85 protein-coding genes and 1 tRNA gene (1 of these 86 cut by a window edge) are annotated in these 82,954 nt (G+C 64.0%); 51 read left to right on the top strand and 35 right to left on the bottom strand.

The window, feature by feature from the left end:
* Window positions 1-929: 929 nt before the first annotated feature.
* Window positions 930-2,315 (bottom strand): chromate efflux transporter, encoded by a 1,386-nt coding sequence (gene chrA / locus ABIC09_RS17380; RefSeq protein WP_354110003.1) that lies wholly within the window; start codon window positions 2,313-2,315, stop codon window positions 930-932.
* Window positions 2,315-3,133: a chromate resistance protein ChrB domain-containing protein gene (locus ABIC09_RS17375; RefSeq protein WP_354110002.1), complete on the bottom strand. Its 819-nt coding sequence runs from the start codon at window positions 3,131-3,133 to the stop codon at window positions 2,315-2,317. The genes chrA and ABIC09_RS17375 overlap by 1 nt, the downstream gene beginning before the upstream one ends.
* A 251-nt stretch (window positions 3,134-3,384) precedes the next feature.
* Here ABIC09_RS17375 and ABIC09_RS17370 point away from each other — a divergent pair, with 251 nt between their 5' ends.
* Window positions 3,385-4,209, top strand: a complete 825-nt coding sequence (locus ABIC09_RS17370) for an N-acyl homoserine lactonase family protein (protein ID WP_354110001.1) — start codon at window positions 3,385-3,387, stop codon at window positions 4,207-4,209.
* Window positions 4,210-4,292: 83 nt separating this feature from the next.
* Entirely contained in the window at window positions 4,293-5,183 is an 891-nt protein-coding gene (locus ABIC09_RS17365; protein WP_354110000.1) for a DMT family transporter, read from the top strand.
* Here ABIC09_RS17365 and ABIC09_RS17360 read toward each other — a convergent pair.
* Together ABIC09_RS17360 and ABIC09_RS17355 are read right to left on the bottom strand one after the other, a co-directional pair.
* Complete coding sequence (locus ABIC09_RS17360; RefSeq protein WP_354032677.1) at window positions 5,180-5,371, bottom strand: hypothetical protein; 192 nt, start codon at window positions 5,369-5,371, stop codon at window positions 5,180-5,182. The genes ABIC09_RS17365 and ABIC09_RS17360 overlap by 4 nt on opposite strands.
* Before the next feature lie 31 nt (window positions 5,372-5,402).
* Complete coding sequence (locus ABIC09_RS17355; protein WP_354086451.1) at window positions 5,403-6,560, bottom strand: MFS transporter; 1,158 nt, start codon at window positions 6,558-6,560, stop codon at window positions 5,403-5,405.
* A gap of 155 nt (window positions 6,561-6,715) precedes the next feature.
* On the opposite strand from ABIC09_RS17355, the gene ABIC09_RS17350 reads away from it, so the two are divergent.
* The gene (locus ABIC09_RS17350; protein WP_148753509.1) at window positions 6,716-7,975 is read left to right on the top strand and encodes an adenylate/guanylate cyclase domain-containing protein; all 1,260 of its coding nucleotides are present in this window, start codon (window positions 6,716-6,718) and stop codon (window positions 7,973-7,975) included.
* On the opposite strand, the gene ABIC09_RS17345 is transcribed toward ABIC09_RS17350, so the two are convergent.
* Window positions 7,972-9,216 carry an MFS transporter gene (locus ABIC09_RS17345; RefSeq protein WP_354109999.1) on the bottom strand — a complete coding sequence of 415 codons (1,245 nt, stop codon included), beginning with the start codon at window positions 9,214-9,216 and terminating at the stop codon, window positions 7,972-7,974. The genes ABIC09_RS17350 and ABIC09_RS17345 overlap by 4 nt on opposite strands.
* A gap of 150 nt (window positions 9,217-9,366) precedes the next feature.
* Here ABIC09_RS17345 and ABIC09_RS17340 point away from each other — a divergent pair, with 150 nt between their 5' ends.
* On the top strand, window positions 9,367-10,719 hold the full coding sequence (locus ABIC09_RS17340; RefSeq protein ID WP_354109998.1) for an Nramp family divalent metal transporter: 1,353 nt from the start codon (window positions 9,367-9,369) through the stop codon (window positions 10,717-10,719).
* A gap of 34 nt (window positions 10,720-10,753) precedes the next feature.
* On the opposite strand, the gene ABIC09_RS17335 is transcribed toward ABIC09_RS17340, so the two are convergent.
* From ABIC09_RS17335 to hemB, 6 genes are all read right to left on the bottom strand, one after another.
* On the bottom strand, window positions 10,754-11,152 hold the full coding sequence (locus tag ABIC09_RS17335) for a PIN domain-containing protein (RefSeq protein WP_354032681.1): 399 nt from the start codon (window positions 11,150-11,152) through the stop codon (window positions 10,754-10,756).
* Window positions 11,142-11,372: an AbrB/MazE/SpoVT family DNA-binding domain-containing protein gene (locus ABIC09_RS17330; RefSeq protein WP_354109997.1), complete on the bottom strand. Its 231-nt coding sequence runs from the start codon at window positions 11,370-11,372 to the stop codon at window positions 11,142-11,144. The genes ABIC09_RS17335 and ABIC09_RS17330 overlap by 11 nt, the downstream gene beginning before the upstream one ends.
* A gap of 133 nt (window positions 11,373-11,505) precedes the next feature.
* Entirely contained in the window at window positions 11,506-11,988 is a 483-nt protein-coding gene (locus ABIC09_RS17325; RefSeq protein WP_354032683.1) for a hypothetical protein, read from the bottom strand.
* A gap of 42 nt (window positions 11,989-12,030) precedes the next feature.
* Complete coding sequence (locus tag ABIC09_RS17320; protein WP_027529977.1) at window positions 12,031-12,807, bottom strand: arginyltransferase; 777 nt, start codon at window positions 12,805-12,807, stop codon at window positions 12,031-12,033.
* Between the two features lie 119 nt (window positions 12,808-12,926).
* Complete coding sequence (locus ABIC09_RS17315; protein ID WP_354109996.1) at window positions 12,927-13,463, bottom strand: RDD family protein; 537 nt, start codon at window positions 13,461-13,463, stop codon at window positions 12,927-12,929.
* 159 nt (window positions 13,464-13,622) lie between these two features.
* Entirely contained in the window at window positions 13,623-14,684 is a 1,062-nt protein-coding gene (gene hemB / locus ABIC09_RS17310; protein ID WP_354109995.1) for a porphobilinogen synthase, read from the bottom strand.
* Between the two features lie 138 nt (window positions 14,685-14,822).
* Between hemB and ABIC09_RS17305 the strand changes: the two genes are divergently transcribed.
* The 12 genes from ABIC09_RS17305 (at window position 14,823) to ABIC09_RS17250 (ending at window position 25,458) form a co-directional block, all read left to right on the top strand.
* Window positions 14,823-15,326: a DUF6163 family protein gene (locus ABIC09_RS17305; protein ID WP_148753514.1), complete on the top strand. Its 504-nt coding sequence runs from the start codon at window positions 14,823-14,825 to the stop codon at window positions 15,324-15,326.
* Between the two features lie 494 nt (window positions 15,327-15,820).
* Window positions 15,821-16,339, top strand: a complete 519-nt coding sequence (gene ldtR / locus ABIC09_RS17300) for a transcriptional regulator LdtR (RefSeq protein WP_148753515.1) — start codon at window positions 15,821-15,823, stop codon at window positions 16,337-16,339.
* Between the two features lie 212 nt (window positions 16,340-16,551).
* Window positions 16,552-16,785 (top strand): hypothetical protein, encoded by a 234-nt coding sequence (locus tag ABIC09_RS17295; protein ID WP_148753837.1) that lies wholly within the window; start codon window positions 16,552-16,554, stop codon window positions 16,783-16,785.
* Between the two features lie 38 nt (window positions 16,786-16,823).
* The gene (locus ABIC09_RS17290) at window positions 16,824-17,045 is read left to right on the top strand and encodes a hypothetical protein (RefSeq protein ID WP_148753516.1); all 222 of its coding nucleotides are present in this window, start codon (window positions 16,824-16,826) and stop codon (window positions 17,043-17,045) included.
* Between the two features lie 261 nt (window positions 17,046-17,306).
* Window positions 17,307-18,605 (top strand): serine hydroxymethyltransferase, encoded by a 1,299-nt coding sequence (gene glyA / locus ABIC09_RS17285; RefSeq protein WP_354109994.1) that lies wholly within the window; start codon window positions 17,307-17,309, stop codon window positions 18,603-18,605.
* A 29-nt stretch (window positions 18,606-18,634) separates the two neighbouring features.
* Entirely contained in the window at window positions 18,635-19,117 is a 483-nt protein-coding gene (gene nrdR / locus ABIC09_RS17280; protein ID WP_148753518.1) for a transcriptional regulator NrdR, read from the top strand.
* The gene (gene ribD / locus ABIC09_RS17275; RefSeq protein ID WP_354109993.1) at window positions 19,114-20,262 is read left to right on the top strand and encodes a bifunctional diaminohydroxyphosphoribosylaminopyrimidine deaminase/5-amino-6-(5-phosphoribosylamino)uracil reductase RibD; all 1,149 of its coding nucleotides are present in this window, start codon (window positions 19,114-19,116) and stop codon (window positions 20,260-20,262) included. Before nrdR ends, ribD begins: the two co-directional genes overlap by 4 nt.
* Before the next feature lies 1 nt (window position 20,263).
* Window positions 20,264-20,875 carry a riboflavin synthase gene (locus ABIC09_RS17270; RefSeq protein WP_148753520.1) on the top strand — a complete coding sequence of 204 codons (612 nt, stop codon included), beginning with the start codon at window positions 20,264-20,266 and terminating at the stop codon, window positions 20,873-20,875.
* 61 nt (window positions 20,876-20,936) lie between these two features.
* On the top strand, window positions 20,937-21,428 hold the full coding sequence (gene ribH / locus ABIC09_RS17265) for a 6,7-dimethyl-8-ribityllumazine synthase (RefSeq protein WP_354109992.1): 492 nt from the start codon (window positions 20,937-20,939) through the stop codon (window positions 21,426-21,428).
* Window positions 21,429-21,431: 3 nt separating this feature from the next.
* The gene (gene nusB / locus ABIC09_RS17260) at window positions 21,432-21,926 is read left to right on the top strand and encodes a transcription antitermination factor NusB (RefSeq protein ID WP_148753522.1); all 495 of its coding nucleotides are present in this window, start codon (window positions 21,432-21,434) and stop codon (window positions 21,924-21,926) included.
* 175 nt (window positions 21,927-22,101) lie between these two features.
* Entirely contained in the window at window positions 22,102-23,100 is a 999-nt protein-coding gene (gene thiL, locus ABIC09_RS17255) for a thiamine-phosphate kinase (protein ID WP_354109991.1), read from the top strand.
* A gap of 237 nt (window positions 23,101-23,337) precedes the next feature.
* Window positions 23,338-25,458, top strand: coding sequence for a sodium-translocating pyrophosphatase (locus ABIC09_RS17250; RefSeq protein ID WP_354109990.1), 2,121 nt, complete (start codon window positions 23,338-23,340; stop codon window positions 25,456-25,458).
* Between the two features lie 71 nt (window positions 25,459-25,529).
* Here ABIC09_RS17250 and ABIC09_RS17245 read toward each other — a convergent pair whose 3' ends face one another.
* Window positions 25,530-26,531, bottom strand: coding sequence for a Bug family tripartite tricarboxylate transporter substrate binding protein (locus ABIC09_RS17245; protein ID WP_148753525.1), 1,002 nt, complete (start codon window positions 26,529-26,531; stop codon window positions 25,530-25,532).
* A gap of 123 nt (window positions 26,532-26,654) precedes the next feature.
* Window positions 26,655-27,143, bottom strand: coding sequence for an outer membrane protein assembly factor BamE (locus tag ABIC09_RS17240; protein WP_354109989.1), 489 nt, complete (start codon window positions 27,141-27,143; stop codon window positions 26,655-26,657).
* Window positions 27,144-27,241: 98 nt separating this feature from the next.
* Here ABIC09_RS17240 and ABIC09_RS17235 point away from each other — a divergent pair, with 98 nt between their 5' ends.
* The 7 genes from ABIC09_RS17235 to ABIC09_RS17205 all read left to right on the top strand — a co-directional run bounded on the left by ABIC09_RS17235 (window position 27,242) and on the right by ABIC09_RS17205 (window position 31,979).
* Complete coding sequence (locus ABIC09_RS17235; RefSeq protein WP_354109988.1) at window positions 27,242-27,793, top strand: ubiquinol-cytochrome C chaperone family protein; 552 nt, start codon at window positions 27,242-27,244, stop codon at window positions 27,791-27,793.
* Entirely contained in the window at window positions 27,790-28,371 is a 582-nt protein-coding gene (locus ABIC09_RS17230) for a YceD family protein (RefSeq protein WP_354109987.1), read from the top strand. Before ABIC09_RS17235 ends, ABIC09_RS17230 begins: the two co-directional genes overlap by 4 nt.
* A gap of 301 nt (window positions 28,372-28,672) precedes the next feature.
* On the top strand, window positions 28,673-29,734 hold the full coding sequence (gene plsX, locus ABIC09_RS17225; protein WP_148753529.1) for a phosphate acyltransferase PlsX: 1,062 nt from the start codon (window positions 28,673-28,675) through the stop codon (window positions 29,732-29,734).
* Complete coding sequence (locus tag ABIC09_RS17220; protein ID WP_148753530.1) at window positions 29,731-30,711, top strand: beta-ketoacyl-ACP synthase III; 981 nt, start codon at window positions 29,731-29,733, stop codon at window positions 30,709-30,711. Before plsX ends, ABIC09_RS17220 begins: the two co-directional genes overlap by 4 nt.
* Window positions 30,712-30,845: 134 nt before the next feature.
* On the top strand, window positions 30,846-31,187 hold the full coding sequence (locus ABIC09_RS17215) for an integration host factor subunit alpha (RefSeq protein ID WP_177243187.1): 342 nt from the start codon (window positions 30,846-30,848) through the stop codon (window positions 31,185-31,187).
* A 26-nt stretch (window positions 31,188-31,213) separates the two neighbouring features.
* Complete coding sequence (locus ABIC09_RS17210) at window positions 31,214-31,792, top strand: MerR family transcriptional regulator (protein WP_354109986.1); 579 nt, start codon at window positions 31,214-31,216, stop codon at window positions 31,790-31,792.
* A gap of 109 nt (window positions 31,793-31,901) precedes the next feature.
* A tRNA-Pro gene (locus ABIC09_RS17205) sits at window positions 31,902-31,979 on the top strand.
* A gap of 331 nt (window positions 31,980-32,310) precedes the next feature.
* Here the strand turns inward: ABIC09_RS17205 and ABIC09_RS17200 are convergent.
* A complete protein-coding gene (locus ABIC09_RS17200) occupies window positions 32,311-33,195 on the bottom strand; it encodes a hypothetical protein (RefSeq protein ID WP_354109985.1) in 885 nt (294 codons plus the stop codon).
* Between the two features lie 611 nt (window positions 33,196-33,806).
* Here ABIC09_RS17200 and ABIC09_RS17195 point away from each other — a divergent pair.
* Window positions 33,807-34,361: a hypothetical protein gene (locus ABIC09_RS17195; protein ID WP_354109984.1), complete on the top strand. Its 555-nt coding sequence runs from the start codon at window positions 33,807-33,809 to the stop codon at window positions 34,359-34,361.
* Window positions 34,362-34,776: 415 nt separating this feature from the next.
* Here the strand turns inward: ABIC09_RS17195 and ABIC09_RS17190 are convergent, their stop codons facing one another.
* Window positions 34,777-35,358, bottom strand: a complete 582-nt coding sequence (locus tag ABIC09_RS17190; RefSeq protein WP_354109983.1) for a TetR/AcrR family transcriptional regulator — start codon at window positions 35,356-35,358, stop codon at window positions 34,777-34,779.
* 160 nt (window positions 35,359-35,518) lie between these two features.
* Here ABIC09_RS17190 and ABIC09_RS17185 point away from each other — a divergent pair, with 160 nt between their 5' ends.
* Entirely contained in the window at window positions 35,519-36,490 is a 972-nt protein-coding gene (locus ABIC09_RS17185) for an alpha/beta fold hydrolase (RefSeq protein WP_354109982.1), read from the top strand.
* A gap of 120 nt (window positions 36,491-36,610) precedes the next feature.
* Here the strand turns inward: ABIC09_RS17185 and ABIC09_RS17180 are convergent, their stop codons facing one another.
* Window positions 36,611-36,850 (bottom strand): hypothetical protein, encoded by a 240-nt coding sequence (locus tag ABIC09_RS17180; protein WP_148753562.1) that lies wholly within the window; start codon window positions 36,848-36,850, stop codon window positions 36,611-36,613.
* Window positions 36,851-37,175: 325 nt separating this feature from the next.
* Between ABIC09_RS17180 and ABIC09_RS17175 the strand changes: the two genes are divergently transcribed.
* The 3 genes from ABIC09_RS17175 to ABIC09_RS17165 all read left to right on the top strand — a co-directional run bounded on the left by ABIC09_RS17175 (window position 37,176) and on the right by ABIC09_RS17165 (window position 40,625).
* Window positions 37,176-38,084 (top strand): dihydrodipicolinate synthase family protein, encoded by a 909-nt coding sequence (locus ABIC09_RS17175; protein WP_354109981.1) that lies wholly within the window; start codon window positions 37,176-37,178, stop codon window positions 38,082-38,084.
* Between the two features lie 143 nt (window positions 38,085-38,227).
* On the top strand, window positions 38,228-39,199 hold the full coding sequence (locus ABIC09_RS17170) for an SDR family NAD(P)-dependent oxidoreductase (RefSeq protein WP_148753564.1): 972 nt from the start codon (window positions 38,228-38,230) through the stop codon (window positions 39,197-39,199).
* 310 nt (window positions 39,200-39,509) lie between these two features.
* The gene (locus tag ABIC09_RS17165; protein WP_354032704.1) at window positions 39,510-40,625 is read left to right on the top strand and encodes an alpha/beta hydrolase family protein; all 1,116 of its coding nucleotides are present in this window, start codon (window positions 39,510-39,512) and stop codon (window positions 40,623-40,625) included.
* Window positions 40,626-40,659: 34 nt separating this feature from the next.
* Here ABIC09_RS17165 and ABIC09_RS17160 read toward each other — a convergent pair whose 3' ends face one another.
* Window positions 40,660-41,166 (bottom strand): MarR family winged helix-turn-helix transcriptional regulator, encoded by a 507-nt coding sequence (locus ABIC09_RS17160; protein ID WP_354032705.1) that lies wholly within the window; start codon window positions 41,164-41,166, stop codon window positions 40,660-40,662.
* 414 nt (window positions 41,167-41,580) lie between these two features.
* On the opposite strand from ABIC09_RS17160, the gene ABIC09_RS17155 reads away from it, so the two are divergent.
* Window positions 41,581-43,125 (top strand): porin, encoded by a 1,545-nt coding sequence (locus ABIC09_RS17155; protein WP_354032706.1) that lies wholly within the window; start codon window positions 41,581-41,583, stop codon window positions 43,123-43,125.
* A gap of 283 nt (window positions 43,126-43,408) precedes the next feature.
* On the opposite strand, the gene ABIC09_RS17150 is transcribed toward ABIC09_RS17155, so the two are convergent.
* The 3 genes from ABIC09_RS17150 to ABIC09_RS17140 form a co-directional block, all read right to left on the bottom strand.
* Window positions 43,409-43,909, bottom strand: a complete 501-nt coding sequence (locus ABIC09_RS17150) for a GcrA family cell cycle regulator (RefSeq protein ID WP_354032707.1) — start codon at window positions 43,907-43,909, stop codon at window positions 43,409-43,411.
* A gap of 72 nt (window positions 43,910-43,981) precedes the next feature.
* On the bottom strand, window positions 43,982-44,179 hold the full coding sequence (locus ABIC09_RS17145; protein ID WP_007603456.1) for a hypothetical protein: 198 nt from the start codon (window positions 44,177-44,179) through the stop codon (window positions 43,982-43,984).
* Between the two features lie 200 nt (window positions 44,180-44,379).
* The gene (locus ABIC09_RS17140) at window positions 44,380-45,321 is read right to left on the bottom strand and encodes an acetamidase/formamidase family protein (protein ID WP_354109980.1); all 942 of its coding nucleotides are present in this window, start codon (window positions 45,319-45,321) and stop codon (window positions 44,380-44,382) included.
* A gap of 198 nt (window positions 45,322-45,519) precedes the next feature.
* On the opposite strand from ABIC09_RS17140, the gene ABIC09_RS17135 reads away from it, so the two are divergent.
* Genes ABIC09_RS17135 through ABIC09_RS17120 form a run of 4 tightly spaced genes read left to right on the top strand, consistent with a single transcriptional unit; the run spans window position 45,520 to window position 49,519 of the window.
* The gene (locus ABIC09_RS17135; protein ID WP_354032709.1) at window positions 45,520-46,287 is read left to right on the top strand and encodes a YdcF family protein; all 768 of its coding nucleotides are present in this window, start codon (window positions 45,520-45,522) and stop codon (window positions 46,285-46,287) included.
* 56 nt (window positions 46,288-46,343) lie between these two features.
* A complete protein-coding gene (locus tag ABIC09_RS17130) occupies window positions 46,344-47,126 on the top strand; it encodes a DUF169 domain-containing protein (protein WP_354109979.1) in 783 nt (260 codons plus the stop codon).
* Between the two features lie 9 nt (window positions 47,127-47,135).
* The gene (locus tag ABIC09_RS17125) at window positions 47,136-48,314 is read left to right on the top strand and encodes a saccharopine dehydrogenase family protein (protein WP_354032710.1); all 1,179 of its coding nucleotides are present in this window, start codon (window positions 47,136-47,138) and stop codon (window positions 48,312-48,314) included.
* Window positions 48,315-48,343: 29 nt separating this feature from the next.
* Window positions 48,344-49,519: a saccharopine dehydrogenase family protein gene (locus tag ABIC09_RS17120; RefSeq protein ID WP_354032711.1), complete on the top strand. Its 1,176-nt coding sequence runs from the start codon at window positions 48,344-48,346 to the stop codon at window positions 49,517-49,519.
* Between the two features lie 161 nt (window positions 49,520-49,680).
* Here the strand turns inward: ABIC09_RS17120 and ABIC09_RS17115 are convergent, their stop codons facing one another.
* Window positions 49,681-50,877, bottom strand: coding sequence for an FAD-dependent monooxygenase (locus ABIC09_RS17115; RefSeq protein ID WP_354109978.1), 1,197 nt, complete (start codon window positions 50,875-50,877; stop codon window positions 49,681-49,683).
* 148 nt (window positions 50,878-51,025) lie between these two features.
* On the opposite strand from ABIC09_RS17115, the gene ABIC09_RS17110 reads away from it, so the two are divergent.
* Window positions 51,026-51,502: a MarR family winged helix-turn-helix transcriptional regulator gene (locus ABIC09_RS17110; RefSeq protein ID WP_148753575.1), complete on the top strand. Its 477-nt coding sequence runs from the start codon at window positions 51,026-51,028 to the stop codon at window positions 51,500-51,502.
* Here the strand turns inward: ABIC09_RS17110 and ABIC09_RS17105 are convergent.
* The 3 genes from ABIC09_RS17105 to ABIC09_RS17095 form a co-directional block, all read right to left on the bottom strand.
* Window positions 51,471-52,727, bottom strand: a complete 1,257-nt coding sequence (locus ABIC09_RS17105) for an O-antigen ligase family protein (RefSeq protein ID WP_354109977.1) — start codon at window positions 52,725-52,727, stop codon at window positions 51,471-51,473. The genes ABIC09_RS17110 and ABIC09_RS17105 overlap by 32 nt on opposite strands.
* A gap of 178 nt (window positions 52,728-52,905) precedes the next feature.
* Complete coding sequence (locus ABIC09_RS17100) at window positions 52,906-54,453, bottom strand: undecaprenyl-phosphate glucose phosphotransferase (protein ID WP_354032714.1); 1,548 nt, start codon at window positions 54,451-54,453, stop codon at window positions 52,906-52,908.
* Between the two features lie 119 nt (window positions 54,454-54,572).
* The gene (locus tag ABIC09_RS17095; protein ID WP_148753578.1) at window positions 54,573-55,706 is read right to left on the bottom strand and encodes a glycosyltransferase family 4 protein; all 1,134 of its coding nucleotides are present in this window, start codon (window positions 55,704-55,706) and stop codon (window positions 54,573-54,575) included.
* A 202-nt stretch (window positions 55,707-55,908) separates the two neighbouring features.
* Here ABIC09_RS17095 and ABIC09_RS17090 point away from each other — a divergent pair, with 202 nt between their 5' ends.
* Window positions 55,909-58,155, top strand: a complete 2,247-nt coding sequence (locus tag ABIC09_RS17090; RefSeq protein WP_354032715.1) for a GumC family protein — start codon at window positions 55,909-55,911, stop codon at window positions 58,153-58,155.
* A 21-nt stretch (window positions 58,156-58,176) separates the two neighbouring features.
* On the opposite strand, the gene ABIC09_RS17085 is transcribed toward ABIC09_RS17090, so the two are convergent.
* A complete protein-coding gene (locus tag ABIC09_RS17085; protein WP_354032716.1) occupies window positions 58,177-59,358 on the bottom strand; it encodes a GNAT family N-acetyltransferase in 1,182 nt (393 codons plus the stop codon).
* A gap of 129 nt (window positions 59,359-59,487) precedes the next feature.
* On the opposite strand from ABIC09_RS17085, the gene ABIC09_RS17080 reads away from it, so the two are divergent.
* A complete protein-coding gene (locus ABIC09_RS17080) occupies window positions 59,488-60,546 on the top strand; it encodes a polysaccharide deacetylase family protein (protein WP_354109976.1) in 1,059 nt (352 codons plus the stop codon).
* Between the two features lie 40 nt (window positions 60,547-60,586).
* Here ABIC09_RS17080 and ABIC09_RS17075 read toward each other — a convergent pair whose 3' ends face one another.
* The gene (locus ABIC09_RS17075) at window positions 60,587-60,796 is read right to left on the bottom strand and encodes a DUF2842 domain-containing protein (RefSeq protein WP_354109975.1); all 210 of its coding nucleotides are present in this window, start codon (window positions 60,794-60,796) and stop codon (window positions 60,587-60,589) included.
* A 110-nt stretch (window positions 60,797-60,906) separates the two neighbouring features.
* Here ABIC09_RS17075 and ABIC09_RS17070 point away from each other — a divergent pair, with 110 nt between their 5' ends.
* On the top strand, window positions 60,907-61,986 hold the full coding sequence (locus tag ABIC09_RS17070) for a COX15/CtaA family protein (protein ID WP_354109974.1): 1,080 nt from the start codon (window positions 60,907-60,909) through the stop codon (window positions 61,984-61,986).
* A 10-nt stretch (window positions 61,987-61,996) separates the two neighbouring features.
* Here ABIC09_RS17070 and ABIC09_RS17065 read toward each other — a convergent pair whose 3' ends face one another.
* The 5 genes from ABIC09_RS17065 to ABIC09_RS17045 form a co-directional block, all read right to left on the bottom strand.
* On the bottom strand, window positions 61,997-62,341 hold the full coding sequence (locus ABIC09_RS17065; protein ID WP_354086421.1) for a hypothetical protein: 345 nt from the start codon (window positions 62,339-62,341) through the stop codon (window positions 61,997-61,999).
* A gap of 106 nt (window positions 62,342-62,447) precedes the next feature.
* Window positions 62,448-63,200: a class I SAM-dependent methyltransferase gene (locus tag ABIC09_RS17060; RefSeq protein WP_354109973.1), complete on the bottom strand. Its 753-nt coding sequence runs from the start codon at window positions 63,198-63,200 to the stop codon at window positions 62,448-62,450.
* Between the two features lie 138 nt (window positions 63,201-63,338).
* Window positions 63,339-64,619, bottom strand: a complete 1,281-nt coding sequence (locus ABIC09_RS17055) for an O-acetylhomoserine aminocarboxypropyltransferase (RefSeq protein WP_354109972.1) — start codon at window positions 64,617-64,619, stop codon at window positions 63,339-63,341.
* Window positions 64,620-64,749: 130 nt separating this feature from the next.
* Window positions 64,750-65,334 (bottom strand): CoA-binding protein, encoded by a 585-nt coding sequence (locus ABIC09_RS17050; RefSeq protein ID WP_354109971.1) that lies wholly within the window; start codon window positions 65,332-65,334, stop codon window positions 64,750-64,752.
* A 19-nt stretch (window positions 65,335-65,353) separates the two neighbouring features.
* Window positions 65,354-66,178: an enoyl-CoA hydratase gene (locus tag ABIC09_RS17045; RefSeq protein WP_354109970.1), complete on the bottom strand. Its 825-nt coding sequence runs from the start codon at window positions 66,176-66,178 to the stop codon at window positions 65,354-65,356.
* Between the two features lie 82 nt (window positions 66,179-66,260).
* Here ABIC09_RS17045 and ABIC09_RS17040 point away from each other — a divergent pair, with 82 nt between their 5' ends.
* The 6 genes from ABIC09_RS17040 (at window position 66,261) to ABIC09_RS17015 (ending at window position 69,945) form a co-directional block, all read left to right on the top strand.
* The gene (locus tag ABIC09_RS17040) at window positions 66,261-66,689 is read left to right on the top strand and encodes a PaaI family thioesterase (protein ID WP_148753589.1); all 429 of its coding nucleotides are present in this window, start codon (window positions 66,261-66,263) and stop codon (window positions 66,687-66,689) included.
* A gap of 158 nt (window positions 66,690-66,847) precedes the next feature.
* Entirely contained in the window at window positions 66,848-67,312 is a 465-nt protein-coding gene (gene rplM, locus ABIC09_RS17035; RefSeq protein WP_091965253.1) for a 50S ribosomal protein L13, read from the top strand.
* Window positions 67,313-67,314: 2 nt separating this feature from the next.
* Entirely contained in the window at window positions 67,315-67,794 is a 480-nt protein-coding gene (gene rpsI, locus ABIC09_RS17030) for a 30S ribosomal protein S9 (RefSeq protein ID WP_007611021.1), read from the top strand.
* 229 nt (window positions 67,795-68,023) lie between these two features.
* Complete coding sequence (locus ABIC09_RS17025) at window positions 68,024-69,256, top strand: GGDEF domain-containing protein (RefSeq protein WP_354109969.1); 1,233 nt, start codon at window positions 68,024-68,026, stop codon at window positions 69,254-69,256.
* A 57-nt stretch (window positions 69,257-69,313) separates the two neighbouring features.
* Window positions 69,314-69,550 (top strand): hypothetical protein, encoded by a 237-nt coding sequence (locus ABIC09_RS17020; protein WP_148753591.1) that lies wholly within the window; start codon window positions 69,314-69,316, stop codon window positions 69,548-69,550.
* Between the two features lie 98 nt (window positions 69,551-69,648).
* Window positions 69,649-69,945 (top strand): antibiotic biosynthesis monooxygenase family protein, encoded by a 297-nt coding sequence (locus ABIC09_RS17015; protein WP_148753592.1) that lies wholly within the window; start codon window positions 69,649-69,651, stop codon window positions 69,943-69,945.
* A gap of 6 nt (window positions 69,946-69,951) precedes the next feature.
* On the opposite strand, the gene ABIC09_RS17010 is transcribed toward ABIC09_RS17015, so the two are convergent.
* On the bottom strand, window positions 69,952-71,088 hold the full coding sequence (locus tag ABIC09_RS17010; protein ID WP_148753593.1) for an AI-2E family transporter: 1,137 nt from the start codon (window positions 71,086-71,088) through the stop codon (window positions 69,952-69,954).
* A gap of 260 nt (window positions 71,089-71,348) precedes the next feature.
* Here ABIC09_RS17010 and ABIC09_RS17005 point away from each other — a divergent pair, with 260 nt between their 5' ends.
* From ABIC09_RS17005 to ABIC09_RS16980, 6 genes are all read left to right on the top strand, one after another.
* Entirely contained in the window at window positions 71,349-72,122 is a 774-nt protein-coding gene (locus tag ABIC09_RS17005; protein ID WP_187435127.1) for a gamma-glutamyl-gamma-aminobutyrate hydrolase family protein, read from the top strand.
* 265 nt (window positions 72,123-72,387) lie between these two features.
* Window positions 72,388-73,485 carry a pyruvate dehydrogenase (acetyl-transferring) E1 component subunit alpha gene (pdhA, locus tag ABIC09_RS17000; protein WP_246230107.1) on the top strand — a complete coding sequence of 366 codons (1,098 nt, stop codon included), beginning with the start codon at window positions 72,388-72,390 and terminating at the stop codon, window positions 73,483-73,485.
* Window positions 73,478-74,458, top strand: coding sequence for an alpha-ketoacid dehydrogenase subunit beta (locus tag ABIC09_RS16995; protein WP_354109968.1), 981 nt, complete (start codon window positions 73,478-73,480; stop codon window positions 74,456-74,458). The genes pdhA and ABIC09_RS16995 overlap by 8 nt, the downstream gene beginning before the upstream one ends.
* A 50-nt stretch (window positions 74,459-74,508) precedes the next feature.
* Window positions 74,509-75,603 (top strand): dihydrolipoamide acetyltransferase family protein, encoded by a 1,095-nt coding sequence (locus ABIC09_RS16990; RefSeq protein ID WP_354109967.1) that lies wholly within the window; start codon window positions 74,509-74,511, stop codon window positions 75,601-75,603.
* A gap of 149 nt (window positions 75,604-75,752) precedes the next feature.
* Window positions 75,753-77,141 carry an NfeD family protein gene (locus ABIC09_RS16985; RefSeq protein WP_354109966.1) on the top strand — a complete coding sequence of 463 codons (1,389 nt, stop codon included), beginning with the start codon at window positions 75,753-75,755 and terminating at the stop codon, window positions 77,139-77,141.
* Window positions 77,131-77,892, top strand: a complete 762-nt coding sequence (locus ABIC09_RS16980; protein ID WP_148753598.1) for a slipin family protein — start codon at window positions 77,131-77,133, stop codon at window positions 77,890-77,892. Before ABIC09_RS16985 ends, ABIC09_RS16980 begins: the two co-directional genes overlap by 11 nt.
* 80 nt (window positions 77,893-77,972) lie before the next feature.
* On the opposite strand, the gene glnA is transcribed toward ABIC09_RS16980, so the two are convergent.
* Together glnA and ABIC09_RS16970 are read right to left on the bottom strand one after the other, a co-directional pair.
* Complete coding sequence (glnA, locus tag ABIC09_RS16975) at window positions 77,973-79,382, bottom strand: type I glutamate--ammonia ligase (RefSeq protein ID WP_354109965.1); 1,410 nt, start codon at window positions 79,380-79,382, stop codon at window positions 77,973-77,975.
* Between the two features lie 150 nt (window positions 79,383-79,532).
* Window positions 79,533-79,871: a P-II family nitrogen regulator gene (locus ABIC09_RS16970; RefSeq protein ID WP_007603495.1), complete on the bottom strand. Its 339-nt coding sequence runs from the start codon at window positions 79,869-79,871 to the stop codon at window positions 79,533-79,535.
* A 378-nt stretch (window positions 79,872-80,249) separates the two neighbouring features.
* On the opposite strand from ABIC09_RS16970, the gene ABIC09_RS16965 reads away from it, so the two are divergent.
* Complete coding sequence (locus ABIC09_RS16965; protein WP_148753600.1) at window positions 80,250-81,749, top strand: NAD(P)H-hydrate dehydratase; 1,500 nt, start codon at window positions 80,250-80,252, stop codon at window positions 81,747-81,749.
* Window positions 81,749-82,183, top strand: coding sequence for a GNAT family N-acetyltransferase (locus ABIC09_RS16960; RefSeq protein ID WP_148753601.1), 435 nt, complete (start codon window positions 81,749-81,751; stop codon window positions 82,181-82,183). The genes ABIC09_RS16965 and ABIC09_RS16960 overlap by 1 nt, the downstream gene beginning before the upstream one ends.
* 10 nt (window positions 82,184-82,193) lie before the next feature.
* Here the strand turns inward: ABIC09_RS16960 and ABIC09_RS16955 are convergent, their stop codons facing one another.
* Window positions 82,194-82,954 carry the 3' portion of a multicopper oxidase family protein gene (locus ABIC09_RS16955; protein WP_354083101.1) on the bottom strand. It continues 544 nt past the right edge of the window, so 761 of the gene's 1,305 nt are visible here — the last part of the coding sequence; its start codon lies beyond the right edge, outside the window — the gene reads right to left on this strand; its stop codon occupies window positions 82,194-82,196.

Here is an 82,954-nt window from a genome sequence, read left to right as displayed (position 1 = left end):
GGGTGGGCCCGCCAACCAAACAATACTCTTTCCGTCCCGCGGGGGGGGGGGGGGGGGCGCCCCCCCCCCCCCCCCGACGGAGCAAGCGGCGAGGCCGTCGCTCTCCAATTCACATTTCAAACAGCAGACACATCTTTGCGTTCCCGCGGCGCCTTTCGCCCGAGTTTTGTCTCTCGCAAGCGCTCTCGTGGAAACGAGGGCGCAGGGAAGGCCGGGCGCCGGCTGGCACCCGCAAGGTCCGTGCGCCATAGAAATGCACACGGGGTGGACCACAGGTGTTGCCGGATCGCCCGGCCTTCCCTGCGCGATGGTTTTAACGTGTCCTTCGTGCTCTCCCCGGGGAGCGATGCACTATTGCCCCCGTCGCCCTGCAGATGACTGATGCGCGTGCCCGGTCGGGCCGCAACTTCACCACAGGACTTGACGCACAGGCTCCGGGCGTCAGGACCACACGACTTGTTCGTCCGCGCACGTCTTCGCTGGAACTCCGGGAGCTGGCGTGTGCTCACGCCCGGAGCCATGCGAAGACGCTGTCAGCGTCGTGTCGTTGGCACGACGATCATTGCTCACGGCCGAAGCCGCCCTGCAATGCCGCTCGCGCCCGACGCCGTCGCGTCCATCGCTGCCCAGCCCGCGGTTCGTGACGATCGCGATCCGCCCCTTGTCGAAGGCCAGGGTGTTTCGCTTGTACGACAAATCCGAATTTCGGTAAAGTGGAATATTTTCGTAGATTGTGATTGACAAGCGGTGGCAGGCCGCCGCGGGTGTTTTGCCCGACGGGCAACAATCGACGGACGCAGGTGCTGGGCTCGTTAACGGCAGCCCGTAGCTCGTAGGATGGGTGGAGCACTGGCGAAACCCATCACCGCGCGCCTTGAAGTCTGCAGATGGGTTTCGCTGCGCTTTACTCATCCTACGGGCTCTAGGTTCTAGATCACCCCCGCCAACCGCAGCGCTACACCCGCGGCACAGCTGCCCGCCAGCACCGTCAGCATCCCGAGCTTGAAGCGGAAGATCGCGGTTGCAGCCGCGATCGACAGCACCAGCGCCGGCACGTCGACGCTGGTCGGCACCGGCCTGTCGAAATCCAGCGGGAAGGCGTGCACCGGCACAGTGTCGCGGAACAGCGTGTGCAGCGCGAACCAGATCGAGAGGTTGAGGATCACGCCGACGACGGCGGCGGTGATCGCACTGAGCGCGCCGGCAAGTCCGGTATTGCCGCGCAGCCGCTCGATATAGGGGGCGCCGACGAAGATCCAGAGGAAGCAGGGCGTGAAGGTGACCCAGGTCGCGAGTAGCCCGCCGAGCGTGGCGGCAAGCATTGGCGACAGCCCGCTTGGGTCGCGGTAGGCCGCCATGAAGCCAACGAACTGAAGCACCATGATCAGCGGGCCGGGCGTGGTCTCGGCCATGCCGAGGCCGTCGAGCATCTCGTCCGGCTTGAGCCAGTGATAATGCTCGACCGCCTGCTGGGCGACGTAAGCCAGCACCGCGTAGGCGCCGCCGAACGTGACCAGCGCCATTTTTGAGAAAAACAGCGCTATCTGGCTGAACACGCTGGCCTGTCCGAGGGCCAGAAGCAGCGCGATCACCGGCACCAGCCAGAGCGCCAGCCACAACGCGCCGACGCGGATCGTGCGGCCGGTGTCGGGGCGGACGTGGTCGGGCACGGCTTCGCCGAGCATGCTGTCGATCAAGGCGCCGTTGCCGCCGTTGCCGTGACCGGCCGGCGCGAACTCGGGACGGCCCTGTTTGGCACCGGCATAGCCGATCACGCCGGCGGCGATGATGATGATCGGGAAGGGGACGGCGAAGAAGAAGATGGCGACGAAGGCGATTGCGGCCAGCGCAATCATGATGCGGTTCTTCAGCGCGCGCTTGCCGACCCGCACCACGGCCTCGACGACGATGGCGAGCACGGCGGCCTTCAGCCCGAAGAATAGCGCTTCGACTAAGCTGACATTGCCGAAGGCGGCGTAGACGTAGCTCAGGCCCATGATGGCGATGATGCCGGGCAGGATGAAGAGCCCGCCCGCCATTAGTCCGCCGGCGGTTCGGTGCATCAGCCAGCCGACATAAGTCGCGAGTTGCTGCGCCTCCGGTCCCGGCAACAGCATGCAGTAATTCAGCGCATGCAGAAAGCGGCCCTCGGAGATCCAGTTCTTCTCTTCGACCAGGATCCGATGCATCACCGCGATCTGGCCCGCGGGCCCGCCAAAACTTAGGCAGGCGACGCGGAGCCAAACGCGAAAGGCCTCGCCGAAGCTGATGCCGTGACCGGCATCAGCTCCTGCTTGGGCATTACGGATATCCATCACGCCTTCGCCTTGTTGGTCGGCCAGTTGTGAGTTTCTCCGGTCGCATCGCGGCACCAGCGATAGAAGGCGTCGTAGAGCAGCATGCCGGCCTCGAGCTGGTCGAGATCGTCATCGTACATCCGCGACAGCCCGAGGGATGCCGCGAGCAGGCCGGGCGCCTCCGGCGCGAGATCCGGCCGCGCGGTGTCGGCGCCGCGCACCAGCGTGGCGAGCCGCAGCAGCGCCGGCGTGGCAATGCCGAACTCCTCGATCATGACATCGAAGGTGCAGAGCTCGCCGCGGTGGCTCCAGAACACGTTCTCGATGTCGAAGGGGGCGGCGTTGAAGCGCTCGCCGACCGCGACCACCTCGGATGGTGCAACAAACAAGAACACCGCGTTGGGATCGACGAAGCGGCGGATCAGCCAGGGACAGGCGATGCGGTCGACCTTGGGCCGCGCCCGCGTCACCCAGACGGTGCGGCCTTTCGCATCGCGTGGCGGCAGCTTGCGGGTATCGACGAGCGGCAGCTTTGCCGCCTTCCAGCCCTCGAAGCCGCCTTCCAGCGTCTCGGCCCGGACGCCGAGTTGCCTGAGCCAGGCCGCGGTGCCCTGCGCAAGCTTTTCGCCGCGAAAGCATGACACGATCGCGGAGCGGCCGGCGAAGGCGGCACCCCACTCAGCAATATTCTCATGGCTCAGCTTGATCGAGCCGGGGATCAGCCGCCGGTCAGCGGCAAAATCCTCCTCGGTGCGGACATCGATCAGAGCAGGGGCGTTGGCCGTGCCGATCAGGCGCGCCAGCTTGTCGGATGATATGGTCGTGAAACTTGACATGATGCGTCCTCGCATAAAGCAAACGGGACGCGATACTTGGGCATGTCGCCTCGTGGGGAGATCGCTCAAATCCCCATGGCGCTGATTACAGCGAAATCGCGCCACGCTGTCAATCGCCGGTTTCATTGGTACTGAGCGTTCGAAAGATATGTGGCTCGGGCCTATACTGGCCGGGTGGAAGCGGAATTCTGCGGCAGGGGCGGGGTTGATCCTCGGTCGCAGCTAGTAGGCGCTGCCAGGGAGGACCAAGGATGACACGCAAGATCACGCTCGCTCTCGCCGTTGCCGCATTCGCGCTGTCCGCCCAGGCTGCGTTCGCGCAAAAGCCGGCTGTCGAGAGACTCTACATCATGAATTGCGGTGAGGGTGTTGCCGGGGACATCGGGCGCTGGTCACCCGGAGTGAACGAAGGCCAGTCGATGGATTTCGTCGACACCTGCTATCTCATCAAGCACAGCCAGGGCTGGTTCCTGTGGGACACCGGCATCTCCGATGCCGTCGCCGCGATGCCGAACGGGCTTGCGCCTGCCGATCCGAAGGCCGTGACCTGGAAGCGGCCGAAGACGCTCGCAGCCCAGCTCGAGCAGATCGGCGTCAAGCCCACCGACATCAAGGCGATGGGCGTCTCGCATACGCACCCCGATCACATCGGCAATGTCGAGATGTTTCCGCAAGCGACGCTCTACGTGCAGAAGGCCGAATATGACTGGCCGGGTGCCAACAACGAGCCGCGCTTCAAGCCGTCGCATCCGGTCGAGCTGCTCGTGGGCGACAAGGACGTGTTCGGCGACGGCAGCATCACCATCCTTTCGACGCCCGGTCACACGCCGGGGCACCAGTCGCTGCTGGTGAAATTGCCGAAGACCGGGGCGGTCGTGCTTTCCGGCGACGCAGTCCACTTCAAGAGCAATTGGGAGGCCCGGCGCGTTCCCGTCAACAATGTCAGCAAGGACCAGTCGGTCGCCTCGATGCAGAAGATCGCCGACACGATCGACAAGGAGAAGGTGCAGCTCTGGATCAACCACGACAAGGCCCAGCGCGACAGCCAGAAGATGTCGCCGGAGTTTTATGAATAGCTTCGCCGGCGACCCTGTTGCCACCAGGGTGGCAGCAGGGATGTGCTAGCCGCCTCCAGAAGCTCCGGGACGGGAGGCGAAGCGTGGGGGAAGGGCTCGGGGTCGCGATCGCGCTGGCGTCAAGCAGCATTGGCGGCACCGCGGCTGCGATCACCCGCTATCTCGTTGTCGGCGCCGATCCGGTCATGCTGGCGATCCTGCGCTGGGGGATCGGCTTTCTGTGCCTGCTGCCGTGTGCGCTGCTGCTCCGTGTGCGCTGGCCGCAGCGCGCGGACTGGCCGGCCGTGATGGCGCTCGGCATGTGCTTCTTCGGCCTGTTCTTCGTCCTCTACAATATCGCGGTCTCCTACACGACCGCTGCGCGCGCCAGTCTCGCGCTGGCGACGCTGCCGCTCCACACCATGGTCGTCGGTGCGATACTTGGCGTGGAACGGCTGACAGCGCGCAAGATCGGCGGCGTCGGCATTGCCGTGCTCGGCGTTGCCGCGGCATTGGCGGTTGGCCTGGCGCAGAGCCCGCCGGGCGCCTGGCGCGGCGAGCTGATCATGACCGGCGCGGTGTTCTGTATGGCCTTCTACAACGTGCTGGCGCGACCGCTGATGCAGCGCTCCAGCGCGCTCGGCTTTCTGACGGTCAGCATGGGCGCGGGCGCTGCGGTGCTGGTGATCGTGGGCCTTGCGAAGGGCAGCTTTGCCGCGCTCGACCATTTCACGACGGCGCAATGGATCGCCGGAATCTATCTCGGCGCAGGCGGCGGCGCGCTCGCCTTCATCCTCTGGGTCATAGCGCTGGCGCGCGCGACGCCAACACGCGTTGCCAACACCATGACGGTCAATCCGATCGCGGCGACCTTGCTGGCGGCACTACTGATCGGCGAGCCGATCACGCCGAATCTCCTGATCGGGCTGGTCGCCGTATTCGCCGGCATCTGGATCGCGACCACCCAGCCGAACCGGCCTAGCTCTCCGGCTTAGCTTTTTGGCGCAGTGACCGTCGGCGGGCTCGTGTCCGGCGTCTTCTTCGGCTTTAGCGTGCCGGCGTAGAAGGAGACGAGCCAGACCAGGATGATGGCGAGGAGATAGACGCCCCAGGCCTGCGGAGGCGTGATGGCCCAGCGCAGGAGGCCTTTGAACGTGCGGGGCGGGCTTTTGTCGTCGGTCATGGTGCGCTTGTGCGCGAAAGCGCAGGCTCGGTCAATCCGGCCGCGGCGCCGCGCGGATCAGGAACAGCGCAGCCAGCGCTGACAGGCTGAGCGCGGACGAGACCATCAGCACCTTGGCGCCCATGACATCGATGAGCAGCCCGAAGGCCAGCGGCGCCACCGCCTGCGCCATTCGCGCCGGCGCGCCGATGATGCCGAGGCGGTAGCCAAAATCCTTCGGGCCGAAGATCGACAGTGGCAGCGTGCCGCGCGCGATGGTGAGGATGCCGTTGCCGGAGCCGTGGAACAGCGCAAACGCGCTCGCCGCAGGAGCTCCAAAGATGGCGACGACGGCAGCTCCGATCGGATGGGTGAGGCAGGCGAGCCGCGTCGACCACAGCGGATGAAAGCGACTGAGAAAGCCTGCTTCGAGCAGGCGCGCGACCACTTGCGCCGGGCCGATCAGCGCGCCGGCCGCGATCGCCTCGACATGGGTCGCGCCCATGGTCTCCAGGATGCGCGGAAAATGCACGGCCATCGCGCCGGTGACGGTCCAGACCGCGGCGAAGACGAAGGCCAGCAGGATCATGGTGCGGTCGAGCGGAAGATGCGGTTTTTCCGCCGTCGAAGCCGCCTGCTTGGCGCCCTTGATCGCCGGAAGCATGAAGAAATTGAGCGGCAGGCCGATCAGGATGTTGGCGGCAGCCCAGGCGAAGCACGTGTCGCGCCAGCCGATATGGGCGAGCCCCCAGGCAGTGAGGGGCCAGCCGACGGTCGAGGCAAAGCCCGCCATCAGCGTGATGCCGGTGATGGGCCTGCGGGCTTCGGTGCCATAGATGCGGCCGAGCGCGGCGAAAGCGGCATCATAGAGCCCCATCGCCATGCCGATGCCGAGCACGAGCCAGGCGAACGCCATCACCGGAACGGATTGCGACAATCCAAGGAGCACGAGGCCGGCGGCAATGGTCAGGTTCGAGACCGACAGCACCTGCCGCCCGCCGAAGAGATCGATCTGCCGCCCGATCCGCGGCCCCAGCATCGCGGAGATCACCAGCGAAGCCGAGAACGCGCCAAAGATCCAGTTGGTGGAGATGCCGAGATCGTGCGCCATCGGATCGGCGAGCAGGGCCGGCAAATAATAGCTGGAGGCCCAGGCCAGGGTCTGAGTCGTGCCGAGCGCCAGGATGATTGGAAGCTGGCGCCCGCTCATGTCGCCGTATGTCTGGTCGTCGGTGTCATCATTTGCATTTGCAGCCCGAGGCGCGGGCGCGTCAACAGCGTCCACGACATATTCGACCTGCTGCGGGCGGGAGCCTTGGTTGGGCGCGGCCTTCCGCTCGTCACGAAGGCACGCCATAATGGCGCATGCAATTGACCTCGCGCCTTGCGCTGATGAACTGGCTGGCCGGCCAGGGGCTCACCGGCCTGCCCGAACCCGAACTCTTGCGCGGCTTCTGCGAGCGCTGCCGAGCCGAAGGGCTGGAACTCTCGCGCGGGCTCGTCGTCATCGACACGCTGCATCCGATTTACGAGGGCCGCGCCTTCCGCTGGAGCGATACGCCGACCAACGAGAGCGACGTGGTCGAATACGGCTCGACCGCCGAGGGCGACGCGGCCAAGAACTGGCGCCGCTCGGTGTTTTATCATTTGCTCGAGCATGGCCACGACGAGATGGTGATCGACCTCGCCGACGCGCCCTCGCTCGATTTCTCGCAAATCGGCGACCTCGCCGAAACGGGTCACCGCCATTTCCTGGCTTTCGTGCACCGCTTCGGCGAGACCGGAGCGCTCGGGCAGATGGACTGCCTCTACTCCTCCTGGACCACGCGACGCGACGATGGCTTCACGGAAGCCGAACTCGCCGCGCTGCGCGATCTCGTGCCGGTGCTCGGACTCGCGATCAAGTCGGCGCAGCAGGTCGACATTGTGCGGACGCTGGGGCGCGTCTATCTCGGACGCGATGCGTCGGAGCAGGTCCTGCGCGGGCGCATTTCGCGCGGCGTCACCGAGCGCATCAATGCCGTGCTCTGGTATTCGGATCTGCGCGGCTCGACCGGGATCAGCGAGAGCATTGGGCCGGACGAGATCATCCCATTTCTCAACGACTATGCCCAGGCCGTGATCGACGCGATCCACGAGGCCGGCGGCGACGTGCTGAAGCTGATCGGCGACGGCGTGCTCGCGATGTTCTGGGGCGAGGACATGGCGGATGCGCGGCGGGCCGCGCTACGGGCCGAGCACCTGTTCCGCAAGAATATCGGGGCGCTGAATGAACGTCGGGCGGTGGAAGGCCGTCCGACGACGTCGGCCTATATCGGGCTGCATGTCGGCGAGGTCTTCTACGGCAATATCGGCAGCGAGGACCGGCTCGATTTCACCGTGGTGGGACCGACCGTCAACGAGGTCAGCCGCATCGCCTCGATGAGCCGCTCGGTCGACCGCGAGCTGCTGGCCTCGGCAGAGTTCTACAAGGGCCTCGACGCCGCCGGCCGCCGCTATCTCGTCTCCACCGGTCGCTATGCGCTGCGCGGCATCGGCCGCGCGCAGGATCTCTACACGCTCGATCCGGAGGTCGACGCGAGCGAGCCGGTGACCGGGAGCTACGAGCGGTATCTGGCGAATTAGCACCGCGCAGTCAATTCGTCCCCCACCATGGCCGGCTGCCGATCCAGCGCTACCGCAGGCGACAGCCAAATGATGAGCGCCTGCACGGCGAACACGGCTGCGGCGAGGTAGAGGCACGCTTCCGCGCTGTAAAGGCCGCCGACGATGGCGCCGAGCGCCGAGCCGAGCGGGCGGGCGCCGTAGCTCATGATGTTGATCGCGGACACGCGCCCGAGCAGGCGCGGCGGCGTCACCGACTGGCGCAAGGTCGTGGTCGAGATCACCCAAAGGATCGGCCCGACGCCGAGCAGGAAGAAGCTGAGGCCCGCAAGCCACGGTGAGGGTACCAGCACCGTCAGCGCCATCACGGCAGCTGCGACGAAGCCGGTGACCGGGCCGAGGCCGACCACGGTGCCGAAGGCGATGCGCTTCATCACGCGTGTCGCAAACAGCGCGCCGATCACCATCCCGACGCCGTACATCGCCAGCACGGCGCCGACGCCGGCGGCGGTCAGGCCGAGATGGCGCACCGCGTAGGGCACGAACACCGCGATCTGCAGGAACCAGCCGGTGTTGAAGATGAATTGCGTGACGAACACCGGCCGCAGCAGCGGATGGTGAAACACGAAGGCCGCGCCCTCGCGGATGTCCTGGAACGGATGGCGCCGCGGCGAGGGCGCACGTGCGGGCTCGTAGATGCCAGAGAGCAGCACCACCGCGATCGCCGAAAGCGCCGCGGCGAAGCCGAAGGCGGGGCTTGCGCCGAGCCAGCCCACTAGCGCTCCGCCGACCGCAGGGCCGCTCGCGAAGGCGACGGTGCGGGCAAGCTCGATGCGGGCATTCGCAGCCGGCAACAGCTCCGAACTCACCAGCGAGGGCACCAGGGCCGGCGCGGCCACGCTGTAGACCGCGGTGCCGCACACGGCGGCAAAGCCGAGCAACGCCAGCAGCGGCAGGTTGAGCGCGCCGAGCGCGAGCAGCAGCACGATCGTTGCCAGCGCCACCGCTCGCAGCGCCTCGGCGCCCGCCATCAGCGAGCGGCGGGAGATGCGGTCGGCGAGCAGGCCGGCCGGGATGGCAAACAGGACGAAGGGCAAAGTGAGGGCGGTCTGGAGCAGGCCGGTCTGGCCTTCCGCCACACCCAACGTCAGCACGGCGACGATGGGGGCAGCGGCCAGCGCGATCTGCTCGGCCGACTGTGCCGAGAGGTTGGACCAGGCGAGACGGTTGAAGGTTTTTGGGAGGCGAGGCGGATTTGACATGGCGCGTTTCCTGCAAAGTCGAGCTGCCGCCAGTAGGCGCCTCTTGGGACGGCCAAACCCACCCGCTTCCCGACAGGGCTGCGGAACCGATGCGGCTAGATGCAGTTGCAAATGAGTTGCAATAAGCCTCGACTTCAGTATTGTGCCAGCATGGATGCCCGATCGCCTGATCTGACCCCTGAAGCCACCGGCTGGCGCGCCGACGCGCCGACCACCAAGAGCCTGGCCGAGGTCAACGCCACGGTCACCATCCCCGCAGCGGGGGCGTGGTGGCGGCGGCTGCTGGCCTTCGTCGGCCCGGGCTACATGGTCTCGGTCGGCTACATGGACCCCGGCAACTGGGCGACCGATCTCGCCGGCGGATCGAAGTTCGGTTACACGCTGCTCTCGGTCATCCTGCTCTCGAACTTGATGGCGATCCTGCTGCAATCGCTGGCGGCACGGCTCGGCATCGTCACCGACCGCGACCTCGCGCAGGCCTGCCGCGCGACCTATTCGCCCGCCACGAACTTCATGCTCTGGCTCGCGTGCGAAGCAGCGATCATCGCCTGCGATCTCGCCGAGGTGATCGGCACCGCGATTGCGCTCAAGCTCCTGTTCGGCATTCCCCTGGTCGGCGGCGCGCTGATCGCCGCGCTCGACGCCTTCCTGCTTCTCATCCTGATGAATCGTGGCTTCCGTTTCCTCGAAGCCTTCGTCATCGCGCTGCTCGTCGTGATCGCAGTCTGCTTCACGGTCCAGCTTGCCGCGGCAGCGCCGCCGGTTGCCGAGATGCTCAGGGGATTTGTGCCGAAGGCCGAAATCTTCACCAACCCCGAGATGCTTTACATCGCGATCGGCATCATCGGCGCAACGGTGATGCCGCATAATCTTTATCTGCACTCCTCGATCGTGCAGACGCGCGCCTACGAGCGCAACGACGAAGGGCGCCGCGAGGCGATCAAATGGGCGACGACGGACTCGACCATCGCCCTGATGCTGGCGTTGTTCATCAATGCCGCGATCCTCGTGGTCGCCGCCGCGACCTTCCACACGAGCGGCCATTCCGACGTCGCCGAGATCGGTCAGGCCTTTGAGCTGCTGTCGCCGCTGCTCGGTCTCGGCATCGCCTCGACATTGTTCGCGGTGGCGCTGCTGGCGTCAGGCCTCAACTCGACGGTGACGGCGACGCTGGCCGGCCAGATCGTGATGGAAGGCTTTCTCGATTTGCGCCTGCCGAGCTGGGCGCGCCGCCTTGTGACGCGCGGCATTGCGATCGTTCCGGTGATCATCGTCACCGCGATCTACGGCGAGCGCGGCACCGCGGATTTGCTGGTGTTCAGCCAGGTCGTGCTGTCGATGCAGCTGCCCTTCGCGGTCATCCCGCTGGTCCGTTTCGTCTCCGACCGCCGCAAGATGGGGCAGTTCGCCATTCCGGTCTCCGTCGCCGCGATCGCGTGGATCGTCGCGGGCGTGATCGTGGTTCTGAACGTGAAGCTGCTGGTAGATACGCTGTTCGGGTGATGTCGCTACGGGGACCGTTCGGCTTAGCGGTAGATCACAGGAACGGATTGGTGATGCGAAGGCCTTCCTTCAACACCATCCCATGTTGGAAGTCTTCGGACAGCAATGTCTGGCATCCCGCGTGAAGCGCCGAGGCTGCGATCATCGCGTCGTAGGTCGCCATTCCATAACGTTCAGCGAGGCTCAGGCCGGTGTCATGAATATCCAACGTGACGGGGTGGATCGTCAGTAGACCACGCAACGAGTCCAGGAAAGTGTGCGTCTCTCGCCACGACAATTGCATTTTCCGGCGCGCTACGTTGGCAAGTTCGTTGAGGACCTGCACGCTGATCACGCCGCCGCCCGAAAGAGCTTGCTCGGCGCGATCAGCCTTCGTCGCGTCGCCTGACACGAGATAGGCGAGGACGTTGGTGTCGAAGAAGCTAGCGGGCATTCGCTTCTTCTCTGTCGAACTTGAAGTCGGCAGGAAGGCTGCCCCGAAGGGCACGAAGACGCTTTAGCAGCTCGGCACGGTCTGGCTTGCGCGCAACACTGAACTCCCGCTCCCCAGCAACGTGAATTTCGATCTCATCGCCTTCCTTCAGCCGAAGCGCTTCGACGATCGTGGCGGGAAGGCGGACTGCAAGGCTATTTCCCCATTTGGCGACTTGCATATGACTTGCCCTCCGTTAGATATACGTGACGATATATGTATATCTAACGTACAGGATGTCAAGGCCAATACTGGCAACCATGCGTCGCCTGCGCTGGCGACTTGCTTGTTGCGTAACCTCTTTTCATTGCCGACTAACACAGTCCAGACATGTGCCTGAACTTCCAGAGAGATGGCACATCCTGCGGATTGGCTTTCGGCACGTAACCCTGCAGCGTTGCCTTCGGTCCCTTCGATCTGTTTTCATCACGGCCGCATGAGATCGGACCGTCGTATACGCTCATGGTGACATAATAGAAATCGGGCAGGACCTTCTCGATTCTAACATCGGACTCGACGTCTGCATTGGGGCGTGTCCACGAATGGATGATCTTGCGCCCAGGTTCAGTCGTGTCGAATAAACGAGTATCCGGGGCAAAGAGATCGGCGATCTCGCCAACCTTATTGACCTGTTGTCCGTAGCCGTTGAGGAACTTCAGAAGCTTGGCTGGTGGAGGTTTGGCCTCGACGCAACGACCATAATGGTCTTTGTAGCCGGGATCGCAGGCATGGGCGCCGATGCTCGATGTCATGATTAGGGCGGGGAGTGCGACCAGGATGGAGAGTGCGGATGGCACGCGCGTGTTTCTGCTCGCCGCGCGACGTCGACCCACCGTCCCTCAATCCTGCGGCTCGGACGCCGCGTCGCCCTGCGCATCGATGCGCAGCCAGCCTGAGGGCGCGAGGCGCTGCTGCGGCAGGAAGCGGGCCTTGTAGTCCATCTTCTTGGAGCCCTCGATCCAGTAGCCGAGATAGACGTAAGGAAGCCCTTGCCGGCGGGCGCGTGCGATGTGGTCGAGGATCATGAAGGTGCCCATCGAGCGGCTGACCTGGCTCGGCTCGAAGAACGAATAGACCATCGACAGGCCGTCGCTGAGCACGTCGGTGAGCGCGACCGCGATCAACTCCTCGCCGCGGCCGGTGATGCCGCTGTCGGGGCCGCGTTTGCGGTACTCGATGATCCGGGTCTCGACATGGCTGTCCTCGACCATCATGGCGTAGTCGAGCACAGTCATGTCGGCCATGCCGCCATGGCGGTGGCGGGCATCGAGATAGGCGCGGAACACCGAATATTGCTCGGAGGTCGGGACTGCGCTGCGCTGCTCGCCGATGATGTCGGCGTTGCGTGCCATCACCTTGCGGAAGTTGCGGGAAGGGCGGAACTCGTTGGCGATGACGCGGACCGAGACGCAGGCCCGGCACTGGTCACAAGCCGGCCGGTAGGCGATCGACTGGCTGCGACGGAACCCGCCATGGGTCAGGAGGTCGTTGAGGTCGCCGGCGCGCTCACCCACGAGGTGCGTAAACACCTTGCGCTCATGGCGGCCCGGCAGATACGGGCAGGGGGACGGCGCCGTGAGGTAAAATTGTGGGGTGTCGCGCGAGTGCTGGGTCAAGGGACGTCGTGGGCCTCCGAAGTGAATGTCAGCATCGCGCTACGAAAGCTCCGGGTCAATCGGTCCGCTTGGCAGGTCAGGTCAGCCAGCTTAAGCGGACTTGGTTGATAGGTCCTTGATCAGTACGTCCTGGCCGCTTGCGGCACCGGTGCGCGGACCGAGTTGTTGATCACGACCGTTCCCAGCACGAAATCGTGCAGCAGGCGCCGGCGGCCGTTGAACAGGCCGACCAGCACGACGAACGGCGACAGGAACGACACCGTCACCCAGAACAGCACGGCATGGGTGGCGCCGAGGACAAAGTAGCCGGGCGCGCCGTACCAGGTGCGCAATTCAAGGTCCATGATCCGCATCCCGATCGTCGCGGAGGAGGAACCGCCGATGCAGGCGCCATAATAGACGATGGCCCAGACCACGGAGGCGGGCCAGGCCAGCCAGAACAGCGCCCAGCCGATGCCGAGCGTGACCACGCCGAACACCGCGATGAAGATGTAGCCGAGGATGACCGGAACGGAGATCACGACCATGTCGATCAGGAACGCGAACACCCGCCGCGTCGCGACACCGCGGAACAGTTCCGGATGCAGATAGGGATCGTAGGCGTGAGCCGCGCCATCACTGCGCCAGGCGCCTGCACCACCCGAATCATAAGACATCGTCCGTCCTCCCAGGGAAAACTCCCGTGGCAGGACATGGGAACAGGCTATTCCCCTGCCAAGGGTGCGCAGAGGTTAACAAGCCGAAATATTCCGGCGATTCGGGGGCGGGGGAGGCGTCACGACGACGCGGGAGATACGCCCACCGGCTACGAGAGCTTATCCTTGGCTCCGCAGCTTCTCTGCCGCCTTCGGCGCAAAATAGCTGAGCACGCCGTCCGCGCCGGCGCGCTTGAAGGCCAAGAGGCTCTCCATCATCGCGCGGTCGCCATCGAGCCAGCCATTGTTGGCGGCGGCTGCGATCATCGCGTATTCGCCCGAGACTTGGTAGGCGAAGGTCGGCATCGCAAACGTGTCCTTCACGCGGCGGAGCACGTCGAGATAGGGCATGCCCGGCTTCACCATCACCATGTCGGCGCCTTCCGAGATGTCGAGCTCGACCTCGCGCAGCGCTTCGTCGGTGTTGGCGCTGTCCATCTGGTAGGTGCGCTTGTCGCCGGTCAGCGTCTTGGCCGAGCCGATCGCGTCGCGGAACGGGCCGTAGAAGGCGGAGGCGTATTTGGCCGCATAGGCCATGATCTGCACGTCGAGCAGACCGGTGCGGTCGAGTGCCTCGCGGATCGCCGCGACGCGGCCGTCCATCATGTCCGAGGGGGCAATGATGTCGCAGCCGGCTTCGGCCTGCACCAGCGCCTGACGCACCAGCACCGCGACCGTCTCGTCGTTCAAAATCTTGCCGTCGGCGATCAGGCCGTCATGGCCGTGGCTGGTGAAGGGATCGAGCGCGACATCGCAGAGGATGCCGAGATCGGGAAACTCCTTCTTGATCGCGCGTACCGCCTGGCAGACCAGATTGTTCGGGTTGGTCGCTTCCGAGCCTTCCTCGTCGCGCAAGGACGGGTCGGTGTAGGGAAATAGTGCAAGGCAAGGGATCGTCAGCTTCATGGCGCGCTCGGCCTCGCGCACGGCCTGATCGACGCTGAGACGCTCGACGCCGGGCATCGAGGCAATCTGCTCGCGCTTGTTGTTGCCGTCGATCAAAAACAGCGGCCAGATCAGGTCGTCGGTGGTGAGCACGTTCTCGCGCACCATGCGCCGGGCCCATTCGGCCTTGCGGTTGCGGCGCGGGCGGACGGTCAGATCGAGGGCATGGGGCACCGCTGCACCAGTCCCGCGCGCGACCTCGCGCAGTTCGATCGGACGTCCGTATTTGATCGCCATCACTCTTCCTCCGGCTGGAATTATTCTTATACCAGCTCGCGTGGTTCCCGTCACCGCGGCTTGACCTGCCGCAAGGCAGAATCGAACTGAGCCGCGCTGCCGATTGATTTTGCGGGGCGAAACAGCCAGAAGGGGGCCATGTCCGAGATCTCCACCCGCGATGCGGCCCGCGACAGCGCCAATGCCAGGGACGCCGTCAGAGACAGCGCCCGCGACAGCGCGATGTCGGTTGCGGCGATCTCGTCGGAGCGGCCCGAGTCCGATGATAATGTCTGGACGCGCCGGCTGGTGCTGTTCCTGCGGGTGATGGCGCTGCTGTCGATCCTGAAGGGCCTCTATCACTGGGCGCAGGTGACGGGTTTCGTCGGCGGCGAGGACGAGGCGTTCGAGAACCAGTCGATGGCTTGGCAGGCCTCGACCATCTACTTCGCCGTGATCGAGCTCGTCGCCGCCGTCGGCCTCTGGCTCGCCACGCCCTGGGGCGCGGTGGTGTGGCTCACGACCGTGGTCTCGATGGCGGTGATCGAGCTGATGTTCCCCGGCATCTATGGCGGCAGCCTGGTCGTGGTCGGCGTCGAGGCCTTCATGCTCGCCGCCTATCTCGCGCTCGCCTGGATGGCCGCGCGCGAGCGGCCGCCATAGCGAACTCTCGTGCCCCGGACGCGACGCAGCGCGCCGCACTTCCGGCGTGATGCGTTGCAGAGCCGGGGCCCATGTCTCCACTACCTATGCTCCGGCTTTTGGGTCCCGGATCTTCGCTGCGCTCGTCCGGGACACGAGCGAAGTTGTCGCGACTTGGTTGACCACTCGTTGCGTAAAATTCGAGGTAACTTTTCATTGACCTGGCGATATCCGCCACAGCTCCTAAGCGTGCGTTTCGAAACGGGGCGGGGCTGTTCTGGAATGCGACAGAACGTGCGGACGGAGGGTGAACAGGACCTTGCGACGGTCAACAGAGGGTTGCGAAAAGCCCTTGTGGTACAGGCTTAATCCGCAATTCACTGTCTTAAATTCATGATCTCTTTATTCTCTTATTTAAGCCGATCTTCAAACGCCTCCCCTTAAGTTGCACCTATCAGACGGGACACAAGTTTCGTCGAATGAGTGTCGATAAAAACGACAACAGGGGAAGTGTCATGATGAAAGCCGTCGCAACTGCGGCAGATACCGCAGAGCGCGTTTCGGGCCCGCAGGGTTCGGTGCAGTCGCTCTATCTGGAAGCATTGACTCTGGTGGAGCGGTTGCATCGCCGTCTCCTCGACGTGATCAAGGACGAGTTCGATCGTCGTGGCCGCGCCGACATCAATTCCGTGCAGGCGCTCCTGCTCTATAACATCGGCGACAAGGAGCTGACCGCGGGCGAACTGCGCACGCGCGGTTACTATCTCGGCTCCAACGTCTCCTACAATCTGAAGAAGCTCGTCGAGCTCGGCTTCCTCGACCATCAGCGCTCGCGCGTCGATCGCCGCTCGGTGCGCATCCGCCTGACGCCGCAGGGCCAGGAAATCCGCCGCATCGTCGACTCACTCTACCAGAAGCATGTCAAGACCGTTGAACAGGTCGGCGGCATCTCGGGCGAGGAGTTCTCGACCCTCAACAAGTCGCTGCACCGCCTCGAGCGGTTCTGGACCGACCAGATCCTGTATCGGCTCTGAGCTTTCGAAGGGATTTGGCCAAGCCGGCCCATAACAAGACCGGCAAGCCTTCCCGAAAGCGTCTACCGAACGTGCCTGGACTTCCCCCAAGCGCGCTGGCCCGGCTTCTGCCCGGACCGGCGCGTTTTGTCGTCTCGCGGTTGCGAAAAAATCGACAGTCAGGCGGAACCAGTTCCCTGCCTTCCGGTTATTTCTCCGGATCGGAGGATGCGATGCTGGTCGAACGCGGGTTGCAGGCTACGAACGTCGAGCTCGTGAGCGATTCCTACGCGATCGCCGCGAATTACCTTCGCCGCTCCGGTGCGATCCCCGACACGCTCGTCACCAATGAGCGCCTGCTCGAGATCATCATCAAGCTGCTCCAGCAGGGCGAATTCAACAAGATCAGGCTGGCCAACAAGGCCATTGTCAGGTTCGAGGCGCAGTCCGGCGCCCGAGCCGCCTGATCAAAACTCCCGAAATCCCAGCGAACCAGAGGGGTGCCATGGAAGCCGCCATCGACCGCATCATGCAGACCTACGACCTGCTCGCCAACCGCACGTCCGCGGCGAGCGCAGAGGCGCGGGCCAAGGTGACCAACTACCTCAACACCTTGATGGAAGCCGGCGAGACGGACCCCCACAGGTTGACGGTGTGCGGCCTGACCTATCTGCGCCAGCTCGACGGCAGCGTGGACCCCGTGAAGGCGGGGTATACCGGGCTGTAGGGGGAAATCTGGCGGGCGCCAGCGCGCCATTTTGGGTCCGAATCGGACTCTTCTGGGATGGTCGGATCGGTGCGGTTCCGGAGAGCCGTCCACGCTCCAAATCCTTCGATCCCCACCATATCTTGCATAAATGTCAGGCCCGACCCGCAACTACTTGGCCGAGGGCGGGCGATGTGGTAGATCGCGCTCGCCGCTTCCGATCACCACACCAGACCCGTCCGCAGCCCGCCAAAAGGCTGCGGCGGTGGAGATATTCGCAAGATGACCTTCGCCAAAACCGCCTCCGCGCCCGATTCGTTTTTCACCGCCTCGCTCGAGCAGGCCGACCCGGAAATCGCCGCCGCCATCAAGGGCGAGCTCGGCCGGCAGCGCCATGAAGTCGAGCTGATCGCCTCCGAGAACATCGTCAGCCGGGCCGTGCTGGAAGCGCAGGGCTCGGTGATGACCAACAAGTACGCAGAGGGTTATCCGGGCGCGCGCTACTACGGCGGTTGTGAGTGGGTTGACGTCGCCGAGAACCTCGCGATCGATCGCGCCAAGAAGCTGTTCGGCGCCAACTTCGCCAACGTGCAGCCGAACTCCGGCAGCCAGATGAACCAGGCGGTGTTCCTGGCGCTGCTCCAGCCCGGCGACACCTTCATGGGCCTCGACCTCGCGGCCGGCGGCCATCTCACCCACGGCTCGCCCGTCAACATGAGCGGCAAATGGTTCAAGGCCGCGCACTACACCGTGCGCCGCGAGGATCAGATCATCGACATGGACGCGGTCGCCAGGCAGGCCGAAGAGGTCAAGCCGAAGCTGATCGTCGCCGGCGGCTCGGCCTATTCGCGCGCCTGGGACTTCAAGCGTTTCCGCGAGATCGCGGATTCGGTCGGCGCTTATCTGCTGGTCGACATGGCGCACTTCGCTGGCCTCGTTGCCGGCGGCGTGCATGCCTCGCCCGTGCCGCATGCCCACGTCACCACAACCACGACGCACAAGTCGCTGCGCGGTCCGCGCGGCGGCCTGATCCTCAGCAATGACGAGGTGCTCGCCAAGAAGCTCAACTCGGCGATCTTCCCGGGTCTGCAGGGCGGCCCGCTGATGCACGTGATCGCGGCCAAGGCGGTTGCCTTCGGCGAGGCGCTGCGTCCGGACTTCAAGGCCTACGCGAAGAACGTCGTCGAGAACGCCAAGGCGCTGGCCGAGACGCTGAAGAGCCATGGCTTCGATATTGTCTCCGGCGGCACCGATAACCATCTGATGCTGGTTGACCTCAGGCCGAAGGGCCTGAAGGGCAACGTCTCGGAGAAGGCGCTGGTCCGCGCCGCCATCACCTGCAACAAGAACGGCATTCCGTTCGACCCCGAAAAGCCGTTCGTCACCTCGGGCCTGCGTCTCGGCACGCCCGCGGCGACGACCCGCGGCTTCGGCGTCGCCGAATTCCAGCAGGTTGGCGGCATGATCGCCGAGGTCCTCAACGCGATCGCGCAGTCCGACGACGGCAAGGCGCCGCTGGTCGAGGCCGCGATCAAGGAACGGGTCAAGGCGCTCACCGACCGGTTCCCGATCTATCAATAAGGTCCAAGTAAACTGGTCAAGGTACACGGATGCGCTGCCCGAACTGCAACAGTCTCGATACGCAGGTAAAGGACTCGCGTCCGACCGAGGATTCCTCCGTCATCCGCAGGCGGCGCGTGTGCGTCCCCTGCAATTTTCGCTTCACCACCTTCGAGCGCGTACAGCTGCGCGAGCTCACGGTGATCAAGCGCAACGGCCGCCGCGTGCCGTTCGACCGCGACAAGCTGATGCGTTCGGTGTCGATCAGCCTGCGCAAGCGGCAGGTCGAGCCGGAGCGGGTGGAGAAGATGGTCTCCACCATCGTGCGCGAGCTCGAGACCGGCGGCGAGGCCGAAATCTCCTCCGAGGTGATCGGCGAGACCGTGATGGAGCATCTGCGTACGCTCGACGACGTCGCCTATGTGCGCTTCGCCTCCGTCTATCGCAATTTCCGCGAGGCCAAGGATTTCGCCGACGTGCTCGGCGAGCTCTCCGGTGAGGAGGAAGCGCGGCTCGCCGCGATCCGCAAATGATCTTCCGAATCCTGGAGGATCAGTTCGCCCAGAAGATCCGCGAGACGAAGGACGCCGATCGCCGCTTCATGCAGCTTGCGCTGTCGTTGGGCCGGCGCGGGCAGGGGCGGACCTGGCCCAATCCAGCCGTCGGCGCCGTGATCGTCAGGGACGGTGTCATCGTCGGCCGTGGCTGGACGCAGCCCGGCGGACGGCCACATGCCGAGCCTGAGGCGTTACGTCGGGCCGGCGAGGGGGCGCGCGGCGCCACGCTTTATGTCACACTCGAGCCATGCTCGCATTTCGGCAAGTCGCCGCCTTGTGCAGACGCGGTGATCGCAGCCGGCATCAAACGCGTGGTGGCGGCGATTGAGGATCCCAATCCGGAAGTGGCGGGGCAGGGCCATGCGCGCTTGCGCGCGGCCGGCATCACCGTGGATGTCGGCCCGTGCGCCGCGGAGGCCGCGTTCGACCACGCCGGTCATTTCCGCCGCATCCGCGACAAGCGTCCCCATGTGATCCTGAAGCTCGCGGTTTCACCTGACGGCAAGATCGGCGCTGCCGGCGGCAAGCCGATCGCGATTACGGGCGAAGCTGTGCGCAACCGCGTGCATCTGTTGCGCGCCTCGTGCGATGCCATCCTGGTCGGCATCGGCACGGTGCTGGCGGACGATCCGCAGCTCAATTGCCGCCTCCCGGGTTTGGAAGCGCGTTCTCCCGTGCGTGTCGTGCTCGACCAGAATTTGCGCATTCCGGCCGCGAGCCAGCTTGTTCATTCCGCGCGCGAGACGCCGCTGTGGGTCGTCAGCTCCGAACTCGCCGAAGCCGCCGCGGCGACACGCCTTGGCGCTGCCGGCACGCGGGTGATCCGCGTACCGCCGGGTAGAGGAGCCGGGCTCGACCTTCCGGCCGTTCTGCATGCGCTCGCCGAGAAGGGCATCACGCGGCTGATGGTCGAGGGCGGCAGCCGCGTTGCGGCATCGTTCGTGTCCGCCAACCTCGTCGACGAGATCTGGCTGTTCCGCGGAGCGGAAGAGGTTGGCGCGGACGGGGTCGATGCGCTCGATGCATTGCCCCTGTCGAAAATCACGCAGTCGCAGGCCTACAAGGTTCATGCTAGCGAGACATTCGGTCACGATACTCTCACCATCTACGAGCGCGCCTAACATGTTCACCGGCATTGTCACCGATATCGGCGAGATCGTCAGCTTCAAGCCCGTGGCGCAGGGCCAGCTGCACCGGCTGCGCATCGCCTGCAGCTACGATCGGACCACCATCGCCGACGGCGCCTCGATCGCCTGCAACGGCGTCTGCCTCACCGTCGTCGCCTCAGGCGTCGCTGAAGGCAAAACCTGGTTCGACGTCGATGCCGCCGCCGAGACGCTGGCGCTGACGACCGCGAAGCACTGGAAGCTCGGCACGCGGCTCAATCTCGAGCGTGCGCTCAAGATCGGCGACGAGCTCGGCGGCCACATCGTCGCCGGCCATGCCGACGGCATCGCAACCATCGTCAGCCGCGAGGACCTACCCGAGATGGCACGGTTCGAACTCTCCACCACGCGGGAGCTGGCGCGCTTCATCGCCACCAAGGGCTCGATCACGCTCGACGGCGTCTCGCTGACGGTCAATACGGTGAAGGACGTGACCTTTTCGGTGCTGATTATCCCGCATACGCTTGATGTCACGACGATCGGCGGCTGGAAGGCGGGCACTGAGGTCAATATCGAGGTTGATTTGATGGCCCGCTATGCGGCGCGCCTGACGGAAATGACGGTTTAAAACTTGGCTTACCCGCCTGCGGCGACTACATAGCGCCGACCCCAGTAAACGGATTGAGACGATGGCAGACGCGCGGCGCGCACCCCTGAAGGACCAGACCGACATTTCCGGCGCACGTGCGCTGATTGTCGAGGCGCGGTTCTATGACGATCTCCAGGACGCGCTTCTGGACGGCGCGGTGGCCGAACTGAAGGCGGCTGGCCTGACGCACGACGTCATCACGGTTCCCGGTGCGCTGGAGATCCCGGCGGCAGTGGCGATCGCGGTCGACGCGGCTGCGGCGAACGGCAAGCCCTACGACGCGGTGGTCGCGCTCGGCTGCGTCATCCGCGGCGATACCATCCATTTCGAGATCGTCTCGCAGGAATCCTCTCGCGCGCTAATGGGTCTTGCGGTGGCGCGAAAGCTGCCGCTCGGCAACGGCATTCTCACCGTCAACAATGAGGACCAAGCCTGGGCGCGGGCGCGCGCCAGCGAGCTCAACAAGGGCGGTGATGCCGCGCGCGCGGCGATCGCGATGCTCCGCATCAAGCGCCGCTTGGCGCGGGCCTGAGCCATGGCTGACACCAGGAAGCCGGCGGGGCTTACGGAGAAGAAAGCGAACCGGCGCGGTGCGGCACGGCTCGCGGCCGTCCAGGCGCTGTACCAGATGGACATCGCCGGCGCCGGCATCAACGACATCTTTGCGGAGTTCGAGAGCCACTGGCTCGGCAACGAGGTCGAGGGCGATACTTACCTGCCGGCGGAAGCCGCATTCTTCCGCGACGTCGTCTCCGGTGTCGTGCGCGACCAGAAGAAGCTCGACCCTCTGATCGACGAGGCATTATCGAAGGGTTGGCCGCTGAAGCGGATCGAGGCGATCCTGCGCGCGGTGTTGCGGGCAGGGGCCTATGAGCTCCAGCACCGCAAGGACGTGCCGGGCCGTGTCGTGGTCTCCGAATATGTCGACGTCGCCAATGCCTTCGTCGACCGCGAGGAGACCGGCATGGTCAACGCCGTGCTCGACCAGATCGGCCGCCAGTTTCGCGGTGATGAGTTCGGGCGGGGGTAGATGCCCGCAGGGGCGGTGAAGTGATGCGATGCGGCTGCCGCATATTCGCCTGTCATCACCCGCGAAGGCGGGTGATCCAGTACTCCGCGGCGGACGTGCTTGAGCAGAGGCGGCTCGGCGTACTGGATCGCCCGGTCAAGCCGGGTGATGACAACTGTGTTTGGGGCTGATGCCGATGGCAAACCCGCATAATTCCTCCGCCGAAGATTCCCTGATCGCACGCTATTTCAAGCCGCTGGCGACCGATCCGGGTGCGTTCGGATTGGTCGATGATGCCGCGATCCTGTCCTCGTCCGGCGACGACATCGTCGTCACCACCGATGCCGTGGTCGAGGGCGTGCATTATCTCGCCACCGATCCGCCCGATACCATCGCGCGCAAGGCGCTGCGGGTGAACCTGTCCGATCTTGCCGCCAAGGGGGCTGCGCCCGCCGGCTTCGTGCTGACTCTGGCGCTGCGCAGCAAGGAGGATGCCTGGCTCAGGCCGTTTGCGGATGCGCTCGGCGAGGACGCCGAGAGCTTCGCCTGCCCGCTGCTCGGTGGCGACACGGTGTCGACGCCGGGACCGCAGATGATCTCGATCACCGCCTTCGGCCGCGTGCCGAAGGGGCGGATGGTTGGCCGCACTGGCGCAAGGCCGGGCGACGTTCTTTTGGTGACGGGGACGATCGGCGATGCCGCGCTCGGTCTCGACGTGCTCATCGGCGGCGCGGTGGCCACAGCGCTGGCATCCGATCCAGCTGCGAAAGACGCGCTGATCTCGCGCTATCGGATCCCTCAGCCGCGCAATGTGCTGGCGCAGTCGGTGCGCGACCACGCGACAGCGGCGATGGACGTGTCCGACGGGCTCGCCGGCGACCTGACGAAACTCTGCGCGGCGTCCGGCGTCTCCGCCACGGTCAACGTGGCGAGCGTGCCGCTCTCGGCCGCGGCGGCAGGCCTGGTCGTGCGCAGCGCCATTTGCGTTGAGACGCTGCTTGCCGGGGGCGACGATTACGAGGTGCTGTGCACGGTCCCGCCGGAACAGAGCGATGCGCTGATGGAAGCGGGGCGGGCGGTCGGCCTGGCCGTCACCGCGATCGGCACCATCGTCGCGGGCCATGAGCGGCCGCGTTTCCTGGACGGGCAGGGCCAGGAGTTGGCCTTGAAGCGTCTGTCCTACAGCCACTTCTAGCAATTGCGCCGGGCCGGCGGCCGGGCGCGCGGGATTAGGTCTAAATACTTGCCGAGATCGGCTTTTTCGGCCTCATCCGGCGTTGCACCCTCAATTTGATTTTGGCAAGCTTGTGACCGACCAGGGCCACACCTTCTGCGAGGGGCGGCCCTGTTCAACATAAGGGCGCCGCACCGCTTGACGGAAAAACAAAAGGCGCCGGGGGTACGTACATCAAGGATCTGAGGCAAAAATCACATGACAGCATTATGGTTGATTGTGCTCTGCGGAGTGCTTTCCGTCGTCTACGCGATTTGGGCGACGTCTTCGGTGTTGAGTGCGGATGCGGGGTCACCGCGCATGCAGGAGATCGCGGGAGCTGTGCGTGAAGGCGCACAAGCGTATCTCCGGCGCCAGTACACCACGATCGGCATCGTCGGCATCGTCATCTTCGTGCTGCTTGCCTATTTCCTTGGGCTTTATGTCGCGATCGGCTTTTTGATCGGCGCCATCCTGTCGGGGGCGGCCGGCTTCATCGGCATGAACGTCTCGGTCCGCGCCAATGTGCGCACCGCCCAGGCCGCGACGACGTCGCTCGCTGGCGGCCTCGAGCTCGCCTTCAAGGCGGGTGCGATCACCGGCATGCTGGTGGCGGGTCTCGCGCTGCTCGGCGTGACGCTCTATTTCGGCTTCCTGGTCCACTCGCTGAAGCTCGCGCCCGATAGCCGCACCGTGGTCGACGCCCTGGTGGCGCTCGGGTTCGGCGCGTCCCTGATCTCGATCTTCGCCCGTCTCGGCGGCGGCATCTTCACCAAGGGTGCGGACGTCGGCGGCGATCTCGTCGGCAAGGTCGAAGCGGGCATTCCCGAGGACGATCCGCGCAACCCGGCCACGATCGCCGACAACGTCGGTGACAACGTCGGTGACTGCGCCGGCATGGCCGCCGATTTGTTCGAGACCTATGCTGTGACCGCGGTCGCAACCATGGTGCTCGCGGCGATCTTCTTCGCCAAGACGCCGATCCTCTCCGACATGATGACGCTGCCGCTCGCCATCGGCGGCATCTGCATCATCACCTCGATCATCGGCACGTTCTTCGTCAAGCTCGGGCCGAGCCAGTCGATCATGGGCGCGCTCTACAAGGGCCTGATCGCAACCGGCATCCTGTCGCTGATCGGAATCGCCGGCGTGATCTACTACCTGATCGGCTTCGGCAAGCTCGACGGCGTCGACTACACCGGCATGTCGCTGTTCGAATGCGGAATCGTCGGCCTCGTCGTCACCGCGTTGATCATCTGGATCACCGAATACTACACCGGCACAGACTATCGCCCGGTGAAGTCGATCGCGGCGGCGTCGGTGACCGGCCATGGCACCAACGTGATCCAGGGCCTTGCGATCTCGATGGAAGCGACCGCGCTGCCCGCGCTCGTCATCATCGCCGGCATCCTGGTCACCTACAGCCTCGCCGGCCTGTTCGGCATCGCGATCGCGACCGCCACCATGCTGGCGCTGGCCGGCATGGTTGTCGCGCTCGACGCGTTCGGCCCGGTGACGGACAACGCCGGCGGCATCGCCGAGATGGCGGGCCTGCCGAAGGAAGTGCGCAAGTCGACCGACGCACTCGATGCGGTCGGCAACACCACCAAGGCGGTGACCAAGGGCTACGCGATCGGCTCAGCCGGTCTCGGCGCGCTGGTGCTGTTTGCGGCCTACAACCAGGACCTCAAGTTCTTCGTTGCAGACTCCGCGCACCATCCCTACTTCGCCGGCGTCAATCCGGACTTCTCGCTGAACAATCCTTACGTCGTGGTGGGCCTCTTGTTCGGTGGTCTGCTGCCGTATTTGTTCGGCGCGATGGGCATGACCGCGGTCGGCCGCGCGGCCAGTGCGATCGTCGAGGAGGTGCGTCGCCAGTTCCGCGAGAAGCCGGGCATCATGCAGGGCACCGACAAGCCGGACTACGGCAAGGCGGTCGACCTGCTCACCAAGGCGGCGATCAAGGAGATGATCATCCCCTCGCTGCTTCCGGTGCTGTCGCCGATCGTCGTCTACTTCCTGATCTACGCCATCGCGGGCGGCGGCGTCGCCGGCAAGTCGGCGGCGTTCTCGGCGGTCGGCGCGATGCTGCTCGGCGTGATCGTGACGGGCCTGTTCGTCGCGATCTCGATGACCTCGGGCGGGGGCGCCTGGGACAACGCCAAGAAGTATATCGAGGACGGTCATTTCGGCGGCAAGGGCTCTGATGCCCACAAGGCCGCCGTGACCGGCGACACCGTCGGCGATCCCTACAAGGACACGGCGGGCCCGGCGGTGAACCCGATGATCAAGATCACGAATATCGTGGCGCTGTTGCTGCTGGCGGTTTTGGCGCACTGAGCCGCAAACGACACAAGCCAAAACCCCGCGGCGCGAGCCGCGGGGTTTTTGTTCCTGTTGGCAGCGCAAGTCTACTGCACATCCATCTGCAGGCCTTCCTTCTGGATGATGCCGGCGAACTTCTTCGTCTCGGCGTCCACGAAATCCGCGAATTGCTGCGGCGTGCCGTAGTCGGCGCGGGCGCCCATAGCGGTGATCTGCTTCTTCATGTCGTCGCGCTCCAGCATCGCCTTGACCTGCAGATTGAGCGCCTCGAGCACGGGGGCCGGGACGCCCTTCGGCAGAAACACCGAGAACCATGACGACACATCGAAGTTCGCAAGCTCCGGCGCGCACTCGCGCATGGTCGGCAGGTTCGGTGCGAGATCGCTCCGCTCGGTCGTGGTGACGCAGAGGCCGTTGAGCGTGCCGTTCTGAACCTGCGGCAGGCTCGGATAGAGATTGTCGAACAGGATCTGAATGTCGCCGGCAAGCGCGGCCTGAAGCGCAGGCCCGGCGCCACGGAACGGGATGTGCGTCATCTTCAGCCCGGTGAGCTGGAGGAACCAGGCGCCGGTGAGGTGAGGGCTCTGGCCGACGCCGGAGGAGGCGTAGCTGAGCTTGTCCGGATTAGCCTTGAGAAAGGCAATCAGCTCGGCGACCGACTTGATGCCGGTCTTCGGATGCGCCGACACGATGTTCGGGATCCGGATCATGTTGGACACCGGCTGGAGCTGGTCCGGCTTGTAGCCGAGGTTCTTGAAGATGCTGTAGGCGATCGCGTTCGGCCCGGGATTGCCGATCAGGATGGTGTGACCGTCGGCCTTGGATCGAACGACTTCGGCCGTTCCGATCGTGCCACCGCCGCCCGAGCGATTCTCCACCACCGCGGTCTGGCCCCAGGCGGACTGGAGATGGGCCGCGAGCAGCCGCCCCATCACGTCGGTCGAGCCGCCGGCTGCAGCCGGCACGATGACGCGGATGTTCTCGGTCGGCTTCCAGTCCGCAAGACTCGACCGCGGCAGGATGGCTGCGGCCGACAGACCGGCGGCACCGGCGAGCACGCGACGGCGAGACAGAACTTTGTTGGGCACGAATCCACTCCCTGCTTCTTGTTTTGCAGAGAGCGTATGGAACCCGGCGTGCAACGGCAAGTCGCATTGGGCGGCGGGCGGAGAGCGGCACGACGCCGCAGGCCGAAATGTCAGCTCACGATCTCAGTTGAAACTGAGCAGCTTGAACAGCGGCGCGAGGTAGCTCATCTCCTGACCCGAGGTCGGCGTGGTTCGGCTGATGGAGTCGAAGATCTTGCCGTCCTGGAGGCCGTAATTCGCAAGGCGGCGCACGCGCCGATTCTTGTCGAAATAGACGGCGATCACGCGCTGGTCGACCACCTTCTGGTTCATGAAGGCGACCATGCGCTCCGAGCGCTGCGAGATGTAGTAAAACACTTCACCGTCCAGCGTCGCGACCGTGGAGGGCGTGCCCATCACGATCAGCACCTGGTCCTGGCTCGCGCCGATCGGAATCTGCTCGAGTGCGCCGGGCGGCAGGATGTAGCCCTTCTGGAATTGCTCGCCGGTGCATCCCGCGAGGGCGCCACCGACCAGAAGAGCCACGGCCGCGAGCATGCGCAAGCCGCGCCAGCGTGCATAAAGGCCGCGCCGCTTGTCTGCGCGCAGGCCGGTCTGGTTCGTTATCGTCATAGCGGAACTGATTCCGTCCCCTTGCGTCGCGCGAGGCGCTGAAGTACCGGGCGGAGGCTCTGAATGCAACTCGCGCGCGCCCGCTTGCGGAAACCACAATGCTTTGGCCGTTCAATCACTTCAGGAAACCCCGGCTAGCCCCGGCCGGCACCATTGAGGCCATCTATGGCATGATCGTGACGCAGGCGCGAGAACCCATATTTTACCGGGACTTGGGCGTGCCGGATACGGTTAATGGCCGTTTCGACCTGTTGCTGCTGCACCTCTGGCTGTTGCTGCGGCGCTTAAGGACCGCGCAGGGCGGGGTGGAGCTGTCGCAGGCCCTGTTCGACCGCTTCTGCGAGGACATGGACGACAATCTGCGCGAAATGGGCGTAGGCGACCAGACCGTCCCGAAGCGGATGCAGGCCTTCGGCGAGGCCTTTTACGGCCGCGTCCAGGCTTACGACCAGGCGATCGACGCCGGCGCCGGGGGGCTGGCGCAGGCGATCTGCAAGAATATCTTGAACGGCGTCGGGCTGGATCAGGCGCGGCGGCTTGCCGGTTACGCACAGGCCGCGAGTGCGGGTCTCGGTCAGATCGACGATCCCGCGCTACTGCTCGGATCCTTCAAATTTCCCGCACCGCCTCGCGAGGATGGAACGTTATGAGCCGACCTTTAGCCGCAACTGAGCCCGACCCTTGGCGCGCGCCTGTGACCGTTGCGCACATTCCCGACACCGGCTTGCACCGTGAGCTGGAGGCCTCGGCCGCGGAGCGACAGGCGATGGCGGGTCTTGCGGGCGTGCACGACATTCTGTCGGCTCAGGCCACCTTTGATGTCGTGCCGAAGAGTGGCGGCCGGCTCCAGGTCACCGGCCGTGTTCGTGCCCGGGTCGGCCAGACCTGCGTGGTCACGCTCGATCCGATCGAGAGCGAGATCGACGAGGAGATCGATCTGACCTTTGCGCCAGAGGCCAAGACGCGACGGTTGGAAGACCTGATCGAGGAAGGGCAGGACGGCGAGGAGCCGACGGAGGTCGCCGATCCGGCGGAGGCCATCGTCAACGGAATCATCGATCTCGGCCGTATCGCGACCGACGCGCTGTTCCTGGCGATCGATCCTTATCCCCGCAAGCCCGGGGCCGTGTTCGAGGCGGAGGTCACCGCACTCGACCCCAAGGACCATCCGTTCGCGGCGCTGGAGGCGCTCCAGGGGAATAAGCAGGGCAAGAAGAAAGACAAATAGCTGGGCATTCCCCGTAACACCGCTGTGCTACGGGGGCGTGAGGTGCTTGCGGCGCTAGTTTGAAAGCTCACTCCATCTATTTGATATTTAAGTTATTTTTGTGAATTCGAGCATCCGCTAGCGGATCGCCCTTAATCCAAAAGGCTGGGGGCAAGAGGTTGTTTCGGGATAACAAAACGCTATTGTCCCGGCCGGTCCGGGTGCGGCGTGGCGCTTGGCCGGTCGCCATGTCCATGGCGAACCCATTTCGCGGTCCCGCTAGCGGCGGACGACCGCGCCAGACCAGGTTTCCGGGATTTTGATGCCAAGCAAGGTTCGTATTGCGCTTGACGCCATGGGGGGCGACGTCGGCGCCCCAGTCGTCATTCCAGGCGCGGCCGTCTCGCTCGGCAGGCATCCCGAGACCGAGTTCCTGCTGGTCGGGGACCGCGCCAGGATCGAGCCCGAGCTCGACCGCCACCCCAGGCTCAAGGCCGCTTCCCGGATCATTCATACCGACGTTGCCGTCAGCGGCGAGGACAAGCCGAGCCAGGCACTGCGCCGCGGCCGCAAGACCTCCTCGATGTGGCTTGCCATCGACGCGGTGAAGAAGGGGGAGGCGGATGTTGCCGTTTCCGCCGGTAATACCGGCGCGCTGATGGCGATGGCGCGCTTCCATCTGCGCACGCTGCCTGGCATCGACCGCCCCGCGATCACCGCAGTGTGGCCGACCATGCGCGGCTCGTCCGTCGTGCTCGATCTCGGCGCCACGATCGGCGGCGATGCGCGCCATCTGGTGGCGCTCGCGGTGATGGGCGCGGCGATGGCGAGCGTGGTGTTCGGCAAGAAGCGCCCGACGGTCGGCCTGCTCAACATCGGGACCGAGGAGATCAAGGGGCACGAGGAGATCCGCGAGGCCGGTGAAACCCTGCGCGCGATGAACCTGCCGGAACTCGATTACATTGGCTTCGTCGAGGGCGACGGTATCGGCAAGGGGCTGGCCGATGTGATCGTGACCGAGGGCTACAGCGGCAACATCGCGCTCAAGGCCGCCGAAGGAACCGCGCGCCAGATGGCGGACTTGCTTCGGAACGAGATTCAGCGGAGCTGGCTCTCCAGGCTCGGTTATCTCTTTGCCCGCAATGCTTTCCAGGCCCTGCGCGACAAGATGGACCCGAACAAGTCGAACGGTGGCGTGCTGCTCGGGCTGAACGGGCTCGTGGTCAAGAGCCATGGCGGGATCAACGCCGAAGGCTTTGCCTATGCGATCGATGTTGGATATGACATGGCCAAATTCGATCTTCTGAACAAGATCAATCAGATGCTCAACCGCGATGGAGGCGCGCTCGGTTCCGCGCCAACCGCGCCGGAGGATGTTTCGTGACCAAGATTCGTTCGGTCGTGCTGGGCTGCGGCTCCTATCTGCCGGAGCAGGTGATGACCAACGCCCAATTGGCGACGCGCATCGACACGTCCGACGAGTGGATCGTGCAGCGGACCGGCATCCGCGAGCGCCACATCGCCGCCGATGGCGAGTTCACCTCGCACCTCGCGATCAAGGCGGCGCAGGCCGCGCTCGCCGATGCGGGGCTGGGCGCGCAGTCGATTGACCTGATCGTGCTCGCGACCTCGACGCCGGACAACACGTTCCCTGCGACTGCGGTCGCTGTGCAGCACGCGCTCGGCATCAATCACGGCGCGGCCTTCGACCTCCAGGCGGTGTGCTCGGGCTTCCTGTTCGCGCTTGCGACTGCCGATAATTTCCTGCGCTCTGGCGCCTTCAAGCGCGCCTTGGTCATCGGTGCCGAGACCTTCTCGCGCATCCTCGACTGGAACGACCGCGGCACCTGCGTGCTGTTCGGCGACGGCGCCGGCGCGGTCGTGCTGGAGGCGCAGGAGCAGCCGGGCAAGGCTGCAACCGACCGCGGCGTGGTAACCACGCATCTGCGCTCCGATGGCCGCCACAAGGCAAAGCTGTTCGTCGACGGCGGGCCATCCTCGACACAGACGGTGGGCCATTTGCGCATGGAAGGCCGCGAGGTCTTCAAGCATGCGGTCGGCATGATCACCGACGTCATCGTCGATGCCTTCGAGGCGACCGGGCTCAATGCCGACAGCATCGACTGGTTCGTGCCGCACCAGGCCAACAAGCGAATCATCGACGCCTCCGCCCACAAGCTCCATATCGCGCCGGAGAAGGTGGTGCTGACGGTGGACCGTCACGGCAACACCTCCGCCGCCTCGATCCCGCTGGCGCTGTCGGTGGCGCGCAAGGACGGCCGCATCAAGCGCGGCGACATGATTCTCATGGAGGCGATGGGCGGCGGCTTCACCTGGGGCTCCGCGCTGGTGCGCTGGTAAAGCCACATTCGATAAAATTTTGTCGGAATTGGCCGCGATTATCGATGCGTCTGCATTGATGAGCGGTGTTGACCGCTGTAACGTAAGCTCATAATTTCAGACGACAATTGTTCGCCGTGATGTGGGGCAGGGCGATGACCGATACAAGTAAAACCGTAACGCGTGTTGATCTCTGTGAGGCCGTCTACCAGAAGGTGGGACTGTCGCGCACGGAATCGTCCGCCTTCGTGGAACTCGTGCTGAAGGAGATCACCGACTGCCTTGAGAAGGGCGAGACGGTGAAATTGTCCTCGTTCGGCTCCTTCATGGTTCGCAAGAAAGGTCAGCGCATCGGCCGCAACCCGAAGACCGGCACCGAGGTGCCGATCTCGCCGCGCCGGGTGATGGTGTTCAAGCCATCGGCGATCCTGAAACAGCGGATCAACGCCCAGCACCGCACCAATGGCGACGCCAGCAAGGCTCAACCCGAGGCGTAAGCCGCCCCGCGCGAAGGATTTGGCATTTGGACAAGGCGCCGGATGCGTTCCGAACCATCAGCGAAGTAGCGCAGGAACTCGACATTCCGCAGCACGTGCTGCGGTTCTGGGAGACGCGATTCTCCCAGATCAAGCCGATGAAGCGCAGCGGCGGTCGCCGCTATTACCGCCCGGACGACGTCGATCTGCTCAAGGGCATCCGCCGTCTGCTCTACGGCGAGGGCTACACCATCCGCGGGGTGCAGCGGATCCTGAAAGAGCACGGCGTCAAATCGGTGCAGGGCCTGGCTGACGGCTCGGCCGCGGTCTCGTTCGGGGCGATCGAGGACGCCATCGGGGCAAGCCTGGTGGAGCCGGACGACGAGGCGCCCATCAAAGGCGTCACTGAAGCCGACGAAAACGACTACCAGGGCGACGAAGAGGAGGGCATCGACTTCCGCTTCGCGGAGGTCGACGACGAGGACATCCTCACCACCTTCCGCAAAGGCGGCACCCCCGCCGCGCCCGCCGGCCCCAGCGCGATTGACCGGGAGCGGCTCGGACGGGTCCTCGCCGACCTCGTCGCCTGCCGGGAAATGCTGGATCAGGCGCTGAAGGACGGCTGAGGCGCTTTTCGTCCTCTTTGCGGTCGGTTCCGGGGGCTTTGGGCGAAGACGCCAAAATGGTGTAGCTCGCCTTGCGCAAAGCAGCGATCCTAGCTAATGGAACGACGTTCGGAGCGTGGCGCAGCCCGGTTAGCGCACTAGTCTGGGAGACTAGGGGTCGGAGGTTCAAATCCTCTCGCTCCGACCATTTTTTCAAATCGTCTTTCGGGCGGACCGGCCGTCGGCGTGGAACTGCTCCCGCCTGCGACGCATGAGCTGCGACCCGTGGCAGCCGGCGGTGTGGTTGGCCGGTAAACCAAATGCCGAAAACAACCCCATGCACAGTAGCGAGGCTATTGGCGGATACCGTTTTTCCGAATCGATTTGACGCGTCGGGCAAAACAGGGGCATGATGTCATTATGGCCAGCCTTGTGGGATGGGAAAGAATCTACGATGGCCGGCTTCGGTGCGTTGCGTCTCAGGGAGCGCGGCGCGGTTAACGCATGAGTCTGGACAATTCCGTTTGTGCGGCGTTCTGTCAGACCGATGCAACTTTGGAGCCATTGCGCGCGGACTGCAAAGACTTTCCGCTATCCATGTTCATGACGTGCTTTGGGATCCCCACATGGTTAGCAACCAAGCGCCATTTCCGGCGAAACTCCGCCGTTGACCAAGGCAGTCCAGTAACATCGTTTATGATAATGGGCCCGCCGGAAGGAAGATGAGCGCGAGTAAGCTCCTCGATAGAGACTCGGGCATAGATAGCCAGCTCCTCCATGACTATCGCAGCGTTCTTTAGATCGAATTGAAGCTCCGACGCTCGCTGGCCTACGCGCCGCAGAACGAACGCTTTATCCAAGTCGGACCACTCAAGACCCTTCACCCATTTCTCTTGTCTGTCATCAACCTCACGTCTCACGTTGGATGGCTCGGTTTCGCCAATAGGCACCCATTCGCCTATGACTGCTTTTTGATTTAGGCGAAGGTCAAATTGAAAAGCCTGGGCGAGAGCGATGGAATACCAGCCGAAATGCTCGCGGGCCTTGACCCTAATCAGTCTCGCCTGTTCTGACGATAACCACTTCCTGCGTGGTAGGGGTCTTTCGAATCGCATTTCGGCGAGTCGCTCGGCTAACCGGCGGCACTCTTTGTTCTCCAGAATGGTGGCTCCAAAGCGCGATACCACCCGCAAGCGACTCATTAGCGAATGCGCTGCGGCAATCTTTCCCTTTGCTAGCCAATCGTCATGCCAAGCTACCAAATCACGAGCTCGAATTCCTTTGAGTGAGCGGTGCCCGTGCTCTCGCGTGATCCGCGCCAGTAAGCGTTCGTGTTTAACGCGGACTCCATGGCTTAATTTCCGAAAGGACGACTGAGGATCATTACGATAGCCTTCGATCAGTTCGCCCACGGTATCCGGCATCAGAGTTACTAGCCTCCAAGGTAGGCCGACAGGAGAACAGCGACAATCACGATGGTGCCTAGGATTCCAAGAATGCCTTCTGCACGAATTTGAGTGCCAAAAAATCTAATGTCGAGTCGTTGGGGATGCCGCATTGCGTTTTTCCTCATCTGGGGCGGAGCGATGTGTCAGATTGAGCGCATTGCTTGGTAGGCTCACAATAGTCCTCGCTGACGAAATGAGATCTCGTGCTGTTTCAAAGGCTTACAAAAATGCGTTTGCATGCGCGCTCTATGGCGAAAGAGCGCTGAAGGCAACTGTGCGCACAAGCTATATCACTAACCTGTTGGTTGAGTTGCAGAATCTTTGCGTGCTGTGACTCGCAAGTCAGCTATTCCATCAAAGCCGGGCGCTGACGCTATGCGAGGAGCAAGTAAATCAGCGACTTAAGCGGTTACGCGCTCTCTAGCGTAGAGCGCGCATGAGGCGAGGGTCTTGAAGCCGCAATAGTCCGCCGCCTCTTGTTCCGCTAGTCCGCGTCTGGTGAGCGTCCGCACTTTCCAATGATAGCGTCGAGCGCAAGACTATCAGGCGAGATAGGCCTAATCCCCAACACCGCTGAGGATCGGAACATGGAGCGTTCACAGCCAGAGAGCATTGGTGTCCTTTCGCTGATCGACTATTGGAACCGTCAAGCGAATGCATCCGTCGGTGATGTGACTGAATGCCTGATGCCATGGCAAATGCCGCCTTGGGATGAAATCTGCTTCTGCCTTCAGTGGGAATACTACCTCTTAGAAGGTGGATCCTTCAGTTCAAGAACTCACGGGTCACCCGGGGTCTATCGGCTCATAGGCTTAGACGCGGATAGCGATCTGTCGAGAATTTCGACCTTCAACCGTCTCTGTGGTCAACACACGAGCGGGACGCTGTATATTGGTGAAGCCAGCGGACTTGCTGGCAGACTAAATCAACTCAGACGGACCGCCGCACTTCGCACCGAGCGGTCGCATGGGGTGATCAGTTCGCTGCAATCCATTTGGCGCTTGAACTACCCAGCAACTCGTCTCGGCGTAGCGCTACTGCTCACGGGCGGCAACACACGATCGATCGAGAGGGACTTGATACTAGCCTACATCAACACCTTCGGTGACACGCCGCCGCTCAATTACAGGTTCAGCCTTTAGGACAGAAAAGGGCGCGGTATGATCCGTGCCCATCATTCTCACCTGAGCTTCGCCGCTTGCATCAACTCGCGGGTCAGCATTCGGGCGATCGCCAAAGGCAGTGATCCGCTAACTTGGGTGGCTTTGGTTCCGAATTCAGTGGTCACGGGCACCATATGCGATCGCACTTCGTAGGTGCCGATGCGGCAGCGATTACGTTCGTCGTTCCGCCCAAGTGCTTCTACAGCGTTTCAATTGATGGGGAGCAACCTCCGCTAAGCTTTTGGACGGAAGCGGCCCTCGTAGGGCGGGCGGCGGATGTATGCATGGCCCGCTTGGGTAAGCGACGCTCAGTTTCTGGGCTACGCAACCCGGACACCATCCGAAAAGGGCTGACTGAGTGAAGCGCTATAGATGGTGTCCCGCATAGCAGCAGTCACCTCAAAAATCCCACCACCATCCGTGTCGTCTCGTCCACCAGCGTCCGCAGCATCTTGTCCGACGGCATCGCGGCCTGGTTCAGCACCGTGTTGTGCGCGATCGCTTCGATCGTGCTGACGCAGATGAAGGTTGTGACATCGAGGTCGATCTTGCGGATTTCCTTGCGGTGGCTGTCGAAATAGGCGCGGACGAGAGTGTGGATCTCGCGGTTGAAGGCTTCGACGTCGAGCTTTCCGGCGCGCGGGATCTGCTCGGCGAGGACGCGATGCAGTTCGGGGTTGATGCGGTGCGCCTCGATCGCGACGGTGACGAGGCGACGCACGGCTTTGTCGAGCGGCATGTCTGTGATTTCGATCAGCGCCGAACGGACGATGCCCATGATCTCCTCGTTGTGACGGTTGATCACGGCGGCGACGAGCGCCTCCTTGCTCGGGAAATATTGATAGAGCGAGCCGACGCTGACGCCGGCGATTTCAGCGATCCGGTTTGTGCTCGTCTTCTCAAAACCCTCGCGGACCAGAATGCGAGCAGTTGCCTCGACCAGCGCGTCGACGGTGGCGCGGGATCGCTCCTGCAAGGCATTTTTCCGGGGTTTTGTCGGCGGTTTACGCGCCATGATCCTGCATTCCGAATGCGAGTAGGAAAAGCGAGTGAATGCTCGCATTATAGGCAGGATCGGCGGCCGATGGATAGAAGCAAGTTGGTGCCGGCCAAGCGCAGCAGGTGAGGGCAGGAGCATGAGCGTTGCGAAGATGCTATCGATCGGGCGGCTTTGCGAATGCAATTTCGCGCAGGCGAAGCCTTCAAACGATCCCGCGCCGAGCTTGCAGAGCCGCGTCTTCAATGTGCTGCTGCGGCAGCTTCCCTACAAGCAGCAGCTTGCCTCAGCCGAGGCCGTGCAGGCGCATGTGCGGAAGCTCGCATTGGCGCCAGCCTCGCATGAGCCGACCGGTTTGGGCCGCGGCGTCGAGGTGACGCTGACGAAGATGGGCGGGTGGCCGGTCTATTACACGGCGCCGTCATCGGGGCACGAAGGCTGCAACCACGTGATGTTCCTGCATGGCGGCGGCTACATCAACGAGATCGTGCCGGCGCATTGGCGCTTTGTCGGCCAGATGACGCGCAAGGCGGGCGTCGTCTGCGTCGTACCGATCTATCCGCTTGCGCCGCGCGCGACCGCGAAGGATGTCGTGCCGAAGACGGCCGAGCTGCTGCGGATGCTGCTGGAGGATGCGGGCTCCGCAAAGGTCACGGTGGTCGGCAATTCGGCCGGCGCGAGCCTCGCGCTTGCCGCATGCCAATGGCTGCGCGATCGCGGGCATCGGCAGCCGAACCGGCTGATCCTGATCTCGCCCGCAGCCGATGCCGCCGTGAGCCGTCCGGAGCAGGTTGAAATCGCTGTGCGCGATCCGATACAGGACATTCCGGGAATCGTCGAAGCGGGGCGGCTCTATGCCGGCGAGCTCGAAGTCGGCCATCCCTTCGTCAGCCCTCTCAACGGTGGCTTCCGTTCGCTGGCGCCGATGACGATCTTTTCGGGCACGCGCGATCTGCTGTACCCTGATAGCGTCGATCTTGCCGCGCGGGCGAGGGCCGCGGGCGTGCCGGTCGAGCTGCATCTGCTCCGTGACCAGCCGCACAATTACGCGCTGATGCCGACGCCGGAGGGGCGGCAGGCCCGGGCGATCATCTTGCGTGCGATTGCTTGAGGGTGGGTGCGTGACGATTGTCACAAAGCGCGCCGCCGCAACGGGTCTGGCGCTAGCTGTGCTCGCGCGGGGAAAAGGCGGCCCCGGGCGTTTCCTCGATAGACGTCGTTTTGCGGGGCCTTAGGCGTGGCCTTTGATCTCGTAGTGACCCGGTACGCATTTGTAGCGGTCGAGGCGCCAGTTGGCGTGATAGATCGGATGCTCGCCCATCCACTTTGCAAGCGGTGCCTGCGCACCGACCGCACACGCCATCATCGACATATCGGGCGTCATGTTGCTGTCGGTCACGATTTCCTCGACACAGCTGCCCGAGGCAGCAGCGCTAAGCCGGCAGAGCACGGCAACGACGGTAATAAACATTCCAGTCACCTCTTCGGTAGTTTCGACCACGAGGAGGATGCAAGCCGAGTGCCACAACCTGTGTCGGAAACGACACGCCAGCTGGGCCTGCTCGCCCCAGCGTTCCCCATTTGATGATTCGGATTGTAAAAAGATTGCCCATAAACCGAAGCCGGACAAATACGGGGAACCAACAGGGAAAAGGCGCAGGAATGAGCGATTGTGGGGGCAGCGCCGCGCGATCCGCCCTTCACAAGGCCGGCGCAGCCGATACGCTCGGCAGCCGTGCGGATACTCGTCAAAAGAGCGGGGCCGCCACGGGACCAAGGAAACGCGAGGGCAGAACATGAAGGTGCGACCGACCGGCGTGATCCCGCCGATGACGACGCCGTTCCGGAAGGACGGCGAGATCGACACCAAGCTCGTGGCGCCCCAGGTCGACTGGATGATCGGCGCCGGCGCGCATGGCGTTGCGGCCGGAGGCTCGACCGGCGAGGGGCACACGCTCGACCACGAGGAATATCGCGACTTGATGGAAGCGACCGTGGATGCGGTGAAGGGACGCATTCCCGTGATCGCCGGCGTCATCGTGGACTCCACGCGCGATGCGATCCGCCGCGGCAGGCTCGTGCGCGACATGAATGTCGTAGCGCTCCAGGTGACCCCGGTGCACTACCTGTTCAAGCCTGATGACGAGGCAATGGTGGCGCATTTTCGCGCCATAGCGGATGAGACCGGCATGCCCATCATCATCTACAACGTCGTGCCGTGGGCGTACCTGTCGCCGGCCTTGCTGACGCGAATCATGACCGAGGTGCCGCTGGTCGTCGGTGTCAAGCAGAGCGCGGGCGACCTCAAGCTGTTCGCAGACCTCATGATGATGGCGCCGGACAAGCTGATCTACAGCGCAGTCGACGCCCTGATGTATCCGTCTTACACGTTGGGAGCGCACGGCTCGATAGCCGCGATCCTGACCGCGGCGCCGCACGCCTCCGTCGCGCTGTGGGATGCGGTGAAGGCAGGCGATCATCCGCGTGCGCTCGACCTGCACAAGAAGCTGCTGACGCTGTGGAACGCCGTTATCGCCGATAATCTGCCGGCCTGCACCCGCTACGCGCAGACCCTCCAGGGCCTGCCCAGAACCTATCCGCGTGCGCCGATGCCGGAGGCCTCGCCAGCACAGCAGGCTGCGACCCGTAAGGCGCTGGAAGCCCTCGGCGCGTTGAAGGGACCGCAAGTCGAGGCGGCCGAATAGCCCGCACCCCGAAATAACTGATGTCGAGCAGCAGCGCCGATCCGCTTTTACCTGCGGCGGCGGCGCTGCTACATTTCACGCGCGTCGCCTGCGGCGCGCCAACGACGAAGAAACATGCCGATAAGGGGAGGGGCCGAAGTCCCATGAAAGAGTTTGCTGGAAAGATCGCCGTCATCACCGGTGGTGGCACGGGCATGGGGCGCGAGCTCGCCCGGCAGCTTGTTGCCGAGGGCTGTAACGTCGCGATGTGCGACGTCTCGGAGGCCACGATGGCGGAGACCAGGCGGCTCTGCGAGGTCGAGAAGCTGCCGCAGGGCCTGCGCGTCACGACCCATGTCGCCGACGTCTCGATCGAGGATCACCTCAAGCGCTTCCGCGACGAGCTCGCCGAGCAGCAGAAGACGGACAAGATCCATCTGCTGTTCAACAACGCCGGTATCGGCGGTGGCGGCAGCCTGTTCACCAACACGCGCGAGCAGTGGGAGCGCACCTTCAACATCTGCTGGGGCGGCGTCTATCTCGGCGTCCGCACCTTCCTGCCGATGCTGGTCAAGGCCGACGAAGCCCACATCATCAACACCGCCAGCGTCAACGGCTTCTGGGCCTCGATCGGCATGAACCAAGCGCATACCGCCTACAGCTCGGCCAAGTTCGCGGTGAAGGGTTTTAGCGAGGCGCTGATCAACGACCTCCGCTTGCACGCGCCGCACGTCAAATGCTCGGTGGTGATGCCCGGCCATATCGGCACCTCGATCGTCTCCAACTCACGCAAGGTGCAGAGCGGCGACGGATCGGAGCGTCTCAACGCCGAGGAGGTCGTGCTGACGCGCAAGCGCATGGTTGCGGCCGGTGTGCCAGATGCTGACAAAAAGTCGGACGAGGAGATCCAGGCGGCGTTCGCCGAACGCGCCCGCACCTTCCTCGAGGAGGCGCCAACGACGGCGGCGCAGGCCGCCAGGATCATCCTTGACGGCGTGAAGGCGGAGCGCTGGCGCATCCTGGTCGGCGAGGATGCCAAGCTGCTCGACGAACGCGTGCGCGCGGCGCCCGAGCAGGCGTATGATCGCGCATTCTACGAAAGTTTCACCCAGGAAGCCGGCTGGCGACTCGGCTGACTCTCTTTGGCGGGGACTGTCAGCGAGCGCGCGCAGATGTAGGGATGATGAGCATCATCGCAAGAGGTGCGCAGGTGATTTGTTCAGGTAATTTTACTCGGGCAATTATTTGGAAATTTTACTTGGAAATTTTACCTGCGCCACGCGCGCGCATGCTCTTATGACGATACGGAATGTCGCGCATGCGACATATGACACGCGTTCAAGCGATGGTGATCTCGAACGGGTCCCATTCGGCGCGCGGCAGCTTGGTTGGCGAACTGAAATAGTTTAGTGAATCGGGATAGCGCCACGACAAAGCGTAGCTCCGATGATACCGGCATGCCTCTCCGACGACTTTATCCTCTGCCCGGAGGGAGAGGATATCTCCGCTGAGTTCACGCGGCTGCTTACGGCGGCGCAAGAGGGCGGCGCCACCATCGCCGAATGCCTGATGATCGCGCGGCAGCTGAAGCGCGGCGACGAGCGGTCCTGGCATCGCGAGTGGAAGAAGCTGGCACAGGCCAACCGGCATCGTGCCGAGGCGGCGTTCGCGGAAGGCCATATGGCGACGGCACAGCGCAACTGGCTGCGCGCGATGAACTACTACGGTGCGGCCGCGATGCCTCTCGATCCCGCCGACGAGCGCCGCTGGGTCGCAGTGCTCGCGATGCAGGAATGCGCCCGCCGTTTCCTCACGGCGCGCGGGCCGGCCGGCGAAGTCGTGACAATCCCGTGGATCGAAGGACATTCGTTGCAGGGCTATTTCCTGCCTGCGCCTGCGGCGAACGGTCGCGCTCCGACGGTGATCTGCATCGGTGAGCCCGGTCACCGCAAGGAAGAGTTCCTGTTCAAGCTCGCGCCACATGCGCGCGAGCGCGGGTTGTCGATGCTCGCGCTGGACCTGCTCGGCGACCAGCGTGACGATTACGCCGACACGCTTATGCAGCGCCGGGATCTCGAAAGCTCGGTTGCCAGCGCGATGGATTATCTGGAGCAGCGCAAGGACGTCGATTTCGATCGCGTTGCGATCGTGGCGGACGGGTGGGGCTCTTCGTTCGTGGCGCGTGCGGTGCTGCAGGAGCCGCGTCTCGCCGCGGCCGTCTGCGACGGCGGCCTGTGGGACCTGCACGAGCGGTCCTTCTTTGCCAGCCGTTTTGCAATGAGCAACCTCAGCGTCGTCCCGGTGCCGCATGCGCCGCTGATGGCGTCCGGCGCCGAATGTCCGGTGTTGATCACGCTCGGCGAGGACGGCTGGCTCAAGGCCGATCGGGCGCGTCAGATCCTGCAAAGATCCCAACTCGGCAGCTCGGATATCGTGCTGAAAGTGTTCACCGCGGCGGAGACCGGCGCTGCCCAGGCTCACGCCGACAATCCGAGCCTTGCCAACGAATACATCTTCGACTGGCTCGAATCGCGACTCGGTGCAGCCGGCAAGCGGGTCTGAGCGCGGCCTGCCAGCTCGAGAACCGATGCGCGCCTCAGAAGTCGAGGGAGATCCTGACGCAGGCCTTTTCGAGCCGGGTCTTCAGCGTCGCGAGCTTGGTGGTGAACTCCGTCAGCTCGTTCTCATCGAACTCCTGGAAGACGAATTCGCGAATCGTCGTGTACTGCTCGTTGAGGCTCGCGATGTGCTTCTGGGTCTTATCGACCAGCGACAGCCGCACCACGCGGGCGTCGGTCGGTGAGGGGCGACGGCGCAGCAGGCCCTTCTTCTCCAGCAGCTTGGACTGGGTGGTGACGAAGGACGGGTCGACATGAAGCAGCTTGGAGACCACGTTGACGGGCACGCCGTCTTCCTTGTCGAGGTCGGAAATCGCCATCAGGATAAGCCATTGCGGTCCGCTGATGCCGAGCGTCCTGGCCCAGAACTGACGCAGCTCCTCCAGATACATGTTGATCGACGATATCTCCCAGGTGAATCGCCTGATGATATCGAGATTGCCGGTGGAGCGGAGGCGCGCCCCTTCTTTCCTCGTCGCTGACACAGCGTCACTCCCGCGAGCCGATTTCTTTCCGGCTGGTGTTCGTGGCTGCCATAGTTCACGCAAGTCTGCCCTGACGCAAGTGCAGAGCAGGGTAATTATATCACCGAAATTACAAACATGATCCGATCAGCCTTTTTTGGCGCGCCAGATCCGGTGTTGCGCCACGGACACAGAGCTGGCGAAACCATAAACCTGATCTAATAAACTATTTTGATTAAGGGAACAGCGCAGGCATATTGATCCGTGACGGTGGGGGGTTCTCGATCGTCCCGTTGCAGGTGGTTCGCCCACGTCCCTCGCGTCGAATGCGGGTGTGTCCGAAAGCGCTAAGCGGCCGAGCGGATTTGAAGAGACGGAGATCTGGGGGGCCTCACGGTCCGGTCTCTGTAAAATGAGCAACTTGGAGGTTTTAATATGAAAGTGGTGAAGAGCCTTTTGCTCGGCACTGCGGCGACCCTGATCGCCGTCGGTGGAGCTCAGGCGGCTGATCTTCCGGTCAAGGCCAAGGCGGTCGAATACGTGAAGATCTGCTCGCTCTACGGTGCGGGTTTCTACTACATGCCCGGCACCGACACCTGCATCAAGCTGGGTGGTTACGTCCGCGCTGACGCCATTCTCGGCGGCGCTGGCGACTATGGTTTCAATAACAGCACCAGCAGTGCAAACGGTGGGTCGAACAACCGTCTGACCAACTACTACTACAGCCGCGCCCGTATGGACCTCAATGTCGATACCCGCACGGCGACCGAGTACGGCGTTGTTCGCACCTACGCCGACATGGTTTTCACCTATGATACGTCCAACGTCACCGGCAGCAGCCCGTCAGCGATCTCGCCGAGTGCGCCTGCGCTCGGTCTCTTCCATGCGTTCATCCAGTTCGCCGGGTTCACCATGGGCCGCACGGTCTCGATCTTCGATGCCCCGTGGCAGAGCTATCCGGCTGGCGGTCCCGACTCCATTCCGGGCGGCAGCAATCACACCAACGGTATAAACCAGTTCGCTTATACCGCTGACTTCGGCCAGGGCATCACCGGTTCGATCGCGCTGGAGGAGGAGACGACGGCGTCGAACGGCCAGTCGAACCTGTGGAACGTTACCGCCTTCACGGCCAGCGGTTCTGTTAGTGGTGCGGGTGTCCCGCTGTTTTCCTCCGCTGCTACAAACGCTGGTAACGCTCTCATCCAGGGCAACTACGGCGTCAACGCTTGGGGTGGAACGCGCGTCCCCGATATCACCGGTGCTGTTCGTGTTGACCAGGCCTGGGGGCTTGCCCAGTTCTCGGTTGCCGCGCATGACCTGCATCCTGGTTACTACGCACAAACGGAACCGTCCGGTCATCCGTCGGACAAGTGGGGCTGGGCTGTGCAGGGCTCGCTGTCGATCAAGAACATCCCGACTGGTGCGGGCGACGTTGTCAACTTGCAGGCCGTCTACACGGACGGTGCTACGCGTTACAACTTCCAGAGCCTGTTCCCGCAGAGCTTCTTCATGTTCGGCGGTAGCAGCACGGCGTATCAGAGCATCGGCTTTGCCGGTCTTGCTGACGGCGTCTTCGGAGCCGGCGGCAGCATCGACACCGTCAAGACCTGGGGCATCCGTGGTGGCTATACCCACAACTGGAGCCCGAACTGGGCGAGCGCCGTCTATGGCGGTTATGCCCAGCTGAAGTACGGTACCACGGGCAAGGCCCTGATCTGCGCCAACTTCGCTCCGATCGCAGTGGCCGGTTCGACCTGTAACCCGGACTTCAACTTCGGCGTCATCGGCGTCAACACCGTGTGGACTCCGGTCAAGAACCTGGCGTTCACTGCCGACCTGAGCTGGTCGCGTCTGGACCAGAAGTACTCCGGCGCCGTCACTGTCCCGGCGATTTCGACTGCCGCCAAGCCGGCTGCGGTGTATGAGCTGAAGGACCAGAACTCGGTGACCATGATGCTGCGCGCTCAGCGCAACTTCTAATATCGATCGCGCAAATCGATCAGAGACCCCGGCGGGAAACCGCCGGGGCTTTTTTCTGGAGCGGTGGTGATTTCGAGAAACCGAACTCTTCTGCACAGACGGCGAAGACGAGCTATGCGAATCCATCGCCACCAAACTTATTTACTTACCTGAGTTGCTCAGCTATATAGCTGTCAGCCGTTTCCAAGAAATCACGGCTCTTAGCTTCACGCTAAGCCTCCAGAGAACCTCCGGTAGTGCCCTGCCGGAGGTTTTTCGTTGTGGGGCAGGGGGACGGCGGGCTTCAGCCGCGCATGACACGCCCACGCGAGTTTGGCCGGTAGGCGAGGCGGCTGTGGCCGGTGCAATAGGACTGTCCGTCGTGCGCGGCGTTGCCGCAGAAGCAGAAATCCTCGGCGCCGGGCGTCGAGATCGGCCAGCGGCAACGGTTTTCGCCGAGCTCCATCAGCGAGCAGCGATTGGCCTCGTCGATCGGCCCGGTCGCGACAGGCCCATCCGCTTCGCCGTAGATCGTGGCGAGCATCTCAAATTGCAGCCGGGGCACCGCTTTTGGCGCGCGTGGGGCGCTAGGCCTGTTCTGATTCCTGTCTTGATTCCTATCCTGGAGCCTGCGTTCGTCGACCGAGCGGCCACGCGTGAGATTGAGGCGTGACAGCTTGCCGATCACGGCGTTGCGGCTGACGCCGATGTCGGCGGCGATCTCGCGGCAGGACAGGCCAGCCTCGAAGTGCTGCTTCAGAAGTTCGATGCGTTCGTTGGTCCAGGTTGGTGAGAGAACAGGCATTGTAACGGTCCCAGGTTGCGACAATCGACCAACCGCTCCTCGAGATCCGTCCGCTTCACGTTCGGCGTGCGCTCACGTCCTGCCATTGTCGCGAATCGACAAAAGCCCGTCCTTGATGGCGAGACGGATGCCTTCCTCGATCAATGTCCGCGCGACGCCGGGAACGCTGGTGCCGTGGGTGCCCTGTCTCACCAACTTCTCCAGGTAGGTGATGGTCGAGAGCGCCAAGGTTACGGGAATTCGGTCAGTCTCGGCTTTTTCGGTGGCCATGGCCCGAACGCTAGCCTCTTACTCGGGTACATAAAAGTAACGATTAAGACTCTATTTAGGTTCAGGGGCAGAAGTCAAATGCAGGCTGAGCCCATCGCTTAGCCCGTTGGAATCGCGAACGAAATCAGACGTGATTCAGCGCGCCGCCGGCATGTCCAGGCGGTGGGCGCGCGTGGAGTGGTCAGGAAGTGCCGGCGCGGTCAGCCGTGCACGATCGCCTTTTCGATCATGCAATGGATGCCCTTGGAGCCGTTGACGGCCTGGGTCACCCGCAGATCGGCCGCGAGACTGCACAGTGTATATGCGTCCTCGCGCGACAGGTTTCGCGTCTCGCCAAGCAGCACGATCATGTCGCGCAGCGCCCGCACCGCGCATTGGTCGAGGTCGGGGTCCATCGCCATGGTCATGTAGTGGGTCGTCGTCTCCGCGCGCGGATAGTCGAACCGCAAATCCTTGCGCAGCGTCAGCCGGAAGCGGCCCTGCAACGCCGTTTCGATCGCGGTGACGCAGACCTCGCCGTCGCCCTGCACGCCATGACCGTCACCGCAGGAGAACATCGCGCCCGGGACGAACACCGGCAGATACAACGTCGCGCCGGCGCCGAGCTCCTTGTTGTCGAGATTGCCGCCCATGGCGCGGGGAACGAGCGAGGAGATGCGGCCCCAGGCCGGCGGCGGCGAGACGCCCATCACGCCGAAGAATGGTTTTAGCGGCAGGTCGAGGCCCCACGGCATCCGGCCGACCATCCGCGACCGGTCCAGCGGGATGTTGAGGATTCGTGTCTCGTGGAAGTCGTCGGGCAGGGTGCCGGACAGCGGCTTGATCATGTTCCAGCCCCAGTCCTGGCGGAGCTGGACGTCGAGGATCTCGACTGCGAGCACATCGCCGGGCTCGGCGCCTTCGACCGCGATCGGGCCGGTCAGGATGTGGCCGGGAAGCATGCGCTCGTTGTTGGCATGAACCTCGAACATCTCCGGCGGAATGTGAAACTTGCTGCGGTCCGGCAGCATGTCCGGGCCGCCGCTGATGGTATCGACGGTCACCTCATCGCCGCTGGCGATGGTGAGGGCGGGCTTGAGCGCGGCTTCAAAGAAGCCCCAATGGCAGGTTTCGGGACTTGAATGCAGGTGATGATGGGTCATTTGCCGCGTCCAATCGGTTTCATCAGAACTTGTCGTGAGATCCTGTTATGCAGATCCTGTTATGCCCCGGCTTGACCCGGCAATCGATCCTCTCCCAAGAAGATTTCTGAATGGGCGGGCGGGTCAAGCCCGCGCACCACGATCATTTCAGCGAGGTTTCTCCTGTATTTCATTCTTTCCAAGACGTTTGGTGCCGCAGTGGTGCCGATCAATCTTCTGGTCGAGCTCGGGATCATCTCGGTCGTGCTGATGGCAACGCGCTTTGCCGGGCTCGGCCGGAAACTGGCCGCGACCACGCTGGTTCTGCTCGCGCTCGCCGCGTTTTCGCCGCTCGGCAATTTGCTGCTCTATCCGCTGGAGTCGCGCTTTCCCGCGTGGGATCCGTCGCGCGGTGTCCCCGACGGCATCGTCGTGCTGGGCGGCTCAGTCGATACCGATCTGTCGGCAGCACATCACACGCCGGTGGTCTCGCACGCGGCCGATCGCCTGCTTGCGCCCGCCGAGCTTGCGCGCCGCTACCCGAATGCGCGCATCGTCTTTACAGGGGGCTCTGGCAACCTGGTCGCAACGGGCGCCAGGGAAGCCGACTATTCTGCACCCATCCTGGAGAATACCGGCATACCCAGGGAACGCCTGATCCTGGAGCGCGAGTCACGCAACACGTACGAGAATGCGATCTTCACGAAGCGGTTGGTGGCGCCGAAGCCGGGCGAGCGCTGGCTGCTGGTGACCTCGGCCTATCACATGCCGCGTTCGGTCGGAATTTTCCGCACGGCTGGATTTGACGTCGAAGCCTATCCCGTGGACTGGCGGATGGGCGGACGCGACGATCTGTTCTCGTTCACCAATATCGGCGCGGATGGTCTCGGCCGGACCGATACGGCTATGCGCGAATGGATCGGGCTTGTGGCCTCCCGCCTCGTGGGCCGGACCAGCGAGTTGCTTCCCGGGCCGGCCAAGGACTAGAACAGGCCCGAGAGGCCCAACAAGAGGCGCCGGAATCGGCGCGCCGGGAGGATGCCATGCAGCAGCAAGCCGCTGATACGATCGATCTTGCCGGCCTGGTGGCCGATCTCAACAGCCTGCTGCGGCTGAAGACCACGGTGATCGGCATGAAGCTGTTCGCGCGTGCGGCGGACATGGAGGCGATCCCGAAGATCAGGCGGCCGAATGCGGTCCACACCACCGACCAGATCGTCAGCATGGCCTCGCGCCTGGGGTGGACCGTCGGCATTACCGGCGACGATCTCGTCGGCGCGCAGTGCCGCGCTGTGATCGGGCTCAGCCCGCAGGACGAGAAATGGCTTGCCGGCGAAAATTATGTCGGCGTCTGGCACGGCACCGCGGAGGATGCGCGCAAGCGCCAGGAGGCACTGGACGTGGTTCCGTTCGGGCAATATCAGGCGCTCGCGGTCAGTCCGCTTGCGAGCGGGCGGCTCGATCCGCCCGACATCTGCCTCGTTTACGCGACGCCCGGGCAGATGATCATCCTGATCAACGGGCTGCAATATACCGGCTACAAGAAGTTCGAATGGGGTGTGGTCGGCGAGACCGCTTGTGCGGATTCCTGGGGGCGGGCGCTCAAGAGCGGCGAGCCCAGCCTGTCCTTGCCATGCTATGCCGAACGGCGCTATGGCGGCGTGCCGGACGAGGAGATGCTGATGGCCTTGAAGCCTGCGCATCTCGCCAAGGCGATCGAGGGCATGAAGGCGCTGGCCAGGAACGGCCTGCGCTATCCGATTCCGCCCTATGGGATTCAAAGCGACGTCCGCGCCGGCATGGGCGTGAGTTACGCCAAGAAATAAAGGTCGACCATGAGCTCTGCGAAATTCGACATCGTCGTCTACGGTGCGACCGGTTTCACCGGTCAGCTCGTCGCTGAATATCTGACTAAGCATTATAAGAGCGACAAGACACTCAAATGGGCGATGGCGGGGCGCAGCCTTGGCAAGCTGAAATCGGTGCGCGATGCGATCGGCGCGCCTGGCAATACGCAGCTCATTGTCGCGGATGCATCGGATGCCGCCTCGCTGAAGGCGATGGCAGAGCAGACGATGTCGGTGATCACGACGGTCGGTCCGTATCAGCTCTACGGCGAGGAACTGCTCGCGGCCTGCGTCGCCACCGGCACGGATTATTTCGATCTCTGCGGTGAGCCGATCTGGATGCGGCAGATGATCGACAAGTACGAGGCGGCTGCAAAGGAAAGCGGCGCGCGCATCGTATTCTCCTGCGGCTTCGACTCCGTGCCGTTCGAGCTCGGTACGTTCTTCGTGCAGGAAGAGGCCAAACGCGTGTTCGGCGCACCGGCGTCGCGTGTAAAAGGCCGCGTGCGCGACATGCGCGGCACGCTGTCGGGCGGCACCGCGGCGAGCGCCAAGGCGACCTTCGATGCTGTCGCCAAGGACATCAGCCTCATTGCAATCCTGAACGACCCGTTCGCGCTGACGCCGGGCTTCACCGGTCCGAAGCAGCCGAAGGGCAACAGGTCGCTGCTCGAGGAGGATCTGCAATCCTGGGCCGCGCCGTTCATGATGGCGCTGATCAACACCCGCAACGTCCATCGCTCCAACATGCTGATGGGCTTTCCCTACGGTCAGGACTTCGTCTACGACGAGATGGTTCTGACAGGTCCCGGCGAGAAGGGCGAGGCCAACGCCAAGCGCGTGATGGCGGCCAACGCCGAGAAGACTGGCCCGAGCGCGCCGAAGCCGGGTGAGGGACCGTCGAAGGAAGAGCGCGAGAACGGGCTCTTCAATCTGCTTTATGTCGCGATCGCGCCCGACGGCCGCATGGTCCGCGCCGGTGTCACCGGCGACCGCGATCCCGGCTACGGCTCGACCTCGAAGATGATCTCCGAATGCGCCATCTGCATGCTGCGCGACGTGACCGATGTCGCCGCCGGCTTCTGGACCCCGGGCGCAGCGATGCAGGACAAGCTGATCAAGCGGCTGCGGGATAATGCGGGGCTGACGTTCGCAGTGGAAGCATAGGGTCTGCGATCCCCAAGGAGGCGTGATCCGTGTCCGCGAAGTTCGACATCGTCGTCTATGGCGCAACGGGATATACCGGCCAGCTCGTCGCTGAATATCTCGCCACGCACTACCTCGGTGAGGGGGCGCCGGCATGGGCGATGGCGGGGCGCAGCAGAGACAAGCTCGAATCCGTTCGCGACGCGATCGGCGCACCCGCGGACACACCGCTCATCGTTGCGGATGCCGCCGATCCTGCGTCGCTGCGGGCGATGGTCGGTCAGGCGAAGCTGGTCGTCACCACGGTCGGTCCGTACCAGCTTTATGGGTCCGACCTGCTTGCCGCCTGCGTTGCGTCGGGTACCGACTACATGGATCTCTGCGGCGAGCCGATCTGGCTGAAGCAGATGATCGACAAGCATGAAGCGGCCGCCAGGACGAGTGGCGCGCGCGTCATATTCTCCTGCGGCTTCGACTCAATCCCCTTTGAGCTCGGTACGTTCTTCGTGCAAGAGGAAGCCAGGCGCGTGTTCGGAGCGCCGGCGCCGCGCGTCAAAGGGCGCGTCCGCGACCTCAGCTGGAAGTTCTCCGGCGGCACCTCGGCGAGCGCGAGGGTCACCTTCGAGGCGGTTGCGCAGGACCTCAGCCTGGTCTCGATCCTCAAGGACCCGTTTGCATTGACGCCCGGCTTCGAAGGACCCAAGCAGCCGCGTGGCAACAAGCCGGTTTTCGAGGAGGACCTGCAATCCTGGTCCGCCCCGTTCGCGATGGCGACGCTCAACACGCGCAACGTCCATCGCTCCAACATGCTGATGGGATTCCCGTATGGCAGGGATTTCGTCTACGACGAGATGGTGCTGACGGGAGCGGGGGACGAAGGACAGGTCAACGCCAGGCGCGTCATGGCCGCCAACAGCGAAAAGACCGGCCCCGAGGCGCTCAAGCCCGGTGAGGGACCGTCGAAGGAAGAGCGCGACAACGGCCATTACGACCTGCTTTATGTCGCGATTGCGCCCGACGGCCGTCAGGTCCGCGCGGCCGTGAAGGGCGATCTCGATCCGGGCTATGCCTCAACGGCGAAGATGGTTTCCGAATGTGCGATCTGCCTGCTGCGCGACACGCCGGATGTTCCGGCCGGGCTCTGGACCCCAGGCGCAGCGATGCAGCACAAGCTGATCAAGCGCTTGCGGGAGCATGCGGGGCTGACGTTCGCGGTGGAGAAGTAGGTGCCTTCTTCGCCTCGCCCCGCTTGCGGGGAGAGGCCGACGCGCGGAACGCGCGGCGGGTGAGGGGGAGTCTCCGCGAGTCCAACTTTCACCGTTTTCGCGGAGGGCAGCCCCTCACCCCGACCCTCTCCCCGTAAGAACGGGGAGAGGGAGGAGGACTCCTACACCGCCCGCGCGTCGTACGCGTACATGAACTCCATGCTCTTCGATCCCAACGGCAACAGCCATTTCATCATCTGATTTCTCATCCAGGCGCCGGTGGCGCTGAATTCGCGCTTGCTGTTGCCGTTGCGGCGCGCCAGAGCAACGATCTTTTCCGCGCGCGGGCGTCGCTCGGCCTCGAAGGCCTGGAAGGTGGCGGTTAGCTCCTGGCCCTCCTGCATCAGACGGGCGAGCCGCATCGCATCTTCCAGCGCGAGCGAAGCGCCCTGGCCGGCATGGGGGCTGGTTGCATGCGCGGCATCGCCGATCAGCAGCGAGCGCTTGCGTGACCAGGTCGGCAAGGTTGCGACGTCGAGCGTGTCGGTGACCACGATGTTCTCGGCTGCCTTGATGATGGCGGGGATCGGATCGTGCCAGCCGTGATGGAAGCCGCGCAGATGCTGCTTCAGCGTCGCCGCGTCGAGCGCACGGAACATCGCGGCATCCATACCGTGCGCCGGCTGCGTGCTCCACCACATCACGCCGTCGCTCGGATCCGGGCTGCAATAGCCGTAGCCGAAGAAGCCGCTCTGCCCGAAGGTGGTCTCGACATGCCGGCCGATCGCGCGGCCGTCGAGCACGGCATGGGGCACGAAGCCGCCGAACCCGATCAGGCCGGTGTTGAACGGCGTTGGCCCGTCCGGCACCACCTGACGCCGCGTGATCGAATGCACGCCATCGGCGCCGATCAGGAAGTCGCCCTCGGCAGTAGTGCCGTCGGCGAAATAGGCGATGATCGGCTGGTCGCCGCGATCCTCGATCTTGATCAGGCGCTTGTCGAAATAGAGCGAGACACAGGCGCACCAGGCCTTGTCGATCAGCATCTCGTTCAGCGTGGCGCGGCAGACATTGACCGCCGGCTGGCCGAAGCGCCGAGCCATGTCGCGGTTGATCGAGCCGAGCCTTCGGCCTTCTTGCGAATAGAAGTCGAAGGACTCTGCGATCGAACCGCGGCTGATCAATTCGCCAGCGAGCCCGATCTCGTCCATGATTTGCATGCCATTCGGCGCGATCTGGAGACCGCCGCCGATGCCCTTCGAGTAGGGCCAGGCCTCATAGATCGCGGATTCGATGCCGGCGCGGCGCAGCAGGATCGCGGCTACGGGCCCGGCGATGCCGGCGCCGATGATCAGGGCCTTGCGGGGACGATGAGGCATTGGCTTGCTCCCGACGTTTCCGTGATGCTAGGAAAAATTACGGTCACTAAATCTCTTAGTGACTAAGATATATATCGACTAAGAGATGAGGTGAGCCTTGTCAAGGGCGAAGGCGCGCACGGCACTACTGGGAGAATTGGAAGAGGCGATGCGGCGGTCGTCCGCGCAGGGCGTGCTCTATGGGCAAGCCGTTGCAAACGTAGCCGGAATTGCCAACTCCGACCTCGAATGCATGGACATCCTCTATCTCGAGGGACGCGTGACCGCGGGTCGGCTTGCCGAGGTGACGGGGCTCACGACCGGCGCCATCACCGGCGTAGTCGACCGGCTCGAGAAGGCAGGCCTCGTGCGCCGCGAGCGGGACGAGGCCGATCGCCGCAAGGTTTACATCGCCGTCGTGCCGGAGACCGCCATGAAGATCGGCGAGCTCTATGTGCCGATGCAACAGGCGATGGAGAAGGTCTGGAACGCCTATTCCGACGAGGAACTGCGCCTGCTGCTGCGTTTCGCCAACGAGGGCTACAAGGGCGTGCTTGCGGCGACCGCTGCACTGAAGGGCCTGCTCGACACGCCGCCGGAGAAGCGGCCCGCGCTCAAGCTGAAGAAGCATCCTCGCCAGACTTGATCTTGTAGGCCTGTGCGGCCGCGATCATGCCCCACATCGCGCCGAGCATCATCCAGAAGTGCCGCCAGTGGTCGGTGTCGATCACGAAACTCTCGCCGACGGTGCCGACGAAGGCCGAGAACACCGCGAGATAAGCGCGCTGCCAGGGCACGCGGACGAAGACGTGGCGGAGGCCCGTGATGACGGTGGTGAAGACCAGCGCGGGATAGCACACGCCGGAGAGCCAGCCGCCGGACATGAAGGCGTTCAGATAGGAATTGTGGGTGTCCTCGGGAAAGAACCGGTGGAATTGTAAGGGACCGATGCCGAACGGCAGGTCGAGCGCCATCTCTGCGCCGAGGATGTGCCGGCCGAACCGGCCGAAGCGGCCTTCGTCATAGCTCTGGTCGAAGCTCGCGCGCTGCTTGAACATCTCAGCAATGGAATCGAACGACAGCAGCACCGCGATCAGCGCGAGACCCAGCACCACCGCGACGATGGCCATGATGATGATGCGCGAGCGCTGCGCATTGGTGCGGCTGGTCAGCACCATCAGCGCCAGCATGAAGGCCGAGGTCAGGACCAGCCCGCCCCAGGCGGCGCGGGAGAAGGCGAGCAGGATCGCCAGCGACATGATGCCGAAGGCGATGACGTTGCGGAACGCCTTGGCCAGCTTGTCCGAGACCACGCTCTGGAGCGCGAACAGCGCCGGCAGGATCAGGAAGGCGCCGAGCACGTTCGGGTCCTTGAAGGTGCCGCGTGCGCGCTCGTACAGCGTCAGGAGATCGTGGCCGCCCGGAACGAGGTTGAAGTAGCCGGCGATCGCCGAAAGCGATGCGATCATCGCGCCGACCACGAGGCCGCGGCGCAGCATGTCCAGGCGCGCCGCCGTGTCCTCGGAGGTCACCATGGCGAAGAACACCACGGTCACCGCCATGTACCACGAGGTCGCGATCCAGCTTGCGACCTCGGACTGGTCGAGCAGCGGGATCGCGCTGATGGTGTAGCCGACATTGAGCAGGACCAGAGCCAGCACCAGCGGCATCAGCACGAGCTTGAGCCGCAGGCCGGTGGCGAAGAAGGCGACGGTGGCGAGCAGCGTCGCGATCTCGTAGGGGCTCGGCTCGATGAAGACGATCGCGCCGGACGCACCGACCAGCCACACCAGCGCGCGCTGGAGGGCCAGCACGCCGGGCGCAGCGCGAACCGCTGCATTCATTTCCCCGGCTGTTGCCGCATACACCATCACACGCTCACGCTACTGGAAACACAATACTTCCGTCGTCATGCCCCGCCTTGTGCGCACTTGCGCACTGGGGCGGGGCATCCAGTACTCCGAGCTGTTCGTGGCAGTTTCCGCTGCCGGCGATTACTGGATCGCCCGGTCAAGCCGGGTGATGACAGTGGGGCTGGGGGACCACAACTCAATACGCGTTCTCGTTCTTGGTCAGCAGCGAGAGCGGCGTCTTCAGGAGAATGACGAGGTCGAACAGCACCGACCAGTTCTCGATGTAATAGAGGTCGAACTCGACGCGCTTCTGGATCTTCTCTTCGTTGTCGATCTCGCCGCGCCAGCCATTGATCTGGGCCCAGCCGGTGATGCCGGGCTTGACGCGATGGCGGGCGAAATAGCCATCGACGGCTTCGTCGAACAGGCGGCTCTGCAGCTTGCCCTGTACCGCATGCGGACGCGGGCCAACCAGGGAGAGATTGCCGGAGAACACCACGTTGAAGAGCTGCGGCAGCTCGTCGAGGCTGGTCTTGCGAATGAAGCGGCCGACGCGGGTGACGCGCGGGTCGTTCTTGGTCACGACCTTTGATGCGGTCGGGTCGGCCTGGTGGTGATACATCGAGCGGAACTTGTAGACGTCGATGCGCTCGTTGTTGAAGCCGAACCGCTTCTGGCGGAACAGGACCGGGCCGGGGCTATCGAGCCTCACGGCCAACGCCACCAGCGCCATCACGGGAAGTGCGGCGAGCAGCGCGAGGCTGCCGACGATGCGGTCGAACAGCCACTTCATCACCAGATCCCAGTCGGTGATCGGCGCCTCGAACACGTCGAGCGTCGGCACCTCGCCGAGATAGGAATAGGAGCGGGGTCGGAAGCGCAGCTTGTTGGTGTGCGCGGAGAGGCGGATGTCGACCGGCAACACCCAGAGCTTCTTCAGCATCTCCAGGATTCGCGTCTCCGCCGAGATCGGCAGCGCGAACAGCACCAGATCGACCCGGGTACGGCGGGCGAATTCGACGATGTCGTCGACCTTGCCGAGCTTGTGCGCGCCGGCGCAGGTATCGAGCGCGCGGCTGTCGTTGCGGTCGTCGAACACGCCGAGCACGTGGATGTCGGAATCCTCCTGCGCCTTCAGCGCCTCGACCAGCTGCTCGCCGTTGCTGTCCGAGCCGACGATGATGGTGCGGCGATCGAGCCGGCCCTGGCGCGCCCAGCTGCGCACCAGCGAACGCAGGACCAGGCGTTCGGCAACCAGCGCCGCAAGGCCAAGGAAGTAGAACGCGGCAAGCCACAGCCGCGACATGTCGCTGCCGAACTTGGCGAAAAAGGAGATACCGATGAACAGCAGGAAGACGAACGACCAGGACGAGATCATCCGCGTCATCTGTCGAAGCTGGCCGCGGAACAGCTGCACCTGATAGATGTCGGCGGCCTGGAAGCAGACCACGGCGGCGAGCGCGACGGCTATGATCTCTGCGGGATAGACCCAGCTGAAGCCGACGAGCGGCATGACGTATGCGACATACACGGCGATGCCGATCACGCTCAGCAGCGCGAAATCGATGGCGCGCGCAAAGCCGGTGATCACGATCGGCGAATAGGCGCGTGCGACCTTCTGGTTCACGACATCGAGTGCGGCCGGCGTCAGGCGGCGGCGTCGCTCGACAAACGGCTGGTCAGCCGGCTTGGCCGCGGCGCTGGTTGCGGCATCGAGCATCGAGCGTGCGTTGAGCGGTTCCACAGGCGTCCACGTCCATTCCAACGACCCGCGGGCGCGGCTTTGCATCCCCGGGCAAGCATCCCCTGGCACCTCGATTATCGGACAAATCGGAAGATTCTCTAAAGCGGCCTTAATGATGGTTAATGATTTGCAAATGCGTCGCGGTAACCTGCGATCACGCCGTCAACCATCGCCTGCTGGGAGAAATGCGTCGAGATCCGCTCGCGGAGCGACACTGCGCGTTGGGCGGTTCCCTGCGGATTATCGAGCGCGGTCGCGATCGCCTCGGCCATGGCTTCGGCGTTGCTCGTCGCGAACAGGGCCGGGCTCTCCGGCCCGAAGATCTCGGGGATGCCGCCGACGCGCGCTGCGATCATGGGGACGCCGGCCGCGCCCGCCTCGATCACGACATAAGGCATGGAATCGCCGCGCGAGGGAACGACCAACAGGCGCCCCTTGGAAAAGCCGTAGCGCGCCTTGACGTGGCCGGTGAAGCGGATCGCGTCCGCCAGGCCGAGCCGCCCGACCTGCGCTTTCAACGTCGCCGTCTCCTCGCCGTCGCCGCCGAGCGTCAGCGTGACCCTTTTGCCGTTCTCGTGCAGCCGCGCCACTGCGTCGACCAGGAGGTCGGCGCCCTTGATGTGCCTGAATTCGCCGACATAGGCGAGGTCGGTGGCATCGTCGGCGATAACGACGGGCTCGAACTCCTCTGGCGTCACGCCGTTGAAGACGCAATGCACGACGCCCTTGGGCGTGCCGACGATGCGCTGGTAGGTGTCGCGGGCAAAGGCGCTTTCGAACAGGAACAAATCCGTCGCATCCATCAGCGTACGCTCGAGCCGCGCGTAGAACTCGCCCTTCAGGGTATTGAGCGGATAGTGCAGCGAGCCGCCATGCGGGGTGTAGATGCGGATGGTGTCGTCCGCGCGGCGCCGCATGCGCACGAAGGCGCCGGCCTTGGCACCGTGGCCGTGCAGGACGTCCGGCTTGAGCGTGGCGATCAGGCGGCGCATGCGCAGCCAAACCAGGAAATCCTCCGGCGAGGGTTCGCGGCGGATCGCCAGCCGATGCACGCCGAGCTTCAGCCGCGGCGCGAGTTCAGCCAGCGCCTTGTCCGCACGTTCGCCGCCGGTCAGGCCGTCGGCGAGAATCCCGACAAGATGACCGCGATCGACCTGGCCGTTGGCGAGGTCAAGGATGTGCCGGAAGATGCCGCCGACGGGCGCACGTACGGCGTGAAGGATGCGAAGCGGCTGGTCGGGAGAGGGGGGCATGATCAAAGCCAGCGCTCGACGGCGAATGCCGAACAATGTTCTCGAAATATCGAGATGGATTAAGGGGCCTCGTGGTTAACAAACGGTGACGAGCGCGCGTGCGTGGCTCGCGAGACGTGGCGATTAACCCAGCGGCAACCTTAATGGAGTGTAATCGGCCCCATTGAGGTACATGTGTGGCGTTGCCCTGCGGGAGTGTTCGATGCGTTTAGCGTTCTGGCGTGCCGGCAAGGACAAGGCCGTCATCGAGCGGGCCGTTTCGAAGGCCAAGCTTGAGGCTAAGCCTGAGACCAAGCCCAGAGTTGAAGCTCGGCCCGCGCCGGCCGTTGCGCAGCCGGCATCAGCCGAATCTGGTGACATCGATCTGCACGCGCTTGGCGCCGCGCTTGCGCGCAAGCGCGGCTGGATCATCGTGCCGACGATGCTGGCTCTCGTCGCCTCCGTCGCGATCGTCAATCTCATCACGCCGCGCTACAAATCCGAGTCGCGCATCCTGATCGACGGCCGCGAGAACGTGTTCCTGCGCCCGAGCAGCGACCGCAGCACCGAGGAGCGGCAGGCGCTCGACCCCGAGGCCGTCACCAGCCAGGTGCAGCTCGTGCTGTCGCGCGACCTCGCGCGTGAGATCATCAAGAAGAACAAGCTTGCAGAGCGCCCCGAGTTCGACCCGGTGCTGCAAGGCGTCTCCCCGCTGAAGTCGCTCGCGGCGCTGGTCGGCATCGGCCGCGATCCGTTTTCGATGACGCCGGAAGAGCGCGTGCTCGACGCCTATTACGATCGCCTCCAGGCCTACTCCGTCGACAAGTCGCGCGTCATCGTGGTCGAATTCCAGTCGCAGGATCCCGAGCTGGCGGTGCGCGTCGCCAATTCGATCGCGGATGGCTATCTCGTGCTCCAGCAAAATGCGCGCCAGGATCAGGCCCGCAACGCCAGCCAGTGGCTTTCGGGCGAGATCGAGAACCTGCGCAAGAAGGTCTCCGACGCCGAAGCCAAGGTCGAGGACTTCCGCTCCAAATCGTCGCTGTTCGTCGGCACCAACAACACCACGCTGTCGAACCAGCAGATGGGCGAGGTCAACACCCAGCTCAACAATGCACGCTCGATGAGGGCTGACGCAGAGTCCAGGGCTCGGCTGATCAAGGAGATGCTGCAGAGCGGCAAGCCGATCGAGGCCTCCGAGGTGGTGAACTCCGAGCTGATGCGGCGGTTGTCGGAGCAGCGGGTGACGCTGCGTGCTCAGCTCGCCGAACAGTCGTCTACGCTGCTCGGCAATCACCCGCGGATCAAGGAATTGAAGGCGCAGCTCGGCGACCTCGACAATCAGATCCGTGACGAGGCGGCCAAGATCTCGCGCTCGCTCGAAAGCGACGCGCGGATCGCCGGCGGCCGGGTCGACGGCCTGACCGCGAGCCTCGAGCAGCTCAAGAAGCAGGCGACCTCGACCAACGGTCAGGATGTTCAGCTGCGTGCGCTCGAGCGTGAAGCCAAGGCGCAACGCGACCTGCTCGAGACCTATCTTGGAAAATACCGCGAGGCCAGCACTCGCGAGAGCATCGATTCCGCGCCGGCGGAAGGCCGCATCATCTCGCGCGCCATCGTCTCAAACACGCCCGCCTATCCGAAGAAGCTGCCGATCGTGCTGATCGCGACGCTGGCAACACTGCTGCTCTCGTCAGGTCTCGTGGTCACCGGTGAGCTTCTGCGCCAGACCGCGCCGCGCGCCCTTGCTGCGCTCCCGCGGTCTGTGGCTCGCCAGGAGCCGGTCGTCGATGCGCCGGTCGTCGATGCGGTCGAGATCGAGCCGGCCCCGCTTCAGCCAACGATGACGGCCAATGCCGATGTCAGCGAGTTTGCAGAGATCGGGCAACTGGCCGAAAGCCTGATTGCTGCAGGGACGGGTGCGAAGAAGATCACCGTGCTCGGCACCGCTTCGGGCGATGCCATCACGCTGTCGACCCTGACGCTCGCCCGCCATCTTGCGCGCGGCGCGCGCGTCGTCGTGGTCGATCTCGCCGCGTCCTCGCCGACGATTGCTGCGGTGTCGGTCGATCCGACGGCGCCCGGTCTTGCGGAATTGATGCAAGGGCAGGTCTCGTTTGCGCAGGTCATCACGCGCGACAAGCTCTCGCGGCTGCACCTGGTCATGGCTGGCCGTCCCGGCTTCGATCGCAGCCTGCTTCAGTCGCCGCGGGTGACGCTCGCGATCGATGCCCTGCTGCGCGCCTACGACCACGTGCTCGTTGACGCCGGCAGTGCCGAAGACTTGCCTGCAGAGCTGCTGACGGCGAATGCTCGCGCCGTCGTGGTGCCCGATGTCTCGATGGAGGCGGATGCACGCGTGCTGATGTGCGAGCAGCTCAAGGCCGTCGGCTTCAGCGAAGTGACGATGCTGAGCCGGCCGGTGCAGCCGTCGGAAGGGATGGAAGGACCGCGCGTGGTGGCGGCGTAAGGAGAGGGAGCGCTTCGGTGCCTAACCGAACGCTTGCCGCAGCCGTCGCACCAGCTCGAACAGCATCTGGTTCTGCTTGACCAGGCGCTTGCCGTGGTTGAGTGAGGACATCGCCATCGCCGCGAGCTTGCCGCGCGAGGTCAAGGGCACGAAGCTGTCAAAAATGTCCTCGTCGTCCTTGCAGAACATGCGCTTGTAGTCGTCCGTGCCGATACCGAGGTCGAGCGAGCGATAGCCGCGCTCGGCGTAGCGGTCGATGATGTAGCGCATCAGGATCAGACCCGGGCTGTAGCGGGCGTGCTCCGACATCGTGTAGGTGTTGAACATCATCGAGAAGCGCTGGCCGTCGGCGACGCCGGCGAAGATCGCGATCACCTCGTCGCCGCATTCGAGCGCATGGATGTCGATGACACGGCCTTCGCCGCGCGGCGCGAGGCAGGCGCTGCGGATGAACTGTTCGACGCCCGGCTCGGCAAAGACGTTCGGCAGCTTCTGCTCGGCCATCCGTACCGGCTTGAGCCGGAAGAACCAGTCGAGCAGGCGGGTGACGTCCGCGTCCGTCGTCGCAAGGTGGTAGCGATAGCCGGCGAGCGCCTGTAGTTTCTTCTCCTTGCTCTTCAGCCGGCGGCGGAAGGAGTTGCTGATCCGGGATGCCGGCGGGCCGCCCGGCTCCATCGCAAGCAGCGGGCAGCCATTGATCGCGCTCTGCTGCGGCAGCATGGCAAACGGGTTTTGCTGGTCGTGCCAGCGCTTCGGCTGCCGTCTCAGCGCGAGCACGTCGACCTGGTCATGCAAAGGCGCGAACAGTACGTCGAGATCGGCGGTGACAGCCTGTGCTGCGAACTCAGCGTTCCACAGCGCCATGTTGAAGGTCGTGTGCTTGCCGCCCATGAAGCAGGCCGTGCGCACACCGTGACCCTGGCGTAGCGCGAGGGGGAGCAGCGCGAGCGGTGTCTGCCCGGCGTCGCGGGCGATCACGACGAAGGGACGGGCGCCTTCGCGTTCCCCGACCGATCGTTGCCACGAGCCCAGGAGATCGAACCGCTGATAGGGCGTGAAGAGATGACCGGGCTCCTCGAGGGCGCGCCAGACCGCCTCAGCCTCTGCAATATCGCTGATGAGGTCGACATGCGCGATACGGCTCGCTTTCGACCGCGCTGGCGATTCTGCCGTCCGGCTTTGCATCGCCGCAGCCATGGTCATCCGCGAAACCTGTCGAGAAAACGAAAAATGCGTATTTCGGCCTGTGGCCGACCTTTGCAAATAAATGTCAACAAAGGGTAATGACAATAGCTGAGGGAACGGGCCGCCGGCGAACGCGAAGGTGGGATATTGGCATCCGACGACAGATGGCTGGAGCGGTTGCGGCTCGAGCTTGCCTGGTTCACCGGCCAGCCGCTGCTGCGCAGCCGTGGCGCCGGCGCAATCTTGCGCTTCGAGCGCGTGCGGCCGCGGCGGAGCGGTGCGTTCCAGCCACTGCGCCAAAACGAGATCACGCCGCAATTTCTCGATCGTGCTATTCGCGCGCTGAAGCGCTGGAATTATGATTTTCTCGGCATGGACGAGGTCTGCCGGCGCGCGGTGACGCTGCCGGAGAAGCGGCGCTTCGTGGCGCTCACCTTCGACGGTGCTGCCAAGGACCTCATCAGCTTCGCCTATCCGGTGCTGGCGCGCCACGCCGTGCCGTTCACGCTCTACGTTCCCACCGCCTTTCCTGATGGCGTCGGCGAGGCGTGGTGGCTCGGGCTCGAGCAGGTGATCGCGCGCGAGAGCCGGATCAACCTGATGATGGGCGACAGGGAGCAGCGCTTTACCGTTACTGATAATGCCGAGAAGCAGGCGCTGTTTTCGTTCCTCGAGAGCTGGCTGCGCTCGCTGCCGCCGGCAGATTTGTCGGTGGCGATCGCCGATCTCTGCACGCGCTACCGGATCGATCTTGCCGCACTCTCGCGCGAGGCGTCGATGGACTGGGAGGATCTGGCCAAGTTAGCTGCCGACCCGAGTGTCACGATCGGCAGCGCGACCGTGAACTATCCCGTTCTCGCCAACATAAAGGACGTCGCCGCGTTGCGCGAGATGACGATGGGCAGGGCGGTGGCGGAAGCGGCCTTCCGCCGCGAGATTCGGCATCTGGCGTTTCCGTTCGGCGATCGCGCCTCGTTTCGGCGCAGCCACGTCGTGATGGCGGAGGAGGCCGGTTTTGCCAGCGCGGTGTCGACCATTTCGGGAATCGTAGATGCGGAAGGCCGCACCAATCTGCGTGCGCTGCCGCGGATTTCCTGGGACGGGAGGATGCGCTCGCTGCGCATGATGCGCGTGCTGGTGTCCGGTGTGGCGTTTGCGCCGGTGAAACCGACGGGCAGTGTTACGAGCCGACTCAACGATGGTTAGAGCCTTCAAATCCGACAAGCGCGCAAGCGCGTTTGCGGGGTTAGGCGCGATCGGGCCGCTGCATCCAGCTCACGATCGGCATCGCCGGCAGCACCCAGCCCATGCCGACCACCACATAGTAGATCGCCTGTCGCCAGCCGGACTCGGCGATCCACGGCATCTGCGCCGCCGCCATGCCGAGCAGGGCCCAGAGGGTGGCCAGCACGAGGAGCAGGATGGCGCCGAGGAACTTGCGGGTGCGGATCGTCATGGCGGAATATTGCGGCTTTCGCGTAACTTGCGCTGCGGGAGCGGGGGACTATAAGGGGCACGCAGTCCGGTTCAAGTAGCTTAGATACAAGGCTTGGTCTTGCCCCTGAAATGACGACGAATTCCGCCCCGAAAAACTCACGCGCCGTGCGCTGGTGGCTGATCTCCGTGGCCGCCCTGATCGCGCTGATGGTGCTGGTCGGCGGCGCGACGCGGCTGACGGAATCCGGCCTGTCGATCGTCGAGTGGAAGCCCGTCACCGGCAGCGTGCCGCCGCTGTCGGAGACGCAATGGACCGACGCGTTCGAGGCCTACAAGAAGATCCCGCAATATCGCGAGCTCAACGCCGGGATGTCGCTCTCCGAGTTCAAGCAGATTTTCTGGTGGGAATGGAGCCACCGGCTGCTCGGCCGCTTCATCGGGGTTGCCTATCTGCTGCCGTTCCTGTTCTTCCTGTGGCGCGGCGGTCTCTCCGGCGAATTGAAGCGGCGGCTGTGGCTGCTGTTCGGGCTCGGCGGCCTCCAGGGCGCGGTCGGCTGGTGGATGGTGGCATCAGGTCTGTCCGAGCGGGTCGAGGTGTCGCAATATCGGCTGGCGACGCATCTGGCGCTGGCGCTGCTGATCTTCGCCGGCATCGTCTGGACGGTGCGGCGGCTCGCCGATCGGCCGCAGCTTGCCGTTCCCGCGCGGCTGCGGTTCACGAGCGCGGTGCTGGTGATCGTGACCTTCATCCAGATCTATTTCGGTGCGCTGGTCGCGGGCTTGCGCGCCGGACGCGCCTACAACACCTGGCCGCAGATCGATGGCGCCTTCATTCCGTCTGCAGAGCGGCTGTGGTTCGAGACGCCGTGGTGGCGCAACATGTTCGACAATGTGCTGACGGTGCAGTTCGAGCACCGCATGACGGCTTATCTGCTGTTCGCACTGGCGGCGCTGCACGCGTTCGACGCGGTGCGTTCACGCGCCGGCTCGGCGGCGAGCGGTGCGCTCTGGTTGTTCGCGGCCGTGAGCGTGCAGGCGGTGCTCGGCATCCTTACGCTGCTCAACCAAGTGCCGATCGATCTCGCGCTCTCGCACCAGACGGTTGCGATCGTGGTGCTCACGCTTGCGGTGATGCAGGCGGAGCGGCTCGCTTCTCGGCGATCGGCCGAGATGCAGCCGCGCGTGGTGCCGGTCGGCCAGACCGGCTGATCCCGGCTGATCAGCAATAACCGTAGATGCCGCACGAGTAGGGCAGGCGCCAGAAATAATCGACCTGCTTCCCGCCGTAATACGAGCCCTGATAGTCGTAGTCCCAGGGGCGGCCGTAGTAACCCGGCAGCGTATGCGAGCCCGGCAGCAGCGGCGTGCCCGGCAAATTGCGGATGTAGCTGCCGATGCCATAGGCCGGCGAGATCAGCGCATCCGGATCGGTCTCGACATAGACCTTTGGCGGTTCCTGCGGCGGAGCGGCGGCCCGTCGCTTCGGCGTCGCCGGCAGATCGGCGGCAACAGCGGCTGAAACCGTCAGCATCGCTGCCAGGGCAGGTACCATCCAGCGCAGCATTTTCGGCTCCGAATCAAAGGCGCGATCCAAAGTCCATGTATGCGGCAGATATGGTTAATGACTGTTAACCGCCGCCCGCGGGGCGCGCTTTCACGGGCTGCGCTGATCAGGCAGGGAACGTCCTGACCGGGGTGACGACCGCGTCGAATTGAATGCTCACCCTGTTCTTCAGAACGTGCTGGATGACCTCCGTTTCCGACTTGTCGAAAAACTCATCCCAGTTCGCGGCTTGACCGAACTCTCTCGCGAAATCGATCTCGGCGAATTTTCCAAGGAAGAGGGCCGTGACGTCAGACTCATTGTTCTTCGCGAACAAATGCTTTTGTCCCGACTTCTTCATGTACAGGCTGATCATGCGGAGAGCCTTGTAGACCAGCGTGCTGTCATGAAAGAGAACGATCGCATCGCTCTTCACCAGCGGAAGCGTCCACAGGAAGTCCCTGAAGCAGGCGATATCGGTGTGCTCGCCATCGATGAAAGCGACATCGAAGCTGTTTTCCGTCCCTTGGACCGAATCTACCGAGCCATCGAACGTTGTCAGCTTGGACGTCGGAACGCCACGCGACACCAGATTATCGATCATGGTCTGGTGCGTAATTCCGGAATAGTCGTACTTGGCGCCCCTCTCGTCTGGTTGTTGCCGCCCTCTTTCATCAATTGAGAGCACCGCCTTGCATGCGGGGTCCAGTAGAAACGGGGTCAGGCTCCCGCCGAGATAAGAGCCGATCTCGACGTAAGAAAACGATCCCAGGACTCTCTTGGTGAGAGCTATGGTCTGCAACAGGAACCTTTTATCGTGAGCGCTTGTTTGCGAGGGAATTGGGAAAAGCGTTCCGATATCCGGCACGGCGATATTCATGGCCATCCTTGTGCAGTCGTGATCATGATGCCCGGTTGAGTCGTGAGGGCGTTGAGCGACCGTAGCGACGGAAGCTGGCGCGGAGCCTTCGGCATGGCGCAGCGCCAGATCCCGGTGCGGATGGACAGCGTTGAGACTCTACGCGCTCAGCGCCTGCTCCAGGTCTGCGATCAGGTCTTCCTTGTCCTCGATACCGATCGAGAGCCGGACCACGTCGGGGCCGGCGCCGGACTTGATCTTGGCGGCGTCGTCGAGCTGGCTGTGCGTGGTTGAGGCCGGGTGGATGACGAGCGAACGGGTGTCGCCGACATTGGCCAGATGCGAGAACAGCTGCAGTTTCGACACCAGATTGACGCCGGCGTCATAGCCACCCTTCAGGCTGAAGGTGAACACGGCGCCCGCACCCCTCGGGGCATATTTGCGCGCGAGCTGGTTGTACTTGTCGGTTGCCAAGCCGGCATAGTTCACCGCGGACACCGCGGAGTGGCCGGCGAGGAATTCGGCGACCGCCTTGGCGTTGTCGCAGTGCTTCTGCATGCGCAGCGGCAGCGTCTCGATGCCGGTGAGGATCATGAAGGCATTGAACGGTGACAGGGCGGGCCCGAGGTCGCGCAGGCCGAGCACGCGGCAGGCGATGGCAAAGGCGAAATTGCCAAACGTCTCCTGGAGACGGATGCCGTGATATTCCGGCCGCGGCTCCGACAGCATCGGATATTTTCCGCCGGTGGACCAATCGAAGGTGCCGGCATCGACGATGATGCCGCCGAGCGAATTGCCGTGGCCGCCGAGAAACTTCGTCAGCGAGTGCACGACGATGTCGGCGCCGTGGTCGATCGGGCGGATCAGATAAGGCGAGGCCAGCGTGTTGTCGACGATCAAGGGCACGCCCGCCTTGCGCGCCACCGTCGAGATCGCCTCGATATCGGTGATGCTGCCGGCGGGATTGGCGATGGACTCGATGAAGATCGCTTTCGTGCGCGGCGTCACCGCGCGCTCGAAGCTTGCGACGTCATCGGGATCGGCCCACACGACGTTCCAGCCAAAACTCTTGAACGCATGCGAGAACTGGTTGATCGAGCCGCCATAGAGTTTTCGCGCGGCGATGAATTCGTCGCCGGGCTGGAGCAATTGCTGCAGCACCACGACCTGCGCGGCATGGCCCGAGGCCACCGCAAGCGCGGCGGTGCCGCCCTCGAGCGCGGCCACGCGCTCCTCCAGCACAGCATTGGTGGGATTGCCGATGCGGGTATAGATGTTGCCGAACGCCTGCAGGCCGAACAGCGAGGCCGCGTGGTCGGCGTCGTTGAACACGAACGATGTCGTCTGATAAATCGGAGTCGCGCGCGCACCGGTGGTGGGATCGGGCTGTGCACCGGCATGCACGGCGAGGGTCGAAAATCCCGGAAGGCGATCGCTCATTTGGGGGGCGTCCTGTTCTTATGGTCTGAAATCGCGCGGCATGCTGATCGGCGTCACGGCTGCCGTCAAGCCGCCGCTTCACAGCTCGGCGCTACGCATTGTCACGTTCGCGCAATGGAAATTTATTGCGTCAGTTTTGTTCGGTCTTGTTTTTGGCGGCGCGATCAGAGGCCGCGGTCTCGCCGCCGCCGACACTCATCCGATTGAGGGACAGCCGCATGCCCTGCGTCGGCGCAGGCGGGCGCTTGGAGCTGAGCGTGCGCGAGTTGACGCCCATCCAGGAAATTTCCGACGACAGCCTGCCATATTCGATTTTTGGGCAGCGGTTCATCACGACCTTGATGCCTGCGGCTTCGGCCTTTTCCGCCGCCGCATCGTCACGCGCACCGAGCTGCATCCAGATCACCTTCGGCAGCGGATCGAGCGTGAGGGCCTCGTCGACGACGGGCACGATGTGGCTGGAACTGCGAAAAATATCGATCATGTCGACGGGACGTCCGATCTCGCGCAGCGAGGCGACGAAGGGCTTTCCGAGCAAGTCCTTGCCGACATGACCGGGATTGACCGGGATCATGTCGTAGCCACGCTGCGCCAGATATTTGAACGCAAAATAACTCGGCCGCACATTGACCGGCGAGGCGCCGACCATCGCGATCGACTTGACGCTGTTGAGGATGGCGCGGATGTAATTGTCGGGATAGGCGTCGTGGTTCATCTGGCGTCTTTTCTTGTTGTCACTCATCCCGCCATGTTGGCGCGCGCTTCTCGATGAAAGCGCCGATACCTTCCTCGGCGTCGCGCGCCATCATATTCTCGGTCATCACCTCTGCCGCATAGCGATAGGCGTCCGCAAGGCTCATCTCGGCCTGGCGGTAGAACGCCTCCTTCCCGAGCTTGACGGTGTAGGCCGACTTCAGCGCGACTTGTTGCGCCAGCGCGATCGCGGCGTCGCGTTCGGTGCCGGCGGCGACCACGCGATTGACGAGGCCGATCTCACGGGCGCGCTGGGCCGGGACCGGCTCGCCCGTGAGCAGCATCTCCATCGCCTGCTTGCGCGGCACGTTGCGCGATAGTGCCACCATCGGCGTCGAGCAGAACAGGCCGATGTCGACGCCGGGTGTGGCGAAGCTCGCGGCCTCCGACGCGATCGCAAGATCGCAGCTCGCCACGAGCTGGCAGCCGGCGGCGGTCGCGATGCCCTGGACTGCTGCGACCACCGGCTTCGGCAGGTGCACGATCGCCTGCATCATCGCGCTGCAGGCGTTCATGAGCTCGGCGAAATAGGCGCGGCCGCGATCGGGATCGGTGCGGCGTGCGGTCAGCTCCTTCATGTCGTGGCCGGCGGAAAAGGCCGGACCGTTGGCGGCGATGACGGCGGCGCGAATGCGCTTGTCCTCGGCAATCGCGTTGAAGCTTGCATGCAGCTGGCCGATCATCGCCTCCGACAGGCTGTTGCGCGCGGCGGGGCGGTTCAGCGTCAGCACGGCGACACTGCCGACGATCTCCCGCAGCAAGATCGGCGGTTCCGGGGAGGGGGGGCGGGCGGGCTGGACGGACATTGAAGATTCCGCTTGGGTTATTGCAGTTGGATGACGCAGATAACTTAATGTAACAAGCAACGTGAAGCGAGGGTGAGGGGGCATGGCGTTAGCGAAAATGAGCGTAGCGGAGCTCGAGCAGTTTCTCCGCGACGAATTTCCCCAAGCCTTCAGCGGCGACGACATCATGATCGAGAGCGCGGACGGCCAGACCTGCCTTTTGCGCCAGCGTTACAGCGAACGGATGCTGCGGCCGGGCGGAACGGTGTCCGGCCCCACGCTGATGGCTCTGGCGGATTTCGCCATGTACGTGGTGCTGCTGTCGGCCATCGGGCCGATCGGGCTGGCGGTGACCACCAATCTCAACATCAATTTCCTGCGCAAGGGCCAGCCGGGGCAGGATGTGCTGGCGGAGGCCCGGCTGCTGAAGCTCGGCAAGCGCCTGGCGGTCGGGGAGGTGAACTTGTTGTCGGGGACCTCGCCCGATCCGATCGCCCATGTCACATCGACCTATTCCATTCCAAATGTTTGATCTTTTTGGGGGTATTATAGCACCTTATTTATAAGACACTGATTTTATTGGTATAATTTCCGTGTCCAGGCATTGACCGTTGCGCGTCTCTTCTCTAGAAACCCGCGCAGTCCGGTGCGGTGTTCGCGCCGCTATTCCCCGTCCACGGAAACTCTGACATGAAAACCTTTTCGGCAAAGCCGGCCGAGGTGACGAAGAAGTGGGTGCTGATCGACGCCAAGGGTCTGGTCGTCGGCCGTCTCGCCACCATCGTTGCCATGCGTCTGCGCGGCAAGCATCTCCCGACCTACACCCCGCACGTTGACTGCGGCGACAACGTCATCATCATCAACGCCCAGCATGCAGTCCTCACCGGCCGCAAGCGCGAGCAGAAGACCTACTACAAGCACACCGGCTATGTCGGCCACATCAAGGAGCGCACCGCGCGCCAGATCCTTGAAGGCAAGCATCCCGAGCGCGTGCTCGAGAAGGCCGTCGAGCGCATGATCCCGCGTGGTCCGCTCGGTCGCGTCCAGATGGGCAACCTCCGCGTCTATGGCGGTGCTGATCATCCGCACGAGGCCCAGACGCCCGAGAAGATCGACATCGCCAAGTTGAACCGCAAGAACACGAGGGCCGCATAATCATGGCCGAATCCATTCAGTCGCTCGACCAGCTCTCGCAGCTCAAGACCGCGGCGGCGCCCGATGCGCCCAAGCACGAGAAGAAGGTCGACAAATTCAACCGCGCCTACGCCACCGGCAAGCGCAAGGACGCAGTCGCCCGCGTCTGGATCAAGCCGGGCGCCGGCAAGGTCACCGTCAACTCGCGCGAGGTCGAGGTCTATTTCGCCCGTCCCGTGCTGCGCATGATGATCGAGCAGCCGTTCTCCGTGGCCGCCCGTTCCGGCCAGTATGATGTGATCTGCACCGTCGCCGGCGGCGGCCTGTCCGGTCAGGCTGGTGCTGTTCGTCACGGCATCTCCAAGGCGCTCACCTATTTCGAGCCCGAGCTGCGCACCGTGCTCAAGAAGGGCGGCTTCCTCACCCGCGACTCCCGCGTGGTCGAGCGCAAGAAGTACGGCAAGGCCAAGGCCCGCCGGTCCTTCCAGTTCTCGAAGCGTTAATCGCTTCGGTCACATTCGCCGCGAAAGCGGCTTCAATGAGAAGCAAAAGGGCGCTGATTTCAGCGCCCTTTTTGTCATTCGTTTGTACGCAAATTGAAGACGAGTTTCCCGAAAACTTGGGGCCGCGTGAAAACCTGAATGGAACTCGCGGGACATAGCGTCGCATCTGGAAGGGCGCGCAAATCGGATGTGCCGATCGCGTAACTGCTATGTTCAAGAGGGGGCCGACATGATGTCGCTCGATAGCATGACGCTCTATTTGGTTGCCACGATGGTCGCCGCATTGCTCGGCGCCATGATGGTGTTTTTCGGCAGACAGGAGAACAGCCCCGCGCTGAAATGGTGGGGCACCGCTTATCTGCTCGGCGCAGCTTCCGTCGCGCTGTGGACGGCGACCGGCGACAAGCTCGGCCCGCACCTCTATCTCGCGTTGAACGCGGTCGGTTTCGTCGCCTGCGGCATGGTGTGGAATGCGGCGCGCGTCTTCCACGGCCGCAAGCCGAACTGGCCCGGTCTCGTGCTTGGTGCACTCGCCTGGGTCGCGACCGTAACACTGCTCGATCCCACCGCGTCGATGCTGCGCATGATCATCGGCGCCGGCATCGTCTCGGTCTATGCGGCGCTGACCGCGAGCGAGCTCTGGGTCGAGCGGCGCAAGAGCCTGCAACGGCGCTGGCCGGCCTTCGTGGTGCCGGTGATGCACGGCTGCGTGCTGATGCTGCCGATCCTGCTCGGCAGCTTCCTGCGCCCGAACGATGCCGGCTTCTCCCACAGCGTCTGGGTCACCGTGTTCGCGGTCGAGCTCGTGCTCTATGCCGTCGGCACCGTGTTCGTGATCTTCATGCTGGTGTCCGAGCGCACCGTCACCGCGCACCGCACTGCCGCGTCGACCGATCCGCTGACTGGCATGCTCAACCGCCGTGGCTTCTCGGAAGCCTGTGCGCGGACGATCGAGCGCGAGGCCAAGGGCGGCCGGCCCGTCACCGTGATGATCTTCGACATCGACCATTTCAAGTCGATCAACGACCGCTTCGGCCATCCCGCCGGCGACGAGATGCTGAAGCTGTTCTCGACCGTGGTCGTCAATAATCTGCGCATCTCGGACCTGTCGGGCCGCATCGGCGGCGAGGAGTTCGCCGCACTGCTGCCCTGCGCGCTGGAGGAGGGTGTGCTCGTCGCCGAGCGCGTACGCGAGGCGTTCGAGACCTCGGGCGTCGTGGTCGACGAAGGATCGGTCGACACCACCGTCAGCATCGGTGTGGCCGGCGGCCCCGCCGGCACCGAGCTCGAGGTGCTGCTGGCCTCGGCCGACACCGCGCTCTACCAGGCCAAGCGCGGCGGCCGTAATCGTGTCGAGGCCGCGGAGGAGCTGCCGTTGTCGCTGGAGAACTGGCGCCGCCAGAGCGCCGCGCGGATCGGTGCAGCGAAGCCAGAGTCCAAGACACAGCCGGCGACGGCCTGAGACGAAAGGGCTTCGCGGTAATCCTCTGTTTACCATTCGGTTCCTACCATTGCGGTCATGGAATCGATCCGTCGACAGAACCCGCAGGCCGCCCTGATGTCGCTCGAAGCCGCCGCGGCCTCGACGCGCGGCGGCTTTGCCTGTCTGTTCTCGACAGCGGACGAATACGAGACCGCCCTGATTGCCGAGCGCCGCGCCCAGGGACGTTACACGCCGAGCCGCAGCTATTGGCCGATCGCGCTGTTTCTCGGTTGCGCGCTCATCGTTGCAGGCACCGTGCTGCTATTCGCCTGAGAGCGCCGCATTTTCGGCCGGGCAGGGCGCCGTTTCGGCGCCTTTTTCTTTGGTGCCGGCTGCGGTAGATACGGTCACCAAGCAAAAGGGTGAAACCGATGATCACCGAGATCGCGCAAATCGACGTCAAGCCGGGCAGCGAGAAGGATTTTGAGGCCGCCGTCGCCAAGGCCAAGGCCGCCTTCGGCCGCTCCACGGGCTTTCATGGGTTTGAGCTGCACAAATCGATCGAGAAGCCGCAGCGCTATCGGCTGATGGTGAAATGGGCGACGCTGGAGAACCATACCGTCGACTTCCGCAGCTCCGAGAATTTCACGGAATGGCGCGGACTCGTCGGTCAGTATTTTGCCTCGCCCCCGGAGGTCGAGCACACCGAGACCGTGCTGACGACCTGAGCGAGGTCAGGCCACCTCTGCGAGGGGCGGCGTCTCATACGTCTTGAAATGGTCGATCATGACCTTGGCAATGGCGACGAGGGGCAGCGCCAGCGCCAGGCCCCAGATTCCGAAGACGACGCCGAGCAGGATCTGGAACGCGAACAGCGTGGCCGGCGGAATGTCCAGCGCCTGGCGCTGGAGTAGCGGCGTCAGCACGTAGCTCTCCATCGCGTGGACGCCGAGGAACAGGATCAGCGCCGATAACGCGGGAATCCAGCCCGAGGCGAGGCTCGCCAGCACCACCACCACGCCGGCGATGATGGCGCCGACGGTCGGGATGAAGGCGAGCAGGCCGGCCTGGATTCCCAGGATGAACGAGCCCGGAATGCCGATGATGGCAAGCCCGATCCAGGTCACCACGCCGACCGCCAGCATGACGATGATCTGCGCGATCAGCCAACGCTCCAGCGTCTCGCCGATGCGGTCGATGATAAGGGTCGTGCGGATGCGATATTTCGCCGGTGCGAGAACCAGCAGGCCGTCGTGATAGACGCTGGGCTGCGCCGCGAAGGCCAGCCCCAGGAACAGCACGATGAAGATGTTGCCGACGGCGCTGATCGCCCCGAACAGCAGCTTGAAGGTCCGGCTCACGATCGCCCCGCCGCTGGAGGCAAGCGCGCCTGCGCCCGGCAATGGGCCGTGTGCATTCGAGCTCGGGGCAGGCGCCGAGGCGGTGTCGCTGGTGGAAGAGGCGGGCGCGGCGCTGCCGAGATCGAAGAAGCTGGTGTCGATGCCGCGATTGTCGAGGAAGGATTTGACGTGTGCAATCTGCGATTTGATGGTGTTGCTGAGCAGTGAAGCCTGCTCGGCGATGGTGGCGCCGCCGAGATGGGCCACACCCGCGAGCATCAGGACCAGTGCAGCGCAGACGATCGCGAGCCGAAGCGGATGCGGCAGGTGCACGCGTCGCCCGAGCGCGTTGGTCAGCGCGTTGAGCCCGAGGCCCAGCAGCATCCCGGCGAAGATCAGGAGCAGGGTGGCGGCAAAGTACCAGGTGAAGGCCAGCAGGACGGTAAACAGCACGACGCCGATGCCCCCAGCCGAAATGGCCCAGGCCAGGTCGGTGCGGGTCCGGGACCGTTCATCAACAGGATTGGTCACATCGTTTCCTTTCGGAAGGCGCGGCAGGGCCACTCATTCGTGAAATCCCGCCAGGGAGCAAAAGGCTGCGGCCGCGCCGGCTTGACGCGTCCGCGACCTCCTGAGAGCCAACGCCGGCCCATTGAAGGAGTGCCATGGCCGTCACCTGATGGGCATTTGCGCGAAATAGCATTGCCGTCCCGCGATCCCTTCTGTTGAATTTGTTCCCTCAGAGGGGCATCTTTGGAGAATCTTCTTCGGCGGGGAGGTCGGAACGGGAGATGAGAAAGCCGGTCGTCGGCGTGATCGGGAACGCCCATCGCGTCGAAAATCGATTTCAGGTCCAGATGGTCGGCGAGCGCAATTTGCGCGCCGTGGCCGAGGTCTCCGGCGGCTTGCCGGTGATGTTCGCGGGCTCGCCCGACATCACCGATATCGCCGCTCTGCTCGATACCGTCGACGGCATCGTGCTCACCGGGGCGCGCGCCAACGTGCACCCGACCCGCTTCAACGTCGACCCCTGTGAGAAGCACGAGCCTTACGACATCCATCGCGACGAGGTCGCGCTCGCGCTCTCGGTCGCCTGCGTCGCGCGCGGCATACCGCTGTTCGGCATCTGTCGCGGCTTGCAGGAGATGAACGTCGCCTTCGGCGGCTCGCTCCACCCGGAGATCCGCGAAATCCCGGGCCGCATGAACCATCGCATGCCCAGACTCGAGAATGGCGAGATCCATCCCGATCCGACCGTCGTGTTCGCCGACCGTCACGACGTCGACCTCACGCCGGGCGGAGCGTTCGCAACGCTGCTCGGCTGCGAGAAGATCCGGGTCAATTCGCTGCACGGGCAGGGTATCCTCGATCCCGGCAAGCGCGTGCTGATCGAAGGCATCGCCGAGGACGGCACCATCGAGGCGATCCAGATCGCGGAAGCCTCGACCTTCGCACTCGGTGTGCAATGGCACGCCGAATACGACCCGCAGCGCAATCCCATCAACCGCAAGCTGTTCGAGGCGTTTGGCGAAGCGATGGCGGAGCGACAGCGCGCGACGACATAGTTTCGGATTGACCAACCGCTCATGGTTCATGCCGTGCCACAAGGTGGCGCGGGCTAACCCTTCCAAGACCCCATCAGAAAAGTGGCGTCGATTCGTTGATCCTTCTCAATGACGCGACCTGTGATGGTGCGAATCGATCGCCGCAAGCGGCGGTGCAGCAAGGATTGCGAGCCCTGCGGAGTAGTCCTTCGGCGGTATTGCATCGTCTGGCACAAACACCACCTGAATGAGTTGTAGAAGGCACAATCGCTCCGGGAGTGAGAGCGTGGCCAGCCGAAGGGTAAACCAGGATCTCCCCGTCATCGCGCGCTTCGAGGTGCGCCACCGCAATTACCTCGCGCCAGATGGCTCGATCCAGCGACCGCTTCCTTCTTTCGCCTCCGATTCCAAGCTGCTGACTGAGCTGTACCGGTCGATGGTACTGCTGCGGCTGTTTGACCGGAAGGCTGTTGCATTGCAGCGCACAGGCAGGCTTGGGACTTACGCCGTTTCGCTTGGCCAGGAGGCCGTATCGGTCGGGATCGCCAGTGCGATGCGGAAGGAGGACGTGCTGTTGCCGTCGTATCGCGACAATGGGGCTCTGCTCTGGCGCGGCGTCAAGCTGGAGGAGATCCTCTTGTTCTGGGGCGGCGACGAACGCGGCAACCGGTTTTCAGGGCCGGTTCACGATTTCCCATTCTGTGTTCCGGTCGGGTCCCAGGCGCCGCATGCCGCCGGTGTCGCCTACGCCCTCAAGCTGCGCAAGCAACCGCGTGTCGCGGTGTGCTTGTTCGGCGATGGTGCCACCTCGAAAGGCGACGTCTATGAGGCGATGAATTTTGCCGGCGTGCACAGATTGCCACTCGTCTTTGTCGTCGCCAACAATCAATGGGCCATATCGGTACCGTTGCGACAGCAGACCGCGTGCGAAACGCTGGCACAGAAGGCGATCGCCGCAGGCTTTATCGGTGAGCAGGTCGACGGCGGTGACGTGGTGGCGATCCGGGCCGCCAGCGAGGAGGCCATTGCCGCCGCCCGCGACGGCAATGGACCCCGGTTCATCGAGGCGGTCACGTACCGGCTCGGCGACCACACCACATCCGATGACGCTGCGCGCTATCGCCCCGCCGAGGAGGTCCAGGCGCACTGGAAGGAAGAGCCGATTGCGCGGCTGAGGGCTTATCTCGTCGCGCAGAAGATGTGGAGCAAGGCGGATGAGGAGCAGCTCGCCGCCGAATGCCATGCGCGCGTCGAGGCGGCGGCCGAACGCTATCTGGCGACAGCGCCGCGCCGTCCCGAAACCATGTTCGATCACCTTTATGCCGATCTGCCGGCAGCCTATGCCGCGCAACGCCGCGAACTTGCGGGAGAGCACGATGCCTGAGGCAACGTTGGTCGAAGCCATCAACCTGGCGCTCGCTCGCGCAATGGAGGATGATCCTGACGTGGTCGTGCTTGGCGAGGATGTTGGCGTCAACGGCGGCGTCTTCCGCGCCACCGCAGGTTTGCAGAAACGGTTTGGGACGGAGCGGGTGCTCGATACGCCGCTTGCCGAGCTCTTGATCTCTGGGCTCTGCGTCGGCATGGCCGCGCAGGGACTGAAACCGGTCGGCGAGATCCAGTTCATGGGGTTCATCTATCCCTGCCTGGATCAGCTCGTGAACCATGCATCCCGATTGCGCAACCGGACCCAGGGACGGCTCACCTGTCCCATGGTTCTGCGCGCGCCGCACGGTGCCGGCATCCGCGCGCCCGAGCATCATTCCGAAAGCACCGAGGCAATGCTCGCCCATATTCCCGGCTTGCGCGTCGTCATGCCTTCCTCGCCGGAACGTGCCTATGGATTGTTGCTCGCCGCTATCCGCGATCCCGATCCCGTCGTGTTTCTCGAGCCGACGCGCCTGTACCGTGCGGCCAAAGGCGAGGTGGAGGACAATGGCGAAGCCTTGCCGTTGGATGCCGCCTTTGTCTTGAGGGAAGGCCGCGATCTCACGCTGATCAGCTGGGGGGCCATGCTGAAGGAAACCATGGCTGCGGCGGAGGCACTTTCCGTCGAAGGCATCGCCGCGGAGGTCATCGATCTCGCCACGCTCAAGCCCTACGACGAAGACACCGTGCTCGGTTCGGTCGCCAAGACCGGCCGTTGCGTGATCGTGCATGAGGCCGCACGGACCGGCGGATTTGGTGCCGAGATCGCCGCTACAATTGCTGAGCGCCGCCTCTCCTCGCTGCTCGCGCCTGTGACCCGCGTCACCGGCTACGACACCATCGTTCCGATGGCGCGACTGGAGCAATATTACATGCCGTCGGTCGAACGCATCATGACTGCCGCCCGCAAGGTCTGCCAGTTCAGCTAGATGTCAACGGAGCGGATTTCAACGGACCGGATTTTCACGGACTTGGGCCCATGCGCCAGTTCACATTGCCGGATCTTGGAGAAGGCCTCGAGGAGGCGGAGATCGTGAGCTGGTATGTCGGTGAGGGCGATCACGTCGTCACCGATCAGCCCCTCGTGTCCGTCGAGACCGACAAGGCGGTGGTGGAGATACCATCTCCGTCGAGCGGGCGCATCGCACGCGTGTTTGGCGCCAAGGGCGATATCGTCAAGGTCGGCGCGCCGCTCGTCGAATTTGCCGAGGGCGCCGAACAGGACACCGGCACCATCGTTGGCGACCTCGGCAGCGGCGAACATCGGCCCGCTCCAGGAACGCCTGCCGAGCCCCTGACCGGACCGCAGGTGTTTCCGGCTGTGCGGGCACTCGCGCGCAAGCTCGACGTCGACCTTGAGAGCGTGGAGCCCACGGGACCTGGCGGCAACGTCACACGGGCCGATGTCGAGCGGGCCGCGAAGATTGTGTCCCAAGCCGGCAGCGCCGAGCCGCTCCGAGGCACGCGGCGTGCCATGGCACAGCGCATGGCAACAGCCCATGCGCAAGTTGTTCCCGCCACTGTGACCGATGAAGCCGACATCGACGATTGGCCGACGGGCGAGGACGTGACAATCCGTCTGGTGCGGGCCATTGCTGCCGCCTGCACGGCGGAGCCCGCCCTTAATGCCTGGTACAATCCCAGCGCAGGAGAACGGCGTCTCATGACGCGTGTCGATCTCGGCATTGCCGTGGATACCGAGGGCGGCCTGATTGTTCCTGTGTTGCGCAACGTCGCGGAGCGCAGCGTATCGGATTTGCGGACGGGGCTTGACCGGCTGCGGGCCGATGCCATCGCGCGCTCGATACCGCCTGAGGAGCTGCGTGGCGCGACGATCACCCTATCGAACTTCGGGATGATCGGCGGCCGGTTCGCAAATCTGATCGTCGTGCCGCCCCAGACGGCCATCATCGGTGCCGGACGGATTTCGCCAGGCGTCGTCCCGCATCGGGGGCAGCCTGCTGTGAGGCGCACGCTGCCGCTGTCGCTTACCTTCGATCATCGCGTCGTGACCGGTGGTGAAGCTGCCCGCTTCATGGTCGCACTCAAGTCGGATATTGAGCAGATGTCGTGAACGCTGCTGGTAACGCGCTCGCACCAAAAGTCCTTTGGTTGCCCAGATCAATCGCATCGCACAACGGTGCTCATGATTCCCTTTATTCCTAATTCGGGCATTGAGGTTCCGGAACTGGACGCCATATCTTCGGCAAGGGAGCCCTTGCCGTGCAGACCATGAAGGCGGCCCTCGTTGCGACGATCGGCATCGTCGCTTTTCTGTCCTGTCTCCGTCCCGGCCTGGCGGAGGAGAATCGCCGTCTTGCACTCACCGTCACAATCGATGGAGCCATTGGGCCGGCGTCGGCCAGCTACGTGAAGGAGGCACTGGCCAAGGCGAGCGAACGGCGCGCCGAGGTCGTGCTTCTGACAATGAATACGCCCGGCGGTCTCAACTCCAGCATGCGCGAGATCATCGCGGATGTGCTCGGCTCGTCCGTTCCCGTCGTCGGCTACGTCGCTCCCTCCGGCGCCCATGCGGCGAGTGCGGGGACGTATATCCTTTATGCGGCACATATAGCAGCGATGGCGCCAGGCACCAATATTGGGGCCGCGACGCCGGTGCAGATTGGCGGACCGCTTCCCGGCCTGCCGAGCGGTGCACCCGACAAGGACAGCAAGGACAAGAAGGATGAGCCGAAGGACCCGATGACGGCGAAGGTGACGAACGATGCCGTTGCCTTTATCCGCAGCCTCGCCGAACTGCGCGGCCGCAATGCCGATTGGGCCGAGAAGGCGGTCCGTGAAGCCGCCACCCTGTCCGCCGACGGCGCGTTGCAGGCGCACGCCATCGACCTCGTCGCGCGCGATCCGGCTGACCTGCTCAGGCAAATCGATGGTCGCGTCGTCGAGGTCGCGGGCGGCGCGACGCAACGCCTGGCAACGCAGAACGCGGTCATCGAAGCCGTCGACCCCGGGTGGATATCCCGATTCCTGGCGGTCATCACCGATCCCAACGTCTCGCTCATTCTCCTGATGGTCGGCATCTACGGCTTGATCTTCGAGTTCGTGTCGCCCGGTGCAGTCGCTCCGGGGGTGGTCGGGACCATCTGCCTGCTGCTCGGCCTTTACGCCCTCAACCTGCTGCCGATCAATTATGCCGGACTGGGCTTGATGATGGTCGGAATCGCGCTCCTCGCCATCGAAGCGTTCAATCCGACCGTCGTGATCGGCCTTGGGGGCGTCGTCGCCTTTGTGCTGGGCGCCATCATGCTGCTCAGGGTCGAAGCGCCGGGCTACCGGCTGTCATGGTCGGTCATCGCCGTTGTCGCGGCGATGCTCACCGGTCTCGTTCTGGTCGTGCTTGGCGCGCTTCGGCGCGCCCGCCGTGGCCCGCCAAGGGTTGGCGCGCAAGCCATGCGAGGCCTGGCCGCCGAGGTCCTCGACTGGAACGAGAACGAGGGACACGTCTTTACGCATGGCGAACGCTGGCAAGCGCGCGGCGCCGACAGCTTCAAGCCCGGCGAGAGGGTCGAGGTCGCCAATATCGCCGGCTTGACGCTGGTGGTCCGGCGTCCGAACCCTGCGAGCGGCAAGGGAGACCAATCTGATGATTGAATATTCGATTTATGCAGTGCTTGCGCTAATCGTTGTGATGTTTCTCACCCAGGCCGTTCGCATCCTCAGGGAATACGAGCGCGGCGTTATCTTCACGCTCGGCCGCTTCACCGGCGTGAGGGGGCCGGGGCTGATCATCCTCATTCCGGTCGTGCAGCAACTCGTCAAGCTCGATCTCAGGGTGATGGTGCAGGTCGTGCCGCCCCAGGACGTGATTTCGCGCGACAACGTCCCGGTCAAGGTCAATGCCGTTCTCTACTTCCGCATTGTCGACCCCGAGCGCGCCATCATCAAGGTCGGCGACTACATGGCCGCGACCAGTCAGCTCGCCCAGACCACGCTGCGTTCGGTGCTTGGCAAGCATGAGCTCGACGAGATGCTCGCCGAGCGCGACCGGTTGAACGCCGATATCCAGGAGATACTCGACAAGCAGACCGACATCTGGGGCATCAAGGTCACCGGCATAGAGATCAAGGATGTCGATCTCAACGAAAACATGGTGCGCGCGATCGCCAAGCAGGCCGAGGCTGAACGGTTGCGGCGCGCCAAGGTGATCAACGCGATGGGCGAGCAGCAGGCCGCGGAGAAGCTTGTGGAGGCTGGCCGGATCCTCGCGCAGGAGCCGCAGGCAATGCAGCTGCGCTATTTCGCGGCTCTGCACGACATCGCCGGCGAGCGGTCGTCAACCATTGTCTTCCCGCTGCCGGCAGGCCTGCTCGATCATCTCATTCCGCGACGGGATAACCCGTAGCTGGCAAGTTTCTACGTTCGCAAACGAAAAGGCGCCCCTCGCGGAGCGCCTTTTGCTTGATCGCATACAGTCGGGCCAGATCAGCCCGAATAGTACATGTCGAACTCGACCGGGTGCGGGGTCATTTCGAAGCGGGCGACTTCGGTCATCTTCAGCTCGATGTAAGCGTCGATGAAGTCGTCGTCGAACACGCCGCCGGCCTTGAGGAAGCTGCGGTCCCTGTCGAGGTTTTCGAGCGCCTCGCGGAGCGAACCGCACACTGTCGGGATCTGCTTCAGCTCTTCCTTCGGCAGGTCGTAGAGGTCCTTGTCCATCGCCGGACCGGGATCGATCTTGTTCTTGATGCCGTCGAGGCCGGCCATCAGCATCGCCGCGAAGCCGAGATAGGGATTGGCGAGCGGATCGGGAAAGCGCACCTCGACGCGCTTGGCCTTCGGCGAAGCGGTGTAGGGGATGCGGCAGGAGGCCGAGCGGTTGCGCGCGGAGTAGGCGAGCAGCACCGGCGCTTCATAGCCCGGGACCAGACGTTTATAGGAGTTGGTCGACGGGTTGGTGAAGGCGTTGATCGCCTTGGCGTGCTTGATGATGCCGCCGATATAGTGGAGGCAGGTCTCCGACAGGTCGGCGTATTTGTTGCCGGCGAACACCGGCTTGCCGTCCTTCCAGATCGACTGGTGCACGTGCATGCCCGAGCCATTGTCGCCAAAGACCGGCTTCGGCATGAAGGTGGCGGTCTTGCCGTAGATGTGGGCGACCTGATGGATGCAGTATTTGTAGATCTGCAGATGGTCGGCCATCAGCGTCAGCGTGTCGAACTTCATGCCGAGCTCGTGCTGGGCTGATGCGACCTCGTGGTGATGCTTCTCGACCTTGACGCCCATCTTGGCCATGGCGCCGAGCATCTCGGAGCGCATGTCCTGCACGGAGTCCTGCGGCGGGACAGGGAAGTAGCCGCTCTTGGTGCGGATACGGTGGCCGAGATTGCCGCCCTCATATTCGGTGTCGGTGTTGGTCGGCAGCTCCGAGGAGTCAAGCCTGAAACCGGTGTTGTAGGGACCGGAGGAGAAGCGCACGTCGTCGAACACGAAGAACTCGGCCTCGGGGCCGACGAAGACGGTGTCGCCCACGCCCATCGACTTCACCATGGCTTCGGCCTTCTTGGCGATGCCGCGGGGGTCGCGGTTGTAGGGCTCGCCGGTGGTCGGCTCGAGCACGTCGCAGGTGATGACCATGGTGGTCTCGGCGAAGAACGGATCGATCGTCGCAGTCACCGGATCGGGCATCAGGCACATGTCGGACTCGTTGATCGCCTTCCAGCCGGCGATCGAGGAGCCGTCGAACATCGTTCCTTCGGCGAAAATGTCCTCATCGATCATGCTGACGTCGAACGTCACGTGCTGCCACTTGCCGCGCGGATCGGTGAAGCGCAGGTCGACGTACTTGACGTCGTTGTCCTTGATCGATTTCAGGACGTCTTTGGCGGTCTTCATGCATACCCCTTTTGGCTCTGCGGGTCGGTTTCCAGGTGAGCAGATTCGTTCTCGCTTTCGGCGAGTTGGCGCAACCGCACAAACGAAATCAGGCCGCCGAAGCAGCCTTTTTTCTTTCAGAGTGTCGCAAGATTCGGGATAGCACCCGGCTCAGATAGCGTCCAGCCCGGATTCGCCCGTTCGGATGCGGATCGCCTCCTCGATATTGGAGACGAAAATCTTGCCGTCGCCGATGCGCCCGGTTTGCGCGGCGCGGCGGATTGCGTCGATCGCGCGCTCGACCAGGTCGTCGCCGATCACGATCTCGATCTTCACCTTGGGCAGGAAGTCGACGATGTATTCTGCGCCCCGGTAGAGCTCGGCATGGCCCTTCTGCCGGCCAAAGCCCTTGGCTTCGGTCACGGTGATGCCTTGCAGGCCGACTTCCTGAAGCGCTTCCTTCACCTCGTCGAGCTTGAACGGCTTGATGATGGCTTCGATTTTCTTCACTGCGCGCCTCCCGGCCTGGTCGATCAAATAGCAACGTCTTCGTCAGGATGCGCTTTATCTCACGCACGATCTTGTCTTCGCTATGCCGGGACCTGACCAGCCCGGCAACAACGGCCGGCCACACCCAGATATTGCAGTGAGCACGACGAACCGAAGCGGCTTCCTCGAAAGCAGGGTCTATGCCAAGTTGCAAATGCCCTGATTATTGGAGCGTTATCAGCCTTTTAACGAGCATCTCTGATAGGTGGAGCCGACCGCTCAAAATACCGCAGACTACGAAATAGGCAAACGGTTCAATATCTATGCAGATCGTTGTCCCGTTGTCTGGATCGGCACGGAACGTGCCTGTTGAAAAGGCGTTTGGACCAGGGAAGTGGCATGGAAGTTCTAACCACCGCCGAAATGCAGCGGGCTGATCAACTCAGCATCACGGCCGGCACGCCCGGCTTCAAGCTGATGCTGAGCGCGGGCCAGGCGGTCGCGGGCGCCGCCAGAGCACTGGTGGAGGCGGGGCCGATCCTGATCGTGGCTGGCCCCGGCAACAATGGCGGTGACGGTTTTGTCGCAGCCGCCGAGCTCGCCGCACAAGGGCGCGAGGTCTCGGTCATCCTGATGTGCGAGCGGGATCAGCTCCAGGGCGACGCAGCCTCCGCCGCGCGCGGCTGGAAGCACCCGGTGCTGCCGTTCAATCCGCAGGCGATTGGAAAACCGGCGCTGATCATCGACGCGCTGTTCGGTGCGGGTTTGAGCCGTCCCGTCGACGGCGAGGCGCGGGCGATGATCGAGGCGATCAATGCCAATGGCGCGCCGGTGCTGGCGGTCGATCTCCCAAGCGGCATCAACGGCACCAGCGCGGCCGTGCTGGGCGTGGCGGTGAACGCCGCCGAGACCGTCACGTTCTTTCGCAAGAAGGCCGCGCATTTGCTGCTGCCGGGTCGCATGCATTGCGGCCGCGTGCGCGTCGCCGACATCGGCATCGACGCGCAGGTGCTCGACGAGATCGCGCCGCAGACCTTTGAGAACGATCCGGATTTCTGGGGCACCGCCTTTCCGGTGCCGCGCATCGACGGCCATAAATACGCACGCGGTCATGTGCTGGCGATCTCCGGCGATGCGGCCGCGACCGGTGCTGCGCGGCTCGCCGCCCGGGCCGCCTTGCGTGCGGGCGCCGGCCTCGTGACGCTCGCGACCCCGCGCGATGCGCTGGCGATCAATGCAGCCGCGCTGACCGCCGTGATGGTTCGCCCCGTCGACACCGTGGTCGAGTTCGGTGAGTTGCTCGGCGACAAGCGCTACAACACCTGCATGATCGGTCCCGGCGCCGGCGTCGGTGAGCAAACCTGCGATATCGTTCATACCGCCATCTCGGCACAGCGCCATGTCGTGCTCGACGCGGATGCGCTGACGAGCTTTGCCGCCAATCCCGAGCGACTGTTTGAAACGATCAAGTCTTCGCCAGAGGCCCAGGTGGTCCTGACGCCGCACGAGGGCGAGTTTCCGCGGCTGTTCTCCGACCTCAGCAACAAGACTCCGGGCCGCTCGAAGCTCGAGCGCGTCCGCGCCGCTGCCGAACGCTCCGGCGCCGTCGTGCTCTTGAAGGGCCCTGACACCACGATCGCCGCGCCTGACGGCCGCGCCACCATCGCCGCCAACGCCCCGCCATGGCTCGCCACCGCCGGCGCCGGCGACGTGCTAGCCGGCATCATCGCAGGGCTGCTGGCGCAGGGCGTGCCGGCGTTCGAGGCCGCCAGCATCGGCGTCTGGATGCACGGCGAGGCCGCGAGCGAAGCGGGGCCCGGGCTGATCGCAGAAGATCTCACCGAGACGCTGCCGGCCGTGCACCGGCGGATCTACAACGCGCTCGGGATCGAATACTGATGCTCCGGCCGCTCGCGCTCGCCGACATGGGCGCGGCTGCGCAGGTCCACCGGATCGCGTTCGACCAGGCGATGCCGTGGCTCACCGGGCTGCACACGCCGGACGAGGACCGCTGGTTCTACCGCGAGCGTGTCTTTCCGACCTGCCGCGTCTGGGGACGCTTCGACGGCGATGAGCTGGGCGGAATCATCGCGTTTCGTGACGGCTGGATCGAGCAGCTCTACGTTCGTCCCGGCGTGCAGGGCCGTGGCTTCGGCACGGCACTGCTCGACATCGCCAAAGCCGCCAGCGAGCGGCTCGAGCTCTGGACCTTCCAGCGCAACACACCGGGCCGGCGCTTCTATGAAGCGCGCGGGTTCAGGCTGGCCGAGGAGACCGACGGAACGCGGAACGAGGAGAAGGAGCCGGACGTCCGGTACGTTTGGACACGCTAGGGCCGATGCTTCACTCCACCCCGTACCACCGCACCAGCCGTGGCGCGGCCCAATCGGTCACCACGGATTCGATCAGCCATCGTCCCGGCGAAGTCGCGGCGAAGGCGATGCGCTGGGTCTGGCCGGGCTCGATGGCGAGCGTGTCGAGCCAGTAGGGCTTCCAGCCATCGTCGAGCCGGTCGAGCAGGCGGAAATGGTGGCCGTGCAAATGGAAGATGGTGGTGATTGGGGCGGGGTTCTTCACCGCCAGCACGACGGTCCGGCCGGCCTTGGCGCTGAAGGCGGGGGCGGAGGTGGCGGAGAAATTGGCTGTCCGGCTCCAGCCGGCGCCGGGTGAGCCGGGCGCGACATCGAACCGCAGGGCGCCCCTCAGGTCGAGTTTTTCGGGAAGGCCGTTCGACGGGAGCGGCTGAGGCGGCGGCAGCGGCGTGCGCCGCTCCAGTTGGCCGGAGACGGCGAGGCGCCCGATCGGGTGCGCCTCCTTGCCGTCATGCAGCACCAACGCGGCCGCCATGGCCGCATCCACAAAGGCGTCGGCGCGGGCTCCGGGGGCCAGCACCAGGGCGCCGTTGCGGGCCGGGAACGGCTCCGCCGGCTGTCCGTCCAGCGCCATCACCTGGACCTCATGGCTTTCCAATTTGATTGCCAGAACAGAACGTTGCGAGCCGTTGATGAAGCGCAGCCGCAGCCGCTCGCCGACGGAGGCTGAGAGTTCGAATGAAGTCCGCCCGTTGAGTGTGTAGAGCGGCATCGTATCTTTGGGATCCTGGC

The organism is Bradyrhizobium sp. S3.12.5 (assembly GCF_040548225.1).
In the GTDB taxonomy this organism is placed as follows: Bacteria; Pseudomonadota; Alphaproteobacteria; order Rhizobiales; family Xanthobacteraceae; genus Bradyrhizobium; species Bradyrhizobium cytisi.
The sequence above is the reverse complement of the archived record's forward strand: the minus strand, read 5'-3'. Positions and strand labels throughout refer to the sequence as shown.

What these genes read in the sequence shown, in the direction of transcription:
- ABIC09_RS17125 (WP_354032710.1), top strand. Translation starts at nt 47,136, where the DNA reads ATGAGCTCTGCGAAATTCGACATCGTCGTCTACGGTGCGACCGGTTTC.
- ABIC09_RS17110 (WP_148753575.1), top strand. Translation starts at nt 51,026, where the DNA reads ATGCGGCGGTCGTCCGCGCAGGGCGTGCTCTATGGGCAAGCCGTTGCA.
- thiL (WP_354109991.1), top strand. Translation starts at nt 22,102, where the DNA reads ATGGCAAACCCGCATAATTCCTCCGCCGAAGATTCCCTGATCGCACGC.
- ABIC09_RS17105 (WP_354109977.1), bottom strand. Translation starts at nt 52,727, where the DNA reads ATGGTGTATGCGGCAACAGCCGGGGAAATGAATGCAGCGGTTCGCGCT.
- ABIC09_RS17215 (WP_177243187.1), top strand. Translation starts at nt 30,846, where the DNA reads ATGACCGATACAAGTAAAACCGTAACGCGTGTTGATCTCTGTGAGGCC.
- ABIC09_RS17015 (WP_148753592.1), top strand. Translation starts at nt 69,649, where the DNA reads ATGATCACCGAGATCGCGCAAATCGACGTCAAGCCGGGCAGCGAGAAG.
- rplM (WP_091965253.1), top strand. Translation starts at nt 66,848, where the DNA reads ATGAAAACCTTTTCGGCAAAGCCGGCCGAGGTGACGAAGAAGTGGGTG.
- ABIC09_RS17235 (WP_354109988.1), top strand. Translation starts at nt 27,242, where the DNA reads ATGCTTTGGCCGTTCAATCACTTCAGGAAACCCCGGCTAGCCCCGGCC.
- nrdR (WP_148753518.1), top strand. Translation starts at nt 18,635, where the DNA reads ATGCGCTGCCCGAACTGCAACAGTCTCGATACGCAGGTAAAGGACTCG.
- ABIC09_RS17055 (WP_354109972.1), bottom strand. Translation starts at nt 64,619, where the DNA reads ATGAGCGATCGCCTTCCGGGATTTTCGACCCTCGCCGTGCATGCCGGT.
- ABIC09_RS17070 (WP_354109974.1), top strand. Translation starts at nt 60,907, where the DNA reads ATGACGACGAATTCCGCCCCGAAAAACTCACGCGCCGTGCGCTGGTGG.
- ABIC09_RS17050 (WP_354109971.1), bottom strand. Translation starts at nt 65,334, where the DNA reads ATGAACCACGACGCCTATCCCGACAATTACATCCGCGCCATCCTCAAC.
- glnA (WP_354109965.1), bottom strand. Translation starts at nt 79,382, where the DNA reads ATGAAGACCGCCAAAGACGTCCTGAAATCGATCAAGGACAACGACGTC.
- plsX (WP_148753529.1), top strand. Translation starts at nt 28,673, where the DNA reads ATGCCAAGCAAGGTTCGTATTGCGCTTGACGCCATGGGGGGCGACGTC.
- ribH (WP_354109992.1), top strand. Translation starts at nt 20,937, where the DNA reads ATGGCAGACGCGCGGCGCGCACCCCTGAAGGACCAGACCGACATTTCC.
- ABIC09_RS17350 (WP_148753509.1), top strand. Translation starts at nt 6,716, where the DNA reads ATGCAATTGACCTCGCGCCTTGCGCTGATGAACTGGCTGGCCGGCCAG.
- ABIC09_RS17315 (WP_354109996.1), bottom strand. Translation starts at nt 13,463, where the DNA reads ATGTCTTATGATTCGGGTGGTGCAGGCGCCTGGCGCAGTGATGGCGCG.
- ABIC09_RS17370 (WP_354110001.1), top strand. Translation starts at nt 3,385, where the DNA reads ATGACACGCAAGATCACGCTCGCTCTCGCCGTTGCCGCATTCGCGCTG.
- ABIC09_RS17085 (WP_354032716.1), bottom strand. Translation starts at nt 59,358, where the DNA reads ATGACCATGGCTGCGGCGATGCAAAGCCGGACGGCAGAATCGCCAGCG.
- ABIC09_RS17270 (WP_148753520.1), top strand. Translation starts at nt 20,264, where the DNA reads ATGTTCACCGGCATTGTCACCGATATCGGCGAGATCGTCAGCTTCAAG.
- ABIC09_RS17155 (WP_354032706.1), top strand. Translation starts at nt 41,581, where the DNA reads ATGAAAGTGGTGAAGAGCCTTTTGCTCGGCACTGCGGCGACCCTGATC.
- nusB (WP_148753522.1), top strand. Translation starts at nt 21,432, where the DNA reads ATGGCTGACACCAGGAAGCCGGCGGGGCTTACGGAGAAGAAAGCGAAC.
- ABIC09_RS17040 (WP_148753589.1), top strand. Translation starts at nt 66,261, where the DNA reads ATGGCGTTAGCGAAAATGAGCGTAGCGGAGCTCGAGCAGTTTCTCCGC.
- ABIC09_RS17360 (WP_354032677.1), bottom strand. Translation starts at nt 5,371, where the DNA reads ATGACCGACGACAAAAGCCCGCCCCGCACGTTCAAAGGCCTCCTGCGC.
- glyA (WP_354109994.1), top strand. Translation starts at nt 17,307, where the DNA reads ATGACCTTCGCCAAAACCGCCTCCGCGCCCGATTCGTTTTTCACCGCC.
- ABIC09_RS17170 (WP_148753564.1), top strand. Translation starts at nt 38,228, where the DNA reads ATGAAAGAGTTTGCTGGAAAGATCGCCGTCATCACCGGTGGTGGCACG.
- ABIC09_RS17290 (WP_148753516.1), top strand. Translation starts at nt 16,824, where the DNA reads ATGGAAGCCGCCATCGACCGCATCATGCAGACCTACGACCTGCTCGCC.
- ABIC09_RS17295 (WP_148753837.1), top strand. Translation starts at nt 16,552, where the DNA reads ATGCTGGTCGAACGCGGGTTGCAGGCTACGAACGTCGAGCTCGTGAGC.
- ABIC09_RS17185 (WP_354109982.1), top strand. Translation starts at nt 35,519, where the DNA reads ATGAGCGTTGCGAAGATGCTATCGATCGGGCGGCTTTGCGAATGCAAT.
- chrA (WP_354110003.1), bottom strand. Translation starts at nt 2,315, where the DNA reads ATGGATATCCGTAATGCCCAAGCAGGAGCTGATGCCGGTCACGGCATC.
- ABIC09_RS17060 (WP_354109973.1), bottom strand. Translation starts at nt 63,200, where the DNA reads ATGAATATCGCCGTGCCGGATATCGGAACGCTTTTCCCAATTCCCTCG.
- ABIC09_RS17145 (WP_007603456.1), bottom strand. Translation starts at nt 44,179, where the DNA reads ATGGCCACCGAAAAAGCCGAGACTGACCGAATTCCCGTAACCTTGGCG.
- ABIC09_RS17115 (WP_354109978.1), bottom strand. Translation starts at nt 50,877, where the DNA reads ATGCCTCATCGTCCCCGCAAGGCCCTGATCATCGGCGCCGGCATCGCC.
- ABIC09_RS17025 (WP_354109969.1), top strand. Translation starts at nt 68,024, where the DNA reads ATGATGTCGCTCGATAGCATGACGCTCTATTTGGTTGCCACGATGGTC.
- ABIC09_RS17075 (WP_354109975.1), bottom strand. Translation starts at nt 60,796, where the DNA reads ATGACGATCCGCACCCGCAAGTTCCTCGGCGCCATCCTGCTCCTCGTG.
- ABIC09_RS16965 (WP_148753600.1), top strand. Translation starts at nt 80,250, where the DNA reads ATGGAAGTTCTAACCACCGCCGAAATGCAGCGGGCTGATCAACTCAGC.
- ABIC09_RS17045 (WP_354109970.1), bottom strand. Translation starts at nt 66,178, where the DNA reads ATGTCCGTCCAGCCCGCCCGCCCCCCCTCCCCGGAACCGCCGATCTTG.
- ABIC09_RS17345 (WP_354109999.1), bottom strand. Translation starts at nt 9,216, where the DNA reads ATGTCAAATCCGCCTCGCCTCCCAAAAACCTTCAACCGTCTCGCCTGG.
- ABIC09_RS16990 (WP_354109967.1), top strand. Translation starts at nt 74,509, where the DNA reads ATGCGCCAGTTCACATTGCCGGATCTTGGAGAAGGCCTCGAGGAGGCG.
- ABIC09_RS16995 (WP_354109968.1), top strand. Translation starts at nt 73,478, where the DNA reads ATGCCTGAGGCAACGTTGGTCGAAGCCATCAACCTGGCGCTCGCTCGC.
- ABIC09_RS17375 (WP_354110002.1), bottom strand. Translation starts at nt 3,133, where the DNA reads ATGTCAAGTTTCACGACCATATCATCCGACAAGCTGGCGCGCCTGATC.
- ABIC09_RS17195 (WP_354109984.1), top strand. Translation starts at nt 33,807, where the DNA reads ATGGAGCGTTCACAGCCAGAGAGCATTGGTGTCCTTTCGCTGATCGAC.
- ABIC09_RS17095 (WP_148753578.1), bottom strand. Translation starts at nt 55,706, where the DNA reads ATGCCCCCCTCTCCCGACCAGCCGCTTCGCATCCTTCACGCCGTACGT.
- ABIC09_RS17330 (WP_354109997.1), bottom strand. Translation starts at nt 11,372, where the DNA reads ATGCAAGTCGCCAAATGGGGAAATAGCCTTGCAGTCCGCCTTCCCGCC.
- ABIC09_RS17250 (WP_354109990.1), top strand. Translation starts at nt 23,338, where the DNA reads ATGACAGCATTATGGTTGATTGTGCTCTGCGGAGTGCTTTCCGTCGTC.
- ABIC09_RS17020 (WP_148753591.1), top strand. Translation starts at nt 69,314, where the DNA reads ATGGAATCGATCCGTCGACAGAACCCGCAGGCCGCCCTGATGTCGCTC.
- ABIC09_RS17335 (WP_354032681.1), bottom strand. Translation starts at nt 11,152, where the DNA reads ATGCCCGCTAGCTTCTTCGACACCAACGTCCTCGCCTATCTCGTGTCA.
- ABIC09_RS17305 (WP_148753514.1), top strand. Translation starts at nt 14,823, where the DNA reads ATGTCCGAGATCTCCACCCGCGATGCGGCCCGCGACAGCGCCAATGCC.
- ABIC09_RS17130 (WP_354109979.1), top strand. Translation starts at nt 46,344, where the DNA reads ATGCAGCAGCAAGCCGCTGATACGATCGATCTTGCCGGCCTGGTGGCC.
- ABIC09_RS17065 (WP_354086421.1), bottom strand. Translation starts at nt 62,341, where the DNA reads ATGCTGCGCTGGATGGTACCTGCCCTGGCAGCGATGCTGACGGTTTCA.
- ABIC09_RS17140 (WP_354109980.1), bottom strand. Translation starts at nt 45,321, where the DNA reads ATGACCCATCATCACCTGCATTCAAGTCCCGAAACCTGCCATTGGGGC.
- hemB (WP_354109995.1), bottom strand. Translation starts at nt 14,684, where the DNA reads ATGGCGATCAAATACGGACGTCCGATCGAACTGCGCGAGGTCGCGCGC.
- ABIC09_RS16960 (WP_148753601.1), top strand. Translation starts at nt 81,749, where the DNA reads ATGCTCCGGCCGCTCGCGCTCGCCGACATGGGCGCGGCTGCGCAGGTC.
- ABIC09_RS17005 (WP_187435127.1), top strand. Translation starts at nt 71,349, where the DNA reads ATGAGAAAGCCGGTCGTCGGCGTGATCGGGAACGCCCATCGCGTCGAA.
- ABIC09_RS17165 (WP_354032704.1), top strand. Translation starts at nt 39,510, where the DNA reads ATGATACCGGCATGCCTCTCCGACGACTTTATCCTCTGCCCGGAGGGA.
- ABIC09_RS17090 (WP_354032715.1), top strand. Translation starts at nt 55,909, where the DNA reads ATGCGTTTAGCGTTCTGGCGTGCCGGCAAGGACAAGGCCGTCATCGAG.
- ABIC09_RS17150 (WP_354032707.1), bottom strand. Translation starts at nt 43,909, where the DNA reads ATGCCTGTTCTCTCACCAACCTGGACCAACGAACGCATCGAACTTCTG.
- ABIC09_RS17340 (WP_354109998.1), top strand. Translation starts at nt 9,367, where the DNA reads ATGGATGCCCGATCGCCTGATCTGACCCCTGAAGCCACCGGCTGGCGC.
- ribD (WP_354109993.1), top strand. Translation starts at nt 19,114, where the DNA reads ATGATCTTCCGAATCCTGGAGGATCAGTTCGCCCAGAAGATCCGCGAG.
- ABIC09_RS17240 (WP_354109989.1), bottom strand. Translation starts at nt 27,143, where the DNA reads ATGACGATAACGAACCAGACCGGCCTGCGCGCAGACAAGCGGCGCGGC.
- ldtR (WP_148753515.1), top strand. Translation starts at nt 15,821, where the DNA reads ATGATGAAAGCCGTCGCAACTGCGGCAGATACCGCAGAGCGCGTTTCG.
- ABIC09_RS17200 (WP_354109985.1), bottom strand. Translation starts at nt 33,195, where the DNA reads ATGCCGGATACCGTGGGCGAACTGATCGAAGGCTATCGTAATGATCCT.
- ABIC09_RS17355 (WP_354086451.1), bottom strand. Translation starts at nt 6,560, where the DNA reads ATGAGCGGGCGCCAGCTTCCAATCATCCTGGCGCTCGGCACGACTCAG.
- ABIC09_RS17230 (WP_354109987.1), top strand. Translation starts at nt 27,790, where the DNA reads ATGAGCCGACCTTTAGCCGCAACTGAGCCCGACCCTTGGCGCGCGCCT.
- ABIC09_RS17180 (WP_148753562.1), bottom strand. Translation starts at nt 36,850, where the DNA reads ATGTTTATTACCGTCGTTGCCGTGCTCTGCCGGCTTAGCGCTGCTGCC.
- rpsI (WP_007611021.1), top strand. Translation starts at nt 67,315, where the DNA reads ATGGCCGAATCCATTCAGTCGCTCGACCAGCTCTCGCAGCTCAAGACC.
- ABIC09_RS17175 (WP_354109981.1), top strand. Translation starts at nt 37,176, where the DNA reads ATGAAGGTGCGACCGACCGGCGTGATCCCGCCGATGACGACGCCGTTC.